Source organism: Pseudomonas sp. SCPG-7 (genome assembly GCF_002156405.1).
Classification (GTDB): domain Bacteria; phylum Pseudomonadota; class Gammaproteobacteria; order Pseudomonadales; family Pseudomonadaceae; genus Aquipseudomonas; species Aquipseudomonas parakoreensis.
This window is the reverse complement of the sequence record NZ_MVOO01000009.1, coordinates 115,344-228,820: the sequence shown is the minus strand read 5'-3', so window position 1 is coordinate 228,820 and position 113,477 is coordinate 115,344. Positions and strand designations below refer to the sequence as shown.

Below are 113,477 nucleotides of genomic sequence, written 5' to 3'. Positions count from 1 at the left end.
CAGTGAAAATCGACGGATCAGGATGATCGAAACTCACGGTGCCAATGGTGTTGAAACGGCGCAGATCGTATTTGTACGGCACGTTGTTGCCGTGCCAGGCGACCACGTTCAGCGGCGAATGATCGAGTTGGGTGCCCCACAACTGGCCGAGGAATTTCTGCACCAGCGTCGTCGGCTGCTGCAGGTTTTCGTAGGCCGCGACCGGCGCGAGGAAGTCCCGTGGATTGGCCAGACCGTTGCTGCCGATCGGCCCCAGATCCGGCAGGCGCAGCGGCGCGCCGTGGTTCTCGGCAACGTAACCGCGCGCCTGCGGATCAAGCAGTTCGACGCGGAATTTCAGACCGCGTGGCAACACGGCGATTTCCAGCGGCGCGACGTCGAGCACACCGAGCTCGGTGGCAATGCGCAGTCGCCCGAGTTGCGGCACCAGCAGCAGCTCGCCGTCGGCGTTGTAGAACACCCGCTCCATCGAGCGGTTGGCGCAATAGTTATAGATGCTGATGCCGGCAGGCTTCTCCGCCGCCGAGTTGGCGACCATGCCAATCAGGCCGTCGATGAAGTCGGTTGGCTCGGCGGGCATCTGCAGGGGATTCCAGCGCAGACGATTCGGGGTTACGTCACCCAGCGGGCCGCCGGCCAGTTGCCGCTCCAGTTTGACGAACGCCGGGTGATTGGCCGACGGTTGAATCCGGTACAGCCACGTACGCCGGGCTTCACTGCGGGTCATGGTGAACGCCGTGCCGGAGAGCAATTCGGTGTAGAGGCCGTAGGGCGCTTTTTGCGGGGAGTTCTGGCCGATGGGCAAGGCGCCGGGCAACGCTTCACTGCTGAATTCGTTGCCGAAACCGGACTGGTACGCCAGCGCCGACGCGTTTGAATCGAGGTTCATGGAGCCTCCTGAACAGGGAGTCGGCAGTGGCCCATCGCTCTGGCTCAGAGGTTTGCGCACGCCGGGGTTGTTATTATCGTAATTCGATTACGCATAACGTAATTTGCTCGCTATCCAGCGTCAAGCTATAAAGACGCCCATTCGTTTTCGGATCCCGGCCGCACCATGGAAAAAACCAGCGACAGCAACGGCAAACAGAAAGTCCGCTCCGCCGAGGTAGGCACCGACATCCTCAAGGCGTTGGCCGAGTTATCGCCCTCCACCTCACTGTCGCGTCTGGCCGAACATGTGCAGATGCCGGCCAGCAAGGTGCACCGTTATCTTCAGGCTCTGATCGCCAGTGGTTTCGCCGAGCAGAACGCCGCCACCAACCATTACGGACTCGGCCGTGAAGCGTTGCGCGTGGGCCTGGCAGCCCTGAACAGTATGGACGTGCTGAAAGTCGCCGCCCTGCCGCTGTCCGAGTTGCGCGATGAACTGAATGAAACCTGCTTTCTGGCGGTGTGGGGCAATCAGGGCGCGACCGTGGTGCACATCGAGCCGGCAGTGCGCGCGGTGACGGTGGTCACGCAATTGGGTTCGGTATTGCCGCTGCTCAGTTCATCCACTGGCCTGGTGTTCAGTGCCTATCTGCCGCATCGCGAAACCGATGAACTGCGCGTACTGGAAACCGCCATCGCCGACCATCCGCTGGCCGATGAAAAAAACTACGCCAGCCTGTGTGAACAGATCCGCGAACGCGGCTTGCATCATGTGCACGGTTTGTTGATGCCGGGCGTGGATGCGTTGTCGGCGCCAGTGTTCAACGCCGTCGGGCAGATCGCAGCGGTATTGACGATTGTCGGCCCGACTTCATTGTTCCACGCGGATGAAAACGGCCCGGCCGCCCGGCGATTGCTGGCGGCGGCACGCGCCGTCAGTTGGCGCATGGGCTATCAGGCCGACGACCTGCGCCCTTGAAACAACAGCCACAATCCCTTCAGTGAACCAATAGCGTAGCCGGACACGACTGTTGCATGCCCCGTAACAGTGCATGTCCGGAATCGCTCTGTTTCCTTCGATCTCAAGTGCTTATTCTGAGCGGGCTTTCACGGCACACGCCGCAAAGCAACCAGCCTTGGCTGCCGAGCAACTCGCGCCAGCGCTGACCGATTTCAGATGAATCGATGCTTCGATTGATCGCCCCGGTGTTCACTGACGTTGATTTGTAGCTCCTTGATCCAACGTCTTACCTTGGCCGCTGCGTTTGCAGCGGCCTTTTTTATGGGCGAGATTCATGCCGGTGGGACAGGTCGCTTGACGGTCATGGCAGATGTCAAAGCGAATACTTCTGCAGATTCGCCATCATTTCCTTCAGCGCTTCAATGTTGTCCTTGGGATGCGCCGCCCCTTCGAAATCGCAGATCTGCTGCCAATGCGCCGCGACGTCTTGCGGGGAGAAACCGCTGCGTGGATCGAATCCGGCGCCGAGGCTGCGCTCCCAGCGCACTTTGCCCATCCAGCCACCACCGACTTCAAACAGACCGGACGTTTCCTGGCACTGCTCACTGGCCAGGTACACCACCAGCGGGCTGACCAGTTCCGGTTTCAGCTGTTCGAACACTTGCGGCGGGATCAGCCCCTCGGTCATGCGCGTACCGCCAGTGGGCGCGATGGCGTTGACCAGAATGTTGTTCTTGCGCCCTTCGATGGCCAGGGTACGGGTCAATCCGTAGAGGCCGAGTTTGGCCATGCCGTAGTTGGACTGACCGAAGTTGCCGTAGATGCCCGAAGTGGATGCGGTAAAGATCACCCGGCCGTAGTTTTGCTCGCGCAGGTGCGGCCAGGCGGCGCGGGTGACTTTGTAGGCGCCTTCGACGTGAACGCGATAGACCAGATCCCAGTCGGCGTCGTCCATTTTGTGAAAGGTCTTGTCGCGCAGGATCCCGGCGTTGTTCACCACCACGTCGACACGGCCAAAGGCGTCGAGGGCGTTCTGCACCAGTTTGTCGCCGTCGGTGACCGAGTCGTGGTTGGCCTCGGCAATGCCGCCGGCTTCGCGAATTTCCGCCACCACACGGTCGGCGGCGGAGGCATTGGCGCCCTCGCCCTGGGTCGAGCCGCCGAGGTCGTTGACCAGCACTCTGGCGCCGTGCCGGGCGAACAGCAAAGCATGCGCCCGGCCCAGACCACCACCGGCTCCGGTGACGATCACGACTTTATCTTCGAAACGTACGGACTCATTCATCGCAGGAACTCCAGCAGGCCAGTATTGAGTCCGAGTGTCAGGCACAGGGCTTTGGGTCACAACAAATACGGCTGAGGCTGAATGGTGCGCGATAACGGTGGGGGATGATGAGGGCGTCAAAAGATCAAAAGATCGCAGCCTGCGGCAGCTCCTGCATTAATTTGTGCAGGAGCTGCCGCAGGCTGCGATCTTTTGATCTCTCAGGAGCACGCGACCTTGCGCGGCGGCAACTCCAGGCGGTCACGAAACGCCAGATAATGTTTGAGCACCTGCACCGGCGCCTCGATCTGTGGATAGTGGCCGATGCCCGGCAACAACACCGTGTCGGCGCCCGCGATCAACTGGCGGTAACGCTCGACCATGTGCGCACCCGAGACCGGATCGACTTCGCCATCGATCACCCGCAACGGGATGTCATCACGCTGCATGGCCGCTACCCAGCGGTCGCGTTGCGCTCGGCGCTCGGGGATGTAGCCAATCAGTTTGTGCAGGATGCGCGGACCGCGGTGGGTCTCGATCAGGCTCCAGAAATCATCCAGTTCGCTTTCGCTGGGGCCGGTTTGCGGGCCGAAAATCTGCCGAAAGCTTTTCACCAATGCATCACGGCTGAAGGCCCGGCCAATCATCCAGCCCAAAGGGCTGAGCAGCAACTTTTGCATCAGCACCGGGCGATGGGTTTCCGGGAACAGCCCGCCGTTGAGGAACACGCAACTGGCGACGGCGAGCCGGTTTTCGTAATGCCGCGCGAGCAGTTCCTGGGCGACGCTGTCGCCGTAATCGTGAGCCAGAATATGCAGAGGTTGCTCGACCTGCAGATGGGCCAGCAGCGCCTGTTGCAAATCAGCCTGTTCCAGCAAGCTGTAGCTGTGATGCAACGGTTTGGCCGAATCACCGAAACCGAGCATGTCACAGGCGATCACCCGATAGCGCTGGGCCAGCGGCTGCCACAGGTAATGCCAGTCCCAACTGGCCGTCGGAAAGCCATGGATCAGCAACAGCGGCTCACCCTGCCCCGCCGTCCAGTAACGGATCGACTGGCCGCGAAAGACAAATGTCCGGCTGCGTTTGCGCCAGACACACAGTGGAATCTCGGCAAGAGGCATCAGAGTTTATATCCGGGGTCTTGTTTATCGAGTTTGCGCAGCAATGCCGGCCAAGCCAGCGCGCCGCCCATGCCTTGAGCACTCTTGGTGACGCCGGCGATCATCGCCTTGGCGCCCGCGAGGATCTGCGGTTCGATGGCGATCAGTTCAGCAGCGCCGGTCTGCGCCATGACCTGAATGTCGCAGGCACGCTGGAAAGTGAACATCATCAGAAAGGTGTCGGCGATGGTAGCGCCGCAGGTCAGCAACCCGTGGTTGTGCAGCATCAGGAAATTGTTCTCGCCCAGGTCGGCCTGCAAGCGCGCTTTCTCTTCGTGATTCAGCGCCACGCCTTCGTAGCCGTGATAGGCCAGGCTCGACAACACGAACAGCGACTGCTGGCTGATCGGCAACACGCCCTGCTTCTGCGCTGAAACGGCCACGCCGGACGCAGTGTGCGTGTGCAGTACACACACCACGTCGTGCCGCACTTCGTGCACGGCGCTGTGGATGGTGTAACCGGCGGGATTGATTTCGTAGGGACTGTCCATGAGCTTGTTGCCGGCCTGGTCGACTTTGATCAGGCTGGACGCGGTGATCTCATGAAACATCAACCCGAACGGATTGATCAGGAAGTCTTCGGTGCCCGGGACCTTGGCGGAAATGTGGGTGAAGATCAGGTCGTCCCAGCCATGCAGGGCGACCAGTCGATAACAGGCGGCGAGATCGACCCGGGTCTGCCACTCCGCAGCACTGACCTGGTCTTTGACATTAACGGGCGACTGGACGGGGGCTACGCTCACTGTATGCACCTCTGCGTTCTTATTGTTTTGCACGTGTCAGCAGTCTAGTCAGCTCCCGGGACTCACGTAGTTGCATTGCCAGCCAGCTTGATGACTGAGCGGGTCAGCCATGCAAACAGCTTGGATCCATGTCAAAGCAACGACGCCAACAAAGGCGCAGCGAACAGATTGAGCAGTCCCGTCAGCACCATCACCAGCCCGGCCACCGAGCCTTCTTCACCGCCCACTTCATGCGCCCGACTGACGCCGGCACCGTGCGCGCCAACCCCAAACAACGCACCGCGCGCCAAGGCACTGCGCAGCGGCAGCCACTTGAGCAGCACGCCGCCGAGCATCGCACCGAACACGCCGGTGAACATCACGAACACGGCCGTCAGTTCCGGTACGCCACCCAGATTCTGCGCCAGCGGCATGGCGAACGGCGTGGTGATCGAACGCGGCACCAGCGACATCGTGACCGAGGTATCCAGCGCCAGCGCCCTGGCCAGGCCAAACGAGGTGGCGATCGATGCCGCGCTGCCGGCGAGCATGCCCAGCAACAGCGCTGACCAGTGCCGCACCAGCAGACGTCGCTGCTGCCAGATCGGCACCGCGAAAGCGACCGTCACCGGCCCGAGCACCAGCATCAACCAGTGGGTGTTGCTGGCGTATTCGGCATAGGCCGTGTGCAACGGTATGGCGAGCGCCAGCAACAGCGCCGGCACCAGAATCAGCGGCGACAGCAGATAGCGCCCGGTACGCCGGTAAATCCAGCGACTGAACAGGTACGCCAACAGAGTGAAAGCGAGCCAGAACATCGGCATCCATTCAAGCTTCATGGGACCGCCTCAGACGCACAGCCAACTCCACGGTAAAGGCCGTCACCAGCATCACCATCAGAGTGCTGGCGCCAATCACCAGCAGAATCCGCCAACCGTCATCGCGCAGCAGTGCGCCGTAGTCGAGCAGACTCATCAGTGCCGGAATAAAGAACAGCAGCATCTCGGCCATCAGCAATCCGGCACCCAATTGCAGCGCCGCCGGTTTGACCCAGCCAAACGCGAACGCCAGCAGCAACAGGGCCATGCCGATGACGCCGCCGGGAATTGGCCATGCCAGCCACGCGGCGATCTGGCAGCCGAGCAAATAGAGACCGAGCAACACGGCCAGTTCTGCTATCAGACGGGAAACATAGGTGAGGGATGCAGCGTTCATGATGGGCTCCTTACAGGGGCTTATTTTACGAAGCGGCCTGCCATCCCAGAAGCGAATTGTTAGACTCATGGCTATTCCAAAACGGAATCGGACAATGGAATTCAAACAGCTGCGCAGTTTTGTCGAAGTCATGCGTCAAGGCGGCTTTACCCAAGCGGCGAAATCCCTGCACGTCAGTCAGTCGGCGGTGAGCAAACAAGTCGCGCAACTGGAGCAGAGTCTCGGCACGCCGTTGCTCGAACGGCTCGGCTCCCAGTTGCACCTGACCGCTGCGGGCAGCGTGGTGCTGTCACACGCCGAGGGCATGCTGCGCTTGCGTCAGGAGTTGCTCAGCGAACTGGATGATCTGAGCCAACTGGCGCGCGGCGAATTGCGCCTCGGTCTGCCGCTGCTGGGCAGCGATGCGTTGTTCGCCGGTTTGTTCGCCGAATATCGACGGCGCTATCCGAACATCAGCATTCAATTGCTTGAGGGCGGCAGCCGTAACGTCGAGCAGGCGGTGCTCAGCGGTGAACTGGAGTTGGGTGGCAGCTTGCTGCCCAAGGATCCGCAGTTCGATTTTCAACCGTTCTGCGATGAGAAGCTCGACGCGTTGCTGCCGGTGGATCATCCGCTGGCGGCGCGCGGTGAAATTGCTCTGGAGGAGTTGGCCGAGACACCGTTCCTGCTGTATCAGCGCAGCTTCGTGCTCAATGACCGGTTATTGCAGGCGTGCCAGCAACTGGGCTTTACCCCGAAAGAAGGCGGGCGCAGTGGCCAGGCGGATTTTCTCGTGGCGCTGGTGGCGGCCGGGCAAGGCGTGGTGCTGTTGCCGAGCGTGGTCGCCCGGGCACTGGAGCGTCCGGGCGTGGTGCGCCTGACCTTGCGCGCGCCAGATTATCTGCGTTGGGATATCGCGTTCATCTGGCGTCGCGGCGCCTACCTGTCGAAAGCCGCGCAGGCCTGGCTGGCCCTGCTGCGCGAGCGCGCGATCAGCCCTTGAGCGTGGCGATCAACTGCGCCAGCCAAGGCTCGGCATCGGTTTCCGGGGTCACGCTTTCGCTGGCGTCCAGACGCAGCATCTCCTGCACTTCGCGCAGGCCCAGCTCGGCGAACAACTCACGCATCAGCTCGCCGCCACCGCAGAACGTATCGCCGTAACTGGCATCGCCCAAACCGATCACCGCACCGGGCAAGCCGCGCCAGGCCATTGGCAATTGATCGCGAAGGCTGAAATACAGCGGCTGCAGGTTATCCGGCAATTCGCCCATGCCGGTGGTCGAGGTCACCGCGAGAATCGCTTCAGGGCCGAACGCCTGTATATCCGCCAGGCTGGCGCGCGAGTTGTAGAAGGTTTCAAAACCGGCGTCTTTCAGCAGGTTCTGCGCGTGACGGGCGACTTCTTCGGCCGCGCCGTAAACCGAGCCGGAGAGGATGGCGACTTTCATCAATCTGATCCTGAAGCTGAAAAAAAGAGCGGCGATAGTAGCAGTCCGACGTAAAAGCCGCGATCCAGGCCCGAATAGCCGTGATGGCCAGTAGACAGACTGGCTGGAACTTCTAGAATGCCAGCCAATATCGACACTGAAAGGATTCATTGATGATCAACGCCAATCTGCTGCAAATGGTGATCAACGCTTCGAACGACGGGATCGTGGTTGCAGAAAAGGAAGGCGAACAGGACAACATCCTGATTTACGTAAACCCGGCCTTCGAGCGCCTGACCGGCTACAGCAGCGAAGAAATTCTCTACCAGGATTGCCGTTTTCTGCAGTCCGGCGACCGCGATCAGGCCAATCTGACGCGGATTCGTGACACCTTGCGCAATGGCGGGGCGTGCCGGGAAATCCTGCGTAACTACCGCAAGGACGGCACGCCATTCTGGAACGAACTGTCGCTGTCGACAGTGAAAAACGACAAGGACGGCCAGACTTATTTCGTCGGCGTGCAGAAGGACGTCACGGTTCAGGTCAAGGCGCAGCAACGCGTCGCGCAACTGGAAGCACAGGTTGCCGCCTTGCAAGCCGAACTCTCTGCCCTGAAAGCGACGAACGGCGCAAACAAAACGGCGAACTAAGTGTCAGTAACTACAATCACCAATGACTTTGTAACTAATTCTTTCGAGCCAGGCCATGCAACGCGACGCCCTCCTGACCCAGGATGAGCTGGATTTCATCCAGACCATGCAGCACAACCCGCAACTCAATGTGCGGGATGCGACGTCGAGCCTGTTGGTCAATGGTGGCTCGCAGATCCGTGACCTGCTCACGCGCCTGGCGGCTCATGAGCAAGTGACCATCCAGGCCAACTTCGAAAATCAGCAGATGACCTTCCCGTTGCACCTGGTGGAAGACGAATTTCACGCGTTGCACCTGCGTCTGGGCGTACCAAGCATTTACGAAGACGGGCCGATGGTTCGCCCATGGCGCCTGACTCTCGAAGAGCCGGTCGCGCTGGAAAATGCCAAAGGGCAACCGGGGATGATGTGGGTGCACGAGGTGTCGCACAAAGGCGTGCTGCTGGAAATGCGCAACAAGACCAAACCGCCCAAGCATTTCGCGCTGTGGTTCAGCCCTTCAGGGTATGAGCGGATTTCCCTGCGCGGCAATTTCGAGCGCGAAACCGAGCATGGCTTCTACGCCTACGAGCTGAGCCAGACCGATGCCGATGAAACCGAACGCCTGCGCCAGTTCATCCTGCAACAACACCGTCTGACCCACCCCGCCCTGCACACCTGATATTCAGGTATCCAGCGTCCCCGCGAGAAACTGCGTCATGCGCTGACGCATCGTCGCCCCTTCATTGCCCAGACAGCCGATCGACGATCCCGCCAGGCTGTCCTGTGCCAGATCGGCGGTATCGCCGGCCAGCAGCACCTGACAATCCAGACTTAACGCCAGACGGTTCAACCGTCGCGGCAAATCGGCTGTCGGGGCGTGATTGGAAAACAGCACCAGCGCCTGCGGCTTGATCCGCTCGCACACCAGCGCCAACTCATCGAATGGCTGACCGGTGGTGAGCACCCGCACCCCGGCGTCATTGCCACTCAGAAACAACGCGGCAACCAGTAATTCGAGTTCACGACACTGACCGGCGAGCGCACTGACAATCACTTTGCGCGGTTGCGCGCCGCGCAGCGCGACAATCCGCTGCAGGACTCGCGCCCGCAGGAACCCGTCGAAAAACAACCATTCGCTGGTCTGGCCGAAGGCATCCTGACGCTGCAACATCTGCAGCCACAACGGCATGAGAATGTCCTGGAACACCACTGACAGCGAATATGAAGAGAAAATCTGGTTGTAGACCTGATCCAGCGCGCGGTCATCGAATGCGCTGACTGCAACCTGCACCTGTTGTTGCCACTGCGCGTAATCAGCCTGCACCAGATCATCAGGAATGATATGCGCCAGCACTTTCAGCGGCTCGGTCTTGGCGAGGATCTTGCCGACCTTGCTCACCGCCACGCCGCGGTCGATCCAGTCGACGATGCTGCGCACGCGCTCGATTTCGGTCATCGAATACAGCCGATGCCCGCTTTCGGTGCGAGTCGGCTGAATCAAACCGTAGCGACGCTCCCATGCACGCAGCGTTACGGGGTTGACGCCGGTCAGGCGCGACACCTCACGAATAGGGAACAACTCTTCGCGCTCAAGTGCGACAGAGGCCTGCGAAGCAGGGTCAGCGTCCGTGATAACAGCCATTGTGCAGGTGCATCCACTCGGTAGATTTGGATCCCATTCTACCTCCGATGCCCTCTATCGGTTCAACCCATGAATAGAGACGAAAGTCTCTGAAACTGTCATTAAAATCAGGAATAATCCTTGCTTGTCAAAAAGCGCAGGCTCCTACCCCCGCCTGCGTATTGCGAAACTCCTACCCGGAGCGACGCACTCGGAATACGGAGATACATAATGTCTACTTCCCCCGTCACGCTGATGGTTGCGCGTCGCGTCGCCGACGGCCGCTATCAGGACCTGATTGCCTGGCTGCGCGAAGGCGAACAACTGGCCACTGACTTTCCCGGTTATCTGGGCTCCGGCGTGCTCGCTCCGCCACCCGGTGACAACGAATTCCAGATCATTTTCCGCTTTGTCAACGAACAGACCCTGCATGCCTGGGAGCACTCGGTCTCGCGTACCGCGTGGCTCGCGCGAGGCAGCGATCTGTTCGCGCATCCCAAAGAACATCGGGTCAGTGGTATCGAAGGCTGGTTCGGCGCGGCCGGTCAGCGGCCACCGCGCTGGAAACAGGCCGTGGCCATCTGGCTGGCGTTCTTTCCGGTGTCGCTGCTGTTCAACTTTGTTCTCGGGCCGTTGCTCGGCGACATGAGCCTGCTGCCGCGGGTGTTGATCAGCACGGCGTGCCTGACGCCATTGATGGTGTATTTCTTTATTCCGCTGTCGACGCGGTTGCTGGCCAACTGGTTGAACGCTGTGCCGGCGCGACCTTTGCCTGCAACACCCTCTACGCAGAATCGCTAAAGATCGCAGCCTCGTTGCACTCGTCAGCTCCTACAGATGAAGGCGCCCCTGTAGGAGCTGCCGAAGGCTGCGATCTTTTCGACAGCGTCGCTGTTATAGTTTTTGCTCCAGCCGCGACGCGAGCCGTACATGACCATTTCCTCCGCCCCGATTCTCATCACCGGTGCCGGCCAGCGTGTCGGTCTGCACTGCGCGCAGCGTTTGCTTGAAGACGGCCATCAGGTCATTTTCACCTACCGCAGCCAACGTCCAGGCGTGCAAGCGCTGCGGGATCTGGGCGCGATCGGAGTGTTCGCCGACTTCTCCAGCGAAGCGGCCATTCTCGCCTTCATCGATGAACTGAAAACCCATACCGACCGCCTGCGCGCCATCGTCCACAACGCCTCCGAATGGCTGGCGGAAACCCCGGGCAACGAAGCCGAAGCCTTCGTACGCATGCTCAACGTGCACCTGCTCGCGCCGTACCTGATCAACTTGCACTGCGCCGACCTGCTCAAGCGCTCGACACCGGCCGACATCATCCACATCAGTGACGACGTCACGCGCAAGGGCAGCAGCAAACACATCGGCTATTGCGCCAGCAAGGCCGGGCTCGACAGCCTGACCCTGTCCTTCGCCGCGCGCTATGCGCCGGCAATCAAGGTCAACGGCATTGCGCCAGCCCTGCTATTGTTCAATCCCGACGACGACGCGGCGTACCGCGCCAAGGCGCTGGCCAAATCCGCGCTGGGCATCGAACCCGGCAGCGAAGTGATCTACCAGAGCCTGCGCTATCTGCTCGACAACCCCTATGTCACCGGCACGACCCTGACCGTCAACGGCGGACGGCACGTCAAATAAGCTGCTGCGCGAGGATCTCCCATGAGCCGTACCCTGCCCGAGAATTACCGCGAGATCCTCATCGGCCTCGGTGAAGACCCCGACCGCGAAGGCCTGCTCGACACTCCGCAGCGCGCGGCCAAGGCCATGCAATACCTGTGTCACGGCTACGAACAGCGTGTGGAGGAGATCGTCAACGGCGCGCTGTTTGCTTCCGACAGCGACGAGATGATTATCGTCGCCGACATCGAGCTCTACTCGTTGTGCGAACATCACCTGCTGCCCTTCATCGGCAAGGCCCATGTGGCATATATTCCGACCGGCAAGGTGCTGGGACTGTCGAAGATTGCGCGGCTGGTGGACATGTTCGCCCGGCGCCTGCAGATTCAGGAAAACCTTACCCGGCAGATTGCCGACGCAGTGCAACAGGTCACCGATGCCGCTGGCGTCGCGGTGGTCATCGAGGCCCGGCACATGTGCATGATGATGCGCGGTGTCGAGAAACAGAATTCGACCATGAACACCTCGGTCATGCTCGGCGCCTTTCGCGACTCGAGCAACACCCGCCAGGAGTTCCTGCAATTGATTGGACGGAGCAAGTAAATGTCACAACTTCAACCGGGAATGGCGCGCATCCGGGTCAAGGATCTGCGCTTGCGCACCTTTATCGGGATCAACGAGGACGAGATCCTCAACAAACAGGATGTGCTGATCAACCTGACCATCCAGTATGCCGCGCAGGAAGCGGTGCGCGACAACGACATCGATCACGCACTGAACTACCGCACCATCACCAAGGCGATCATCGCCCACGTCGAGGGCAATCGCTTTGCGCTGCTCGAACGCCTGACCCAGGAGCTGCTGGATCTTGTGATGAGCAATACCGCCGTGCTTTACGCCGAAGTCGAAGTCGACAAGCCGCATGCCCTGCGATTTGCCGAGTCGGTGTCGATCACTCTCGCGGCCAGCCGCTGAGCGCGTCTGGCGCATCGCGCGCCAGACTTTTATCATCCGCGCCACGAATAGACTGCACAGAGCCCATCATGACCGAGCAACAACGCCTCGAACTCGAAGCCGCCGCTTTCCGCCGGCTGGTCGCCCATCTGGACAGCCGCAAGGACGTGCAGAACATCGACCTGATGAACCTCGCCGGGTTCTGCCGCAACTGCCTGTCCAAGTGGTACAAGGCCGCCGCCGATGACCGTCAGATCGAGGTCAGCCTCGATGACGCCCGCGAAGTGGTTTACGGCATGCCGTACGCCGAATGGAAAGCCCAATACCAGCAAGAAGCCAGCGCCGAACAACAGGCGGCGTTCGCCAAAGGAAAACCCAATGAGTGATCTGAACACCCTGCGCGCCAGCCTCAACAGCGGCGAACACGCTTTCGCCGATACCCTGGCGTTCATCGCTGCCAGTTATGACTACCAGCCGCAAGCGTTCAACAATGGTGGCGTGGAAAACGCTGCCGGGCAGAACGAAGGTTCGTGCAAGACCCTGGGTCTGGCACTGCTGGAAGGCTTGAGCAATGAAGAAGCGCTGCTGGCATTCGGCGAGCATTACCGCTCGGTGCTGGCGACGCCTGAAGGCAGCGACCACGGCAATATCCGTGCGCTGATCAAGCACGGGCTGGCCGGTGTGAAGTTCGAAGCACAGCCGCTGACACGTCGCTGATTCAAGATCAAAAGATCGCAGCCTGCGGCAGCTCCTACACTGATCCCTGTAGGAGCTGCCGCAGGCTGCGATCTTTTGACTCTCATAAAAAAACCGGCCGAAGCCGGTTTTTTTGTACCTGCGGTCTTAGAACGAAGCGTTCTGCAGACCGTCCAGGTAACGCTCGGTGTCCAGTGCTGCCATGCAGCCGGCGCCGGCCGAAGTGATGGCCTGACGGTAAACGTGGTCAGCCACGTCGCCGGCAGCGAAGATGCCTTCGACGCTGGTAGCAGTGGCGTTGCCGTCACGGCCGCCCTGCACCACCAGGTAACCGTCCTTGAGGGTCAACTGGCCTTCGAACAGCGAAGTGTTCGGAGTGTGGCCGATCGCGATAAACACGCCGTCGACCTTGATTTCGTCGAAGCTGCCGTCGTTGTTTTTCAGGCGCGCACCGGTCACACCCATGTTGTCGCCCAGCACTTCGTCGAGGTTGGCGTTCAACTTGAGGATGATCTTGCCTTCGGCCACACGGGCGTTGAGCTTGTCGATCAGGATCTTCTCGGCGCGGAAGGTTTCGCGACGGTGGATCAGGGTCACGGTGCTGGCGATGTTCGCCAGGTACAGTGCTTCTTCAACAGCGGTATTGCCGCCGCCGACCACAGCCACCGGCTTGTTGCGGTAGAAGAAACCGTCGCAGGTCGCGCAGGCCGACACGCCTTTGCCCATGAACGCCTCTTCCGACGGCAGGCCCAGGTAACGCGCGCTGGCACCGGTGGCGATGATCAGGGCGTCGCAGGTGTAGGTCGCGCTGTCACCGGTCAGGGTGTACGGCTTGGCGGCGAAGTCCACGGCGTTGATGTGATCGAAAACGATCTCGGTTTCAAACCGCTCGGCGTGCTCGCGCATGCGCTCCATCAGCGCCGGACCAGTCAAGCCGTGGACGTCGCCCGGCCAGTTATCGACTTCAGTGGTGGTGGTCAGCTGACCGCCAGCCTGCATGCCGGTGATCAGCAGTGGCTTGAGGTTGGCACGGGCGGCGTAGACCGCAGCGCTGTAACCGGCAGGGCCGGAACCGAGAATAATCACTCGCGAATGACGGACTTCAGACATGACCTGCTCCTGTTGACCGGGCCGAAACACTGGCGCGGAACGCCGGACTGCCGGCGGGAATAAAAAAGGACTGTGGATAACCTTGGGGAAGGCATGAGCTCGACAGTCCTGTAAAAAGTTGGGTGCAGCGTATCGAGGGGGGCAAGATTAAGGAAATACGGATTAACAATCCAGCTCATAGGTGGTCTCTATGCGCAGACTCCGACCGGATCGACGTCTTTGTTACAGTGAATGTCGATCGCTCTGCCGCGCTTTCGCACCCGTTGCAAAGTCGGTAAGGTCGGCGCGTTTTCCCTTGCTCGGAGCCCCTTATGCCCGCCCCCGTTCTGTCCGGCCCGCAATACCTGCGCGAAGGCCTCAAACTGGTTCTCAGCCCGGGCCTGCGCCTGTTCGTGCTGCTGCCGCTGGCGATCAATCTGGTGCTGTTCGTCGGATTGATCTATCTGGCCGGCCATCAGTTCAGCCTGTGGGTCGACAGCCTGATGCCGTCGCTGCCCGACTGGCTGAGTTTTCTCAGCTACATCCTGTGGCCGCTGTTCGTGGTGCTGGTGGCGTTGATGGTGTTCTTCACCTTTACCATGCTGGCCAACGTGATCGCGGCGCCGTTCAACGGCTTCCTCGCGGAAAAAGTCGAAGTGGTGGTGCGCGGCACCGATGATTTCCCGGCCTTCAGCTGGGGCGAACTGATCGCGATGATCCCGCGCACCCTCGCCCGGGAAATGCGCAAACTCGGCTACTTCCTGCCGCGAGCAATCGGCCTGTTCGTTCTCTCGTTCATCCCGGTGGTCAATATCGTCGCCGCACCGCTGTGGCTGCTGTTCGGCGTGTGGATGATGGCGATCCAGTACATCGACTACCCGGCGGACAACCACAAATTGGGCTGGAACGAGATGCTCGCCTGGCTGCGGCAGAAGCGCTGGCAGAGCATGAGTTTTGGCGGGATCGTCTACCTGGCGCTGCTGATTCCGGTGGTCAACATCCTGATGATGCCGGCCGCCGTTGCGGGCGCGACCTTGTTCTGGGTACGTGAGCGCGGCGCGGAGAACCTTGTCGCACAGCGCTGAGCCGCTCACAGACCGCCAGTCACAAATCCATCATCCGAACGTCACAGGCACGACATGGCCTCAGCCGACACTGAGGTCATGACGACAGCTCTGCATATCACTCTGATCAGCGAAACCTTCCCACCGGAAATCAACGGGGTGGCCAATACCCTTGGTCGCTTGTGCGATGGCTTGCGCGCGCGTGGGCATCAAGTGGAACTGGTGCGACCGCGCCAGGCGGGCGATCCACAGCGTGTCGAGGACGATGCCTTGCTGTTGTGCCGGGGCTGGCCATTGCCGGGTTATCCGGGGTTGCAATGGGGTCAGTCGTCGATGCACAAGCTGCTGCGGCGCTGGCAGCGTCATCGCCCGGACGTGCTGTACATCGCCACAGAAGGTCCGCTCGGCTTGTCAGCCTTGCGGGCGGCGCGGCGCTTGGGGATCTCGGTGGTCAGCGGTTTTCATACCAATTTCCAGCAGTACACCCATCAGTACGGGCTGGGTTTGCTGACGCGCTTGCTGACGCATTATCTGCGCTGGTTCCACAATCGCTCGTCGATGACCCTGGTGCCGAGCGTCAGTCAGCGTCTGGAACTGGAGCGCCGGCATTTCGACCGCCTCGCCCTGCTCTCCAGAGGCGTGGACAGCCAGTTGTTTCACCCGGCCAGGCGCCTGAACGGGTTGCGTGAGCAATGGGGCCTGAGCGAGCAGGACATCGCGGTGATTCACGTAGGACGTCTGGCCACGGAGAAGAACCTGGGCCTGCTCAAGCGCTGCTTCGATAAACTCCGCAGCACTTATCCACAGCGCAACCTGAAGCTGATTGTGGTCGGTGACGGACCACAACGGCTTGCGCTGGAAAAAGAGCTGCCTGAGGCGATTTTCTGTGGTTCACAGCGCGGCGAAGCGCTGGCGGCGCACTATGCCTCGGGGGATATTTTTCTGTTCCCGAGCATGACCGAAACCTTCGGCAATGTGGTGCTCGAAGCACTGGCTTCAGGCCTGGGGGTGGTGGCGTACGATCAGGCAGCGGCAGCGCAGCATATTCGCCACGGCTACAACGGTGTGCTGGCGATGCCGGGTGATGAAGAGGCGTTCTGCGATGCGGCGGCTTGGCTGCTGGAAGAAGATGAGCGGTTGCGCTGCGTGCGCCTGAATGCGCGTCAGCATGCCAGTCGCCAGGGGTGGGCGGCGATCATCGAGCAATTTGAAAAGCATTTGCGTGGGGCGTGTCTGCGGGAACAGGTGTTGCCGAATGCGCAGACATTGCCTTAGATCTTTGCTGATTTTGAAGCCGCCATCGCTGGCAAGCCAGCTCCCACAAGGGGCTGCGGTGAACACAATTTTTGTGAACACCCGCAATACCTGTGGGAGCTGGCTTGCCAGCGATAGCATCAGTTTGAGCGCCGCTTAAACCAGCGTCATCAACGCCTCACGGCTGAACGGCAGAATATCCTGCTCACGCCCTTCACGGACTTTCAGTGCCCAGTCCGGATCCACCAGCAGCGCACGGCCCACCGCCACCAAGTCGAACTCGTCGTTGTTCAGACGCTCCAGCAGTTTTTCCAGACTGGCCGGTTGCGCGACCTTGTCGGTGTTGACCATGAACTGCAGGAACTCGCCGTCCAGGCCGACGCTGCCAACGGTAATGGTCGGCTTGCCGGTCAGCTTGCGTGTCCAGCCGGCCAGGTTCAGCTCGGAACCGTCGAACTCGGGCTCCCAGAAACGCCGCGTCGAGCAGTGGAAAATATCCACGCCAGCGTCTGCCAACGGCTTGAGGAACTCGCCCAGCGCCTCGGGCGTTTGTACCAGACGCGCGGTGTAATCCTGCTGCTTCCACTGCGAAAATCGGAAGATGATCGGGAAGCCTTCGCCGACGGCGGCGCGCACCGCTTGAATCAATTCGATGGCGAAACGCGAGCGGTTGGCGAGGCTGCCGCCGTATTCGTCGCTGCGCTGATTGCTGCCTTCCCAGAAGAACTGGTCGATCAGGTAACCGTGGGCACCGTGGATTTCCACGCCGTCCATGCCGATGCTTTTGGCATCTTTGGCAGCCTGGGCGAATGCGGCGATCACGTCCTGAATGTCCTGTTTGGTCATGCCGTGCACCACGACCTGGCCGTCCTTGAGTTTTTCCGTCGGGCCGTAACCCGGCACGCTGGCGTCCGGCTCGGTGCCGATACGGCGCACGCTGCCGACATGCCACAGTTGCGGAACAATCTTGCCGCCCTCGGCGTGCACTGCGTCGACCACTTTTTTCCAGCCGGCCAGTGGCGCTTCACCGAAGAACTGCGGCACGTTCGGGTAACCGTTGGAGGCCTTGTGACCGACCGTGGTGCCTTCGGTGATGATCAGACCGACACCGGCCGCAGCGCGGCGACGGTAGTACTCGATCACTTTGGAATTGGGTACGCCACCCGGGGAAAATGAGCGGGTCATTGGTGCCATGACCACGCGGGTCGGCAGTTCGAGGGCACCGAGATGGAACGGTTTGAACAGGGCTTGCACCGGCATTGGAAGGCTCCACAGGGAATGACTTTATGACGGCGATAATATGGAGAGTTGCAAGCCTTGAACAGCATTATTGATTTGAGTGATCAAGGATCAAAAGACACAAAGCAAAAGATCGCAGCCTGCGGCAGCTCCTACAATTATTCGATAACTCGATGACGTGTAGGAGCTGCCGCAGGCTGCGATCTTTTGATCTTGCTGGTTCAGCCCAGCGCTTTTTCAATCGCGTGAACGATGGTCGGATCATCCGGCGCCGTGCGCGGCGAGAACCGCGCCAGCACCCGGCCGTCCTTACCGAGCAGAAACTTCTCGAAGTTCCAGGTGATATCCCCGGGAAACTCCGCGCCCTCGCCCGCCAGCAAGCGGTACAGCTGATGCCGCTCGTGACCGTTGACTTCAAGCTTGCTCGACAACGGGAACGTCACGCCGTAGTTCAGGCTGCAGAATTCCTGGATTTCCTGCTCCGTGCCTGGTTCCTGGCCGGCAAACTGGTTGCACGGCAGGCCCAGCACACTGAAGCCCTTGCCCTTGAATTGCTGGTAGAGGTTTTCCAGTGCCGCGTACTGTGGGGTCAAGCCGCATTTGGAGGCGACGTTGACCACCAGCACGACTTGGCCCTTGAAAGGCGCCAACGGTAGCTCCTGACCATCCAGGGCTGTCAACTTAAGGTCGTGAAAAGCACTCATGACGGACTCCAGATTCCCGTGTTCTACTCGAAACAGCCACTTGGCGAGGCCACCAAGGACAGCCGCGGACTAAAAAGGCGCCCGCAGGCGCCTCTCCAGTACTCGAAGCTTAGCGCAGAAAATCAGTGGTGATGGCCACCTTCGCCATGGACGTGGCCATGAGCGACTTCTTCCTGGCTGGCGTCACGGATAGCAACGACCTTCACTTTGAAGTTCAGGCGCTGACCGGCCAGTGGGTGGTTACCGTCAACGGTGACGTCGTCGCCGTCCAGGTCACGAATGGTCACGATCTGCATCTGGCCGTCCGGCGCCGAAGCGTGGAACTGCATGCCGACTTCCAGCTCGTCAACGCCTTCGAACATGCTGCGGCTCAGGGTGCTGACCAGTTCGGCAGCGTATTCGCCGTAAGCGTCTTCCGGCTCAACGGAAACTTCCAGCTCGTCACCAACAGCCTTGCCTTCCAGCGCTTTTTCCAGGCCCGGGATGATGTTGCCTGCGCCTTGCAGGTAGACCAGCGGAGCGCCGCCGGCGGAGCTGTCGATGACCTCACCAGCGTCGTTGGTCAGGGTATAGTCGATGGAGACAGCCTTATTGGCGGCGATCAGCATGGGGCGAGACCTTTTGCATAAGAATATAGAAAGGCCAAGTTTAGCGAAGCAATCGCGCGAAAGCGAACACAACCCGGACAAACGGGTTTCGACGATCACCGGCTTCCATCAGGACGAGGACAGTCACTGGGTCGTCGAGCTTTCCTGTGGCCACACCCAGCACTTGCGTCATCAGCCGCCATGGCAATCGCGCGCCTGGGTCCTTGACCCGGCGCAACGTATTGAAAAAATAGGCCAAGCCTTTACCTGCGGTTGGTGCGCACAAGGCTCGGTTAGCGATAACCTTGGCGACTGAATTTCGGTAGGCGGTCACGTATAGATCGCCACCCTTGCCATGCACCCTTAGAGAATCCGCATGCAAACTTTTTTTATCGCGCCCACCGATTTTGGCGTGGGTCTGACCTCCATCAGCCTCGGGCTGGTGCGTACCCTGGAGCGGGCCGGACTGAAAGTCGGCTTCTTCAAGCCGATCGCCCAACCGCATCCGGGCGATACCGGCCCTGAGCGCTCCACCGAACTGGTGGCGCGCACCCATGGCCTGAAACCACCACAACCCTTGGGTCTGGCCCACGTCGAGCGGATGCTTGGCGACGGCCAGCTCGACGAACTGCTCGAAGAAATCATCGCTCTTTATCAGCAAGCCGCCATTGGCAAAGACGTGCTGGTGGTCGAAGGCATGGTGCCGACCCGCAGCGCCAGCTACGCCGCGCGGGTCAACCTGCACCTGGCGAAGAGCCTGGATGCCGAAGTGATTCTGGTCTCGGCCCCGGAAAACGAAGTGCTCGCCGAACTCTCCGGCCGCGTGGAATTGCAGGCGCAATTGTTTGGCGGTCCGAAAGACCCGAAAGTCCTCGGCGTGATCCTCAACAAGGTCAAGACCGACGAGAGCATGGAGGCCTTCGCCACGCGCTTGAAGGAGCATTCGCCGTTGCTGCGCAGCGGTGACTTCCGCCTGCTCGGCTGCATTCCGTTCCAGCCCGAGCTCAACGCACCGCGCACCCGCGACGTCGCTGACCTGATGGGCGCACAGGTGCTCAACGCCGGCGACTATGAAACCCGGCGCATGACCAAAATCATCATCTGCGCGCGCACCATGCGCAACACCGTGGAGCTGCTCAAGCCCGGCGTGCTGGTGGTAACCCCGGGCGACCGCGACGACATCATTCTTGCGGTCAGCCTTGCGGCGCTCAACGGCGTGCCATTGGCCGGGCTGTTGCTGACCAGTGACACCCTGCCCGATCCACGCATCATGGACCTGTGCCGTGGCGCGTTGCAGGCCGGTCTGCCGGTATTGTCGGTGAGCACCGGCTCCTACGACACCGCCAACCTGCTCAATGGCCTGAACAAGGAAATCCCCATTGATGACCGCGAGCGCGCGGAGATCATCACCGACTTCGTCGCCAGCCATCTTGACGCCAAGTGGCTGCACCAGCGCTGCGGCACCCCGCGGGAAATGCGCCTGTCACCTGCAGTATTCCGCTATCAACTGATTCAACGGGCGCAGTCGGCGAACAAGCGCATCGTCCTGCCCGAAGGCAGCGAGCCGCTCACCGTGCAAGCCGCGGCGATCTGTCAGGAGCGCGGCATCGCCCGTTGCGTGTTGCTGGCCAAACCGGCGGACGTTGAAGCCGTGGCCCGCGCGCAAGGCATCGAGCTGCCGCCGGGGCTGGAGATTCTCGATCCGGATCTGATCCGCGAGCGTTATATCGAACCGATGGTCGCCCTGCGCAAAAGCAAAAGCCTCAACGCGCCGATGGCCGAACAGCAACTGGAAGACACCGTGGTCATTGGCACCATGATGCTTGCGCTGGATGAAGTCGACGGTCTGGTGTCGGGCGTGATCAACACCACCGCCAACACCATCCGCCCGGCGCTGCAACTGATCAAGACCGCGCCGGGCTGCACGCTGGTGTCTTCAGTGTTCTTCATGCTGTTCCCCGAAGAAGTGCTGGTCTACGGCGACTGCGTGATGAATCCGCACCCAAGCGCAACTGAGCTGGCCGAGATCGCCCTGCAAAGCGCCGACTCGGCAGCGGCCTTCGGCATCACCCCGCGCGTGGCGATGATCAGTTACTCCAGCGGCGAGTCGGCCAGCGGCGAAGAAGTCGAGAAAGTCCGCGAAGCCACCCTGCTCGCCCACGAGCAACAGCACTCGCTGCTGATCGACGGGCCGCTGCAATACGACGCCGCTGCCAACGCCGATGTGGCCCGGCAACTGGCGCCCAACAGCCAGGTGGCCGGCCGCGCCACGGTGTTCGTGTTCCCCGACCTGAACACCGGCAACACCACCCACAAAGCCGTGCAGCGCAGTGCCGACTGCGTCAGCCTCGGCCCGATGCTGCAAGGCCTGCGCAAACCGGTGAACGATCTGCCGCGCGGCGCGCAGGTCGACGACATCGTCTACACCATCGCCCTGACCGCGATTCAAGCCGCCAACCGACCTATGGATGTGTAAATGCTGGACTTCCTGCCCGCCCCGATTCGCGGCGTGATTGCCGCGCTGCTGTTGGCGCTCAATACGATTCTGCTGTGCTCGTTCCTGTTCTGCGTGGCGTTGATCAAAGTGCTGCCCTTCAACCTCGCCCGCCGCGCTTCACTGTGGCTGATGAGCCACACCCACGAAGCCTGGATCAGTAACAACAAGGGCTGGATGAACCTGGTACGCCGCACCCGTTGGCACATCAGCGGCTTGCAAGGCCTGGATTACAAACACTCGTATTTGATCACCAGCAACCACCAGAGCTGGGTCGACATTCTGGTGCTGCAATACGTGCTCAATCGGCGCATCCAGCCGCTGAAATTCTTCCTCAAGCAGGAGCTGATCTGGGTCCCGGTGATTGGCCTGGCGTGGTGGGCGCTGGGCTTTCCGTTCATGAAACGCTACTCCAAGGCCTATCTGGAAAAACACCCGGAGAAGAAAGGCAAAGACCTGGAAACCACGCGCAAGACCTGCGCGAAGTTTCGCGACAACCCGGTGGGGATTTTCAACTTCGTCGAAGGCACACGCTTCACCGAAGGCAAGCACGCGCAACAGCAATCACCGTTCAAGTACCTGCTCAAGCCCAAGGCTGGCGGCATCGCCTTTGTGCTGGACGCAATGGGAGAACAGCTGGAATCGATCGTCAACGTGACCATCCACTATCCGGGCGGGCGTCCAGGGTTCTGGGACCTGCTGTGCGGCAACGTGCGCGACGTGGTGGTGCACTTTGAAGAACTGAAAATCCCGCCGGCCTTCATCGGCAAGAACTACGACCAGGACGGCGAATACCGCCTGCAGTTTCAGGGCTGGATCAATCAGCTGTGGCAGGACAAGGATGCGCTGCTGGAACAGATGCACCGAGAATTCCCGAACCGGCACTAACCTTGTGGGAGCTCGCCTGCTGGCGATGGCCGAGATCAGCAAGCATCACTGGTGAATGACATAGCGCCATCGCTGGCAGGCCAGCTCCCACAGTTGGATTGGGTGCGTTCAGTTAGGGATTGGTCAACTGGCAGGCCGCCTTCGCTGGCAAGCCAGCTCCCACAATTGGGTTGGGTGTTCAGTTAGGTATCGGTCGGCTGGTAGGCCAGCTCCCACAAAATCAAGATCAAAAGATCGCAGCCTTCGGCAGCTCCTACACAAAACCCGCGGCGCAGCCGCCCCACTCCAGGATGAGCGCAAGCTCGGCTGCAGCTTTTGATCTTGATCCACGGGCGACGTCGGAAGGCTGAGCGGAAGGATTGATCCGGGGGTGGGAGCGCAGCGACCGTTTGGCGAAGCCAAACACAGCGAGAGGAGGTGCAGCGAAGCAAACCGTAGGCGCTGCCCCCGGATCAATCCCGCAGCGAAGGGACCCCGAGCCCCAGCGAGCGGGCCGAACGCAGGAGCAAGCCTTTTGGGTTACCTTTTCGGCGTTTGGAAAAGGTGACTCGCCGTCAGGGCGAAACCCTAAGCAGCCGTTACCGCAGCAACGGATATACACCCAAAAACCCAAGAGCATGGTCGGCCCAAAGGCCGCCACCGCCAAAAACCAAATTACTCCAATAAAAAAGCCCGCCGATGCTCACTCATCCGCGGGCCTTTCATTTCCGGCAAACGCTTAAATCGCGCCACGCTTGCGCAGCAGATCCAGCACCTGCTTGACGCTCTCTTCCAGCGACAACGACTGCGTGTCGATCACCAGATCGGCATTCAGCGGCACGTCATACGGGAAGGACTCACCCGGAATATTATCGCCACCCGCAGCATACAAGCCCTGCGGATCACGCTCGGCACACACCGCCGGCGAGGCCTGCACATAAACCGTCAACAGACGATCCTTGCCGATCAGCTCCTTGGCCTGCTCGCGACCTTCAGCACTCGGCGCAACAAACGCCGCCAGGGTCAACAGACCAGCCTCATTGAACTGACGCGCCACGTGCGCCGCACGCCGCCAATTCTCGGTGCGACCGGCACGGTCATGTGGCAAGCCCTTGTTGAGGTCGTGACGCAGGTTCTGCCCATCGAGTACGAACACGGCACGACCCATGTCGAACAACTTGCGCTCGACCGCATAGGCCAGGGTGCTCTTGCCTGCGCCGGACAGGCCGCTGAACAGCACGGTCGCCGGTTGCTGGCCAAAGCGCTGGGCACGTTCTTCAGTAGCAACGTGGGCCAGTTTGCCGTGGTGGGTGGCCGTGCCGTGGCTCAGTGGCTGAGCGACGATCATGCCGGCGCCAACGGTGCCGTTGGTCAAACGGTCAATGACGATGAACGCACCGGTGGTGCGGTTGCTGTCGTAACCGTCGAGGGCGATCGGCGCGTCGAGCGCGATCTTCACCTTGCCGATTTCGTTGAGCTGCAACGCGCTCGCCGGACCTTCTTCAAGGGTGTTCACGTCGACCTTGTTGACGATGCTGGCAATCGAGCCCGGCACATAACTGGTGGCGCGTTTGATGTCGTATTTCTTGCCCGGCAACATCGGCTCTTCAGCCATCCACACCAGCATCGCTTCGAAGCTGTCGGTGACCGGCGGCACGTTGTCGGCATGCACCAGCAAGTCGCCACGGGAGATGTCGATTTCGTCTTCCATGGTCAGCGTCACCGCTTGACCAGGACCGGCCTGCTCCAGCTCACCTTCGAAGGTGACAATGGATTTGACGCGGCTGCTCTTGCCCGACGGCAGCACCACCACTTCGTCGCCCTTGTGCACGATGCCGCTGGCGAGGGTGCCGGCGAAGCCGCGGAAGTTCAGGTTCGGACGGTTGACGTATTGCACCGGGAAGCGCAGATCGGTGAAGTTGCGGTCGCCCGCCACTTCCACGGTCTCGAGAATTTCCATCAGCGACTGGCCGGTATACCACGGCGAGCGCTCTGACTTGTTCACCACGTTGTCGCCCTTGAGAGCAGACATCGGCACGAAGTGCATGCTGGTCGGCTTCATCTTCAAGCCTTCGGCGAACTTCAGGTAGTCGGCCTTGATCGACTCGAACACACCTTCATCAAAGTCTTTCAAGTCCATCTTGTTGATGGCGACGACGATGTGCTTGATGCCGAGCAACGAGGCGATGAAGCTGTGACGACGAGTCTGGGTCTGCACGCCGTAACGGGCATCGACCAGAATGATCGCCAGGTCACAGGTGGATGCACCGGTGGCCATGTTGCGGGTGTACTGCTCATGGCCGGGGGTGTCGGCGATGATGAACTTGCGCTTGGCGGTGGAGAAATAGCGGTAGGCGACATCAATGGTGATGCCCTGCTCACGCTCGGCCTGCAGGCCGTCGACCAGCAATGCCAGGTCGATGTCGTCACCGGTGGTGCCGACTTTCTTCGAATCGCGGGTGATGGCTTCCAGATGATCTTCGTAGATCATCTTGGAGTCGTGCAGCAGGCGCCCGATCAGGGTGCTTTTGCCGTCGTCGACGTTACCGCAGGTCAAAAAGCGCAGCAGCTCTTTACGTTCGTGCTGGCCCAGGTAGGCGAGGATGTCCTCGCTGATCAAATCAGATGCGTGCGACATGACAACCCCTTAGAAATAGCCTTGACGTTTTTTATCTTCCATCGAGCCGGCGCCATCGTGGTCGATGACCCGGCCCTGGCGCTCGGAAGTTCGCGTCAGGAGCATTTCCTGAATGATGTCCGTGAGGCTTTCGGCCTCGGACTCCACCGCGCCCGTCAACGGGTAGCAGCCAAGGGTACGGAAACGCACTTTCTTTTTGACGATGCGCGCCTTGTCCTCGTCGGACAGATGCTCAAGGATGCGCTCGTCGTCGATCATGATCAGGGTGCCGTTCTTCTCGATCACTTCGCGTTCGGCGGCGAAGTACAGCGGCACGATCGGGATGCCTTCGAGGTAGATGTACTGCCAGATGTCCAGTTCGGTCCAGTTCGACAACGGGAACACACGAATGGATTCGCCCTTGTTGACCTTGCCGTTGTAGACGTTCCACAGCTCCGGACGCTGATTCTTCGGATCCCAGCGGTGCTTGCTGTCGCGGAACGAGTAGACACGCTCCTTGGCGCGGGACTTCTCTTCGTCACGACGGGCACCACCGAACGCAGCGTCGAAACCATGCTTGTCGAGTGCCTGCTTCAGGCCCTCGGTCTTCATGATGTCGGTGTGCTTGGCGCTGCCGTGGGTGAACGGGTTGATATTCTGCGCCACGCCATCGGGGTTGATGTGGGTGATCAGGTCCAGGCCCAGCTCTTCGACCATCTTGTCGCGGAACTTGTACATCTCCTGGAATTTCCAGCGAGTGTCGACGTGCATCACCGGAAACGGCAGTTTGCCCGGGAAGAACGCCTTGCGTGCCAGGTGCAGCATCACGGCGGAGTCTTTACCGATGGAGTACAGCATCACCGGGTTGTCGAACTCGGCGGCCACCTCGCGGATGATGTGGATGCTTTCCGCCTCCAGCTGTTTCAGATGCGTCAGTTTGTCGACCATGGCTACTCACGAAAGCTTTCTTATGAACGGCCAGCGGGCCGTGTTCGAGCGGGGAATCCTAGCACAGCGCCCTCTTCTAATCAGGACGCCAACTAGATCGAAAGGGCATATGAATATGCCCACCAGTTTGCCCTACTAACCCTGTAGGAGCTGCCGAAGGCTGCGATCTTTTGATCTTGCTTTTAAAAGACAACGCCAAAGGATCGCAGCCTTCGGTACTACAGGACAGCATTTCAGATCAGGCTCGCCGCGAGTCGTCAGATCGGGTTCGGGCAGTCGATGAAGATGTGTTCCAGGGCAAAACGTTTTGCCAGATAGTCACCCAGCGCCTGCACACCATAGCGCTCGGTGGCATGGTGGCCGGCGGCGATGAAGCTGATGTCGTTTTCCCGAGCGCTGTGGAAGGTCTGCTCGGAGGCTTCACCGCTGAGGAACAGATCAACACCCGCCGCCGCGCCCTGATCGATATAGCCCTGCCCGCCGCCAGTGCACCAGCCGACCCGACGAATCATCGTACTGCCTTCGACCAGCAGCGGCTCGCGGCCCATGACCTCCTGAACCTTGCGCGCGAAATCACGCGGGGTCATCGGCTCATTCAACGAGCCAACCAGTCCGACAATCTTCAGGTTGTCGGGATCCAGCGGCCCTTCGACGGTGATGTCCAGCTGACGCGCCAGTTGCACGTTGTTGCCGACCTCCGGGTGCAGATCCAGTGGCAAGTGATAGGCGAGCAGACTGATGTCGTGCTTGAGCAAGGTTTTCACGCGACGCTGCTTCATGCCGGTGATGCACGGGTTCTCGCCTTTCCAGAAATAGCCGTGATGCACCAACACCAGATCGGCCTCGGCTTCTACTGCGGCATCGAGCAAGGCCTGACTGGCGGTGACGCCACTGACAATGCGCATCACCTGCGGACGACCTTCGACCTGCAAGCCGTTGGGGCAGTAATCGGCGATTTTCGCACTGCCGAGGTAACGGTCGGCTTCTTCGACCAGGGTGCTGAGGGCGACGGCCATGAAAGACTCCTAAATATCCCGTTCAGAGGCGCGCGCGGCCTCGTATAATGCGCGACATTATCGGCGGTCTGCCCCCGCCTGCAACTTTTCCAGGACGTGCTTAATGCTCAAGGCGCTGCGTTTTTTTGGCTGGCCGCTGTTGGCCGGCGTGCTTATCGCTCTGTTGATTATTCAGCGTTACCCGCAGTGGGTCGGGCTTCCGAGCCTCGACGTCAACCTGCAACAGGCCCCGCAAACCACCAGTGTGCAACAGGGCCCGGTGTCCTATGCCGACGCGGTGACCATCGCCGCACCGTCGGTGGTCAACCTCTACACCACCAAAGTCATCAACAAACCGGCGCACCCGCTGTTTGAGGATCCGCAGTTCCGGCGCTTCTTCGGTGACAACTCGCCGAAGCAGAAACGCATGGAATCGAGCCTCGGTTCCGGCGTGATCATGAGCCCGGAAGGCTACATTCTGACCAACAACCACGTGACCACCGGCGCTGACCAGATCGTGGTGGCACTCAAGGATGGGCGCGAAACCCTCGCCCGCGTCATCGGCAGCGACCCGGAAACCGACCTCGCGGTGCTGAAGATCGACCTGAAAAACCTCCCGGCGATCACCGTCGGCCGCTCCGACAACATCCGCATCGGCGACGTCGCACTGGCCATCGGCAACCCGTTCGGCGTCGGCCAGACCGTGACCATGGGCATCATCAGCGCCACCGGGCGCAACCAGTTGGGCCTGAACAACTACGAAGACTTCATCCAGACCGACGCGGCGATCAACCCGGGCAACTCCGGCGGCGCACTGGTCGATGCCAACGGCAATCTCACCGGGATCAACACCGCGATCTTCTCCAAGTCCGGCGGCTCGCAAGGCATCGGTTTTGCGATTCCGGTAAAACTGGCGATGGAGGTGATGAAGTCGATCATCGAGCACGGTCAGGTGATTCGTGGCTGGCTCGGTATTGAAGTGCAGCCGCTGACCCAGGAACTGGCCGAGTCGTTTGGCCTGTCCGGGCGTCCTGGAATTGTCGTGGCGGGAATCTTCCGCGATGGCCCGGCACAGAAGGCCGGCCTGCAGCTGGGTGACGTGATTCTGAGTATCGACGGCGAACCGGCGGGTGATGGCCGCAAGTCAATGAACCAGGTGGCGAGGATCAAGCCGACCGACAAGGTCACCATTCAAGTGATGCGCAATGGCAAGGAGCTGAAGCTGACCGCGGAAATCGGCCTGCGTCCACCGCCGGCGCCGGTCAAGGAAGAAGAGTAAACACCAACCAAAAACACTGTGGGAGCGAGCTTGCTCGCGAAGAGGCCGGCACATTCAACATCGTTATTGAATGGCCAAGCGCTTTCGCGAGCAAGCTCGCTCCCACAGGTTCACCGGTGTCCTACAGGTCGCCGAGGCCGTCGATCAGCGCCTGATTCTGCTCCGGCGTACCGATCGAGATCCGCAGGAACTGGGCAATCCGCTCCTGCTTGAAGTGGCGCACAATCACGCCCTGCTCGCGCAACTTGGCTGCCAGCCCCGCTGCATCGTGTTGCGGGTGCCGGGCGAAGATGAAGTTTGCCGCCGACGGCAGCACCTCAAACCCCTTGGCCTGCAATTGCGCGATGACCCACTCACGACTTTCGATGACCAGACGGCAGGTCTTGTCGAAATACTCGCGATCCTCGAACGCGGCCGCCGCTCCGACAATCGCCAGGCGATCCAGCGGATAGGAGTTGAAGCTGTTCTTGATTCGCTCCAGCGCTTCGATCAGATCCGGATGCCCCACCGCCAGGCCGACGCGCAGGCCGGCCAGCGAGCGCGACTTGGACAAGGTCTGGGTCACCAGCAGGTTCGGATAACGGTCCACCAGGCTGATCGCGGTTTCGCCGCCGAAGTCGATATAAGCCTCGTCCACCACAACCACCGAATCCGGGCTGGCCTTGAGGATCTGCTCGACCGCTTCCAGTGCCAGCAGGCAACCGGTCGGTGCGTTCGGATTGGGGAAAATGATCCCGCCGTTCGGTTTGGCGTAGTCCGCCGGGTTGATCTGGAACTGCGCGTCCAGCGGCACGGCATCGAACTGGATGCCGTACAGACCGCAATACACCGGATAGAAGCTGTAGCTGATGTCCGGAAACAGCAGCGGCTGCTCGTGTTGCAGCAGACCGTGGAAGATGTGCGCAAGCACTTCGTCCGAACCGTTGCCAAGGAACACCTGATTGCTCTGCACGCCGTAGTAGTTGGCGACGGCGGTTTTCAGCAGATCGCTGTTCGGATCCGGGTACAGGCGCAGGTTGTCGTTGAGCTCGGTTTGCATCGCCGCCAGGGCTTTGGGCGACGGGCCGTAAGGGTTTTCGTTGGTGTTGAGCTTGACCAGTCTGGTCAGCTTCGGCTGTTCGCCCGGCACATACGGCACCAGATCCTTGACGAACGGGCTCCAGAATTTACTCATGATCAGTTCCCCTTCTGCTCAGCTTTGATGCGGTATTCGGCACTGCGTGCGTGCGCGCTCAGGGATTCGCCACGGGCCAGCACCGAAGCGGTCTTGCCCAGTTCGGAAGCACCGGCCTCGGAGCAGAAGATGATCGACGAACGTTTCTGGAAGTCGTACACACCCAGTGGCGAGGAGAAACGCGCAGTGCCGGACGTTGGCAGCACGTGGTTCGGGCCGGCGCAGTAATCACCCAGCGCTTCTGAGGTGTGGCGACCCATGAAGATCGCGCCGGCGTGACGGATCTGCGGCAACCACGCTTGTGGGTCAGCGACCGACAGCTCCAGGTGTTCCGGGGCGATGCGGTTGGCGACTTCGATGGCTTGCGCCATGTCGCGCACGTGAATCAGCGCACCGCGACCATTGATCGAAGTTTCGATGATGGCCGCGCGGTCCATGGTCGGCAGCAGTTTGTCGATGCTCGCCGCGACCTTGTCGAGGAACTCGGCGTCGGGACTGACCAGAATTGCCTGCGCGTCTTCGTCGTGCTCGGCCTGGGAGAACAGGTCCATGGCGATCCAGTCCGGATCGGTCTGGCCGTCGCACACCACGAGGATTTCCGACGGGCCGGCGATCATGTCGATGCCGACCTGACCGAACACGTGGCGTTTGGCGGTGGCGACATAGATGTTGCCCGGGCCGACCACTTTGTCCACCTGCGGCACGCTTTCGGTACCGTAAGCCAGCGCAGCAACCGCTTGCGCGCCGCCGATGGTGAACACCCGGTCAACGCCGGCAATGCACGCCGCCGCCAGCACCAGCTCATTGATTTCACCGCGCGGGGTCGGCACCACCATGACCACTTCGGCCACGCCGGCAACCTTGGCCGGAATCGCGTTCATCAACACCGACGACGGGTATGACGCCTTGCCGCCCGGCACGTACAGGCCGGCGCGATCCAGCGGCGTGACCTTCTGCCCGAGCACAGTGCCGTCGGCCTCGGTGTAGCTCCAGGAATCCTGTTTCTGTTTTTCGTGGTAGCTGCGCACCCGCGCTGCAGCTTTTTCCAGCGCTTCTCGCTGCGCGACAGTGATGCGGGTCAGGGCCAGTTCCAGGCGCTCGCGCGGCAGGATCAGGTCAGCCATCGAGGCGACTTCGAGGCCGTCGAATTTCTGGGTGAACTCGACCAGCGCCGCGTCACCGCGCTCGCGCACCGCCTTGATGATGTCCAGAACGCGCTGATTGACCGAGTCGTCAGACACACTTTCCCAGCTCAGCAGATGATCCAGATGATGCGCGAAATCCGGGTCAGCAGCGTTGAGTCGGCGAATTGCAGTCGGTGCGGTCATAGCGAGAGCCTCATAGGAATGGCAAAAACTCAGGCGCCCTAACTTAGCAGTCGTTTCCGCTTGGGCACCTGAGATTCTGGCTATGAGGCGGATAGACGGGCGCGACTCAAGGTCGCGCAAGTACATCAGCCGCGGTGTCGCGATTCCACTGCCGTGCGCAGGGTATCGATCAACGCCTGGATTCGGGCGTGTTGCATCTTCATCGAAGCCTTGTTGACCACCAGGCGCGAGCTGATCGTGGCGATCAGTTCCTGAGGTTCCAGGCCGTTGGCGCGCAGTGTATTGCCGGTGTCGACCACGTCGATGATCTTGTCGGCCAGACCGATCAGCGGCGCCAGCTCCATCGAGCCGTAGAGCTTGATGATGTCGACCTGACGGCCCTGCTCGGCGTAGTAGCGCTTGGCAACGTTGACGAACTTGGTCGCCACGCGCAGACGGCCCTTAGGCTCGGCTGCGCCGATCTTGCCGGCCGTCATCAGCTTGCACTGGGCAATCTGCAGATCCAGCGGCTCGTAGAGGCCCTGGCCGGTGTATTCCATCAGCACGTCTTTACCGGCGACGCCGAGGTCGGCCGCGCCATGCTCGACATAGGTCGGCACGTCGGTGGCACGCACGATCAACAGACGTACGTCATCCTGAGTGGTGGGGATGATCAGTTTGCGGCTCTTGTCCGGATTCTCGGTCGGCACGATGCCGGCTTCAGCGAGAAGCGGCAGGGTGTCGTCAAGGATGCGGCCCTTGGACAGTGCGATGGTCAACATGGGAAACGTCAGTCCTTATCAAGGTACTCATGTCCGGTCGCAATCGGCGCCGGACACACATCGAGCCGGATACCGGCTCGACTCGAAACAAATTCAGTGGACACGTCCCTGTGTCCGCATGCAGCAATCAGCCCGGAACGCGACGGATCTTGGCGCCCAGCATCTGCAGTTTTTCTTCGATGCACTCATAACCACGGTCTATGTGGTAGATGCGGTCGATCAGGGTGTCGCCTTCGGCCACCAGGGCCGAGATCACCAGGCTGGCCGAAGCACGCAGGTCGGTGGCCATCACTGGCGCGCCCTTCAGGACTTCAGTACCGGTGACGATCGCAGTGTTGCCTTCGACCTGGATTCTGGCGCCCATGCGGTGCAGTTCGTACACGTGCATGAAACGGTTTTCGAAGATCGTCTCGATTACCGCACCGGTGCCTTCGGCAATGGCGTTGAGCGAGATGAACTGTGCCTGCATGTCGGTCGGGAACGCCGGATACGGTGCCGTGCGCACGTTGACCGCTTTCGGGCGCTTGCCGTGCATGTTCAGCTCAATCCAGTCTTCACCGCAGGTGATTTCCGCACCGGACTCACGGAGCTTTTCCAGGACTGCTTCAAGAATGGTCGGATCAGTGTCCTTGACCTTGACGCGGCCACCGGTGACCGCAGCGGCCACCAGGTAGGTGCCGGTTTCGATACGGTCAGGCATGACCTTGTAGAAACACGAACCCAGGCGCTCGACGCCATCGATGGTGATGGTGTCGGTACCGGCGCCGGAAACCTTGGCGCCCATGGCGTTGAGGAAATTCGCCAGGTCGACGACTTCCGGCTCGCGCGCAGCGTTCTGCAGCACGCTGCGACCCTTGGCCAGGGCAGCCGCCATCATGATGTTTTCGGTACCGGTCACGCTGACGGTATCGAAGAAGAAGTGCGCACCGCGCAGACCGCCTTCAGGCGCCTTGGCCTTGATGTAGCCGCCTTCGACGTCGATCACCGCGCCCATGGCTTCGAGACCACGGATGTGCAGGTCAACCGGGCGCGAACCGATGGCGCAACCGCCAGGCAGGGCGACTTCGGCTTCACCGAAACGGGCAACCATCGGCCCCAGAACCAGGATCGAGGCACGCATGGTTTTCACCAGTTCGTATGGCGCGATCAGGGTCTTGATGGTGCGTGGGTCGATTTCAACGCTGAGTTTCTCGTCGATCACAGGCTCGATGCCCATGCGACCGAACAGCTCGATCATGGTGGTGATGTCGTGCAGGTGCGGCAGGTTGCCAACGGTCACCGGGCCATCGCACAGCAGGGTGGCGGCCAGAATCGGCAGGGCGGAGTTCTTCGCCCCGGAGATACGGATTTCGCCATCAAGACGAACGCCACCGGTAATAATCAATTTATCCATAAGAATCTCGACGCCCTAGGGCTCAGGTGCGCTCGGCCCAGGCCGCGCTGCTGAAAAATTTCATAGTGACCGCGTGGATGCTGCCATCAGCGATCCAAGGGTTCAAATGGGCATAGATGCTTTGCTGACGCTTGACCGGGCTCAACGCCGCCAGTTCATCACTAATCACGTTCAGCTGGAAGTTGCAGCCTTCGCCTTCAACTTCCACCTGCGTTCCTGGCAGCTTTCCTTCAAGGAAGCTCTTCACTTCTACGGCCTGCATGCTCAACCTCAATCGGCGCCCTGTGCGCACGGGTCGGACATCATACAAAAAAGCCCCGCGCCTGCGAACCCCGCATTGGCAGGACTCTGACGGGGGGCTTGTTTGTCGATGCGGGTTCAGGGGTGCGCCAGCAACTCGGTCAGTTCGCTGACCTGAGCGATTTCGCGCATGTCTTCCGGCATCGCGCGGATGCTGACGGCCTTGCCGGCCGCCCGGGCATCGCGCATGAAGCACAGCAGCAAGGACAAGCCGACGCTGCTGGACTTCTTCACTGCCGAACAATCAATCACCAGCGATGCCGCCTTGCTGGACTTGATCAGCGCCTGGCCTTCCTTGCGCAGATCGGGGCCTGTGCGATAGTCCAGCACTCCGCTGAGCAATAGCTCGTCGACATCACTCATACGAACTGCCGCCTCATTCATTGCGCTGGCTTCTCGGCAGCTTTCTCGGTGGTTTCCTTGGCCTTGGCCACTTCGCCAGCCCAATTGTTGATAGTCTTGTCCAGATCGTTGCCATTGCGCTGCATCGCGTCCGCGAACTGATCACGGAACAGCTTGCCGATGTTGATGCCGTTGATGATCACGTTGCGCAGCTTCCACTCGCCGTTGATCTTCTCCAGCGTGTACTGCACCGGATAGATCGCGCCGTTGCTGCCCTTGACGGTCATGCCGACGCTGGTGCGATCACCCGATTCATCCTTGGCCGGGTCAACCGTGATGCCCTGATTGTTGTATTCGAGCAAGGCATTGCCGTAGAACTGGAACAGGCCTTTCTTGAAGTTTTCCTGGAAGGTCTGCATCTGCGCAGGCGTGGCCTTGCGCGAATACTTGACCGTCATGATGCTCTTGGAAATGCCCTCGGCATCCACTACCGGGCCGACGATGTTGTTCAACGCGGCATAGAAATCAGCCGGATCCTGCTTGTATTTCGCTTTGTTGGCCGACAGGTCGGCCAGCATCCGGTTCGTGGTGTCCTGAACCAGATCGTGCGCCGATTGCCCGGGCGCAGCGTTAGCCAGCAGTGGCAGTGTCGCGAGCAACACCAACAGGCCACGTCGCAAGGTAGAGATCATTCAAAAGCTCCTCATTTGGCGTCTTTGCTAACGGTATTGAGCAGGAATTTACCGATCAGGTCTTCCAGTACCAGAGACGACTGCGTGTCGTGGATGGTTCCACCATCCTTCAGACGAGTGTCTTCCCCACCCACGCTGATACCGATGTACTTCTCGCCCAACAGGCCAGCGGTCAGGATAGACGCTGTGGAGTCGGTCGGCAGGTTGTCGACCTTTTTATCCACTTGCAGGGTGACCCGACCGGTGAAGCTGTCGCGATCCAGATCGATGGCCGTGACCTTGCCGATGGTTACACCGGCCATGGTCACTTTGGCTCTGACCGTCAAACCGGCGATATTGTCGAAGTAGGCATACAGCTTATAGGTGTCGGTGGTCGAGGTCGGAGACAGGCCACTGACCCGCAGCGCCAGCAGCAACAAGGCCAGGATCCCTGCCAGCAGGAACAGGCCGACACCGATTTCCAGGGTGCGGTTTTGCATCAGAAATCTCCAAACATCAAAGCGGTCAGAATAAAGTCCAGGCCGAGCACTGCCAGCGAGGCAAACACCACGGTCTTGGTGGTGGCACGACTGATACCCTCGGAAGTGGGCTCACAGTCATAGCCTTGGAATACGGCAATCCAGGTCACTACAAAGGCGAAAACAATACTTTTGATCACGCCGTTGAGCACGTCACTGGTGAAATTCACGCTGTTCTGCATGTTCGCCCAATAAGAGCCTTCATACACACCCAGCCAGTCGACAGCCACCCACGATCCACCCCAGATGCCTACCACGCTGAAAATCATCGCCAGCACCGGCAGGGAAATGAAACCGGCCCACAGGCGCGGAGCAATGATGTACTTGAGCGGGTCGACACCGATCATTTCCAGGCTGGAAAGCTGTTCGGTGGACTTCATGTTGCCGATTTCGGCCGTCAGCGCCGAACCGGCACGCCCGGCAAACAGCAGCGCCGTCACCACCGGACCCAGTTCACGCAGCAAAGTCAGGGCGACCATCTGTCCCACTGCCTGCTCCGAACCGTAGCTCGACAGAATACTGAAGCCCTGCAGCGCCAGCACCATGCCGATGAAAATCCCGGAGACGACGATGATCACCAGCGACATCACGCCAACCGAATGCAGTTGCTTGACCAGCAGACCAAAACCGCCACTGATGCCGCCACGACCGAGCAGGGCGTGAAACAGGAACAGGGTCGCGCGGCCAAACACCGCCACGGCGTCGATCGCCGTCTCGCCAAAGCGGCGTACGCGTTCTATCAATGAAATTCTGCGCATCAGCGCTTCCCCAGAAGATCTGCGCGGTAATCCGTCGCTGGAAAATGGTACGGCACCGGGCCATCGGGGTTGCCGGTCATGAACTGGCGAATACGCGGTTCATCCGAGTTCATCAATTCGTCCGGCGTGCCCTGCCCCAGCACCTGACCATCACCCACTACATAGATGTAGTCAGCGATGCTCGCGGTTTCGGCCAGGTCGTGGGAAACCACAATGCTGGTAATGCCCAGCGCATCGTTGAGCAGACGGATCAGGCGCACCAGCACGCCCATGGCGATCGGATCCTGACCAACGAAAGGCTCGTCATACATGAGAATCTGCGGATCGAGCGCGATCGCCCGCGCCAGCGCCACGCGACGTTTCATGCCGCCCGACAGCTCGTCCGGCATCAGCTCGATCGCGCCGCGCAGTCCAACCGCCTGCAATTTGAGCAGGACGATGTCGCGGATCATCTCGTCCGGTAATTGGGTATGAACCCGCAGGGGGAAAGCGACGTTCTCGAAGACATCGAGATCGGTGAACAGCGCGCCACTCTGAAACAGCACGCCCATGTGCTTTCGCGCATCGAACAGATCACTGCGCGACAGCGTCGGCAGGTTCTGACCGTTGACCCAGACTTCCCCGCTGGAGGGACGCAATTGCGCGCCCATCAATCGCAGCAGCGTGGTCTTGCCACACCCGGAAGGCCCCATGATGCCGGTAACCTTGCCGCGCGGGATGCGAATATCGACGTTATTGAAAATGCTGCGCGCACCGCGCTTGAAGGAGACTCCCTTCAGCTCGACCGCGTAGGCGTTATCGGCACTCATCTAAACTCCTTGCGATGCAGCCTCTCACTCGGACGCCTGGCTTTCCGTAGAAAGCACATACCTCCCGGGCAGGCCGAACTGGCGGCGAACTATATCACTGCAAACGCCAAGCGCCCAAGGCCCATGCCCCTCCGCGTTCAACGATATGACAGGCCCGACGGCACTTTTTCGGGGTTTTGGTTGCCAGGAATGACAAAGCTCGACGAACTTGCGTGAGGCTTTTCAACATAACCGCTATAATCGCCGCCTTTTCATCGGGCTATACGATTTCTGACATGAGCCAATCCAGCGACCTGATTCAATCGGCACAACGCACCATCCGCCTCGAAGTGGAAGCCGTACAAGGCTTGTTGCCCCATATCGACGCCGATTTCGTACGCGCTTGCGAGATGATTCTGGCCAGCAAGGGCCGTGTGGTCGTGGTCGGCATGGGCAAATCCGGGCACGTCGGCAACAAGATTGCCGCGACCCTGGCCAGCACCGGCACCCCGGCATTTTTTGTTCATCCAGCCGAAGCCAGCCACGGCGACATGGGCATGATCACCCGCGATGACGTGATCCTCGCCCTCTCCAACTCCGGCTCGACCAACGAAATCGTCACCCTGCTGCCGTTGATCAAGCGCCTGGGCATCCAGTTGATCAGCCTGACCGGTAATCCACAGTCACCGCTGGCCAAGGCCGCCGAAGTCAATCTCAACGTTCACGTCGAGCACGAAGCCTGCCCGCTGAACCTGGCACCGACTTCCTCGACCACCGCTGCGCTGGTCATGGGCGATGCCCTGGCCGTGGCGCTGCTGGAAGCCCGGGGTTTTACCGCCGAAGATTTTGCTTTCTCCCACCCGGGCGGCGCCCTGGGTCGACGCCTGCTGCTGAAAGTGGAAAACGTCATGCACGCCGGCCAGGAGCTGCCGCAAGTGCAACGCGGTACCCTGCTCAAGGACGCGCTCATGGAAATGACCCGCAAGGGCCTGGGCATGACCGCGATCGTTGAAGCCGATGGCAAACTCGCCGGGATCTTCACCGACGGCGACCTGCGCCGCACCCTGGATCGCAGCATCGACATCCGCAGCGCCACCATCGACCAGGTCATGACCGCACACGGCAAGACCGCACGGCCGGAGATGCTCGCCGCCGAAGCGCTGAAAATCATGGAAGACCACCGAATCAACGCACTGGTGGTCGTGGACGAAGAAGATCGCCCGATCGGCGCCTTCAACCTCTCCGATCTGCTGCGTGCAGGAGTGATGTAATGACAACCGATCTGCTGCAACGCGGCAAAGCGATCAAACTGGCGGTGTTCGACGTCGATGGCGTCCTCACCGACGGGCGCCTGTACTTCCTCGAAGACGGCAGCGAATTCAAGACCTTCAACACCCTCGACGGCCAGGGCATCAAGATGCTGATGAATGCCGGCGTCGAAACCGCCATCATCAGCGGCCGCAAGACGCCGGTGGTCGAGCGCCGGGCGAAGAATCTCGGCATCCCGCACCTGTTTCAGGGCCGCGAAGACAAATTGGTGGTTCTGGACGGCCTATTGGCGCAACTGGGCCTAAGCTATGAACAGGTCGCCTACCTTGGTGACGATCTGCCTGACCTGCCGGTGATCCGCCGCGTAGGCTTGGGCATGGCTGTGGCCAATGCTGCCGACTTCGTGCGCGAACACGCCCATGGCGTCACTCGGGCCCGCGGTGGCGAAGGTGCCGCCCGAGAGTTCTGCGAATTGATCCTGCGCGCCCAGGGCCGCCTCGATGCGGCCAACGCCGCGTACCTGTGAGCCAAACCATGTTTAGCAAAAAATTTCGCAACTTCCTGTTGTTCGGCTGTATCGCTGCCCTGTTTGCAGCGGTCGGCTACTGGAACATCAGCCCTGAACGGTTCCTCGACAAACCTGTGACCAAGGTCGAAGACACCGCCATCGACTGGTACGCCACGAACACGCATACCCTGCAATACCTTCCAGACGGCAAGGTGCAGTACGAAATGACGTCGGACAAGGCCGAGCATCTGAAAGCGACGGACGTGACGCTGGTCACCAAACCCGACCTCAACATGTTCCGCGGCACAGACTTTCCGTGGCACGTGACCAGCGAGCGTGGCGAAGTGAACCCGGACGGAACCCAGGTGGAACTGATCGACTCGGTACGCATCAAGCGCACCGATGAAAAGAACCGCGACACCCTGATCACCAGCACCCGCATGACGGTGTTCCCTCAGCAGCAATATGCGCAGACCGAGCAACCCGTTAGAATCGACGGCGCTGGCGGTGTATCGACTGGCGTGGGAATGAAGGCGTATTTGAAGGAAAGCAGGATACACCTGCAATCGAACGTAAGAGGACAGTATGAGGCTCGTTAAAACCCTCCCTATTTTGCTCAGTCTGGGCGCAGCACTGGGAAGCGTGAGCGCCTGGGCTCTGCCGAACGATCAGCAGCAACCTATCCGCATTCAGGCCGACGACGCCCAACTGGACGACAAGAATGGCATCGCCACCTATAAAGGTGACGTGATCATCACCCAGGGTTCGATGATCGTTAAGGGCAATACGGTGACCATCACCCGTACTCCGACCGGCGACATCGACGTGGTGACCTCGGTGGGCAACCTTGCCTACTTCGAGCAGTTGCAAACCCAGGGTGACACCAAGCCTGTACAGGGCTGGGGCGTGACGATCCAGTATCACGCCGCGCAAAACCGCGTCGTGCTGATCGACAAGGCCAAGGTTGTCGACAAGGACAACAACACCACCCAGGGCGAGAAAATCGTCTATGACACGGTGAGAAAACTGGCCAGCGCCGGTCGCGCTACCGGCAACAAGGTCACCGAGACGCGTCCGCGCATCGACATGGTGATCCAGCCGAAGAAGAAAACCGACGAGAAAACCCAGTAATGGCAACTCTGAAAGCTCAGCACCTGGCCAAGGCCTATAAAAGCCGCCAGGTCGTGCGTGACGTCAGCCTGTCGATCGACAGCGGCCAGATCGTCGGCCTGCTCGGCCCGAACGGTGCCGGCAAGACCACTTGCTTCTACATGATCGTTGGCCTGGTGCAGGCCGATCAGGGCCGCGTACTGATCGACGATCTGGACGTCAGCCACCAGCCGATGCACGGTCGCGCCAAGGCCGGTATCGGCTATCTGCCACAAGAAGCGTCGATCTTCCGCAAACTGTCGGTGGCCGACAACATCATGGCCATCCTCGAGACCCGCCAAGAGCTCGACAAGGCCGGTCGTCGCAAGGAACTGGAAAGCCTGCTGCAGGAATTCCATATCAGCCACATCCGCGACAACCTCGGCATGAGCCTGTCCGGTGGTGAACGCCGTCGGGTGGAAATTGCCCGTGCCCTGGCGACCGCCCCGAAATTCATCCTGCTCGACGAACCGTTCGCCGGTGTCGACCCGATCTCGGTCGGCGACATCAAGCAGATCATCCATCACCTCAAGGCCAAGGGCATCGGTGTGCTGATCACCGACCACAACGTGCGTGAGACGCTGGATATCTGCGAGACCGCCTACATCGTCAACGACGGTCAACTGATCGCTGAAGGCGATGCGGCAACCATCCTTGCCAACGATCTGGTGAAGGAAGTGTACCTGGGCCACGAGTTCCGCCTCTAAAGCGCGAGCGCATTCGGCCAGCCCTCCGGGTGCTGTAACGTTGAAGCGCTTTTTTATACGCTTTATTGTTACAGCGCTCTAGGCAAACACGACAGTTTCAGGCATATAATTTGCTTAAGTTTGGCGCTTCGGCGCCCTGTAGTGGATGGCGCATGCGCGCCGGCGAATAAGGTGTTAAGCCCCTGCCATGAAACCATCGCTAGTCTTGAGAATGGGCCAGCAGCTGACGATGACACCGCAGCTGCAACAGGCCATCCGCCTGCTCCAATTGTCGACCCTGGACCTGCAACAGGAAATCCAGGAGGCCCTGGAATCCAATCCGATGCTCGAGCGCCAGGAAGAAGGCGACGACTTCGACAACTCCGATCCATTGGCCGACAACGCCGAACAAAAAACCAACACCGAGATTCAGGAACCTTCCTATCAGGAAACCGCCCCGACGGTGGATAACCTGGAGGAAGGCGAATGGAACGAGCGCATTCCTAACGAATTGCCCGTTGATACCGCCTGGGAAGACGTCTACCAGACCAGCGCCAGCAGCCTGCCCAGCAGCGATGACGATGAGTGGGACTTCACCACCCGCACCTCCGCCGGGGAAAGCCTGCAAAGCCATCTGCTGTGGCAACTGAACCTGGCGCCGATGTCCGACACCGACCGCCTGATCGCCGTGACCCTGATCGACTGCATCAACAATCAGGGTTATCTCGACGAAACGCTCGAAGAAATTCTCGACGCCTTTGATCCGGAACTCGACATCGAGCTGGACGAGATCGAAGCCGTCCTGCACCGCATCCAGCAATTCGAACCCGCCGGCATCGGCGCGCGCAACCTCGGCGAATGCCTGTTGCTGCAACTGCGTCAACTCCCGGCCAAGACTCTTTGGCTGAACGAGGCCAAGCGTCTGGTCAGCGATTACATCGATCTGCTTGGCAGTCGCGACTACAGCCAGCTGATGCGACGCATGAAGCTCAAGGAAGACGAGCTGCGTCAGGTCATCGAACTGGTACAGAGCCTCAATCCGCGCCCGGGTTCACAGATCGAATCCACCGAAGCCGAGTACGTGGTGCCTGACGTGATTGTGCGCAAGGACAACGAACGCTGGCTGGTCGAGCTGAATCAGGAGTCGGTGCCTCGTCTGCGGGTCAATGCGCAGTATGCCGGCTTCGTGCGACGCGCCGACACCAGCGCCGACAACACCTTCATGCGCAACCAGTTGCAAGAGGCACGCTGGTTCATCAAGAGCCTGCAAAGCCGCAACGAAACCCTGATGAAGGTGGCCACCCAGATCGTCGAGCATCAGCGCGGCTTCCTGGAATACGGCGATGAAGCCATGAAACCGTTGGTCCTGCATGACATCGCCGAGGCGGTCGGCATGCACGAATCGACGATTTCCCGGGTCACCACGCAGAAATTCATGCATACCCCTCGGGGCATTTATGAACTGAAATACTTTTTCTCCAGCCACGTCAGCACCTCTGAAGGCGGTGAATGCTCCTCCACGGCGATCCGCGCGATCATCAAAAAACTGGTCGCGGCGGAAAATCAGAAAAAGCCATTGAGTGACAGCAAGATCGCTGGTTTACTGGAGGCACAAGGCATTCAGGTGGCTCGCCGCACCGTCGCCAAGTACCGCGAATCCCTCGGGATCGCGCCTTCGAGCGAACGCAAGCGGTTGATGTAAGCCACGTTACAGCGTTCCAGTGGCAGGCTATCCGGCCTGCCGCTTTATGCACTGGCAACGAAGGAGAAGCTGTATGCAAGTCAACATCAGTGGACACCAACTGGAAGTGACCGAACCTCTGCGCACCTACATCAACGAGAAACTCGAACGATTGGAGCGCCATTTCGACAAGATCACCAACGTGCAGGTCACGATGTGCGTCGAAAAGCTCAAGCAGAAAATCGAAGCCACCTTGCATATTCCCGGCAGCGAAGTGGTCGCCAACGCAGAAGATACCGACATGTATGCTGCGATCGACTCACTGACCGACAAGCTGGATCGCCAACTCAAAAAGCATAAGGAAAAGACCCAGAGCCTCCTCCAGGGCGCAACCGGTCGTTAACACCCCCAACCCATGATCCGACTTGAAAGTATCCTGACCCCCGGCCGTTCCCTGGTGAACGTGCCGGGCGGCAGTAAAAAGAAAGCCCTCGAACAGATTGCCAACCTCATCCATAAAGAAGTGCCGGATCTGGCCATGCAGGATGTGTTCGATGCGCTGATCGCCCGTGAGAAACTCGGTTCCACCGGTTTCGGCAACGGCATCGCCATTCCCCACTGTCGCCTCAAAGGCTGCGAAGCGCCTATCAGCGCGTTGATGCACCTTGATGCCCCCATTGACTTCGATGCCATCGACGGCGCTCCGGTTGACTTGCTGTTTGTCCTGCTGGTCCCGGAAGCGGCCACCGATGCTCACCTGGAATTACTGCGCCAGATCGCCAGCATGCTCGATCGCAAGGAAGTGCGCGAAAAACTGCGCAGCGCACCAAGTAACGAAGCCTTGTATCAGGTCGTCCTGAGCGAGCAGAACGGTCATTAATCATGCGTTTGATCATCGTCAGCGGCCGCTCCGGCTCGGGTAAAAGTACTGCCCTGGATGTCCTTGAGGACAATGGCTACTACTGCATCGACAACCTGCCGGCCGGCTTGCTGCCAGAACTCGCCGAACGCGCCCTTATTCATACCGAGCTGGCCCAGCCGCTGGTGGCCGTGTCGATCGATGCACGCAATCTGCCGAGCCACCTGTCGCGTTTCCCCGAACTGCTTGAAGAAGTCCGTGCCCGGCACATCCAGTGCGATGTGTTGTATCTGGATGCCGACGAAGAAACGCTGCTCAAGCGCTTCTCGGAAACCCGCCGGCGCCATCCGCTGAGCACTGCCAATCGTTCGCTGGCCGAAGCAATTCAAGACGAGACGGCCCTGCTCGGCCCGATTGCGGACCTGGCCGACCTCAAGGTCAATACCACCAACCTGAATCTGTACCAACTGCGTGACACCATCAAATTGCGCCTGCTGAACCAGCCGGAGCCGGGCACGGCGTTTCTGGTCGAGTCGTTCGGCTTCAAGCGCGGCATGCCGGTGGATGCGGATCTGGTATTCGACGTGCGCTGCCTGCCCAACCCGTACTGGAAGCCGGAGCTACGCGCCCAATCGGGTCTCGATGCACCGGTCGCCGAATACCTGGCGGCGCAACCGGAAGTCGAGGAGATGTATCAGGATATCTTCGGCTATCTGAATAAATGGCTGCCACGCTTTGCTGCGAGCAACCGCGCCTACGTCACCATTGCCATTGGCTGCACAGGTGGGCATCACCGCTCCGTTTACCTGACCGAACGCCTGGGTCAGGCCCTGCAGAAAACCCTGAAGAACGTCCAGGTTCGCCACCGCGACCTCACTTAAAGGATTCACACCGCGATGCCTGCTCTGGAAATCGAAATCATCAATAAACTGGGCCTGCATGCCCGAGCATCGGCCAAGTTCGTCGGGGTCGCGGGCCAGTTCCCGGATTGCACGATCAGAGTGGGTCGTACACCAGAAACAACCGTGGACGGTAAAAGCATCATGGCGATGATGATGCTGGCTGCCGGCAAGGGCACGAAGATCTATCTGAGTACTGAAGGCCATCAGGAACAGGAAGCGCTGGATGCGCTGGTGAAGTTGATCAACAACTACTTCGACGAAGGCGGCTGACAGCTCAAAAACAAAAATCGCAGCCTTCGGCAGCTCCTACGTTGGAATGCGTTCACTGTAAGAGCTGCCGAAGGCTGCGATGTTTTTTCAGCCCAACGCCGTATCCATCACCATCATCAGACAAAACCCGATCAGCAAGCCAAGACTGGCCAGCTTGTCATGACCATTGCGTCGCGACTCGGGGATCACCTCATGCGTCACCACCAGCAACATCGCTCCCGCGGCCAGCGCCAGCCCCAACGGCAACAACAACTCTGCCAGGCTGACCAGCCACGCACAGAGCAGTGCAAACACCGGCTCGACCAGCCCCGACGCCGCACCGATCAAAAACGCCTTGACCCGCGACATCCCGGCCCCGGCCAACACCAGCGCAATCACTAACCCCTCCGGCACATCCTGCAAGGCGATGCCCATCGCCAGACTGTCGGCATCCGGCATGCCGCCGCCAGCAGACACCCCCACCGCCATGCCTTCCGGGATGTTGTGAGCAATGATGGCGAAGACGAACAACCAGATCCTTGGCGGGATCACCGGGCGCTCAGGGGTACCGACGAGCATTTCCGGTGAGGCGCCGGATAGTTTCAGGTCCACCAGATACAGACCGAATGCACCGAGCATGATGCCGAAACAGATCAACCCGCTGGCAGCCTACGGTGTCAGGCCCAGACTTTCAGCAGCAGCAATGCCCGGCACGATCAGCGAAAACGCAGTCGCCGCCAGCATCACGCCGGCGCCGAACCCCAACAGCGTATCGCTGAGCCTCTGCGGTATGCGCCGGATCACCAGCACCGGCACCGCGCCGAGCGCCGTGCCGAGGGCGCAGATCGCGCCCCCCCTGCAAGGCCCGCGACAGTCTCGGCTGCAGATCCAGCCATTCCAGCCCATGCGCCACCAGCAAAGTCATGCCCGCCAGCAGCAACAGCGACCCGACCGCATAACGAAACATGCGCCCACCACCAATCGCCAGTGTTTCAGTACCCATAGTCAGCCTTGGATTGTTTTTATGGATGACTTAAACCAGAGCAGCCTGATAACGCGCGGCAACTTCAGGCCAATTGATCACGTTGTAGAACGCGTTGATGTATTCCGGACGACGGTTCTGATAACGCAAATAGTAGGCGTGTTCCCAGACGTCCAGACCGAGAATCGGCGTATTGCCATTCATCAGCGGGCTGTCCTGATTACCACTGCTTTCCACGATCAGCTTCTTCTCGGGAGTGACGCTGAGCCAGGCCCAGCCGCTGCCGAAACGGGTCAGTGCGGCTTTGGTGAAGGCTTCCTTGAAGCTGTCGAGGCCGCCCAGTTGGTCATCAATCGCCTTGGCCAGCGCGCCTTCAGGCTTGCCGCCACCGTTGGGCACCATGATTTCCCAGAACAACGAATGGTTGGCGTGACCGCCACCCTGATTGATCACGGCCGCACGGAGTTTTTCCGGTAACTGCTGGACGCTGGCGACCAGTCTTTCCACCGGCCACTCGGCATACTCTGTGCCTTCGACGGCAGTGTTGAGGTTGTTGATGTAGGTCTGGTGGTGCTTGGTGTAGTGAATCTCCATGGTTTGCGCATCGATGTGCGGTTCCAGGGCGTCGTAGGCGTACGGCAAGGCAGGTAAGGTAAAAGCCATTTCAGTGGACTCCATGGTGATGTGAGGCTGACGCGCGGCGTGCATGGCCGGTGTCCGGGTGCAGCAGGCGTTGGGTGCGCGGGTATTCGCCGTGTTCGCCGATGAAATTCAGCAGCTCGACGTAGGTCTTGCTGCTCTGGCGCAACGCCGCCTCCCGCAGGGCCGGGCGCAGGCGCTCGTCCTGCATGGTTTGCAACAGCCGTTGATGAATCGCGCAGAGGTACTCGGCGCTCTCCTCCGGCTGGTTCAGGCGCAGGTGCAGGTCCGCCAGGTTGTGGTGGGAGATAACGCAGGCCGCCACCGCTTCGTCGGCATCCGTCCAGCGTTCGAACAGCACTTGCGCCAAGGCCAGGGCTTGCAGATAAGCCTCGCGGGCGTCAATCAGCTCGCCGAGCATGAAGCAGCGATTGGCCCGTTCGATCGTGCGTTTCCAGTGCTCCATGGTGAACCTCCAAAGCGGTTGCGGGACTTATACGCCGCCGGCAGTGAGTTTCTCGGGGTTGAGTAACTCTTCCAGTTGGCTGCGCGACAGATCGGTGTGCTCCAGCGCGACGTCAATCACCGGGCGCCCCTGTTTGTAGGCCTGCTTGGCGATTTCCGCGGCTTTCTGGTAACCGATGATCGGGTTGAGCGCGGTGACCAGAATCGGGTTGCGCGACAGCGCTTCCTTGAGCCGCGACTCGTTGACCTTGAAGCTGGCGATGGCTTTGTCGCCGAGCAGACGGCTGACGTTGGCCAGCAGTTCGATGCTGTTCAACAGGTTCTGGGCGATGATCGGCAGCATCACGTTCAGCTCGAAGTTGCCCGACTGGCCGGCGATAGTGATCACCGAGTCGTTACCGATCACCTGCGCGGCGACCATCGCGGTGGCTTCCGGGATCACCGGATTGACCTTGCCCGGCATGATCGACGACCCTGGCTGCAAAGCTTCCAGCTCGATTTCACTGAGACCGGCGAGCGGGCCGGAGTTCATCCAGCGCAGGTCATTGGCAATTTTCATCAGCGACACGGCGGTGGCCTTGAGCTGGCCGGAGACGGCGACGGCGGTGTCCTGCGAGCCGATCAGGGCGAACAGATCCTTGCCCGGAGTGAATTGCACATGGGTCAGCTGGCTTAATTGGCGGCTGAAACGCGCGGCGAATTCCGGGTGCGCATTGATCCCGGTGCCGACGGCCGTGCCACCCTGCGCCAGCGATTGCAGGCTTGGCAGTAAATCCTGCAGATGACCGATATTGGCCTTGAGTTGCTGCGCCCAACCGTTGAGCACCTGACTCATGCGCACCGGCATCGCATCCATCAAATGAGTGCGACCGGTTTTGACGTGGTGATGCACTTGCACGGCTTTGTTTTCGATGACCTGCACCAGGTGCAGCAACGCCGGCAGGAGTTGTTCGTGCAACGCCAGGGCGGCGCTGACGTGAATGGTGGTCGGGATGATGTCGTTGCTGCTCTGGCCGCAGTTGACGTGATCGTTCGGGTTGACCGGCTCGCCAAGCAGGCGACTGGCGAGGGTCGCGATCACTTCGTTGGCGTTCATGTTGGAGCTGGTGCCGGAGCCGGTCTGGAAAATATCCACCGGAAAATGCTGCATGAAGTCGCCTTCGAGCAGGCCTTGCGCGGCGTCGCTGATGGCCTTGCCTTGCGAGGCGCTCAGTTGGTTGAGTTCGACGTTGGCCCGCGCGGCGGCGGCTTTGGCGAGGATCAGCGCACGGATGAATTGCGTTGGCATCGGTTTGCCGCTGATCGGGAAGTTATCCACTGCGCGCTGGGTCTGCGCGCCGTAGAGAGCGTCCACCGGCACCTGCAGTTCGCCCATGCTGTCGCGCTCAATACGAGTCTTGGTCATCTGAAAATCCTTGGACTGATTCAATGAAAGGAATCGAGGGTTGCAACTCGCAGGTCGCCAGTTGCCAGGTGTAGCGCTGCCAACGCTGGAGTCGGCAGTTGCACAGCGACAGGCGCTCCATTTCACGCAGCGGGCGCCAGGCTTGATCGAGACACAAGCTGCGCCAGTGCCATGGCAACGCGATGTCGCAGGCTGTGTCGAGCAGCAAACGGAAGGAGGTTTCAGCGATGGTCCACGGGGAAGTCGCCGTGCAGCAGGCCAGATAACGGCCTTCGGCCAGGTAGTGTTCGATCAGGCGCGGTTCATCGGGGTCCATCGCGCAACGGATCTGGCGACTCATCCAGCGCCAGCTTTCGAGGTACGGCTGCTCGTGCAAGGCAGAACTCATGATCCGGGACTCGTGCGGAGATGAGATTCATTATTAGATGATAATGAGAACCAAAACAAGAGCACCTGGTTACACAAACTCCATTGTGGAAGCGAGCCTGCTCGCGAAGGCGTCGTGTCATTCGCCGCTGCGGTCGGCTGCTATCGCTTTCGCGAGCAGGCTCGCTCCCACAAGGTTTTGTGTGGAGCCAAGAAAAAAGGCGCGCCACCCGATGAGGTGGCGCGCCTTTCTTGTCTGACCGCTGGGGCTTAGCTGCCCGCCACAGTCATCCGCTCGATCAATACCGAGCCTGTGCGAATGTTGCTACGCAGTTCCAGATCATTACCGACGGCGACGATCTGCTTGAACATGTCGCGCATGTTGCCGGCGATGGTCACTTCCTGCACCGCGAACTGGATTTCGCCATTCTCGACCCAGAACCCCGCCGCTCCGCGCGAATAATCGCCGGTGACCATGTTCAAACCATGACCCATCAATTCGGTAACCAACAAGCCGCGACCCATGCGTTTCAATAGTGCCGCCTGATCTTCATCACCATGCGTCACGAACAGGTTATGCACGCCCCCCGCGTTGGCGGTGCTTGGCATGCCGAGTTTGCGCCCGGAGTACGTGCCGAGAATGTACGACACCAATTCGCCCTTTTCGACGAACGGTTTGGCGTAGGTGGCCAAGCCATCACCGTCGTAAGACGCACTGCCCATGGCGCGCATCAGATGTGGACGCTCATCGATGGTGAGCCATTCCGGAAACAGCTTCTGCCCCAGCGTGCCTTCGAGGAACGACGATTTGCGATACAGACTGCCGCCGGAGACCGCTGACAGAAAGCTGCCGAACAACCCGCCCGCCAGCTCGGCAGAAAACAGCACCGGCACTTCGCAGGTCGGCACCGGACGCGCGCCCAGACGACTCGCGGCGCGTTGCGCGGCACGCTGGCCGATGCTCACCGGATCCGCCAGCAGGCTGCCCTGACGATTGACGTCATACCAGTAATCGCGCTGCATCTGGCCATCGGCTTCGGCGATCATCACGCAGCTCAGGCTGTGCCGGGTCGACGCGTAACCGCCGATGAAACCGTGGCTGTTGCCATACACGCGGCAGCCCTGATGGGTGCTGAGGGTGGTGCCGTCGGCGTTCTTGATTCGCACATCAGCGTCGAACGCGGCGGCTTCACAGAGCAACGCCTTCTCGATCGCCTGCTCCGGGGTGATGTCCCATTCGTGGAACAGGTCGAAATCCTGCACATCCCTGGCCATCAACGCGGCATCGGCGAGGCCCGAGGCTTCGTCTTCAGAGGTGTGTTTGGCGATCGCCAGTGCGGCAGCAACGGTTTCACGAATCGCATCCGGCCCGGTGGCGGAGGTGCTGGCCGAGCCTTTGCGCTGGCCGACGTACAGGGTGATGCCAAAGCCCTGGTCGCGATTGAACTCGACCGTCTCGACCTCACGCTGACGCACCGAGGTCGACAAACCCTGCTCCAGCGACACCGCGACTTCACAGGCACTGGCGCCCTGACGCTTGGCTTCGGCGATGATCTGCTCGACCTGTTCCTGCAGTGCCGGCAATGCTTGCGGGCCGACGCTTTGAACTGCACTCATGCTCATCTCCACTCAAATTCTGCTTTCGGCTGGGGTCATCGAGCGACCGGGCCGGACAAGCGGCCCCCGACTGGTTATCATGGCGGCGTTTCTTTGCGGACTGCCACCATGGTTGATTCTTACGACGACTCCCTCGATACGGGAGAAAAAAGCAAATCTCAGGTCAAACGCGAGCTGCATGCTCTGGTTGACCTTGGCGAGCGCCTTACAACACTCAAGCCCGACTTGCAGGCAAAACTGCCATTGACCGACGCTCTGCGCCGGGCCCTGGCCGATGCGCCGAAGCACACCGCGAACATCGCGCGTAAACGGCACCTGCAGTTCATCGGCAAACTGATGCGCGATCAGGATACTGACGCGATTCTGGTCCTGCTCGATCAACTCGATGCCTCCACCCGTCAGTACAACGAGCGTTTCCACAACCTCGAACGCTGGCGTGACCGGCTGATCGCCGGTGACGATGCCGTGCTGGAGAAATTCGTCGTCGAATACCCGGACGCCGATCGCCAGCAACTGCGGTCGCTGATCCGTCAGGCTCAACACGAGGTTGCACACAACAAACCTCCTGCTTCCAGCCGCAAGATCTTCAAGTACATCCGTGAGCTGGACGATACGCAACGCGGCCTGCGTTGATACTCGCCCCTGTAGGAGCTGCCGAAGGCTGCGATCTTTTGACTTTGATTGTTAAAAGCAAGACCAAAAGATCGCAGCCTGCGGCAGCTCCTACAGCTTTTTTTGTTTATGCGCCCGTGCCACCCACGGTAATCGCATCGATCTTCAGCGTCGGCTGACCGACACCCACCGGTACCGACTGCCCGTCCTTGCCGCACGTGCCCACACCGCTGTCCAGTGCCAGATCGTTACCGACCATCGACACCCGGCTCATCGCCTCGGGACCATTGCCGATCAACGTCGCGCCCTTGACCGGTGCGGTGATCTTGCCGTCCTCGATCAGGTACGCCTCGCTGGTGGAGAACACGAACTTGCCGCTGGTAATGTCGACCTGACCGCCGCCGAGGTTGGCGCAGTAGATGCCTTTCTTCACCGATGCGATGATTTCCGCCGGATCGCTTTCGCCACCGAGCATGTAGGTGTTGGTCATGCGCGGCATCGGCAGATGCGCGTATGACTCACGACGACCGTTGCCGGTACGGGCTACACCCATCAGGCGCGCGTTGAGCTTGTCCTGCATGTAACCCTTGAGCACACCGTTCTCGATCAGCGTGGTGCACTCGGTCGGAGTGCCTTCGTCGTCGACGCTCAGCGAGCCGCGACGGCCGCTCAACGTGCCGTCATCGACGATGGTGCACAGTTTGGAGGCGACCATTTCGCCCATTCGCCCGCTGTAGGCCGAACTGCCCTTGCGGTTGAAATCCCCCTCCAGACCGTGGCCGACCGCTTCGTGCAGGAGCACGCCGGACCAACCCGATCCGAGGACGACAGGCAAAGTGCCGGCCGGTGCCGGAATCGCTTCCAGGTTCACCAGCGCCTGACGCAGCGCCTCACGGGCATAGCCCATGGCGCGGTCTTCGGCGAGGAAATAGCGGTAATCGGTACGCCCGCCACCGCCATGCCCGCCGCGCTCGCGACGACCATTCTGCTCGACGATCACGCTGACGTTGAAACGCACCAGCGGACGCACGTCAGCAGCCAGGCCACCGTCGGTAGACGCCACCAGAATCCTTTCCCAGACCCCGGCCATACTCACGCTGACCTGTTGAATCCGTGGATCAAGAGCGCGGGTAGCGACGTCGATGCGCTTGAGCAGCTCGACTTTCTCGGCGCGGCTCAGCACTTCCAGCGGATTGTCCGGCGCATACAACTGCGCGACATCCTGAGTGCTGAACGCCTGCACCGTGCCGTTCTGCCCGGCGCGGGAGATCGAGCGGGCGGCACGGGCCGCAGCGCCCAGGGCTTCGAGGGTGATCGCGTTGCTGTAGGCAAAACCGGTTTTCTCGCCGGACTGCGCACGCACGCCAACACCTTGGTCGAGGTTGAAGCTGCCTTCCTTGACGATACCGTCTTCCAGCGACCACGACTCAGAGATCTGGCCCTGGAAATACAGATCGGCAGCATCGATGCCCGGGCCGGCCAGATCGCCGAGCACACCTTGCAGGCTCTCGATGGTCACGCCGCCGGGCGCCAACAGGTGATCGCTGACTGAGGACAACAACTCGCTCATAGGTTTACGCCTTAAATTCATGTTCTGAAGCAGGCCGCTGGGCGCCCTGCGAGAAAAACCGCCGATGACGGGTCACCGGCATTCGCGCCCTGATAGACGCTTGTTCATCACTGTCGCGTGCGGCCAACAATACCGCCTCGCCTTGATCCTGGTGCGCCAGCACCCGGCCCCACGGATCGACAATCGCTGCATGACCGAAGGTTTCACGCGGTCCCGGATGGGTCCCGCCCTGCGCTGCCGCCAACACATAACACTGGGTCTCGATGGCCCGGGCGCGAATCAGCACCTCCCAGTGCGCCGCACCGGTCACAGCGGTGAAGGCAGACGGGGCGGTGATCAACTCGGCACCAGCGGCGCGCAATTCGCTGTACAACTCCGGAAAGCGCAGGTCGTAGCACACGGTCAGGCCGACTCGGCCAACCGGTGTGTCCGCCACCACCACGCCACTGCCATAAGCATAGTCATCGGATTCGCGATACCGCCCGCGATTGTCCGCCACATCGACATCGAACAGGTGCAACTTGTTATACCGTGCGACGGTTTCACCCTGATCGTTGACCAGTAGCGAACAGGCATGCGACTTGGCGTCCGGTTGCCCAAGCGGCGGCAACGGCAAGGTGCCGGCCACTATCCATAACTTGAGGTCGCGGGCGGTCTGTTTCAACCATGGCAGGATCGGGCCTTCACCGAGCGCTTCGGCCTTACCGATGTCGGCAATGTCGCGACGGCCCATGGCAGCGAAGTTTTCCGGCAGCACTGCCAGCTTCGCGCCACCGATTGCCGCCTGCTCGAGCAGGCGTCGGGCCTGCGCCAGATTGGCCAGCACATCGCTCTGGCTGACCATTTGAATCACCGCTAAAGACATGGCCGCTTCCTGACAGGGAGTCCACTTATCACTGTAGGAGCTGCCGCAGGCTGCGATCTTTTGATTGTGCTTTTAAAAACCAGATCAAAAGATCACAGCCTGCGGCAGCTCCTACACGGGGAAAAGCCTCATGCTACTCAAAAAGGCTTGTCGAAGGTGATTTTCGGCTCTTTCCACGGGCCCTTGACGGTGTATTTGACGCTGGCGAAGCGTGCCACGCGGTCACCGATCAGCTTGTCGATAAGGAACAATGCCCCGCCGACCGCTGGCGCGCCGACAATCAGCGCGGCGATCGGCAGATTGTTGGTCACCGGCAAGGTCACCAGCAATTTTGCATCGACCTGATCGCCAACCAGATCCAGCGTACCGTCCAGCTCAAGATTGCTTGAAGGACCGGTCAGCCGAATCGGCTCGCGGGTGACATACACGCCGCTATTGGCCACCAACAAGCCCTTGACCCGGTCGTAGCTCAAGCCTTTGCCAAACAAGTCGGAGAAGTCCAGACGCAGACGGCGCCCAATGGAATTGAAGTTGAGCAGACCGAACACCCGCAACGCCTGCGCGCCGCCCTCCACTTCAACGAACTGACCTTTATTCAGCGAGGCATCCAGCGTGCCGGAGAAACGCTTGGTCGCCAGCCACGCCGGCGATCCCGGCCAGCGGCCATCGACGTCCATGTGGAATTCTTCACTGGTCACGCTCGGCGCGAAGCCCCAGCCCTTAAGCACATCGGCAAGGTTCTTGCCGCTTATCCGGCCCTTGAACCAGCTGTTGGTCGAACCCGGGGTACCTTCCCAGCCGCCATTGCCTTGCAACAGGATGCCCTTGAGGCCCATGTCCATATTGTTCAGGGCGATGCCTTTGGCCGTTGGCCGTACCTTGAGCGACCAGCCGCCTACCAGATCCGCGCCGAGAAACAATTGATTGATGGTGATGTCCAGCGCGGGGATCTTCGTCGGGTCGACGGAAACCAGCGGATCAGGCGAGTTCTCGTCGGCCTGCACCGTCGGATCCGGTGCCGGCAGCCGCACGTATTGCAGATTGACCGCGATCGGTGCGCCCTTGGCATCGGGAAGACTGGCCGAGCCTTTGGCCTGCTGGCTGTCGAGCGCCAGATTCCACGCCCACGGTTTGCGATTGACCTGAACTGCCGCCTGATCGAGAGTGGTGCCGAATGCGGTGAGCTTGCCCACCTTGAAGTCGGCACTGTTGAGTAATTGCTTGGCGCTGCCACCCGGGTCGTTACCGGCGTATTTATTGACCAGGTCCTGCCACGGCGCGACGTCCAGCTCCGACAGCACACCGCGTATGCGCAGGCCTTTGGCGTCCGGCAGGACTGCGTCGCCAGTACCGAGAAACAGCTCGCCACGACCATCGGCGAAATTGCTCGGCGGTGCGGCGAAGGTGAAGCTGGCCAGTTGATCGTAACTGACCCAAAAACGCCGCTCCGGACCTTGCAAGCTCATGCGGAACACCGTGTCACGCCCTTGCTGGGCCGACATGCCGAACGGCGCCGGCAGATCCACCGCGACGCCTTTCATGCTGGAACTGACCGTCAGTTGACTGTCAGTGCCGTCGAGGTTGACCTGCAACTGATAGGGAAGGGTCCCAGACACCGGCAACGGTTGAGTCACGCCCAGCCAGTCAGTGAGTTTCTTGACCTCGACCTGCCCGGAAGCCGAGACCCGCGTCTTGAGCTTGCCCGGGCTGCCATCCGCGAAAATCTGCGCGGTCACCGGCTTGTCAAAAGCCTTGGCGGCGATGTTCTGCCCACTCAATCCTTTGGCGCTGTCGAAACGGAAATCGCCTTTGAGCTGGCTCAGCTCAAGTTTCGGCTCCGCCAGTTTCAAGCGCGCATTGGCAGTCTTGAAGTCGACGAGGATCTTCGGCAAATCGCCCTTTTCCAGCGGGATATCGAGTTTGACCTTGCCCTGCAGATCGCCCTCGCCTTCCCAGCCGGCAAACGTTTCGCCAGTGCCGATCGGTGCAGTCTGGAGAATTTTCAGGCCATCACCCAACCCACCGGCAAACCCGCCGTCGAGGAACAGATGCGTATGCTGCCCCGCCGGGACATGGGGAATATTGACGAAAACGTCGCTGACCTGGGTGTCGAGCAACTGCCCCTTGTCGGCCACGATGCGCACGCCGCTGTCCTCGATGAACACGTCGCCACTGACCTTGCTCACGTGCGGCCAGCCCGGCTGGAACGCCAGCTCGGCGTCATGCACCTTGAAGAACAGGCTGATGCTGCGATCGACATCCTTGGCATTTTTGCTCAGCGAACCCTGATACTGGAAAAAACCCTGGTCCACCGCGCCTTTGAGGATCGCCGTGCGCAGCCACTCGTCGAGGGCCGGACTCAAGACTTCGGGCAGGTATTTGGCGGTGTAGCGACCGTCGCCATCGACCAGCCCGACGCGCAGGTCCATGTAGTCTTCCTGGCTATGGTCGAAGTGCAGGCGGATCAGGAAATCGCCAGCAATTTTGCCCTCCTCGCCCAGCACTTTCAGGTAAGGCGCGATCAGGGTGAAACCTTCTTTGTCGAGCTTCCAGGTCAGCCGGGCATTGGCCTGAATGTATTGCCATGGCTTGGCGAAGATCGGGTCGAGGTGCAGGACGAAATCCTTGCTGTCCAGGCGCAGCTCGCCGCCGTCGAGGTTGCCGCTGAGGCTGCCACTGACGTTTCGCGCCGCCGGGGCGCCGTGATAGGCGTCGAACCCGACTTTATCCAGATTGGCCGCGAAGCCGAATTTCGAGCCATCGGTAGCGTTGGGGCGAAAATCCAGCAACACGTTGCGCAACCCGCCGGTCACTTTCAGGTGGTCGACAACCGTGGCGAAGCCTTCAGGCAGCGGCCCCAGTGCATTCAGCAACGGGGTGACCGGCTGCAAATCGAGGCGGTCAGCCTGCAGATGCCACAGCTCGTCGACTGCATCAGTGGCTGCCGTCTGCTTGAGCTGCACGTGAGTTTCCCAGCGGGTTTCGCCAAAACTCATCGCCAGCGAATCAAGCGTAACGGTGGCGCCGTCATCGTCGCGCTGGTAATAGCCATTGAGCGCCAGATTGCTGATCTTGATCGGCTTGCGCTCGGCATAAGCGCCGGTCACCTGCGGTGCGTTCAAACGGACAGCGGCGCTTTGCAGGGCGCCGTCGTTCCAGTTCACCCACAACTCGCCGCCCGCCTTGATCTCGGAAAAATTCCATTGCTGGGTCAAACGCTCGGGCAACCACTTCGACCAGTCGCTTTGCGGCAGGCTGACATAGCCTTCCACCGAGCTGTCCGGCAGTCGGGAGGGGCGAATCCGTGTTCGCAGGCTCATCGCCATCGGCTGCCCGTCGGGCAAAGTCAGACGAGCATCGAGGCGCTGCCGGCTGCTGCCGGTTTTCAGATTGAGGCCGACGTAGGTGAAGGTCATCGGCGCATGGTCCAGCGGCTGCACGGTCACCTGACTGTCGAGCACCGACAATTGCTGAACGATCTGCGAGCGCTTGAACAGTTGTTCGGGATCAAGCGGCTGGTCGTTCTGCACCGGCAGGCCTTCCAGCGACCATGTGCCGTCCTGCGCTTCCTTGACGCTGATTTTCAGACCGTTCAATTCCAGATGGGCGATACGTACTTCGCGCGCCAGCAGGCTGCCCCAGAGATCCGGCACCACACGTACCCGGTCCAGACGCAAGGCATTCGCGCCGTCACCGACCATCACGTCATGGGCCAGCAGGATCGGTGCAAATCCGCTCCAGTCACCTTCCAGTTCGCCGATCTGCAGCGGCATGCCGAGCGCGGCACTGGCCTTGTTTTCGATGTCGGTGCGGTATTCCGCCACCAGCGGCGTCAATTCCCGACCGAGGCTGACGTACAACGCCAACAGCACCAGAACCAACGCGCACAGGCCCAGTCCCCAGCGGGTAAGTGCGGCCAAAATGCGTGTCAGACGCTCCATGTCAGTTGGCTCCCATGGCGAAAAAACTGCGAAAAGCTGAGGCCAGCCGTTGTGGATTAAATGTGCTGCAGGGGATCAGAGCAGCACCACATCATATTGTTCCTGGGAATACATGGTTTCGACCTGAAAGCGTATGGTGCGACCGATGAAACCTTCAAGCTCGGCGACGTTACCGGATTCTTCATCGAGCAGGCGATCCACCACTTTCTGGTTCGCCAACACCCGGTACCCCTCGGCCTGATAGGCGCGGGCCTCGCGCAGAATTTCGCGGAAGATCTCGTAACAGATGGTTTCCGGAGTCTTCAGCTTGCCGCGCCCCTGACAGCTGCTGCACGGCTCGCACAGCACTTGCTCAAGACTTTCGCGGGTACGTTTGCGGGTCATCTGCACCAGGCCCAACTCGGTGATGCCGATGATGTTGGTCTTGGCGTGATCGCGCTCCAGCTGTTTTTCCAGGGTACGCAGCACTTGACGCTGGTGCTCTTCATCTTCCATGTCGATGAAGTCGATGATGATGATCCCGCCCAGATTGCGCAGGCGCATCTGCCGGGCAATCGCGGTCGCGGCTTCAAGGTTGGTCTTGAAGATGGTTTCTTCAAGGTTGCGATGGCCGACGAAGGCCCCGGTGTTGACGTCAATGGTGGTCATGGCTTCCGCCGGATCGACCACCAGATAACCACCGGACTTGAGAGGCACTTTGCGTTCAAGGGCTTTCTGGATTTCGTCTTCGACGCCATACAGGTCGAAAATCGGTCGCTCACCCGGGTAGTGCTCCAGACGATCGGCGATTTCCGGCATCAGTTCGGCGACAAACTGCGTGGTTTTCTGGAAGGTTTCCCGGGAGTCGATGCGGATTTTCTCGATCTTCGGGCTGACCAGATCGCGCAGGGTACGCAGCGCCAGACCGAGGTCTTCGTAGATCACGCTCGGTGCGCCGATGGTCTGGATCTGCGCATTGATCTGGTCCCACAGGCGCCGCAGGTAGCGGATGTCCATGAGGATTTCATCGGCCCCGGCGCCTTCGGCGGCGGTACGCAGGATGAAGCCACCGGCCTCCTTGATTCCTTCCTTGGCCACGCAATCGCTGACCACCTGCTTGAGGCGCTCGCGCTCGGCTTCGTCTTCGATCTTCAGGGAAATGCCGACATGGGCGGTGCGCGGCATGTACACCAGATAGCGCGACGGGATCGACAGCTGGGTGGTCAAACGTGCGCCTTTCGAACCGATCGGATCCTTGGTGACTTGCACCACCAGGCTCTGGCCTTCATGCACCAGCGCGCTGATGCTTTCCACCGCCGGGCCTTCGCGCAGGGAAATTTCCGAGGCGTGAATGAATGCCGCACGGTCCAGACCGATATCGACAAATGCCGCCTGCATGCCCGGCAGCACCCTGACGATCTTGCCTTTATAGATGTTGCCGACGATCCCGCGTTTTTGCGTGCGCTCGACGTGGACTTCTTGCAGCACACCGTTTTCGACCACCGCCACGCGCGATTCCATCGGCGTGATGTTGATCAGAATCTCTTCACTCATGGCAGGGTCTCGTTCAGGCATGTTCACGATAATGGCCGCATCTTGATCCATACGACGCTCATTGCGCGTTCAGGTTTTGCCAACAGGGTATGCCGAAATGGCCCAACAGTTCTGCGGTTTCGCAAACCGGCAGCCCGACCACCGCCGAATAGCTGCCATTGAGCCCGGCGACAAACACCGCGCCGAGGCCCTGAATGCCATAACCGCCGGCCTTGTCCCGAGGCTCGCCACTGGCCCAGTAGGCCGCAGCCTCTTCGCGGCTGATCGGGCGGAAGCGCACCAGACTGCGCACCACGCGCGACTCGCAATGCTGGCCTTCCAGCACAGCGATGGCGGTCAGCACTTCATGCTCCTTGCCGGACAACATCATCAGCATGGCGCATGCGTCGACTTCGTCCACCGGTTTGCCAAGAATTTTACCGTCGAGGACCACGGCAGTGTCCGCCCCCAGTACGCAAAACGCCGCGTCGCAGGCGAGCGCGCGTCGACCGGCCTCGGCCTTGCCACGCGCCAGGCGCTCGACATAGGCCGAAGGCGATTCTTCGGCAAGCGGGGTTTCGTCGATTTCCGCGCTGATGGCGGAGAACGGCACGCCGATCTGCGTGAGCAATTCACGCCGGCGCGGCGAACCAGAGGCGAGGTAAAGCGGCTTCATCAAGACATCTCCCTTGTCGAGGTGCGGGCACATGCCTGACCGAATCAGTTGATTTTGTAGCGCCGGCGCAATCCACGCAAAGCGAAGCTGACCCAGGGCCAGAGCAACGCGCTGGTCAATGCCGGCAGCACCAGTGCCAGCGTTGGCTGGCGGTTGCCGGTCAGCGCGCTGAGCCACAGTTGAACCAGCTGAGCGAGGCCGAAGATCACCAGGATCACCAGGCATTGCTGCCACATCGGGAACATCCGCAGACGCTGCTGCAACGACAGCACCAGGAAGGTGATCAGCGTCAGGATCAACGCGTTCTGCCCAAGCAGCGTGCCGTACAGCACGTCTTCGGCCAGTCCCAGGCAAAACGCGGTCACCATGCCGACCGTTTGCGGCAGGGCCAGAGCCCAGAACGCCAGAAGCAGCGCCAGCCACAGCGGGCGCAGGATCTCCATGAATTGCGGCATCGGCGACACACTGAGCAGCAGGCCGACGAGAAACGTCAGCCAGACCATCCAACCGTTACGCGAAGCGGTAGCCCCGACCATTATTCTTGTCTCCCGGTGTTGGCCGGCGTGGTGACAGGCGGTTTGGCCGCTGGTCGAACCGCCGGCTGGGACGCTGCAGGCCGGCTATTCGCGGGCGTGGCTGCAGTTGGTTTGGCAGGCGGCTTGCTGGCGACCGGTTTGGCCGGCGTGGCACTGACTGCCGGCGTGGCGGTCGCGGCCGGCGCAGGCACCGCTGCAGGCGGTGTCACGGTTTTCGGCACCGTGGCCGGAATCACCGGTCCACCGCCCTGCGCATCAAGATTTTCCTGAGCCTGCGCCGCATCGTTGGCGCGCTCTTCGGCGGTGCGGTTGTCGCTGAATACCAGCAGCAGATAACGGCTGCGGTTCAACGCAGCGGTCGGCACCGCACGGACAATCGCGAAAGGCTGACCGGAGTCGTGGATGACTTCCTTGACCGTTGCCACCGGATAGCCGGCCGGGAAGCGCTGCCCCAGGCCGGAGCTGACCAGCAGATCGCCTTCCTTGATGTCAGCGGTATCGGCGACGTGCCGCAGTTCCAGACGTTCCGGGTTGCCGGTACCGCTGGCAATCGCCCGCAGACCGTTACGGTTCACCTGGACAGGAATGCTGTGCGTGGTGTCGGTCAGCAGCAGCACACGGGAGGTGTACGGCATCAACTCGACCACCTGGCCCATCAGACCGCGTGCATCGAGCACCGGCTGACCGAGCACCACGCCATCGCGCTCACCCTTATTGATGATGATGCGATGGGTGAAGGGATTGGGGTCCATCCCGATCAACTCGGCCACTTCGACCTTTTCGTTGACCAGTGCGGAGGAATTGAGCAGCTCGCGCAGCCGCACGTTCTGCTCGGTGAGAGCGGCGAGCTTTTGCATGCGGCCCTGCAACAGCAGGTTCTCGGTCTTGAGTTTTTCGTTTTCGGCGACAAGCTCGGTGCGACTGCCAAACTGACTGGCGACACCGTCCCACAACCGGCCGGGCAGGTCGGTGATCCAGTAGGCGTCCATCAGCACCAGCGACATCTGGCTGCGTGCAGGCTTGAGCAGACTGAAGCGGGCATCGACCACCATCAGCGCGACCGACAGCACGGCCAGCACCAACAGGCGCACGCCCAACGAAGGGCCCTTGGCGAAAAGCGGTTTAATAAGCCGCTCCTCCCAGGCAAATGTTCTGTTTATTCATACGGCATCAAACCGGCCTGGATGAAGACTGACAGAAGATAAACGCCAACAGGCAGCACTGCAAAGTGCTGCCTGTGCGCTCACCCACGTATTGCAACCCAGCGCTTATTCGCTGGAGAGCAGGTCCATGGTGTGCTTGTCCATCATTTCCAATGCACGGCCACCGCCGCGAGCAACGCAGGTCAGCGGGTCTTCGGCAACGATCACCGGCAGACCGGTTTCCTGGGCCAGCAACTTGTCGAGGTCACGCAGCAGCGCTCCACCACCGGTCAGCACCAGACCACGCTCGGCGATGTCGGAAGCCAGTTCCGGCGGCGATTGCTCCAGGGCGCTTTTCACCGCCTGAACGATGGTTGCCAGAGACTCTTGCAGAGCTTCCAGCACCTCGTTGGAGTTCAGGGTGAATGCGCGTGGAACGCCTTCGGCCAGGTTGCGACCGCGAACGTCGACTTCGCGAACTTCGCCGCCCGGGTAGGCCGTACCGATTTCCTGCTTGATGCGCTCGGCAGTCGATTCACCGATCAGGCTGCCGTAGTTACGGCGCACGTAGGTGATGATCGCTTCGTCGAAGCGGTCGCCGCCCACGCGGACGGATTCGGCATAGACCACACCGTTCAGGGAGATCAGCGCGATTTCAGTGGTACCACCACCGATATCGACGACCATCGAGCCACGGGCCTCTTCAACCGGCAGGCCGGCACCGATCGCAGCAGCCATCGGCTCTTCGATCAGGAACACTTCACGGGCACCGGCACCAAGGGCCGATTCACGGATGGCACGACGCTCAACCTGGGTGGATTTGCATGGAACGCAGATCAGCACACGAGGGCTGGGCTGCAGAAAGCTGTTTTCGTGAACCTTGTTGATAAAGTATTGCAGCATCTTTTCGCAGACGCTGAAGTCGGCAATCACGCCGTCCTTCATCGGACGAATGGCAGCAATGTTGCCCGGCGTACGGCCGAGCATGCGCTTGGCTTCGGTGCCGACAGCGACGACACTTTTCTGGTTACCGTGTGTCCGAATGGCCACAACCGATGGCTCATTCAGGACGATACCGCGCTCGCGCACGTAAATAAGGGTGTTGGCAGTGCCCAGGTCAATGGAGAGATCGCTGGAAAACATGCCACGCAGTTTCTTGAACATGGGAAAGGGACCCTAGGCAACGCGTGGGTAAAAAAGTGCGGCAAACTCTAACAACGACAGGGATTTTGGGCAAGGCGCCAATATGTTAAATTGGCCGCTTTTCTGTGCACCAAGCCCCACAATCGCGGCCTTATGACCGTAGAAGTGCGGTAGTGTTCCGACAATCTAACACACGGACGCCGTCCGTTCTGTTTTCCACTGGAGAATCCCGATGGCGCTAGAACGCTCCGACGTGGAAAAAATCGCGCATCTGGCCTGCCTTGGCCTGAATGATGCCGATCTTCCGCACATTACTTCCGCCCTCAACAGCATTCTCGGGCTGGTCGACGAAATGCAGGCCGTCGATACCGACGGTATCGAGCCTTTGGCCCACCCGCTGGAAGCCAGTCAGCGCCTGCGCGCCGACGTCGTGACCGAGACCAATCACCGCGAGGCTTACCAGTCCATCGCACCAGCGGTCGAAAACGGCCTGTATCTGGTTCCGAAAGTCATCGACTAAAGGGAAAGAGCCTGCAATGCATCAAATGACTCTGGCCGAGATCGCCCGCGGTCTCGCCGATAAAAAGTTTTCCTCCGAAGAGCTGACCAAAGTCCTGCTGGCGCGTATTACCCAGCTCGATCCGCAGCTCAACAGCTTCATCAGCCTCACCGAAGAGCTGGCGCTTGCGCAGGCGAAAGCCGCCGACGCGCGCCGGGCCAACGGTGAGAGCGGCGCCCTGCTTGGCGCGCCGATCGCCCACAAGGACCTGTTCTGCACCCAGGGCATCCGCACCAGTTGCGGCTCGAAGATGCTCGACAACTTCAAGGCCCCGTACGACGCCACCGTGGTTGCGAAACTGGCGGCTGCCGGCGCCGTGACCCTGGGCAAGACCAACATGGACGAGTTCGCCATGGGTTCGGCCAACGAGTCGAGCTGGTACGGCGCGGTGAAAAACCCGTGGAACCTGGAACACGTACCGGGCGGTTCGTCCGGTGGTTCGGCCGCCGCGGTTGCCGCGCGCCTGTTGCCGGCGGCCACGGCCACCGACACCGGTGGTTCGATCCGTCAGCCCGCCGCGTTCACCAACCTCACCGGTCTGAAACCGACCTACGGTCGCGTATCGCGCTGGGGCATGATCGCTTATGCCTCAAGTCTCGATCAGGGCGGCCCGCTGGCTCGCACCGCCGAAGACTGCGCGATTTTGTTGCAAGGTATGGCCGGGTTCGATCAGAACGATTCGACCAGCATCGATGAGCCGGTTCCGGATTACTCCGCGAGTCTCAACACTTCGCTGCAAGGCCTGCGCATCGGCGTGCCGAAGGAATACTTCAGCGCCGGTCTCGACCCGCGCATCGCCGAACTGATCCAGAACAGTATCAAAGAGCTGCAGAAGCTCGGCGCCGTGATCAAGGAAATCAGCCTGCCGAACATGCAGCACGCGATTCCTGCGTACTACGTGATCGCCCCGGCCGAAGCCTCTTCGAACCTGTCGCGTTTCGACGGCGTGCGCTTCGGCCATCGCTGCGAGAACCCGGAAAACCTGATCGACCTGTACAAGCGCTCGCGTGGCGAAGGCTTCGGGCCTGAAGTGCAGCGCCGGATCATGGTCGGCGCCTACGCGCTGTCCGCCGGTTACTACGACGCCTACTACCTGAAAGCGCAGAAGATCCGCCGCCTGGTGAAGAACGACTTCATGGCGGCCTTCAATGAAGTCGATATCATCCTCGGCCCGACCACGCCGAACCCGGCCTGGAAGCTCGGCGCGAAGAACAGCGATCCGGTCGCTGCCTATCTGGAAGACGTCTACACAATCACCGCCAACCTCGCAGGCCTGCCGGGTCTGTCGATGCCGGCCGGCTTTGTCGACGGTCTGCCGGTGGGCGTGCAGTTGCTCGCGCCGTATTTCCAGGAAGGCCGTTTGCTCAACGTTGCGCACCAGTATCAGCTCAACACTGACTGGCACACCCGCACCCCAACCGGCTTCTGAGGAGACACACATGCAATGGGAAGTCGTGATCGGGCTGGAGATTCACACTCAGCTCACTACCCGGTCGAAAATCTTTTCCGGTAGTTCCACCCAGTTCGGCTCCGAGCCAAACACCCAGGCCAGCCTGATCGACCTGGGCATGCCCGGCGTATTGCCGGTGCTGAACCAGGAAGCGGTACGCATGGCGGTGATGTTCGGTCTGGCGATTGACGCCGAGATCGGTCAGCACAACGTGTTCGCGCGTAAAAACTACTTCTACCCGGACCTGCCGAAGGGCTACCAGATCAGCCAGATGGAATTGCCGATTGTCGGCAAGGGCCACCTGGACATCGCCCTGGAAGACGGCACGGTCAAACGCGTTGGCATCACCCGCGCGCACCTGGAAGAAGACGCTGGCAAGAGCCTGCACGAAGAATTCAACGGTGCCACCGGCATCGACCTGAACCGTGCCGGCACGCCGCTGCTGGAAATCGTTTCCGAGCCGGACATGCGCAGCGCCAAGGAAGCCGTGGCTTACGTCAAAGCGATCCACGCGCTGGTGCGTTACCTGGGCATCTGCGACGGCAACATGGCCGAAGGCTCGCTGCGTTGCGACTGCAACGTCTCGGTCCGCCCGAAAGGCCAGGTCGAGTTCGGCACCCGCTGCGAGATCAAGAACGTCAACTCGTTCCGCTTCATCGAGAAGGCGATCAACTCCGAGATCCAGCGGCAGATCGAGCTGATCGAAGACGGCGGCAAAGTGATCCAGCAGACCCGTCTGTACGATCCGAACAAGGACGAGACCCGTCCGATGCGTTCCAAAGAAGAAGCCAACGACTACCGTTACTTCCCCGATCCGGACCTGCTGCCGGTGGTCATCGAAGAGTCGTTCCTCGGCGAGGTGCGCGCCACTCTGCCGGAACTGCCACCGCAAAAGCGCGAGCGCTTCCAGAGCCAGTTCGGTCTGTCGGCCTACGACGCCAACGTGCTGGCCACCAGCCGTGAGCAAGCGGACTACTTCGAAAAAGTCGCGGCCATCGGTGGCGACGCCAAACTGGCGGCGAACTGGGTGATGGTCGAGTTGGGCAGCCTGCTCAACAAGCAAGGCCTGGACATCGAGGACTCGCCGGTCTCCGCCGAGCTGTTGGGCGGCATGCTGCAGCGCATCAAGGACAACACCATCTCCGGCAAGATCGCCAAAGTGGTGTTCGAAGCGATGGCCAACGGCGAAGGCACGGCGGACGAGATCATCGACAAGCGCGGCCTCAAGCAAGTGACCGACAGCGGCGCGATCTCCGCGGTACTGGACGAAATGCTCGCGGCCAACGCCGAGCAGGTCGAACAATACCGCGCGGCAGACGAAGCGAAACGCGGCAAGATGTTCGGCTTCTTTGTCGGTCAGGCCATGAAGGCTTCGAAAGGCAAGGCCAACCCGCAGCAAGTGAACGAACTGCTGAAAAGCAAGCTCGAAGGCTGACCACAATGGAGCCAGCATTTGTTACTGGCTCTGATCCCCTGTGGCGAGGGAGCTTGCTCCCGCTGGTCTGCGCAGCAGACCCAAGTCTGCATCCACACTCTTTCGGAAAGAATGCGGTTGCTGGTTTTGCGACCGCTTCGCGGCCGAGCGGGAGCAAGCTCCCTCGCCACAATTATTCTGGGAGCTTTCGAATGAAACGCCTGCTCGGCGCCTGCGCCCTGCTCTCCTTGCTCGCCGGTTGCGCCAGCAACGACATCATCGACCCGCACGGTTACGACCAGACTGGCGTCGCTTCCTATTACGGTGCCAAGCACCACGGTAAACGCACCGCCAGCGGCGAAGCGTTCAACCAGAATTCCCTGACCGCCGCCCATCGCCAACTGCCGTTCGGCACGCGGGTGAAGGTCACCAACCTGAAAAACGACAAATCCTGCGTTGTGCGCATCAATGATCGCGGCCCGCACACCCGTGGCCGCTTGATCGATGTCTCCCGTGAAGCCGCCGAACGCCTCGGCATGCTCGGCAGCGGCACAGCACGCGTGCGCATACAGGCCCTCGACGACTGATGGAGCGCTGACCATTTTTGCTCTGGCCGATTTACCGCTGATCAACGTGATCGAGTTGCTCAGCGGCCTGATCTTGTTGATCCTCGGCGCCGAACTGATGGTGCGCGCCGCGGTGCGTCTGGCCGCCCGCCTGCATGTGCGCCCGCTGATCATCGGCCTGACCATCGTCGCCCTTGGCAGCAGCGCCCCGCAAATGGCGGTCAGCCTGCAAGCGACCCTGACGCACAACCCCGACATCGCCGTCGGCAGCGTGATCGGCAGCAGCATCTTCAACATCCTCGTGACCCTCGGTCTGTCGGCGCTGATCATTCCGCTGCGGGTCTCGCGGCAACTGGTGCGCCTGGATATTCCGCTGATGATCGGCGCCAGCCTGCTGGTGTTTGTCCTCGCCTGGAACGAACAGATCGGTCGCTTCGACGGCGTGCTGCTGCTCGCGGCATTGGCGTTGTACCTCAGTTTGTTGCTGCGCCAGTCGCGGCACTCGGCGCGTCCGCATTCGCAATTGCCGCAAGCCCCGCAGGTGCCGTGGTTCAGCAGTCTGTTGATGATCGTCGTCGGTCTGGCGCTGCTGGTGTTCGCCGGGCATTTGCTGCTCGGCGCAGCGGTGGCGGTGGCGACGGATCTGGGCTTCTCCGAACGAGTAATCGGCCTGACCGTGGTCGCGGTCGGCACCTCGCTGCCGGAGCTCGCCACCTCGCTGATCGCCGCACTGCGCGGGCAGCGCGATATCGCCGTGGGCAACGTGATCGGCGCCAACCTGTTCAACCTGCTCGGGGTGCTCGGCGTTACCGCACTGATCGCACCGACACCGTTGTCGGTCTCGCCCAACGCACTGGATTTCGACCTGCCGGTGATGCTTGGCGTCGCCGCGCTGTGCCTGCCGGTGTTCTATTCCGGCTATCGCGTGACCCGCGCTGAAGGTTTGTTGTTGCTCGGTTTGTACGCGGCTTACGGGCTGCACGTGGTGTCGTTCACCACCGGCATGCCACTGGCCGGCAAACTGGAAAAGCTGATGCTGTTTTACGTGCTGCCATCGCTGCTGGCGTTTCTGTTGTTCACGTCCGTACGCGCCTGGCGCCGCCAACACCACAAGAGGGATGTGCCATGACCGATTCGCAGAAAACCGGGGTTGAAATGCGCCGTCAGGTAATGGGCGATGCGTTCGTTGATCGCGCGCTGGGCAACGCCACCGAGTTCACCCAGCCGCTGCAGGATTTCGTCAATGAACACGCCTGGGGCGGCGTGTGGAATCGCGAAGGTCTGCCGCTGAAAACCCGCAGCCTGATTACCCTTGCAGCGCTGACCGCATTGAAGTGCCCGCAAGAATTGAAGGGCCACGTGCGCGGTGCGCTGAACAATGGCTGCACGGTCGAGGAGATTCGTGAGGCGCTGCTGCATTGCGCGGTGTATGCCGGGGTGCCGGCGGCGATTGATGCGTTTCGCGCGGCGCAGGAAGTGATCGACAGTTATCAGAAAAACTAAAAGATCGCAGCCTTCGGCAGCTCCTACAGGAGAACGCATTCCAATGTAGGAGCTGCCGCAGGCTGCGATCTTTTGATCTTGCCCTTCAGATCCACCCACCCCACTGCAACAGAAAGATCCCGATATTGGTGGTCACCGCCGCCATCAGCGTGGTCAGCACAATGATCGCCGCTGCCAGCTCATGATTGCCCTGCGCCGCACGGGCCATAACGAAACTGGCGGCGGCGGTCGGGCTGCCGAAGTACAGAAACAGAATCCCCAGCTCCGCTCCGCGAAAGCCCCACAGCCACGCACCGAGCGTCGCCAGCACCGGCAAACCGATCATCTTCACCAGACTCGAACTGAGCGCCATGCTCCCGCTCTTGCGCAGCGCCGCTAATGACAGCGTGCCGCCAATGCAGATCAGCGCCAGCGGCAAGGTGGTTTGCGCCAGATACTGGCCGGAGGTTTCCAGCCAGCCTGGCAGGCTGATCTGGAAATACGCGAACGGTGCGGCGGCAATCACGCTGATGATCAGCGGATTGCTGAACACGCTTTTGCAGATGCTCCACGGATCGGACTTGATCACCGGGCTGTACACCGCAAGCACGATGGTCGACAGCGTGTTGTAGAACAGGATCACCAGCGCCGCGAGAATTGCCCCGAGGGAAATCCCGTAGTCGCCGTACATGCTCGCCGCCAGCGCCAGACCAATCACCCCGTTGTTGCCGCGAAACGCGCCCTGGGTGTAGATGCCGCGATCTTCACGCGGGCACTTGATGATCGCCCAGCCCCAGGCCAGGGCAAAACTCACCAGCGTGGCGACTGCAAAATAGATCAGCAGCGCCGGTTGCAGCGCGGCGTGCAGATCCGCATGCAGAATCCCGAGAAACAGCAGTGCCGGCATGCTGACGTTGAACACCAGCGCTGAGGCAGTGTGGATGAAGTTGTCGTTGATCCAGTCGATGCGCTTGAGCAACACCCCGAGGAACAGCATGGCGAACACCGGCGCGGTGATGTTCAGGGTTTCGAGGAAGATTGCCAGCATGCCGGGGGAGCCTTTGGGTGAGCGTCGTCAGGGCTTAATGATAAGCCACCCGATCCTTTGGCGTCTGTTGGATCGCTTTCGCGAGCAGGCTCGCTCCCACAGAAACACTACACATCCAATGTGGGAGCGGTCACACCTGTGGCGAGGGAGCTTGCTCCCGCTGGGTCGCGAAGCGGCCCCAAAAAATGGGACTGCTACGCAGTCCAGCGGGAGCAAGCCCCCTCGCCACAGGGTCAGGTAATCGGCGCCGGATTGAACAGGGTGATGTCGTTATGCAGCTTGTGCTTCTCCGCCCACGTCTGCTGCTTGCCGCTCGCCACATCCAGGTAATAGTGGAACAACTCCCAGCCCAACTCCTCGATGGACGCACGACCGGTAGCAATCCGCCCGGCATCGATATCGATCAGATCCGGCCAGCGTTGCGCCAGCTCGGTCCGGGTCGAGACCTTGACCACCGGCGCCATGGCCAAGCCATAAGGCGTGCCCCGCCCGGTGGTGAACACATGCAGGTTCATCCCCGCGGCCAACTGCAAGGTGCCGCAGACAAAATCACTGGCCGGGGTCGCGCAGAAGATCAAACCCTTCTGCTTGAACCGCTCGCCCGGGCCGAGCACGCCATTGATCGCGCTGCTGCCGGATTTGACGATCGAGCCCAGCGATTTCTCGACAATGTTCGACAACCCGCCTTTCTTGTTGCCCGGCGTGGTATTGGCGCTGCGATCCGCTTCGCCCTTGGCCAGATAGCGGTCGTACCAGTCCATCTCGCGCACCAGCTCCTGCGCCACGGTCTTGGTCTCGGCACGGGAGGTCAGCAGATAGATCGCATCGCGCACTTCGGTGACCTCGGAAAACATCACCGTCGCCCCGGCGCGCAGCAGCAAGTCCGAGGCGTAACCCAGCGCCGGGTTGGCGGTGATGCCGGAGAACGCATCGCTGCCGCCGCATTGCATGCCGAGGATCAGCTCGGACGCCGGCACGGTTTCGCGGCGGCGCTGGTCAAGCTTCTGCAAACGGACTTCGGCCAGCGCCATGATCTGCTCGATCATCTCGGTGAAACCGTGACTGGAATCCTGCAGGCGATACAGCCACGGCTCGCTGAGATCCACCGAGGCGTCATCCTCGTGCATCACCTGCCCGGCCTGCAATTTCTCGCAGCCCAGGCTGATCACCAGCGCTTCGCCACCCAGGTTCGGGTTGCGTGCCAGATTGCGCACGGTGCGGATCGGGATGTACGCATCGGTGGCGGTGATGGCCACGCCGCAGCCGTAACTGTGGGTCAGCGCCACCACGTCATCAACGTGCGGATACTTCGGCAGCAACTCCTCCTTGATGCGTTTCACCGCGTGATCGAGCACGCCGGTGACGCACTGCACCGTGGTGGTGATCCCGAGAATGTTGCGCGTGCCGACGGTGCCGTCGGCGTTGCGATAACCCTCGAACGTGAAGCCTTCCAGCGGGGCCTGCGCGGCCGGTACTTCGGTGGACAGCGGCAGGCTGTCCAGCGGCGGCGCGGTCGGCATGCGCAGTTGATCTTCCTTGACCCAGCTGCCCCGCGGGATCGGCTGCAACGCGTAGCCGATGGTCTGACCGTAGCGAATCACCTGGCCGCCCTCGGGAATGTCCTCAAGAGTCACCTTGTGGCTCTGCGGCACAAAGTCCACGGTCACCAGACCGTCCGGGAACTCGGTACCGGCCGGCACGCCCTGGTCGTTGACCACAATCACTACGTTGTCCCGCTCGTGCAGGCGGATGTAGCGCGGCGAGTCGGAATGTTCAATCAACTGCATGACGCCGCTCCTCAGGAATGCGCTTGAGACAATTTGCCAGTGACTTCAGAACCACCGTTGGTGGGTGGCTCTTTGAGCACCACACGTTTGATCGGGCCGACGATCACCAGGTAGCTGAACACCGCCACCAGTGCGTTGGCACCGACGAACACCAGCGCCCATTTGAACGAACCGGTGGAACTGATGATGTAGCCGATCACGATCGGCGTGGTAATCGAAGCGAGGTTGCCGAAGGTGTTGAACAACCCGCCGCTCAGGCCAGCGATCTGTTTTGGCGAAGTGTCGGACACCACCGCCCAACCCAGCGCGCCCACGCCTTTGCCGAAGAAGGCCAGGGCCATGAAGCCGACCACCATCCATTCCACGTCAACATAGTTGCAGGCCACGATGCTGCTCGATACCAGCAAGCCGGCGATGATCGGCGCCTTGCGGGCGAAGGTCAGCGAATGCCCTTTGCGCAGCAGGTAATCGGAAATCACCCCGCCAAGCACGCCACCGATGAAACCGCAGATCGCCGGCAGCGAGGCAATGAAACCAGCCTTGAGGATGGTCATGCCGCGCTCCTGCACCAGGTACACCGGGAACCAGGTCAGGAAGAAATAAGTGATGCCGTTGATGCAATACTGGCCCAGATACACGCCGAGCATCATGCGGTTGGTCAGCAACTGACGGATGTAATCCCACTTCGGCCCGTCGGATTTTTTGCCTTGCTTGACGTCCATGTCGACCATGCCGCCATTGTCGGCGATGAACTGCACTTCGGCTTCGTTGGCCAGCGGATGCTGACGCGGGCTGTGGATAACCTTGAGCCAGACCAGCGAGAAGATGATGCCGAGGATGCCCATGACAATGAACACGTGCTCCCAGCCGAAGCGATACACGATCCAGCCCATCAGCGGCGCGAACAGCACAGTGGCGAAATATTGCGCCGAGTTGAAGATCGCCGAGGCCGTACCGCGTTCAGCGGTCGGGAACCAGGCCGCGACAATCCGTGCGTTACCGGGAAAGGATGGCGCCTCCGCCAGACCGACCAGAAAGCGCAGCATGAACAGCGCAACGATCGCCGTGGACATGCCGAATTCACCGACAAAGCCTTGCAGCACGGTGAACAGCGACCAGGTGAAAATGCTCAGGGCGTAGACTTTTTTCGAGCCGAAGCGATCGAGCAGCCAGCCACCGGGAATCTGTCCGGCGACGTAGGCCCACCCGAAAGCGGAGAAGATATAACCGAGGGTGACCGCGTCGATGCCGAGGTCTTTTTGCAGGCTGGAACCGGCGATGGCGATGGTCGCGCGGTCGGCGTAGTTGATCGTAGTCACCAGAAACAGCATGAGCAGGATCAAATAGCGGACGTGAGTCGGCTTGGACGATTGCATGTAGATGTACTCCCACTGATTATTTTTATGCGCGGGTGAATCTGTTGTGCTGCATGTATTCCCTGTAGGAGCTGCCGAAGGCTGCGATCTTTTGATCTTGATCTTCAAACAAATCAAAAGATCGCAGCCTTCGGCAGCTCCTACAGGGGTATTGCTTCAGGAGCCGATGTAGCTGGTCTTCACGACCGTGTAGAACTCTTGCGCATAGCGGCCTTGCTCACGTGAGCCATAGGATGAACCCTTACGACCCCCGAACGGAACGTGGTAATCGACACCGGCGGTCGGCAGGTTGACCATCACCATCCCGGCCTGCGAATGGCGCTTGAAGTGGTTGGCGTACTTCAGCGACGTGGTGGCGATGCCGGCCGACAGACCGAACTCGGTGTCGTTGGCCATCGCCAGCGCCGCCTCGTAATCGGCCACGCGAACGACGTTGGCCACCGGGCCGAAAATCTCTTCACGGCTGATGCGCATCGACGCTGCGCTGTCGGCAAACAGCGTTGGCGCGAGAAAGTAGCCTTCGGTGTCGCAGGTCACCAGACCACCGCCGCTGACCAGACGTGCACCTTCGGACTGGCCGATGTCGATGTACTTCATGTCCTGTTCCAGCTGCGCCTGGGAAACCACCGGACCGATGTCGGTGCCGGATTTCAGCGCGTGGCCGACCTTGATCGACTGCATGCGCTCGGCCATGGCTTCAACGAACTTGTCATGAATCCCGGCAGTGACGATCAAACGACTCGACGCCGTGCAACGCTGGCCGGTGGAGTAGAACGCGCTCTGCACCGACAGCTCGACCGCTTGCTTGAGGTCGGCGTCGTCGAGAATGATCTGCGGGTTCTTGCCGCCCATTTCCAGCTGCACCTTGGCCTGGCGCGACACGCAATTAACGGCGATCTGCCGGCCCACACCCACGGAGCCGGTGAAGCTGATGCCATCAACTTTCGGGCTGTTGACCAGCGCTTCGCCGACCACCCGACCGCTGCCCATCACCAGGTTGAACACACCGGCCGGGAAGCCAGCGCGGGAGATGATTTCCGCCAGCGCCCAGGCACAACCTGGCACCAGATCGGCAGGTTTGAGCACCACGCAGTTACCGTAGGCCAGGGCCGGGGCGATTTTCCATGCCGGGATGGCAATCGGGAAATTCCACGGGGTGATCAGACCGACCACGCCGAGGGCTTCGCGGGTGACTTCGACATTGACGCCCGGGCGCACCGACGGCACGTAGTCGCCGGACAGGCGCAGGCATTCACCGGCGAAGAACTTGAAGATGTTGCCGGCGCGGGTCACTTCGCCGATGGCTTCGGGCAGGGTCTTGCCCTCTTCCCGGGCCAGCAGGGTGCCGAGTTCTTCGCGACGGGCGAGGATTTCCGTGCCGACTTTATCCAGCGCATCGTGACGGGCCTGAATGCCCGAAGTCGACCACGCCGGGAACGCGGCGCGGGCCGCATCGATGGCGGCGTTAACCTGAGTCAGGTCAGCCTTGGCGTAGTCGCCGATGGTGTCGCTCAGCTCGGACGGGTTGATGTTCGCCGAGTAATCGGCACCGGCGACCCATTCACCGTTGATGTAGTTGTCGTAACGCTTGGAATCAGCCACAGAAAATTCTCCTCTCTACGCAAAAGCCGCTGATTGCTCAGCGGCCTTGTGGGTCGGTGTTTATTGCGCGCCTTGCTTGTCGATCAGCGCGGCGAGCATTTCGAATTCTTCGCCGGTCAGGTCGGTCAGCGGTGCACGCACCGGGCCTGCGTCATAGCCGGCGATTTTCGCGCCTGCCTTGACGATGCTCACGGCGTAACCGGCCTTGCGGTTGCGGATGTCCAGGTACGGCAGGAAGAAGTCGTCGATGATCCTGGCGACGGTGGCGTGATCGTCGCGGGCAATCGCGTGGTAGAAGTCCATCGCGGTTTTCGGGATGAAGTTGAACACTGCCGAGGAGTAAACCGGCACGCCCAGTGCCTTGTAGGCAGCGGCGTAGACTTCCGCAGTCGGCAGGCCGCCGAGGTAGCTGAAGCGATCACCGAGGCGGCGACGGATCGACACCATCAACTCGATATCGCCCAGACCGTCCTTGTAGCCGATCAGGTTCGGGCAGCGCTCGGCCAGACGTTCCAGCAGTGGCGCGGTCAGGCGGCAGACGTTGCGGTTGTAGACCACCACGCCGATGTTCACCGATTTGCACACCGCTTCAACGTGGGCGGCGACGCCGTCCTGGCTAGCCTCGGTCAGATAGTGCGGTAGCAGCAACAGGCCTTTGGCGCCCAGACGCTCAGCTTCCTGGGCGTACTCGATGGCTTGACGGGTCGAGCCGCCGACACCGGCCAGAATCGGCACGCTGCTGGCGCAGGTGTCGACGGCAGTCTTGATGATTTCCGAGTATTCGCTGGCGGCCAGGGAGAAGAACTCACCGGTGCCGCCGGCGGCGAACAAGGCTGAAGCGCCATACGGGGCCAGCCACTCCAGACGCTTGATGTAGCCGGCGCGGTTGAAATCGCCCTGAGCATTGAAATCAGTGACCGGGAACGACAGCAGACCGGCGGAGAGGATGGACTTCAGTTCTTGTGGATTCATTATTCGAACACCCTGGGTAGCAACGTTTTTTGTGAGTTTTATGATTCAGCCAATGCTGAAGTTGTAGGTCATCGTACAACTTAAAAGACAACCGTCAACTGCATTTCATCGTTGCCCCGCACTTTTTGTCGGACAAGATTCGATCTTGACGTAGGAAAAATCTGGTCTAGGCTCGATCTGACTGTATATCCATACAGTTAAAAATAAATCCACCGACGACATATCAAGGAGCCAGAAATGTCCGGACTGCATGCAGAACCACAGGTACGACCCAAACCGGTCGTCGCTCGACTCGATGATCTTTTCACTGTAAAAGGCATCCGCTTCAACGCCGACAATCCGCATCTGCTGCTGCACATCGCCGACGCCCATAGCGATGTCGTACCGGCCGCCGCCCTCCCCGGCAACGCCTTGAACATTCGACCGCCACTGCGCTTCGAAGGCGCTGAACACGCGGCCATCGGCGATAACACCCTGCTGCGCTTCAGTGAAAACGCCGAGCCGATTCGCGCGCAAAACAAGCCCTTGCACTTGCCCAATGGCCTTGCGCTGACCTACGGCCAGGTGGTGGCGCTGGCTGGAGATTTCTACGGCGTGGTCGATCGACCGATCAACGAGGGCGCGACCCCGGTTGATCGCCTGAATCGCTTCCACGCTGCATTTGATTCTCTCGCCGTGCTGCCGGCCTCACGCGCCGAGGCCACGCAGATTCTCGCGGTCATGCAAAAGGAGATCGACGCGGTCAAACAGGCGATCAAGGACGGCAAAGCACCACATGAAGCCTACGACGCGCTCGGAGATACGTTGTCCGAAGAGTGGAACAAGCTCACCGGCGGCGGCAGTTTCGTCTCCGCGCTATTCCCGCTTGGGCGCTATCTGAAACTGGCGGCGAACAACGCCGACCACTTTGGTGAATGGGCCAGACTGGCCTACATCGCCGGCCACACCGCCGCCCTGCAAACCGCCGTCGCAGCCCGCGCCAATCACGATGAGCAGCAACTGGAACGGGCCTACGCGATGAACGCGTTTGCCGACCACTTCCTCACCGACCTGTTCTCTGCCGGCCACCTGCGTGTGCCACGCAAAGAGATGGCGGCGGTGGTCACGCCGAGCGATCTCGGCTCGCTGGTCACCCGTTTCATGCACGACGAGGACAGTAAATTCGGCCTCAAGGTGCGCAACGCCCATGGCGATCAATGGCGCGTCTACGGCGACAAACGTTACTTCGACGCCAGCGACGCGGACAACCGAACCCAGGTCAATCTGGCGGTGCAGGCTTCGGCGGATGAAATCTTCGCCGCCTACCTCAGCGGCAACGTGCCCGCCCCTTCAACGTTTGCCGCGCTGCAACGCCTGCCGGATCTGACGGCGGTGCTGAATCTTTCGAATAACTTCGCGCCGCTGTTCCGCGTCGAGGGCGGCAAGGTGCTGCGGCGCAAAGATGTGAACAACCTCAACGACACCGCCACCATCGATGACTGGTGGGGCTGGAGCACTTACTTGCTGCTCAAGGACTACCACCCGACGGGCAACGTCAATCAAGGAGAATGAGCAATGACGATCACTTTGAAACTGGAACTGACGTCGGGGCAGTCGCTGCAGGGCGCGCCGCTGGAGCTGCTGGAGGACGGCAAGCCGATTGCGCGGGGGGTTGTGGATAAATCGGGAGAGGTGGCGTTTGCTGCCAAGCCTGGTAACGCGAAACTGGCAGTGAGGGTGGATCGCTCGATATTGCCGCGCTGAATTCACGGGCCTCATCGCTGGCAAGCCAGCTCCCACAGTGACTGATGTCGTACACGGAATCCGCTGCAACATAGGAACCTGTGGGAGCTGGCTTGCCTGCTCCCCTCAGCGATCGATGTCGTACACGGGATCCGCTTCAACAAAGGAACCTGTGGGAGCTGGCTTGCCAGCGATAGCGGTATGTCAGGCGCACATAATCTGCCAGACACTCATCCGCGCTGCGCCTGCGCCTCTTCATGGGCCTGGCGCAGCCTTTCACGGCTGTTGGTCAAATGCAGGCGCATCGCCGCCCGCGCCGCATCGGCATCCTGGCGGGCAATCGCCTCGTAGATTTCCTCGTGCTCACGGCTCAGGCGATTCATGTAGTGCTGCTGGTCATCATGCGCCAGGCGTGCCGAGTTCAACCGCGTACGCGGAATGATGCTGGTGCCCAGGTGGGTCATGATGTCGGTGAAGTAGCGGTTGCCGGTGGACAGTGCGATTTCCAGATGGAAGGCGAAGTCCGACGCTACCGCATCGCTGGCGTGGGCCACGCTGTCGTTCAGTGCATCGAGGGCGGCGCGCATGGTCGCCAGTTGTTCGGGACTGCGACGTTGCGCGGCGAGGCCGGCGGACTCCACTTCCAGGCTGATGCGCAACTCCAGAATCGCCAGCACGTCACGCAAAGTGACGACGGTCGCCGGGTCGATGCGGAAACCGCTGGGGCTCGGCGTGTCGAGCACGAAGGTGCCGATGCCGTGGCGGGTTTCCACCTGGCCGGCAGCCTGCAAGCGGGAGATCGCCTCGCGCACCACCGTGCGGCTGACGCCATGCTCCTGCATGATCGCCGACTCGGTGGGCAATTTGTCGCCGCGCTTGAGCAGACCGTCGCGGATCTGCTCGGTCAGCACCGTCACCAGCTCCTGGGCCAGGCTGCGGCGCTTGCGCGGGAGGCGTGGGGTGTCGATCGGGTTTTCCATGGTCAACGTCTGGTCTCGAAAAATCGGCTTGGTGGGCATCATAGCGCAGGCGGGTTGTACGATCACTCGTCACAGACTTCCCCTGTAGGAGCTGCCGCAGGCTGCGATCTTTTGATCTTGAAAAACAACATCAAAAGATCGCAGCCTGCGGCAGCTCCTACAGGGGGATTTCTGTGGGTCAGGCGGTCACGGCCTGTTCCACCAGATGCCCGCTGTCGATCCGTACATGCCGTGGGTGGAAGCGCTTGAGGCTGCTGCGGTGGCCGACGCTGACGATGCTCAGGCCCGGCAACTGATCAATCAGCGCCTGATACAACGTTGCCTCATCCTCTTCATCCATCGCCGACGTCGCTTCGTCCATGTACAGCCATTGCGGTGCGTAAAGCATCGCGCGGGCGAAGGCCAGGCGTTGCTGTTCACCCGGCGACAGCATGCGCTGCCAGTGATTGGCTTCGTCCAGACGTGCGACCAGATGCGGCAGACGGCAAGTCTCCAGCACCTGCGCGTAACGCTCTGGCGCATAGGTGTCGCCCGGTTGTGGATAACTCAAGGCTTCGCGCAGGGTACCGATCGGCAGATACGGCTTCTGCGGCAGGAACAGATAACGCGCCGCCGGCAGGCGAATAGCGCCGTGGCCCGCGGGCCACAAATGCCCCATCGCCCGCAGCAACGTCGACTTGCCGCTGCCGGATCGGCCGCTGAGCATCACCCGCTCGCCCGGCTCCACCGTCATGTCGGCATTGGTCAGCAGGTGCCGACCATCGGCCAGGTCCAGGCCGAGGTTGTGCACTTGCAATTCGCTGCCTTGGTTTTGCACGTCGATGGCCGGGCGGCGCTGTTCGTTATCGGTCATGGCCTGACGGAAACTCAGCAGACGATCACAGGTGGCGCGCCAGGACGCGAGGCTCTGATAGGCGCTGATGAACCAGCTGAAACTCTCCTGGACGTTGCCGAATGCCGAGCTGATCTGCATCAGTTCACCCAGCTCGATCTTGCCGGCGAGGTAGCGCGGCGACGCCACGATAAACGGGAAAATGATCGCAGCCTGGCTGTAACCGGCAGTGAAGAACGTCAGGCGCTTGGACACTTTCATGATGTCCCAGAAGTTGTGCCAGACATTACCGAAGCGACCGCTCAAACGACGATTTTCGTTCGGCTCGCCGTTGTACAACGCGATGCTCTCGGCATTTTCACGAATCCGCACCATGGAAAAACGCAGGTCGGCTTCGAAGCGTTGTTGTTGGTTGTTCAGGCCGATCAAGCGGCGACCGATCAAGTGCGTCAGCCAGCTGCCCACCACGGCGTAGACCAGCACGCACCAGAACATGTAGCCGGGAATGGTGATGCCATAGACCTCAATGCTGCCCGACACGCCCCACAGAATGATCGAGAACGACACCAGGCTGACGATATTGCGCAGCAGGCCGATCCCCAGCTCAAGGGTATTGGAGGTGAAGTTATTGAGGTCTTCGGAAATCCGCTGGTCCGGGTTATCGGTGTAACCGCCCTGCTCCAGCTGGTAGTAATTCTTGTCGGCGAGCCAACGGGAGAAATGCTTTTCGGTGAGCCAGGCCCGCCAGCGAATCGTCAGCATCTGGGTCAGATAAAGCCGGTACACCGCACCGACAATCGCCACCGCTGCAATCGCGCAGAAATACAGAATCAGCTGCCAGAACGCCGCTTCATCTTTCTTCTGCAGCGCGTTGTAGAAATCCTTGTACCAGGTGTTGAACCACACCGAGATCCCCACGCTGAGCAACGACAGCGCAATCACCGCAATCAGCAATGTCCAGGCCTTGCCCTTCTCTTCGCTGCGCCAGTAAGGCGTGATGATCCCCCACACCTTGCGAAAAAACTGCCCGCGCACAGCATCGTTGACCGCGGAATATTCAGCGTTCTGATTCATGGAAAAGGCTCGATAAAGAAAAGAACAGACACGCACCGATCATAGTTGATCGGTGCGCGTTATCGCGAGGGCTGGCGATGGCCGTTCAGCGCAGGTTCAGCGACGCACCGGGCGCTTCTGCAGTTTGCGCTGCAGGGTGCGGCGGTGCATGCCCAGGGCGCGGGCAGTGGCGGAGATGTTGCCTTCGTGCTCGGTGAGCACGCGCTGGATGTGCTCCCATTGCAGACGGTCCACCGACATCGGGTTTTCCGGCACCAGGCTGTCGAGGTCGGCGTGTTCGGAAAGCAGCGCAGCCAGCACGTCGTCGGCGTCGGCCGGTTTGCACAGGTAGTTGCAGGCGCCGCGCTTGATCGCTTCGACCGCCGTGGCAATGCTCGAATAACCGGTGAGGATCACCACGCGCATTTCCGGGTCCAGTTCCAGCAGCTTGGGCAGCAGCACCAGACCGGAGTCGCCGTCCATTTTCAGGTCCAGCGCGGCGTAGTCCGGCAGGTCGGCCTGGGCGATGGTCAAGCCTTCCTCGGCGGAGCCTGCGGTACTCACGCGAAAGCCACGGCGGGCCATGGCACGGGCCATTACTCGGGTGAAGGTCGCGTCGTCGTCGACCAGCAGCAGATGCGGCAGTTCTTCGCCTTCGACTTGGATTTCGTCACTCATGTTGGTCTCCTCGGGCGCCGTGGGGCAGGCGCAGCTCGGTGAGCGTGCCGCCTTCCTCATGACTATAGAGTTTCACTGAGCCGCCGGCGCGTGTCACGCTGGCCTTGCTCAAAAACAGGCCCAGGCCGAAACCTTTGCCCTTGGTGGTAAAAAACGGTTTGCCGATCTGCTCGGCGATGGCCAGCGGCACACCGGCGCCGTGGTCACGAATACTGATGGTCACGGTTTCCGCGTCCCAGTCCAGCGTCACCTGAAGATTTTCCGGGCAGGCGTCGGCGGCATTGTTCAGCAGATTGAGCAGCGCCTGGGTCAGATCCGGCGGCGGTGCCATGCGCGGGACTGTGCCCTGGCCGAGACGCTGGAAGCGATAACTGGCCTCCGGACGCATCAGGTGCCAACGGTTCAGCGCTTCGTCGAGCCATTGGGTGACGTCCTGCATTTCCAAGGCCATACGACGGTTGGCTTCGGCGGCGCGCACCAGTTGTTGCAACGTTTCTTTGCACAGCTTGACCTGATCCTGCAGCACTTTCAGATCGTCCTGCAACATCGCGTCGGGGTGATCCTGCTGCATTTCCTTGAGCAACACGCTCATGGTCGCCAGCGGCGTGCCGAGTTCATGCGCCGCGCCAGCGGCCTGGGTGGCGACGGCCAGCAATTGCTGATCGCGCAGGCCTTCTTCGCGGCGAATTGCGCGCAATTCTTCCTGACGGCGCAGCTCTTCAGCCATGCGCGCGGCGAAAAACGTGATCACCGCAGCGGCCAGCGCGAAGCTCAGCCACATGCCGTAGATCTGCAGGTTCTCGCGGGCCACCGGCAGGGTTTCCAGCGGGTAGAACCGCGTCAGCATCACGGTATACAGCGCCAGCGCGATACCCGACAGAATCACCGAATAACGCCACGGCAGCGTCACCGCCGCGATGGTCAGCGGCACCAGGTAGTAGGAAACGAACGGGTTGGTCGAACCGCCAGAGAAATACAGCAGCGCACTGTGGATCACCAGATCGCAGGCCAGTTGCAGCGCATATTCGAGTTCGGTCACCGGCCACGACGTACGCAGTCGCACGGCGGTGAACACGCAGAGCAGAATCGAGCAGCCGAGGGTCATCGCCAGTTGCACCCACGGCAACGGCAACAATTGCAGCCAGTAGGCCAGGCCGACGGACCCGGCCTGCGCGGCGAGCACCAGGGTGCGGATGAACGTCAGCCGCCAGAGGTTCTGGCGAGTGGCGGAAGTCAGTTGTACGGGGGCGAGCATGAGCTCTCCTGATGAGCGCTCCAGGCGGATCGCACGGAGTATAACCAAGCCGCGCCTTTGAGAGGCGAAAGTGCGGCAAATGACCACATGGCGCTGGCGGTAAATTGGGCTACAGCGCATGGCTTTCCGAGATCGACTGTGGCGAGGGAGCTTGCTCACGCTCGGCTGCGAAGCAGTCGTAAATCCGGTATCTCCGGTATTTCTGGCAGATCACGGTTGCCGGGTTTGGGACTGCTTCGCAGTCCAGCGGGAGCAAGCTCCCTCGCCACAAGAGCGCACTCGACTCAGGATCTGCGGTGAGCTGGGCGATCTGTATAGAAGTTGTAACTGGGCGAACCGCAGCGCAGAAGCTAGAGTCTGATGGTTTCACGCAGGGACGAACCAACACCTGCGCATTATTCAAGGAGCCTTCATGCACACCTTTCGCCGCAGCGCCGCCCTTCTCGCCCTGACCGTCGGCAGCATCGCCAGCCTTCCGGCGCTGGCCGCCGATGAGCTGCACTACAACCAGATCTCCCTGCGCGCCGAAGTCAGCCAGGAAGTCGCCCGCGACCTGATGATCGTGACGCTCTACACCGAAGCGCAAAACACCGACCCGGCCAAACTCGCCGCCGATGTCAGCACCACCATGAACAAAGCGCTGGCCCAGGCCAAGCAAGTCAAAGACATCACCCTGCGCCAGGGCAGCCGCAACAGCTACCCGATCTACGACACCAAGGGCCAGAAAATCACCGGCTGGCGTGAACGCGCCGAACTGCGCCTGGAAAGCGCCGACTTCGCCGCCCTGTCCAAACTCACTGGCGAACTGCTGACCGACCTGAAAATGGGCGGCATGGACTTCGCCATCGCCGAGCCGACCCGCAAGGCCAGCGAAGACAAACTGCTCAAAGAAGCCGTCAGCGCCTTCAAGGCCCGCGCGCAACTGGCCACCGACGCACTGGGCGGCAAGGGCTACAAAATCGTCAACCTGAACCTCAACAGCAACGGCTACCCACAACCGTACATGCGCGCCCCGATGATGATGAAAGCCGCCGGCATGGCGGATTCGGCACCGGTCACACCGGAAGTCGAAGCCGGCACCAGCCAGGTCAGCCTGACCGCCGATGGCTCGATTGAAGTGTTGATGCAGTAATCTTTCCGACGAGGGGCGCCATTGCCGGCGCCTCTCTCTACAACTTGGCCGATGCGCAAACTTCAGCGAAGAATAACCTTCCGACATTTCGCTCATCGTCAATTTAATTTTCCACCTTGACATTTTAAAAGAGCAATGAAATGATCCGCCAAGAGTAAAGGAACTTACTCGCTATTCAATATAAAAAATATAAAAGCAAGGATTAGCATGAAACGTTCAAGCAGTACTTCTATGCATTCAAACCTGCATTCCCCAAGTAGCATTCGTCCAGATTCTACACCTCCCGTTCCAGTCCAATCCAATACATCACCTGTCACTCCCATTGCGGGATTGAAAATGCTTATTGCCCACTAAAATACTCTTCAAATTTCAAATCTGCACAACATAAAGCTGTGCAGGCAGTCATGCGCGCTGCATTAATTTTCTTTTCATAATTCCGAATTTCGCTTGTCTGAATATTTTTCAGCGGCCATTCGAAATGTTTTTTCTGCGCTTTTTTAAAGGCAATCAACTTCACATCGACCCCACACAAGGCAGACTATGAAGAATATCGTAATGATCGGTGGGCATGATGAAACGTTCATGCACTACAACGGTTTGGGTTTTGACTTCACCGTATTGCAACTGCCCGACTCGGTAGGCCCCAACCTGACGGCACTGACCGACCGCATTCACCTCGTCAACGATTTTTCCGAGGCAACGGTGCTGGCCAGGATGGAAGAAGTCCTCCTTTCGCAAAGCGTCGATTTCATCTTTTCATTTACCGAGGACGGTCTGCTGCCAGCTGCGCTTGCGAGCAAGCATTTCGCGATCCCCGGGATGGATTACGACACCTGCGAGCGGTGCATCGACAAGGCTTCGATGCGCTCGCATCTGGCGGGAAGCGAGTTTGCCGTCACCAGCAAGACCTGCCACAACCACGCAGAGGTCGAGCAATTACTGGTCAGCCACCCCAGTGGCATTGTGCTGAAAGACCCCAAGGGTTCCGGCAGTGAGAACGTCTTCATCATCAAAGACCGTACGGCGCTTCATGATGCACTGAGCCGAATCGGACAAGCGCCTTTCACTCTGCTCGCCGAAGAGTTCTTGAACGGACGCGAAGTCAGCGTGGAAACCCTGACCATCGACTCCCGACACCGCGTCCTGGCGGTGACCAACAAGCAACTTTATGGAACCTCACTCGCCGAAGAACAGCACATCATTTCACCGGACAACGTCGACCAGCAAACCTTCGAAAATATCAGTGGTTATTGCGAAAGACTGTTGACAGCGATCGATCACAAACATGGCCCATGCCATATTGAAATAATGATCTCCGGAAATAATTTACATCTGGTGGAAATCAACAACCGAGTCGGCGGCGACTACATCGGCTTATTGGTGGAACTTACCACCGGCGTCGACCTGTTCAGAGAAACCCTAAGTTTCCACAGCACAATAAATGGGTCGACCCCGGACAACTTGCCAGAGCGTTACACATTCGCCGGCTCCCACTTGTTTTACGAACCCGTCAACCCTGATGTCATTCGCGATTACATGCAGGAAGTCGACATTATCCGATTGATCATGGGCGACGCCAATCCGCCACTTGATCGTCCGCACACCAACGACGACAAAGTGGGCCTGCTGGTTATTGCCAGCGATGATCGCGACAAGTTCTATCGCGCTATTACCCGTTTGAACACACTCACTTCGGCTAACTGAATAATCAGGAACAAGAAGAAATGGAAGTCATCTCCAGACGCGACATCGAGCCCCTCAACAACGTGACCATCAACGGCGCCTTGCATGATCTGGGGGTGGTAAAGATTTTCTCCCGGCATCCCGCTCTGGCTCAATTCATCCCGACCAACAGCGAGCTGGCCATCAGTTGGGTAAGGCTCGAAAAAGATCAGGAACTGTCCGTTCACCAGCATCCCGAGCCGAGCCTGATCCTGATCTGCGACGGCTCCGGGAAAACCCTCGGCGCTACTGAGCAGGCCATCGAGGCCGGTGACATGGTGTTGGTGCCGCCGCACTCGCTGCACGGTTTCCAGGGGACTGACGATGGGTTCTGGGCACTGTCGATTCAGTTCAATGGCAAGGCACTGTATGAAGACAGCAGCAAGCCCAACGTCGTGTTCAAGTCCCGTGACACCTCAGACGCTCGCCCGGCCGAGGTGCTGCTGGAAGATAACGAACATTTTCTCGAAGACTTCCGTCACAGCCGACTATTGGCGCTGATCAACTCGGCGGTCATCGAGCACCCTCAGGTTCGCGAAAAACTCCTCGACTGCCTGCAGACCTGGTCGGACATGTTCCAGGACTTGCTGCACATACGAGTCGCGATGACGCTCGATCCCGCGCACAAAAAAATCGCCCTCGAACATTTGATCGAAGAGCTCGGCCACAATAACAACTTGCGCGACCAGCGCGAAGCCGGACATACCCCGGTGTGGGATGCAGCGTTTCTTTCGACGATGGAGTGGTTCCGGCACCAGATGCTCTACAAGAGCGACATGGTCAAGACACTGCTGATGCACATCGTGCTAGAGGGCAGCGGGGAAATTTTCCACAGCGAGGCTTCCCGCGTATTTGCCGGCATGCCGCATTTCCAGGAGCACGGCGAAGACGACGGCAGCCACGTCAGCATGGGCATCGAGCTGTTGAATCAGGCATCACCCAAGGAAATCGAAGAGCTGCGCGAAGCCCTGAGCGAAGGCTGGAACATGATGACTTTGCTGTGCAACCGATTTGCCGAAATTGCCTGTGCCGATCATCCGGATAACCCGCCGGCACCTGCCACCGCCCAAACGCGTGCGTACAACTGACCCATGAAGATTGCAGAATTCCTCAAGACAGTCCTGTGGTTCCGGCTCCCGGAGCCGGAAAAAAAACGCGCCGCAGCACAACTGCACGCTCATCGCTGGCAACGCTGGTCGAATGCCGCCAGCCGCGATGCTCGACCGGACGCCGAAACACAGCCGCTGCCTGCGAGGATTTTTGCCGCCCTGAAACAAGATATCGGCCTGGCGCTAATAACGATTGCCGTGCACACCAGCGCGGCATTCGGTGCCGCGATCACCTTGAAGTCACTGCTCGCGCAATTGATGCAGGGTGAGTCGGACATCGCGTCCAACCTGACATTGGGCGTGACCTGCATGGTGCTGACTTACTGCGCCTGGTTGGCCCTCAACCACACGTTTTTCCTCGCGGAGCTGGTGGGTATCGGCAGCCGCTCTTACGTAGAACAACGCTTGCTGCGCAAAAAACCGGCGCTGCAAAAGGCTACAGCTGAACCGAGCCTGACCAGCCTGTTTGATCGCGAAGCCTCCCGTATCGAGTCTTCCTGGTCAGGCCTGATAACCATATCGTTGGCATTGGCCACGGTCATTTTCACCTCGACATTCTTCTTTTATGCGCTGGGTGTCAGCGCGCTCGCGGCGCTGGCGGTCATTGCTATCAGCTCAATGACGGTCTACTGGATTGCCCGTCGCCTGAACCAGGCTTACGAAGCGCTTTCGCTGAGTGCGACCCAACGCCTGGAGGTCGGCGCATTTGCCGTAAAGAACCGGCGCCAAGCCTGGCTGAAAAACTGGACCGACCCATTGATCCGCGAATACGCCAGCAAACGCCACTTGGAAGAACACGCGCTGAAAAGAGCTGCACGTCTGGTCGCGGGCATCAGCCTGGTATCGTCGATGACCCCGATTGCCGCGCTGCTCAGTGCCGCTTTGCTGCAACTGGCCTACACCGGCCAGATCGACGCGCCCGGAGTTTTGGCCGCCATCGCCTTGATCGGCGGATTGCGCTCGGTGGCCAACAATATTCCGGACATCGTGCAAAGCCTGTCGCAGGGTGTCGTCGGGCATAAAAACATCGCCGCGTATTTACTCGCCAAGACGGGCGAAAACAGCCCGTTCGTTGCCCGCCAACTCCCGCCCATCGACGCCCGGCACATCGCGATTGTCGGCGCCGCCGGCAGTGGCAAGACCAGCCTGTTGAAGTTCTGTGCCGAACGACTGGCACACGCCGACGGCAAGGCACTGCTGATACCCGACGAGCCTTGGATCGTCGAGGGTGGCCTGACGGAAAACCTGAGCGTGTACGGGACGCTCTTTACCGACGAAGACGTACGCGATGCATTCGGTTACGCGCGTTTGCCAAAACACTTTTACCTGGACTACCTCAACGAACGGCGCCAAGGTGCAAACCGGCGCTGGGACGTTTCCAGGGGACAGGGCAAACGTCTCGAGCTGGCCCGGGCGCTGATACACCGACCGCAATGGGTGTTCATTGATCAACCCACTTCCGGTCTGGACAACGACATTGCCACGGGTTTGCTGCAATCGATGCTGAGTGGGCCATGGCGCGACACCCGGGTGATTTTCGTGACCGAACGCCCGGATGAAATAGCCGCGGCACAGCAAGTCTGGACGCTCGCAGACGGGCAGATAAACGTCAGTGAAAACCAGCAGCCGGCTACGCTGCCGGGCACGGCATCAGCCGACGAATCGGCTTTCGACAGTTCCCCGACATCGGCACAACGCTCGCCGGCCGATGATCCGCCACCCGCCGCGACGATCCGACCGCTGCTCGACAGCCTGCGCGAGTTCGGCATCTGGAAACTTTCGCTCGTTGCGTTCGCACTGCTCGCGCTGAAGGAAATATTCACCATCACGGGTGACTACATCATCGCCAGCGGCTACATGAGTTCGCACCTGCAAGCATCGCTGATCGGCTTGAGCAGTGTCCTGCTGATCAGCGCCGTGCTGTCGATCGGCAGCGCCCTGCTGACTGTCAGAAGAACCATCGACGCCGCGACGAATCAATGCCTGCGGTATTTCTCCCAGTTGATGAATTCCGGACTCAATCGGCAGCAGCAACAAGCCATCGATCACGACAGCCAGAACAAACTGACCCGCGATCAGCGACGTGTCGACGAAGTGTTGCCGGTGCTGTTGCTGGAAACCATCAGCGCCCTGACCCTGCTGTCGATCACTACGGCCTACGTGGTGCTTGGCAACCCGTATGTCGTGCTGCCATTCCTGATTATCGGCCTGATTTACTGGCACAGCGCACGACAGTCCGATGCCCTGCTGGCACATTTCAACAGTGCCGAGATCGACAGCTCCGGCGCCGTGCTGTCGCGCGTCCAGGCCTTGAGCTGGGCGGGTGGCCGATTCGATCTTGCGGCAGATCAATCTCAGGCGCTGGACTGGCTGGCGCCGGGCCTTGCAACCCGCGCCTTCGCCTCGCTGGACAACGCCGCAACTCGCCGTTGGTACAGCTACAAACTGGACTTGATGGGCGTGCTGTTCCTGTCCGGAATCATCGCGTCGACGATTACGATTCAGGCCGCAGGCGTGGTCAGCACCGCCAACGTGCTGGCGGTCAGTCTCTCGTACAGCCTGATCGCGATTTTCGCCCGGCTCGGCAGATGCGTCGTCGAGTTGCGACAGGTATTGGCCAGCGCTGATCGGCTCATCGTCAGCCCCGCCCGGGCGCCTGCCACGGCGTCCCCTGTCGAAGCTTCAGGCGCTGCAGCGCTTGTGGCGTTTCGCGACGTCACCTTCGTCAACCCGGCCAGCGGCGTGACGGTGCTGGAGCAATTCAACCAGTCATTCGAACCACGGGACGTAGTGGTCATCATGGGCCCCAGCGGCGTTGGCAAATCGACGTTCGCCAATCTGGTGATCGGCAGTCTCCTGCCAAGTGCAGGGCAGATTTCCACGCTCGGCGGCACCGACGGATATCTGTCCCGCCGCCACTCGCAAGAGGTTCGCCTGCTGACCTCCAATCCAGTCTTCAAACCGGGTCTGCTCTCCGATCACTTCAACCGTCCGTCTCCCGAAGCACTGCAACGAGGCGTGCACTTGCTAGGCCTGACGGACGTTGTCGAGCGACTGCAGAACGGCTTCGACCAGCACATTCCCTGGAGTGGTGAACTGGGCCTGAGCAAATCCGAGCTGCAACGCCTGGCCTTGCTGGACCTGACACTCAGTGCCCCGACGATTGCGATTCTTGATGAAGCGACTTCAGAAATGAGCAGCACGGAGGAAGTCGAACTGATCGGCAAGGTCGTTCGCGCGTTGCCGCAGACACTGTTTTTCATCATTACCCACAACCCTGACCTGTGCGAACTGGGCAATCGAACATTCAATTTCAATCACCAACGACGCCTGGTCGAGCAGCCGGCCTGAAGGTTACGGACAGCCTTTTCCAGTGCAGTCATTCAAGGATGGTAAACATGGAGTTGCTTGCGCAGCGGGAAGCGTTTTGTATCAGCTATGGCGTCTCCCGCCCCCAATTGCCCTTGCGGGATATTGCCCACTGGGAGGCTACGCTCAAAGGCACGGCGCACCAGCACAATCCGCTGCACGATGAACTCGCCAGCGTGGCACCCGGCTACTTTTATCTGCCGGTTTCGGCGCATCCCGATCCAATGCAAGTGGATCGCTTGGTCAGTGAAGCGCAAGAGGCCGACTGGCTGCTGATTCCGTCCCTGGACTCTTCGCAGCCTTTGCTGCATCGCCCTTACGATCGGCCGATCATCGCGGTGCCCTTTATGCCGGTCGCGTATCTGCGCGTAGATAACACCCTGGACAACAGCCTTTTGATGTCGATGGGGAGAAAACAACTCAAGGAGATGGTGCGCCTGACACGACGCGCCGAGGACTTCTGCCATACCGAGTTGCATCGACTCGACCGGCTGGCGGAAAACAGCGAAGTCTTGCTGGCATTTTCCACGCTTCAGTCATTGAACGTGGACAAGTACCGGCACGTGCGCAACCTGTATTCGCTGGCGGCCATGCAGGCACTCGCGCGCTCGGCGGATAGCTCCCGGTACTACATAAAAATCAACTACGAGAAAACCACCCGCCTGCCGGTGTATGCCTCGCTCAGCTACGTCGACGAGCAGCAGGGCGTTTTCTCCCAGCTGGTTCAGGGACAGGATCGCGATCGGGTTCCCGCCGGCCTCAATCTGTATGTCAGCGATTACTACCAACTCTATAAAGCCGCCGACGAACTGGGTTTGCGCACCCATTGCCTGGGACGCGGCGCCATCGACATCAAGAAACGCATGGGCGCCAACCTGATCGTCGACCTGGAAAACTGGTTGATTCCCTTACGCACCACCCGCGCCGAGCAGATGCGCGAATTTTCCAACAGAGACAGCTAACAAGGAGTTCAACATGTCTTTTTTTGATATCAACCGGCAACTGGGCAGTGCCCATCTGATTCAGAACGGCGTTTCGATCATGGATTACTCGACGTCTTCCTTTGACCTGGCGGGGACTCTGCAACAAACCCTCGCCAAGCGCTACAACCTGGCCAATGACTTTGCGCTGAACAAGATCCATGAATGCCTGAGCACCGAGCAGATCAGTACCCACCTGGAAGACTCAGGCCACTGGCACGACCCATTGCAGACACTCGGCCAGCCTATGATCGAGCAGTACTATCGCTTCGTCGGCTGGCTCAGCGAACACCTGGGATTCGACTTCGTGTTCGAGAACAACCCCTTGGTCCGCTACCACATTCCGGGTCGTCTGGATGACCGTTACCGACTGGCTGACGGTGAACTGTTCACCCACCATTCCGATACCCTGCTCGGCGACTACTTCCAGCAGATCAACATGTGGCTGCCCTTCTGCGACGTGAAAAACACCGGGGCACTCAGCGTCTGCTCGAAAAACACCAGCATCGCAGCGCTGAAGCAATTCGCCAGCGATCAGGGTTACGCCTACGACCAGTACAAAGAGAGCCGGGTCGCCTTTTTCGATTACGCGAAACAGCGTCCGCAATTGATGGCGGACCTGCGAGCCGACGCCATGCCGACAAACCTGCGTTATGGCCAGTGCCTGATGTTCGATCCACGTGTCCTGCACGGCACGGCCGAGAACATTGAAAACACCACGCGGGTCAGCATGGACTTCAGGATCGTGCCGCTCGAAGACTACCAGGCGATCATCCACGAGCTCGAACTTCAGGGTAAGACCCCCAACAGCTATGAGGGCGACGGTCTGATCAAGGGCGAGTTCTACCATGCCCTCAGTGCACGGGAAGTTGCCGGCACATTGACCACTGCGCACCAGCGCTAACTACACCGACAACCCTGGAAACAGACCATGACCACTGCTATCGCCTGGCTGGACGGTGAGTTCCTGCCGCAGGAAAACATCAATTTGTCACCCGTCACCCATTCACTGTCCTATGCCTCTTCGGTCTACGAAGGCATTCGCAGTTATGGCGGAAAAATATTCAAGTGCGAGGAACACCTGCAGCGCCTGCAGCGATCTGCACAGCTGTTCAAGCAACCATTGGAGTATTCCAATGCCACGCTGAACGATGCCTGCAACGAGCTTCTGCGTCGCAACGAACTTCAGGATGCCTACATCAAAATCATCATATTCCTCGACGACGCCGACGTGAGCTTCATGGGGCGCGGCTGTCGCAGCCGGGTGGTGATCTTCGTCCTGCCCTTCGCGCCCAAGGCCGCCACCACACCCTACCGGCTGAAAATTGCCGATTGGCGTCGTGCACCTGCCCACTGCCATCCGTATCAGGCAAAAACCTCGTCGACTTATGCCCTGAGCTTTCTGAGCTTCCGTGACAAAGGCGAAAACTTCGATGACGTGCTGTTTCTCTCGACAACCGACACCGTGTGCGAGTCCAGCGGCTCCAACATCTTCTTCATCAAGGGTCGCCAACTGATCACCCCGACCACGGAAATGGCACTGGCCGGCGTCACCCGCCGCTTCATCATCGACAAACTGGCCCCCGCACTCGATCTGCAAGTCACCGAGCGCGAAATCAGCGCATCGGAACTGGCCGGATTCGAAGGTGCTTTTCTATGCGGCACCGCCATGGAAATCACTGAAATCAGCCGAATTGACGACATGCAATACAAAACCAACCCATGGATCGAAATGCTCGCAACGCAATACAAGAAAAGCGTGCTGCATCCCCAGCGCTGAGCGAAGGTCGGGGAACAGATTTTTCAAGTGCCCCTCCCAATCCGCTCCCCAGCACTCAACAGGATGAGCGTTAGCTCGATTACCGCGGGACAGGTCCATGGTTACTTTGGGCTGGGCGGGCACTCCGGCGTATGCCAAAAGTGCTCCGCCGTAAGGGCGGAACCCCGAGAAGCCGTTACCGCAGCAACGGAGATGTGCCCAATCAGCCCAGATATACCGAGATAGACACCTCACCTAGAAAAACGATATTTCCGCGCCCACCACCACCCCAGCTAACCTCACCCGCCACAACCACCTCCCACACCCGGGGCAGACATGCATAGACTCACCCTCAAACCACTCCTGATCACCCTAGCCCTGGCAACCACCGCCCCCTTCGCAAACGCAGCAACAACCCTGGTCTACTGCTCCGAAGCCAGCCCCGCCGGCTTCGACCCCAGCCAATACACCAGCGGCACCGACTTCGACGCCTCCGCCGAAACCGTCTTCAACCGCCTCACCCAATTCCAGCGCGGCGGTACCGACATCGAACCCGGCCTGGCGACCCAATGGGACGTCTCCAACGACGGCCTGCAATACACCTTCCACCTACGGCAAGGCGTGAAATTCCACACAACGGAATATTTCACCCCGACCCGCGACTTCAACGCCGACGACGTACTGTTCACCTTCCAGCGCCTGCTCGACCCGGACAACGCCTTTCGCAAGGCCTACCCCGCCGAGTCCCCGTACTTCACCGACATGGGCCTGAACACCACGATCAAATCAGTGGAAAAACTCGACGACAACACCGTGCGCTTCAACCTGAACAACGTCGACGCCGCGTTCGTGCAAAACCTCGCCATGAGCTTCGCCTCGGTGCAGTCGGCCGAATACGCCGCCCAACTGTTAAAGGAAGGCAAAGCCGCCGACCTCAATCAGAAACCGGTGGGCACCGGCCCGTTCGTGTTCAAGCGTTACCAGAAAGACGCGCAGATCCGCTACGCCGCGAACAAGGACTACTGGAAACCCGAGGACGTAAAAATCGACAACCTGGTGTTCTCGATCACCCCGGACGCCGCCGTCCGCCTGCAGAAACTCAAGACCGGCGAATGCCAGGTCAGCGGCTACCCGCGCCCGGCCGACATCGAGGTCATGGAACAAGACCCGAACCTGCGCGTATTGAAGCAGGCCGGTTTCAACCTCGGCTTCCTCGCCTACAACACCACGCATCCGCCGCTGGACCAGCTCAAGGTCCGTCAGGCGCTGGACATGGCCATCGACAAACCGGCGATCATCAAAGCCGTCTACCAGAGTGCCGGGCAACTGGCGCAGAACGCCTTGCCACCTGCGCAATGGTCGTATGACCCGAACATCAAGGACGCGCCGTACGACCCGGTGAAAGCCAAGGCGCTACTCAAGGAAGCCGGGGTTGCACCGGGTACCACCATCAATCTCTGGGCGATGACCGTGCAGCGCGCCTCCAACCCGAATGCGCGGATGTCGGCGCAGATGATCCAGCAGGATTGGGACAAGATCGGGATCAAGGCCAACATCGTCAGCTACGAATGGGGGGAGTACATCAAGCGCGCGAAAAATGGCGAACACGACGCGATGATCTATGGTTGGACAGGAGACAACGGCGACCCGGACAACTGGCTCGGCGTGCTCTACAGCTGCGCGGCAGTCAAAGGTAGCAACTACGCCAAGTGGTGCGATCCGGCCTACGACAAATTGATTCAGCAGGCCAAGGTGTCCACGGATAAAGCGCAACGGGTAAAACTGTATCAACAGGCGCAACTGATCCTTAAACAGCAGGTGCCGATCACGCCCATTGCCAACTCCACGGTGTTCCAGCCGCTGCGCAAGGAAGTGAGCGACTTCAAGATCAGTCCGTTTGGCCTTACACCCTTCTACGGCGTGGGTATAAATAAGTAACACCGAGCCCCAAGGCGGCGCGCACAACGTGACCAATGCACCGTTTTGGGGCCTCATTTGCACCGTAAAAAACGGCCGCAAACGGTCAAATGCGTCAACTCTTACACAAATGCGACATTAAGGTACGTTCGTGCCACGCTTTGAGGCCGGCAGTCGCTCTGGATCTTGCATTGGGTATGGCCCCTGCATAAGTATCCGCAGGCACGACTCACGAGGTCGTACCTCAATATTAAAAAATGACAACAAATCATGAGGCCAACATGCTTAAACACGCGGTCATTCCGTTTTTAGTCGGCGCAGGCTTGTTAGCCTCCGCACCTTTCGCATCCGCTGCGACTAACCTGGTGTTCTGCTCCGAAGGGAGCCCGGCCGGTTTTGATCCAGGCCAGTACACCACCGGAACCGACTTCGACGCCTCAGCCGAAACCATGTTCAACCGTCTGAGCCAGTTCGAGCGTGGCGGCACCGCCGTTATCCCGGGCCTGGCCACCAGCTGGGACATTTCCCCGGACGGCCTGAATTACACCTTCCACCTGCGTGAAGGCGTCAAGTTCCACACCACCCCGTATTTCAAGCCGACTCGTGAGTTCAACGCCGACGACGTGCTGTTCACCTTCAATCGCATGATTAACAAGGATGACCCGTTCCGTAAGGCCTACCCGACCGAATTCCCGTACTTCACCGACATGGGGATGGACACCAACATCACCAAGATCGATAAAGTCGACGATCACACTGTCAAGTTCACGCTGAAAGAAGTCGACGCCGCGTTCATCCAGAACATGGCCATGAGCTTCGCCTCGATCCAGTCCGCCGAGTACGCTGCCCAGCTGCTCAAGGAAGGCAAGGCTGCCGACATCAACCAGAAGCCGATCGGCACTGGTCCGTTCGTGTTCAAGAGCTACCAGAAAGACTCGAACATCCGTTACACCGGCAACAAGGACTACTGGAAACCTGAGGACGTGAAGATCGACAACCTGATCTTCGCTATCACCACCGACCCATCGGTGCGCGTGCAGAAGCTCAAGGCCGGCGAATGCCAGATCACTCTGCATCCGCGCCCTGCCGACGTGGAGGCGCTGAAGGCCGACCCGAAACTGCAGCTGATTTCCAAGCCCGGCTTCAACCTCGGTTACATTGCCTACAACGTCCGTCACAAGCCCTTCGACCAGCTCGAAGTGCGTCAGGCGCTGGACATGGCAGTGAATAAACAAGGGATTCTCAACGCTGTTTATCAAGGCGCCGGACAACTGGCGGTCAACGGCATGCCGCCGACCCAGTGGTCCTACGACGACAGCATCAAGGATGCCGCCTACAACCCGGAAAAAGCCAAAGAGCTGCTCAAGGCCGCCGGCGTCAAGGAAGGCACCGAGATCACGCTGTGGGCGATGCCGGTCCAGCGTCCGTACAACCCGAACGCCAAACTGATGGCCGAAATGCTCCAGGCTGACTGGGCGAAAATCGGTCTGAAAGTGAAGATCGTCAGCTACGAATGGGGCGAGTACATCAAGCGCACCAAGAATGGCGAGCACGACATCAGCCTGATTGGCTGGACCGGCGACAACGGGGATCCGGACAACTGGCTGGGCACCCTGTACAGCTGCGATGCCATCGGCGGCAACAACTACTCCATGTGGTGCGATCCGGCTTACGACAAGCTGATCAAAGAGGCCAAGGTCGTCACCGACCGCGACCAGCGCACCACGCTCTACAAACAGGCGCAGCAGTTGCTCAAGCAGCAAGTGCCGATCACGCCTGTCGCCCACTCGACGGTCAACCAGCCGTTAAGCGCCCGGGTTGAAGGCTTCAAAGTCAGCCCCTTCGGTCGCAATGTGTTCTCGGGCGTCAGTATCGATTAACCCAACCGATTAGCCGCAATGCTGAGGGGGGCTGTCTATCCCCCTCACGCAAGCGCTTTGCCGAAATTCGCCGATCCGGCCTTTTGCAAACGTTTGCGATGTGTGAAATGAGTTCTAAACCAATAACCGGCCCACCCAAAAAAGCCGGCATAAAAAGAAAGTAAAGGAGCTTCACCCATGAAACTGAGCAGCACCGCGATACTGGCCCTGGCCATCAGCAGCATCACCGCCACGGCCTATGCCGAGGAACAGAGCCAGGCGTTCACCCCGGTGACCGTCAACGAGAAAAGCGCCCAGGCTGATGCCACCGGCTTCCTCGAAGGTTCCACCATCAGCGGCACGACCCGTAACTGGTACGCCAACGAGCAACTCAAGCGCGGCGGCAAGTTCACTTATCGCAAGGACGGCGTTGCCACCCCGACTGATCGTCGTATCAACTGGGTGCAGGGCACCATCGTCAACTTCACTTCCGGTTTCACTCAGGGCACCGTGGGTGTCAGCACTGAAGTCGCTGCTTACAACGCTGTAGCGCTGGAGCGTAATCGCAAGGACCTGGCCTCCAACAACGGTGGCGCACCGGGTTCGCGTCCAGGCGCGGGCAACAACCGTACGCTGACCAAAGAAGGCGGCGACGCTGAAGGCCAGTGGAGCAAATTGGGTCTGGCCAACGTCAAGTTCCGCGTGTCGAACACCACCCTGACCGCCGGTCGCCAGAACTTCAGCACCCCGATCGTCGACACCATCGGCAACCGTGCGCTGCCTTCGAGCTTTGAAGGTGTGAGCCTGCACAGCGAAGAACTGAACAACCTGTCGTTCGACGCCGGCAGCTTCGACCGCGTATCGCCACGTACCGAAGAAAGCCTGTCGAAATTCCGTTCCGAGTACACCAACAACAACGCCGAAACCGATCGCGTCAGCATCGTCGGCCTGAACTATCAGCCGCTGAAAAGCCTGAAGACCAGCCTGTACGCCTCCAAGGTTGAAGACTTCTGGAACCAGTACTACTTCGGCGCCACCCACGAACTGGGTGACAGCAATGTCGTCAGCCTGACCACTGGCCTGAACTACTACAAGACCGTCGATACCGGCAAAAAAGAGATGGGCGAAATCGACAACGACACCTACTCGCTGTCGTTCGGCCTGACTCACCAGGCTCATAGCCTGACCTTCTCGTACCAGGAAATTAACGGTAACGAGTACTTCGACTACCTGCACGAAACCAACGGCATCTACCTGGCCAACTCCCTGCTGTCCGACTTCAACGGCCCGAACGAGAAATCCTTCCAGGTCGCCTATGGTCTGAACATGGCCGAATATGGCGTGCCAGGCCTGAAGTTCAACATCTACCAGGCTCGCGGCTGGGGTATCGACGGTACTCACTACACCGGCACAGCCTATGACGTACGCAACATGGACGGCGAGCACCACTACGAATACGGCATTGGTGCAACCTACGCCGTACAGAGCGGCCCGCTCAAGGCGACCACCATCCGTGGCACCTACACCGCTCACCGCGCCAGCGAAAACCAGGCTGACGGCAGCATCAACGAGTTCCGTCTCGTGACCACCATCCCGTTCAACATCCTGTAAAAACGCCGACCGACGGCTGACTCATGACGAGTCGGCCGTTCGGTTTTTTGTCTTCAACCGATTGCAGAGGGTTATCGATGAAAATGCTTCCCCTACGTGCGGCCGTCGCGGCTGCGTTGTTGAGCGCCGCCATCGGCGTCTCGGCCAAACCCTTGGTGGTCTGCACCGAAGCCAGCCCGGAAGGCTTCGATATGGTCCAGTACACAACTGCAGTCACTGCCGATGCGGTGGCCGAAACGATCTTCAACCGTCTGGCGGACTTCAAGCCCGGCACCACCGAAGTGATTCCGGCACTGGCCGAATCCTGGGACATCAGTGAAGACGGCCTGACGTACACGTTCCACCTGCGCAAAGGCGTCAAGTTTCACACCACCGAATACTTCAAGCCGACCCGCGACATGAACGCCGACGACGTGGTCTGGAGCTTCCAGCGTCAGCTGGACCCGAATCACCCGTGGCACAAACTGTCGAGCGTGGGCTTCCCGTACTTTGAAAGCATGGGCTTCAAGGAACTGCTCAAAAGCGTCGAAAAAGTCGACGACAACACGGTCAAGTTCACCCTGACCCGCCGCGAAGCGCCGTTCCTGGCCGACATCGCCATGGCGTTCTCCTCGATCTACCCGGCCGAATACGCCGACCAGTTGCTCAAGTCCGGCAAGACCGCCGACCTCAACAACAAGCCTGTAGGCACCGGCCCGTTCATCTTCCAGCGTTACGCCAAGGATGCGCAGGTGCGCTTCAAGGCCAACCCGGACTACTTCCGTGGCAAGCCACCGGCCGATGCGTTGATCCTGGCAATCGCCACCGACAACAACGTGCGCCTGCAGAAGCTCAAGGCCAACGAGTGCCAGATCGCACTGTATCCGAAGCCGGATGACATCCCGAGCATCAAGAAAGACAGCAACCTGAAGGTCGATGAACTGGACGCGATGACCGTCTCGTACATCGCCATGAACACTCAGCACAAATACATGAGCGACGTGCGGGTCCGCAAAGCGATCGACATCGCATTCGACAAGGAAGCCTACGTCAACGCCCTGTTCGGCAAGGGCAACGCGACCGTAGCGGTCAACCCCTACCCGCCGACACTGCTGGGCTACAACCACGACCTGAAGAACCCGCCACGTGACCTCGACAAGGCCCGCGCCCTGCTCAAGGAAGCCGGGGTCCCGGAAGGCACCGTGTTTACTCTGTTTACCCGTAACGGCGGCGGCCCGACCAACCCCAATCCGATGCTCGGCGCACAGATGATGCAGGCCGATCTGGCGAAAGTCGGGATCAAGGTCGACATCCGTGTGATGGAATGGGGCGAGATGCTCAAGCGCGCCAAGGCCGGCGAACACGATATGGTGTCGGCCGGATGGGCGGGCGACAACGGCGACCCGGATAACTTCCTGACGCCTATGCTCAGTTGCGAAGCGGCCAAGAACGGCGAAAACTACGCGCGCTGGTGCAACGAGAAATTCCAGGCACTGCTCGACGAAGCACGGGCTAAAGTAGATCCGGCCGAACGCGCCAAGCTCTACGAACAGTCTCAGGTGCTGTTTAATCAGGACCAACCGTGGATCAGCATGGCCCACACCCGTATGTTTACCGCAATGCGCAATAACGTAGAGGGTTACCACATCAGCCCTCTGACCACGAATAACTTCGCCACCACCCAGGTGAAGTAGATAAGAAACTCCCGGCCTCCCTGACCCCAGGGTCGCCGGGCACGCCTAACCGGCTGATGAGGTACCACACAAGATGTTTAGTTTTATTGCCCGCCGACTGGGGTTGTTGATCCCCACGTTTTTCGGCATCACCCTGCTGACTTTCGCGTTGATTCGCATGATTCCCGGCGACCCCGTGGAAGTGATGATGGGCGAACGTCGGGTCGACCCCGAAATGCACGCTCAGGCAATGGAACGCCTTGGTCTGAACAAACCGCTGTATGCCCAGTACCTGGACTACATCGGCAAACTGGCCCACGGCGATCTCGGCGAATCCCTGCGTACGCGTGAGAGCGTATGGACCGAGTTCACCTCCCTCTTCCCGGCGACCCTGGAACTGTCCATGGCCGCCCTGCTGTTCGCCGGCATTCTCGGTCTTCTGGCCGGGGTGATCGCGGCCCTCAAACGAGGATCCCTGTTCGACCATGGGGTGATGGGCATCTCCCTGGCGGGGTATTCGATGCCGATCTTCTGGTGGGGCCTGATCCTGATCATGTTCTTCTCGGTGAGCCTGGGCTGGACCCCGGTGTCCGGGCGGATCGACCTGCTCTACGACATCGAGCCGCGCACCGGTTTCATGCTGATCGACACGCTGTTGGCCGATGACATGGGCGCATTCTTCGATGCCCTGCATCACCTGATTCTGCCGGCCATCGTGCTCGGCACCATTCCACTGGCGGTGATCGCGCGGATGACCCGTTCGTCGATGCTCGAAGTGCTGCGTGAAGACTACATCCGCACTGCCAAGGCCAAAGGCCTGTCGCCGTCGCGCGTGGTGTTCGTGCACGGCCTGCGTAACGCGCTGATTCCGGTTCTGACCGTGGTCGGCCTGCAAGTCGGTACCCTGCTGGCCGGCGCGGTCCTGACCGAAACCATTTTCTCCTGGCCCGGCATCGGTAAATGGCTGATCGAAGCCATCGGCGCCCGGGACTACCCGGTTGTGCAAAACGGCATCCTGTTAATCGCCTGCCTGGTGATTCTGGTCAACTTCGTAGTGGACATCCTCTACGGCTTTGCCAACCCACGCATCCGTCATCAGCGCTGAGGTCCATACCATGAGCACTCCAACATCCTCAGTAGCCACTTCCGCCCCAAGCGCGGATCAAAGCCTGCTGTATCCGTCACCGTACAAAGAATTCTGGCAAGCCTTCGCGAAGAACAAGGGCGCGGTTGCCGGCCTGCTGTTCATGCTGCTGGTGATTTTCTGCGCGATCTTCGCGCCGTGGGTCGCGCCGCATAACCCGAGCGAGCAATACCGTGACTTCCTGCTGACGCCACCGGCGTGGCTCGAAGGCGGGCAAATGCAGTTCCTGCTCGGCACCGATGAACTGGGCCGCGACCTGCTGTCGCGGCTGATCCAGGGTTCGCGCCTGTCGCTGCTGATCGGTCTGTCGTCGGTGGTGATGTCGTTGATCCCGGGGATCCTGCTGGGTCTGTTCGCCGGTTTCTTCCCGAAGATGATCGGCCCGACCATCATGCGTCTGATGGACATCATGCTGGCCCTGCCGTCCCTGCTGCTGGCTGTGGCGATTGTCGCCATCCTCGGCCCTGGCCTGATCAACACCGTGATCGCCATCGCCGTGGTTTCGCTGCCGTCCTACGTGCGCCTGACCCGTGCCGCCGTGATGGGCGAACTGAACCGCGACTACGTCACCGCCGCGCGCCTGGCCGGTGCCGGTCTGCCGCGCCTGATGTTCATCACCGTGCTGCCCAACTGCATGGCACCGCTGATCGTACAGGCCACCCTGAGTTTCTCTTCGGCGATTCTCGACGCGGCGGCGCTGGGCTTCCTCGGCCTTGGCGTACAACCGCCAACCCCTGAGTGGGGCACCATGCTGGCCTCGGCCCGCGACTACATCGAACGTGCCTGGTGGGTGGTGAGTCTGCCTGGTTTGACCATTTTGCTCAGCGTGCTGGCAATCAACCTGATGGGCGACGGCCTGCGCGACGCGCTGGACCCGAAACTCAAGAACGCCGCCTGAGGAGATTCCCATGTCACTGCTAGAAATCAAGAATCTCAACGTCCGCTTCGGCGACAAGAACGCGACGCCCGTGGTCGATGGCCTCGACCTGAAAGTCGACAAGGGCGAAGTCCTGGCCATCGTTGGCGAGTCGGGGTCGGGTAAATCCGTGACCATGATGGCGCTGATGGGGCTGATCGAGCATCCCGGCATCGTCACTGCCGACTCGCTCAGCTTCGACGGCAAAGACATGCTCAAGCTGAGCAATCGTCAGCGTCGGCAAATCGTCGGCAAAGACCTGTCGATGGTGTTCCAGGATCCGATGACCGCGCTCAACCCGAGCTACACCGTTGGTTTCCAGATCGAAGAAGTGCTGCGCCTGCACCTGAAAATGTCCGGCAAGCAAGCGCGCAAACGCGCCATCGAATTGCTGGAGAAAGTGGAAATCCCGGGCGCCGCCAGCCGTATGGACGCCTACCCGCACCAACTGTCCGGCGGCATGAGCCAGCGTGTGGCAATTGCCATGGCGATTGCCGGCGAGCCGAAACTGCTGATCGCCGACGAACCGACCACGGCGCTGGACGTGACGATTCAGGCGCAGATCATGGATCTGCTGCTGGCGTTGCAGAAAGAACAGAACATGGGCCTGGTGCTGATCACTCACGACCTCGCGGTCGTGGCCGAAACCGCCCAGCGCGTCTGTGTGATGTACGCAGGTCAAGCGGTAGAAGTCGGTCAGGTGCCGCAACTGTTCGACATCCCGGCACACCCTTACAGCGAAGCCCTGCTCAAGGCGATTCCCGAGCACAGTCTGGGCGCCGAGCGCCTGTCGACCCTGCCGGGCATCGTTCCAGGCCGCTACGACCGTCCGCAGGGTTGCCTGCTGTCGCCGCGCTGCCCGTACGTGCAGGACAGCTGCCGCGTGCAACGTCCAGCCCTTGATCCGAAAGCCAACAGCCTCGCCCGTTGCTTCTACCCGCTGAACCAGGAGGTGGCGTAATGGCCGTCGTACTTACCGCCCGCGACCTGACCCGTCACTACGAAGTCTCCCGTGGCCTGTTCAAGGGCCACGCGACCGTGCGCGCCCTCAACGGCGTGTCGTTCGAACTGGAAGCCGGCAAGACCCTCGCTGTCGTAGGCGAATCGGGTTGCGGCAAATCCACCCTCGCCCGCGCCCTGACCCTGATTGAAGAGCCGTCTTCCGGCTCGCTGAAAATCGCCGGGCAAGAAGTCGCCGGCGCCGACAAGGCCCAGCGCAAACAACTGCGCAAAGACGTGCAGATGGTGTTTCAGAGCCCGTACGCATCGTTGAACCCACGGCAGAAAATCGGTGATCAATTGGCCGAGCCACTGCTGATCAACACCAACCTGAGTGCTACCGAGCGTCGCGAGAAAGTCCAGGCGATGATGAAGCAGGTCGGCTTGCGTCCCGAGCACTACCAGCGCTATCCGCACATGTTCTCCGGCGGTCAGCGTCAGCGTATTGCCCTGGCGCGGGCGATGATGCTGCAACCGAAGGTGCTGGTGGCGGACGAACCGACCTCGGCGCTCGACGTATCGATTCAGGCGCAGGTGCTGAACCTGTTCATGGACCTGCAGCAGGAGTTCAACACCGCCTACGTGTTCATCTCGCACAACCTGGCGGTGGTGCGTCACGTCGCCGACTCGGTGCTGGTGATGTACCTCGGCCGTCCGGTGGAAATGGGTCCGAAAGAGGACATCTACACCCGACCTCTGCACCCGTACACCCAGGCCTTGTTGTCGGCGACACCCACGATCCACCCGGATCCGGACAAGCCGAAAATCAAGATTGTCGGCGAACTGCCCAACCCGCTGAACCCGCCACCGGGCTGCGCGTTCCACAAGCGTTGCCCTTACGCGACCGAGCGTTGCAGCACTGAAGAGCCGGCCCTGCGCCAGCTCGACAACCGGCAGGTGGCTTGCCACTACGCCGAACAGTTCCTCGATGGCGCGGCGTAAGCAAAACCGGAGACCGATACAAAACCTGTAGGAGCTGTCGAGTGAAACGAGGCTGCGATCTGTTGATTTCCAGCATCAGGATCAAAAGATCGCAGCGTGCCGCAGCTCCTGCAGGAATCGTGTTTATCCGGAAATAATGTGTTAACCCAAACCTCTTCTCCCCCGATTGCGCATCAGTCGGGGAAGAAGGGGTTTTCTTTTGCCGGCGCTTTACGACTGGCTGTCGCCTTCGTCATCGTCAGTGTCCGGCTCGTCAGTGGTCGAGTCGTCATCATCCTTGCTGCCGCCCTGGTCCTGATCGCCCGGTTCGGATTCAGACTTGGCCAGCATGACCACACCGGCTTGTCCGTGGGCTGCGTTAAACCCCTGTGATGGTGTGGCAGAACTTGCCCACGCCGCCGTAGTGCCAAGCGTCAACATCACCAAAACCTTAAGCAACAGCACAATGCGTTGAAAAATGCTCATAGCCATTTCCATCCTTTCGTGGTTGAAGCCTGGGGTGCCGATCCGGCGCTGAATGAAATCTAGTTCCGATCAGTCCGGTTCACCAGATAGGACGCTGACCAACCCCGGGAAATGCCCTGGGACGAGAGATCACTTGTGAATAACCGCTATAACCGAATCAGCTAAGCGAGGCCGTGCGTTCACTGGCGGCCAGCGCTTTGGCCTGGGTCGATGAGCGCGTCGCCAGGCAGATCAGCGGCAAGGTCAACAACGCCAGTGTCGCGCTCGCAAGCCATACACTGTGGCCGCCGAAGTGCCCATACAGCTGACCACTCAACACCGGCGACAACAATGCACTGGCGCTCCAGCTCATGAAAAACAGACCGAAATACTGGCCACTTTTGCCGCCCTGCGCGTGCCGCATGACCAGCACATTCAGCGGCGGCATGAAAAAAGCTTCACCCAAGGTCCAGATCACCGTCGACAGACACACGTAAAGCAAGCCGGAGCCAAACGGCAACATCCCCAACCCGACCGCCAACAACACACAACCCGCGAGCAATTGCCGACGCAAGCCCCACCGCTCGCCCCAGTGCGTGAGCGGGATCTGCAGCGCCACCACCAGCATCGCGTTAAGCCCGAACTGCCAGCCGATGGCCTCGGTGCTCAAGTGGTAGTAGTCGCGCAGATAGTTGCCCAGCGTGCTGTAAACCGTGTCGAAGGCCATCCCCAGCAACACGGCCGCACCGAGCAGCCAGAGGAATGCCGCGTCGCGCAACGGTGTACGAGTGCCAGCTTCGGTCACCTCATCGGGCTTGAGTACCGCGCGGCGCCAAGTGGTGCGCACAAACCAAAGCAACGCGAGCAGCGTCATCGCCGCACTGACAAAAAACACCCAACGGAAATCCGTCTGCGCCAACACCCCGCCGGCCACCCCGGCAGCCGCCATGCCAAGGTTTCGCGCCACCCGGCTCAAGGCTTGGGCACGGGAGCGCTGCGCAGGCTCGCAATACTCCATGATCAGTCGCTGATGCAGCGTTCGAATCGCCCCGTCGACGGCACCACTGAGCAACAGCAACACGGCCAGCAACGCCACCTGCGTCACCAGCCCCAACAGGATCAACACCCACATGGAAACAAAGAACAACGCGGCGGTCAGCCGCGCCGTCCGCACATGATCACTGAGCAAACCACCGAGCATCGAACCAATCAACAACCCGGCGCCGTAAGCCGACAACAGCCAGCCCACCGTCTCGATCGCCAGCCCCAGCTCCTGGCGCAGATACAGCGCCATGAACAACTTGACCATGCTGCTCAAGCGATTGATGAACAGCAGCGCCGCGAGCACCCAGGCCATCAGGCTGAAATAGCCGTTGGGGCGCAGCAGATGGACGAGGTTGCGCGTCATTCCATTGACCTCTCAAAGCGACTGGCGTGGACCTGAAACACTAACGCCCAGCACACCGGTTGTCGCGCTCAAGAACATCGATATCTCAAAATACAGAGTCGCCCTACAACCCTGTGGGAGCTGTCGTAGGCAGCGATCTTTTGACTTCGCGCTTCAAGTCCAAAAGATCGCAGCCCTCGGTCGCTCAGTTCGATTAGAAAATGGTCGGCTCGCAGGCCGCCATCGCTGGCAAGCCAGCTCCCACAATGGATTGGGGTATTCATTTGGAGAACGGTTGGCTGGCAGGACGCCTTCGCGAGCAGGCTCGCTCCCACAGGGAAATTGAGTGACTTCAGTGGGAGATTGGTCGGCTCGCAGGCCGCCATCGCTGGCAAGCCAGCTCCCACAATGGATTGGGGTATTCATTTGGAGAACGGTTGGCTGGCAGGGCGCCTTCGCGAGCAAGCTCGCTCCCACAGGGAAATTGAGTGACTTCAGTGGGCGATTGGTCGGCTTGCAGGCCGCCATCGCTGGCAAGCCAGCTCCCACACAAGAGCAAGAGCAGAACGCGCACCGCTCTCGCTCCTCACCACTCAACACAATGAGCGTTAGCTCGAGTACCGCTTTTGATCTTGATCCACGGGCGACATCGGAAGGCTGAGTGGAGGGATTGATCCGGGGGTGGGAGCGCAGCGACCGCTTGGCGCAGCCAAACACAGCGAGAGGAGGTGCAGCGAAGCAAACCGTGGCGCTGCGCCCGGATCAATCCCGCAGCGAAGGGACCCCGAGCTTTAGCGAGCGGGCCGAACGCAGGAGCAAGCGTTTTTTTGCTTACTTTTTTTAGGCGTTTGTAAAAAAAGTGAGTCGCCGTCAGGGCGAAACCCTAAGCCGCCATCACCGAAAAAACGGATATACACCCAAAACCACCCGAAGCCTGGTCGGCCCAAAGGCCGCCAAGACAAAGCCCAAAAAAAGCCCCCAAGGCCTACACCTCAGGGGCTTTCGAACAACCCAGCTCAGCGCTTAATGATGCTCACGCGTCGCACGGAACTTCACATCCGGCCAACGCTCTTCCATCAACGCCAGGTTAACCCGCGTCGGCGCCAGATAGGTCAGGTGCCCACCGCCATCCAGCGCGAGGTTCTCCACCGCCTTGTTGGAAAACTCCTCAAGCTTCTTCTTGTCGCTGCACTCGATCCAGCGCGCGGAGTAAACAGTGATCGGCTCATACGAGCACTCAACCTTGTATTCCTCCTTCAAACGACTGGCGACCACATCGAACTGCAGCACACCGACGGCGCCAAGAATGATGTCGTTGCTGCGCTCCGGAAAGAACACCTGAGTCGCGCCCTCTTCGGCCAACTGCTGCAGACCCTGACGCAATTGCTTGGATTTCAGCGGATCACGCAGACGCACGCGACGGAACAGCTCCGGGGCGAAGTGCGGGATACCAGTGAACCCGAGGACTTCGCCTTCGCTGAAGGTGTCGCCGATCTGGATCGTGCCGTGGTTATGCAGACCGATGATGTCGCCGGCGTACGCCTCTTCCAGCTGTTCACGCTCGGAGGAGAAGAACGTCAAGGCGTCGCCGATGCGCACGTCCTTGCCGGTACGCACGTGGCGCATCTTCATGCCTTTCTCGTACTTGCCGGAGCAGATACGCATGAAAGCGATACGGTCGCGGTGTTTCGGGTCCATGTTCGCCTGAATCTTGAAGATGAAGCCCGAGAACTTCTCTTCCACCGGCTCGACGGTGCGCTCGTTGGCCACGCGAGGCAAAGGACGCGGCGCCCAGTCCACAACGGCGTCGAGCACGTGGTCGACACCGAAGTTGCCCAATGCAGTACCGAAGAACACCGGAGTCAGTTGACCGTCGAGGAACTCCTGCTGGTTGAACTCATGGCAGGCGCCCTGAACCAGTTCCAGCTGTTCGAGGAAGCGCTCGTACTCGTCGCCCAGATGCGCGCGCGCCTCGTCGGAGTCGAGCTTCTCGATGATCTTGGTTTCAGTGCGTTCGTGACCGTGACCGGCGGTGTAGACAATGATGTAGTCGTCGGCCAGGTGGTACACGCCCTTGAAATCGCGGTAGCAACCGATCGGCCAGGTGATCGGCGCTGCCTTGATCTTCAGGACGGCTTCGATTTCGTCGAGCAGTTCGATCGGGTCGCGGATGTCGCGGTCGAGTTTGTTGATGAAGCTGACGATCGGCGTATCACGCAGACGGCAGACGTCCATCAGGGCGATGGTCCGTGGCTCAACACCTTTACCGCCGTCGAGAACCATCAATGCCGAGTCGACTGCGGTCAGGGTGCGGTAGGTGTCTTCGGAGAAGTCTTCGTGGCCCGGGGTGTCGAGCAGGTTGATCATGTGTTCGCGATACGGGAACTGCATGACCGACGTGGTAATGGAAATACCCCGCTGCTTCTCCATCTCCATCCAGTCGGATGTCGCATGGCGGTCGGATTTACGGGATTTCACCGTACCGGCCACTGCAATCGCCTTGCCCATCAACAGGAGCTTTTCGGTGATCGTGGTTTTACCGGCATCGGGGTGGGAAATAATGGCGAAAGTGCGGCGTTTCGCGACTTCGGCGGCCTGGTTGGTCATGGGAAATCGCCTGGCGGTGATTCAAAAAAGGGCGGCGAGTATAGCTTAAAAAGTAACCGCCGAACCACCGTCCCTCGGTCGCGCAAAACCCTGTAGGAGCTGCCGCAGGTTGCGATCTTTTGATCTTGCTCTCAAGAACAAAATCAAAAGATCGCAGCCTGCGGCAGCTCCTACAGGTGGCCAAACAGTATCTGACGTGGGAACCTTTTAAAGCACGGAGACGTCCATCCCCTGTTACGACATTTCGTCAGGGGCTGAAAAATCAGCAAGTTAGCCTGACGAGGCTGCGCTCATGGCTCGCTTTCAGATCGCTTGGCCGGTCCTGAAAAACGGCTACTTTTCGCGAACGCTGACTTCGGCAGCCAGGAATGGCCTTGCCACACGGAGCTGCGTTCGCCGACTACAAAAAAAGGAGTCCGCCTGTGGCTATCCGCTATGGCAAAGGGCTGATGGGAGGTGCGGTGGTGATCGCGCTCCTGGCCCTGCTGGTTCACTGGATCGGCATCAACACGATCGAACACTACCGCGACGATTTGTTGTTTTACCTGCAAGCTCATCTGATTCTCGTCCTCGCTTCAATGCTGGCCGCCCTGGTCGTGGGCATCCCCGCCGGTATCTTTCTCAGCCGCCCGAGCATGGTCGGCCGCGCAGAACGCTTCATGCAGATCTTCAATATCGGCAACACCGTGCCACCGCTGGCCGTACTGGCGATTGCCCTGGGGGTTCTCGGCATCGGCAGTGGTCCGGCGATCTTCGCTTTGTTCCTCGCGTCCCTGTTGCCGATTGTGCGCAACACCTACGAAGGTCTGAAAAACGTCCAGGGTTCGCTGAAAGAAGCCGCCGTCGGCATCGGCATGACCCCGCGCCAGGTGTTGTGGAAAGTCGAATTGCCCAACGCCGTGCCGATCATCATCGGTGGCGTGCGCGTGGCACTGGCGATCAACGTCGGCACCGCGCCGCTGGCCTTCCTGATCGGCGCCAACAGCCTCGGCAGCCTGATCTTCCCTGGCATTGCCCTGAACAATCAGCCGCAACTGTTGCTCGGTGCCGCGTGCACTGCGCTGCTGGCCCTGCTGCTCGATGGCGTGGTCACCCTCGCCAGCCGTCTCTGGCTGGAACGCGGTTTGCGCCCGTCTTAAGGCTCTTGCGAAGGAATATTTATGAAACGATTTAGCTTGATCTTGAGCTGCCTCCTGCTGTTTGCAGGATTGGCCCAAGCCGCCGAAAAACCGGTTATTCGCCTCGGCGCCCGGGTGTTCACCGAGCAGACGCTGCTCGCGGAAATCACCGCGCAATACCTGCGCAGCAAAGGCTACGACGCGCAGATCACCGGCGGTTTGGGCAGCAATCTCGCCCGCAGTGCGCACGAAAGCGGACAGCTGGACATGCTCTGGGAATACACCGGCGTTTCACTGGTGGCCTACAACCACGTCACCGAGAAACTCGACAGCGAACAGTCCTACGCCCGGGTCAAAGAACTCGACGCGAAAAAAGGCCTGGTCTGGCTGACCCCGTCGAAATTCAGCAACACCTACGCCCTCGCCCTGCCGAAAAAAGTCGCCGAGGAGTATCCGCAGGTCAACACCATCAGCGACCTGAACAAGGTGCTGCGCGATGAGGCCAAGACCAATCACCTGGTGGCGCTGGACACCGAGTTCGCCAACCGCTCCGACGGTCTGGACGGCATGGTCAAGCTCTACGACATGAACCTGACCCGCAAGAACATCCGGCAGATGGACGCGGGGCTGGTCTACACCGCGCTGCGCAATGGCCAGGTGTTTGCCGGTCTGGTCTACACCACCGACGGCCGCCTGAATGCGTTCGGCCTGAAACTGCTGGAAGACGACAAGCGCTACTTCCCCGACTACACCGCCGCGCCGGTGGTGCGCCAGGCCTACCTCGATGCGCACCCGCAACTGGCCGAGCAACTCAAGCCGCTGGCGCAATTGTTCGACGACGAAACCATGCGCCAGCTCAACGCGCGGGTCGACGTCGATCACGAAAGCCCATCGAAAGTGGCCGCCGATTTCCTGCGCCAGCATCCACTCAACTAAGGAGGAAAAGTCATGGAATTTCTGAACGCCTTTTCCCACCTCGACTGGCAGCAGGTGATGCACCTGACCTGGCAGCACATCACCCTGGTCGGCATCGCGGTGACACTGGCGATTCTCATCGGCGTGCCGCTGGGCATTCTGATGACGCGCTTCCCGACACTCGCAGGTCCCTTGCAAGCCAGCGCCACAGTGTTGCTGACCGTGCCATCGATTGCGCTGTTTGGCCTGCTGCTGCCGTTCTATTCCAAGTTCGGTCAGGGTCTGGGGCCGATGCCGGCGATCACCGCGGTGTTCCTCTATTCGCTGCTGCCGATCATGCGCAACACCTACCTCGCCCTGACCGGCGTCGAGCCGGGTATCCGTGAAGCCGCACGCGGCATCGGCATGACCTTCGGCCAGCGCCTGCGCATGGTCGAGCTGCCGATTGCGGTGCCGGTGATTCTCGCCGGCGTGCGCACTGCGGTGGTGATGAACATCGGCGTGATGACCATCGCCGCGACCATCGGCGCCGGAGGCCTCGGTGTGCTGATCCTCGCCTCCATCAGCCGCAGCGACATGTCGATGCTGATCGTCGGCGCGCTGCTGGTCAGTCTTCTGGCGATCTTCGCCGACCTTCTCCTGCAGTGGCTGCAACGTACGCTGACTCCAAAAGGACTCCTCAAATGATCGAACTTCAAAACCTCAGCAAGACCTTCCAGAGCAACGGCAAAGATGTCAAAGCCGTGGACTCGGTAAGCCTGACCGTCAATGAAGGCGAAATCTGTGTGTTCCTCGGGCCATCGGGTTGCGGCAAAAGCACCACGCTGAAAATGATCAACCGCCTGATCAAACCGACTTCGGGCAAGATCCTGATCAACGGCGAAGACACCACCGACCTCGACGAAGTGACCTTGCGCCGCAACATCGGCTACGTGATCCAGCAGATCGGTCTGTTCCCGAACATGACCATCGAAGAGAACATCGTCGTGGTGCCGAAACTGCTCGGCTGGGACAAACAGAAATGCCACGACCGCGCCCGCGAATTGATGAGCATGATCAAGCTGGAACCCAAGCAGTATCTGCATCGCTACCCGCGTGAACTGTCCGGTGGCCAGCAACAGCGCATCGGTGTGATCCGCGCACTGGCGGCGGATGCGCCGCTGTTGCTGATGGACGAGCCGTTTGGTGCGGTCGACCCGATCAACCGCGAGATGATCCAGAACGAGTTTTTCGAGATGCAACGCGCGCTGAACAAGACCGTGATCATGGTCAGCCACGACATCGACGAAGCGATCAAGCTCGGCGACAAGATCGCGATCTTCCGCGCCGGCAAGCTGCTGCAGATCGATCACCCGGACACCCTGCTCGCGCACCCGGCGGACGACTTTGTCAGCAACTTCGTCGGCCAGGACAGCACCCTCAAGCGTCTGCTGCTGGTGAAGGCGGAAGACGCGGCGGACAACGCCCCATCGGTCAGCCCCGAAACCCCGGTGGCCGATGCGCTGGAGCTGATGGACGAGCATGACCGCCGCTACGTGGTGGTCACCTGTGCCGAGAACAAGGCGCTGGGTTATGTGCGACGCCGCGACCTGCATCGCCAGACCGGCACCTGCGCGCAGTATCTGCGCGAGTTCAACGCCACTGCAGCGTATGACGAGCACCTGCGCATCCTGCTGTCGCGCATGTACGAGTTCAATCGCTCGTGGCTGCCGGTGATGGATGCCGAGCGGGTGTTCCTCGGCGAGGTGACGCAGGAGTCGATTGCGGCGTACCTGAGCTCGGGACGTTCGCGGGGCATGAAGACCAATATCGTTTCGCCGGCTGAGGCCGTGGTCGCCTGATCGATTAAAAGGTCGAACATCTACCCTGTGGCGAGGGAGCTTGCTCCCGCTGGGTCGCGAAGCGGCCCTGCCTTTAAAAAAAGCGGGGACTGCTTCGCAGTCCAGCGGGAGCAAGCTCCCTCGCCACAGCTTTTTTGTGTTTTCAAAGACTGGAAAAGAATATCAACACCGAGGGGAGCTCTGGCACTGCTAAAGCACCCGCCATATTTATCAAAATCCCCCTCACGCCCACCTCTCGCCGTCAACGTCGCCGATGTTGCGCCTAACGTACTTACCCTCGACTTCGCCGACAAAAGCGGCGAACGTGCAGGTATTTTTAACACTTGAAAAATCGCAGGGAACATCTGTCCGTCATCTCGGTCGGCTACAAAGAGTGATATCCGCGACGTACGTCAGAAGCGTGCAAAAACGCGACATTTTTAGTTGATCTCAGGCCCCTCACGCCCTAAAGTTCGCGCCGAACGTCCATGCTGGAAACGATCCATCCGGCTCAAGTACTGACGACGAGACAGCAAGGCCAAGGGCAGTTACGCCCGTGGCCTTTTTGCTTTCGGCGACATGCCTTGGGAAGTAGGCGAACCAAAGTGGGGATACGGAGGACGTTCATTTACACCCATGTTTTTACCCGTTTGCCCATAGGAGCACTCCAGCATGTCGATCCAGGTCGAAGACTATTTCGCGCGCGAAACCTTTCAGAAAATGAAGGCGTTCGCCGACAAACAGGAAACCCCGTTCGTGGTGATCGACACCGCGATGATCGCCCAGGCCTACGATGACCTGCGCGCCGGTTTCGAATTCGCCAAGGTCTACTACGCGGTCAAGGCCAACCCGGCTGTCGAGATCATCGACCTGCTCAAAGAGAAAGGCTCGAGCTTTGATATCGCCTCCATCTATGAGCTGGACAAAGTCCTGAGCCGTGGCGTCAGCCCGGATCAGATCAGCTACGGCAACACCATCAAGAAGTCCAAGGACATCCGCTACTTCTTCGAGAAGGGCGTGCGTCTGTACGCCACCGACTCCGAAGCCGACCTGCGCAACATCGCCAAAGCCGCGCCGGGTTCGAAAGTCTATGTGCGCATCCTCACCGAAGGCTCGACCACTGCCGACTGGCCGCTGTCGCGCAAATTCGGCTGCCAGACCGACATGGCCATGGACCTGCTGATCCTCGCTCGCGACCTCGGTCTGGTGCCTTACGGCATCTCGTTCCACGTCGGTTCGCAGCAGCGCGACATCAGCGTCTGGGACGCAGCGATCGCCAAGGTCAAAGTGATCTTCGAGCGCCTGAAAGAAGAAGACGGTATCCACTTGAAGCTGATCAACATGGGCGGTGGCTTCCCGGCCAACTACATCACCCGTACCAACAGCCTGGAAACCTACGCCGAAGAGATCATCCGTTTCCTGAAAGAAGACTTCGGCGATGACCTGCCGGAAATCATTCTGGAACCGGGCCGTTCGCTGATCGCCAACGCCGGCATTCTGGTCAGTGAAGTGGTACTGGTCGCACGTAAATCGCGCACCGCCGTCGAGCGTTGGGTCTACACCGATGTGGGCAAGTTCTCCGGGCTGATCGAAACCATGGACGAAGCGATCAAGTTCCCGATCTGGACTGAGAAGAAAGGCGAGATGGAAGAAGTGGTGATCGCCGGTCCAACGTGCGACAGCGCCGACATCATGTACGAGAACTACAAGTACGGCCTGCCACTGAATCTGGCGATCGGTGATCGTCTGTACTGGCTGTCGACCGGTGCCTACACCACCAGTTACAGCGCCGTCGAATTCAATGGCTTCCCGCCGTTGAAATCGTTCTACGTGTAACCCACGTCGATTGGCAAAAGGCCCATGTTTTCTTGGGCCTTTTTTTTATTTGCGCAACCATGACTCGATACGGGTCAACTGCGCATGGATCTTTTTGGCAATAGCCGACAATTCAGCCTCCCTGTCTTCACGAACGTCGTCAGCGTCTGCAGGGTCGTCAACCTCCTCCTTCAGCATTCGCAAATTTCTCTGTGAGCGCTCCCTATTGATAATAAGCGTCTGACCTTTAATACGCAGATCAGCCGTTGCCCGGTTGGCGGATAGCGCCAGCCCATTCGTTGTCTGCACGGGTCCATCGGACTGTATATTGGCTATTCATTTACAACGCTGAACCACTCACCCAGAGCGAAGTTGATCAACGCCGACACTCAACTTAGCGCACGAAAACAAACACCCACAATCCATTAAATATTAAAAGAAAATACACACATCCCGAACAACCCAAACCCGCCCACTACTTATGCAAGAGATGTCAAAAAACGACAAATAATAAACAATAAGAAGTCACACTCAATGCATATACTCACAAGCAAAAGCAATATTAACCTTGAGGCTCTGACAACCACTCAAGGAATTAAAAGTGCAGCCCAGCTCAAACCCGCTCGTCACCAAAGACGACATTCGAAAAATAAAAAACTACATCTCTGCCGCCAAAGCTTTGCCGCGCAATATCGAAGATGTAGAGCGCCAATTGAAAACCAGCACCACCGGCATCATCGGTCTGGAGCTGATCGATATTGTTCAGCTCAATCATATGATCATCAACAATGCCAATTCGTGGAACGACATCGAGTATTCGATGAAGCGTGTGGCCGGAAGTCTCTCGACCTTTTCGGAGGACCTGGAAAGTTTTGGTCAGGAAATTATCGACGCCATCGTGACGATGCCGGGTTACATAAACTACCTGGGTACTATCGACTCGCTGAGCGAAGAAGAAATAACCCGGCTCCCACCACTGGAGATCGGCAAAGCAGAAAAGAACCGTTTCGGCTCCATTCAGGAGTCTCTCGCGTTCATCGAAAGATCGATCGGCGAGAAGAAGCTCAGCAGTGTGGATGTCAGCGAGCGATTGAAGTACTTCAAGATCGATCTTAACGACAAGGTTGCCGTCAGTATTGGTGAAAAACTACGCTTGGCCGGCGATGCGCAACTCAACCGACAGCTGACTGAACTGAATGTTGAGATTGATCGGGCGAATAAACTCATAGAGGAAAAAACCCGCGAGACGGCGCCGGATTTTTTTGATCACATTCTTGGTTTTGTCGCCGCTTACAAAGGCGGCCCACTCGGCTCGAGCGTTTATTACAAAACGCTCGAACTTCAGCAGAGTACCCATTTACGCCCATTGATCGCCCAGCGAGATCAACTCGCGGAGCAGATCAAACAAACCAACATCCTGGCCGGCACGCTCATGGAGTTTCAGTCGGGTCTGGACAGCATGTCGCTGTACGTCGAAGGCGCCATACAGAGTACCTCGCAACTGGAGACGCTATGGATCTCCGTTACCGACTACATCAACGCCTCGCAAAATAAAGTCATGGGCATGCACGAGTTTCTGACCTTCAGAAGCTTTGTCTCCAGTTTCAAGATTGTCATTAAAAACTGGAAAACCGTTCAAGCCAACGCGAATCAACTTATCCACGCATTCGACTGACGCCACTCAATCATTCAGGAAATATTCATCATGACAAACCTCAGTTATGCCCAGCCTGACCTTGGCCGCATTCAAGAAAGCCGCGAGGCGATCCGTTATCAAGCGATCGTTGGCTCTGCCAACCTGTACATCAAAGCCTTGAGCGATGAGTTGATCGCTTTGAACACGGCCGTCAGCGACCTTGATCTTACGGCCGCGAATATCTTCACTTCGGCAATCACAGCGCTGGAGACCGACGACCTGAACGAAAACCTGCAGGCCCTGGCCAGTCTCAACGCCCGTGAACCGAGTGCTCAGGTTGAAAAAGCACGCCAGCAGTATTCGCAGATCGTCACCCAACTGATCAAGCTGTGCACTGAACAAATGACCAGACTCCACACTTCGCTGCACAACAGTGTGTTCGGGGTGCAGAGCATCGGCATCAGCAACAACCGTTTCAGACTTGAAGAGCTGGCCGCGAGCAAAATCAATCTGACCCGGGAGTACGACGCCGAGCAAATCCCGCTGGCTGAATTGAAAGACGATGAAACCGTTCTGAATCTGGCCATTGCCGAGTTCGAAAAGCTGACATTCATTGATCGAATCAAGCCATTGCTTGAACAACTGAAGGCGATCATCGGCAACAAACCGACCACCCCTGAGGCGGCGGCGCTGGAGGCCGGACTGATTATCGCCAACAAGTTTCTCGACGAAGCCAACGAGCTGATCAAATACAAGGAT

The 113,477-nt window shown here is 60.0% G+C and carries 108 protein-coding genes and 1 pseudogene (2 of these 109 cut by a window edge); 57 read left to right on the top strand and 52 right to left on the bottom strand.

Annotated elements, in window-relative coordinates; translation table 11 throughout:
* Positions 1–889, bottom strand: partial view of a homogentisate 1,2-dioxygenase gene (hmgA, locus tag B1722_RS18395; RefSeq protein WP_041073961.1) — the 5' portion only. It extends 416 nt beyond the left edge of the window; 889 of the gene's 1,305 nt are visible here — the first part of the coding sequence; the start codon lies at positions 887–889; its stop codon lies beyond the left edge, outside the window.
* Between the two features lie 165 nt (positions 890–1,054).
* Between hmgA and B1722_RS18390 the strand changes: the two genes are divergently transcribed.
* Positions 1,055–1,849, top strand: coding sequence for an IclR family transcriptional regulator (locus B1722_RS18390; protein WP_041073960.1), 795 nt, complete (start codon positions 1,055–1,057; stop codon positions 1,847–1,849).
* Between the two features lie 355 nt (positions 1,850–2,204).
* Here the strand turns inward: B1722_RS18390 and B1722_RS18385 are convergent, their stop codons facing one another.
* The 5 genes from B1722_RS18385 to B1722_RS18365 all read right to left on the bottom strand — a co-directional run bounded on the left by B1722_RS18385 (position 2,205) and on the right by B1722_RS18365 (position 6,195).
* Positions 2,205–3,116 (bottom strand): SDR family oxidoreductase, encoded by a 912-nt coding sequence (locus B1722_RS18385; protein ID WP_086793807.1) that lies wholly within the window; start codon positions 3,114–3,116, stop codon positions 2,205–2,207.
* A 200-nt stretch (positions 3,117–3,316) separates the two neighbouring features.
* Entirely contained in the window at positions 3,317–4,219 is a 903-nt protein-coding gene (locus tag B1722_RS18380) for an alpha/beta fold hydrolase (protein WP_086793805.1), read from the bottom strand.
* Positions 4,219–5,001, bottom strand: a complete 783-nt coding sequence (locus B1722_RS18375; RefSeq protein WP_041073956.1) for a class II aldolase/adducin family protein — start codon at positions 4,999–5,001, stop codon at positions 4,219–4,221. The genes B1722_RS18380 and B1722_RS18375 overlap by 1 nt, the downstream gene beginning before the upstream one ends.
* 131 nt (positions 5,002–5,132) lie before the next feature.
* Positions 5,133–5,819 (bottom strand): LrgB family protein, encoded by a 687-nt coding sequence (locus B1722_RS18370; RefSeq protein WP_041073954.1) that lies wholly within the window; start codon positions 5,817–5,819, stop codon positions 5,133–5,135.
* Positions 5,809–6,195, bottom strand: a complete 387-nt coding sequence (locus B1722_RS18365; RefSeq protein WP_041073952.1) for a CidA/LrgA family protein — start codon at positions 6,193–6,195, stop codon at positions 5,809–5,811. Before B1722_RS18365 ends, B1722_RS18370 begins: the two co-directional genes overlap by 11 nt.
* A gap of 94 nt (positions 6,196–6,289) precedes the next feature.
* On the opposite strand from B1722_RS18365, the gene B1722_RS18360 reads away from it, so the two are divergent.
* The gene (locus B1722_RS18360) at positions 6,290–7,177 is read left to right on the top strand and encodes a LysR family transcriptional regulator (protein WP_041073949.1); all 888 of its coding nucleotides are present in this window, start codon (positions 6,290–6,292) and stop codon (positions 7,175–7,177) included.
* Here the strand turns inward: B1722_RS18360 and B1722_RS18355 are convergent.
* Complete coding sequence (locus B1722_RS18355) at positions 7,167–7,622, bottom strand: flavodoxin (protein WP_041073948.1); 456 nt, start codon at positions 7,620–7,622, stop codon at positions 7,167–7,169. The genes B1722_RS18360 and B1722_RS18355 overlap by 11 nt on opposite strands.
* 152 nt (positions 7,623–7,774) lie before the next feature.
* Here B1722_RS18355 and B1722_RS18350 point away from each other — a divergent pair, with 152 nt between their 5' ends.
* Entirely contained in the window at positions 7,775–8,251 is a 477-nt protein-coding gene (locus B1722_RS18350; protein WP_041073945.1) for a PAS domain-containing protein, read from the top strand.
* Between the two features lie 55 nt (positions 8,252–8,306).
* Positions 8,307–8,912, top strand: a complete 606-nt coding sequence (locus tag B1722_RS18345; protein WP_025109427.1) for a hypothetical protein — start codon at positions 8,307–8,309, stop codon at positions 8,910–8,912.
* 3 nt (positions 8,913–8,915) lie between these two features.
* Here the strand turns inward: B1722_RS18345 and B1722_RS18340 are convergent, their stop codons facing one another.
* Positions 8,916–9,875: a MerR family transcriptional regulator gene (locus tag B1722_RS18340; RefSeq protein ID WP_041073943.1), complete on the bottom strand. Its 960-nt coding sequence runs from the start codon at positions 9,873–9,875 to the stop codon at positions 8,916–8,918.
* A 210-nt stretch (positions 9,876–10,085) separates the two neighbouring features.
* On the opposite strand from B1722_RS18340, the gene B1722_RS18335 reads away from it, so the two are divergent.
* The 6 genes from B1722_RS18335 to B1722_RS18310 all read left to right on the top strand — a co-directional run bounded on the left by B1722_RS18335 (position 10,086) and on the right by B1722_RS18310 (position 13,145).
* Positions 10,086–10,655 (top strand): antibiotic biosynthesis monooxygenase, encoded by a 570-nt coding sequence (locus B1722_RS18335; RefSeq protein ID WP_041073941.1) that lies wholly within the window; start codon positions 10,086–10,088, stop codon positions 10,653–10,655.
* Between the two features lie 129 nt (positions 10,656–10,784).
* A complete protein-coding gene (gene folM, locus B1722_RS18330) occupies positions 10,785–11,495 on the top strand; it encodes a dihydromonapterin reductase (RefSeq protein ID WP_041073939.1) in 711 nt (236 codons plus the stop codon).
* Between the two features lie 21 nt (positions 11,496–11,516).
* Positions 11,517–12,077: a GTP cyclohydrolase I FolE gene (gene folE, locus B1722_RS18325; protein WP_041073937.1), complete on the top strand. Its 561-nt coding sequence runs from the start codon at positions 11,517–11,519 to the stop codon at positions 12,075–12,077.
* On the top strand, positions 12,078–12,449 hold the full coding sequence (gene folX, locus B1722_RS18320) for a dihydroneopterin triphosphate 2'-epimerase (RefSeq protein WP_041073935.1): 372 nt from the start codon (positions 12,078–12,080) through the stop codon (positions 12,447–12,449). It abuts the gene before it with no gap.
* 68 nt (positions 12,450–12,517) lie between these two features.
* Entirely contained in the window at positions 12,518–12,814 is a 297-nt protein-coding gene (locus B1722_RS18315; RefSeq protein ID WP_007968038.1) for a DUF1244 domain-containing protein, read from the top strand.
* Entirely contained in the window at positions 12,807–13,145 is a 339-nt protein-coding gene (locus B1722_RS18310) for a HopJ type III effector protein (protein WP_086793802.1), read from the top strand. The genes B1722_RS18315 and B1722_RS18310 overlap by 8 nt, the downstream gene beginning before the upstream one ends.
* A 126-nt stretch (positions 13,146–13,271) precedes the next feature.
* Here the strand turns inward: B1722_RS18310 and trxB are convergent, their stop codons facing one another.
* Positions 13,272–14,234 (bottom strand): thioredoxin-disulfide reductase, encoded by a 963-nt coding sequence (gene trxB, locus B1722_RS18305; protein WP_003221727.1) that lies wholly within the window; start codon positions 14,232–14,234, stop codon positions 13,272–13,274.
* 311 nt (positions 14,235–14,545) lie between these two features.
* On the opposite strand from trxB, the gene cysZ reads away from it, so the two are divergent.
* Together cysZ and B1722_RS18290 are read left to right on the top strand one after the other, a co-directional pair.
* Complete coding sequence (cysZ, locus tag B1722_RS18295) at positions 14,546–15,298, top strand: sulfate transporter CysZ (protein ID WP_041073931.1); 753 nt, start codon at positions 14,546–14,548, stop codon at positions 15,296–15,298.
* 54 nt (positions 15,299–15,352) lie between these two features.
* On the top strand, positions 15,353–16,552 hold the full coding sequence (locus B1722_RS18290) for a glycosyltransferase family 1 protein (RefSeq protein ID WP_086793799.1): 1,200 nt from the start codon (positions 15,353–15,355) through the stop codon (positions 16,550–16,552).
* 135 nt (positions 16,553–16,687) lie between these two features.
* Here the strand turns inward: B1722_RS18290 and B1722_RS18285 are convergent, their stop codons facing one another.
* The 3 genes from B1722_RS18285 to B1722_RS18275 all read right to left on the bottom strand — a co-directional run bounded on the left by B1722_RS18285 (position 16,688) and on the right by B1722_RS18275 (position 19,082).
* Positions 16,688–17,791: an NADH:flavin oxidoreductase gene (locus B1722_RS18285; RefSeq protein WP_047291742.1), complete on the bottom strand. Its 1,104-nt coding sequence runs from the start codon at positions 17,789–17,791 to the stop codon at positions 16,688–16,690.
* A gap of 200 nt (positions 17,792–17,991) precedes the next feature.
* Positions 17,992–18,474, bottom strand: a complete 483-nt coding sequence (locus tag B1722_RS18280) for a glutathione peroxidase (RefSeq protein ID WP_041073925.1) — start codon at positions 18,472–18,474, stop codon at positions 17,992–17,994.
* Between the two features lie 122 nt (positions 18,475–18,596).
* Positions 18,597–19,082, bottom strand: a complete 486-nt coding sequence (locus B1722_RS18275; protein WP_007968032.1) for a peptidylprolyl isomerase — start codon at positions 19,080–19,082, stop codon at positions 18,597–18,599.
* Between B1722_RS18275 and B1722_RS18270 the strand changes: the two genes are divergently transcribed.
* Genes B1722_RS18270 through B1722_RS18260 form a run of 3 tightly spaced genes read left to right on the top strand, consistent with a single transcriptional unit; the run spans position 19,051 to position 22,443 of the window.
* Positions 19,051–19,377, top strand: coding sequence for a DUF3565 domain-containing protein (locus tag B1722_RS18270; RefSeq protein ID WP_086793796.1), 327 nt, complete (start codon positions 19,051–19,053; stop codon positions 19,375–19,377). The genes B1722_RS18275 and B1722_RS18270 overlap by 32 nt on opposite strands.
* 60 nt (positions 19,378–19,437) lie before the next feature.
* Positions 19,438–21,537 (top strand): phosphate acetyltransferase, encoded by a 2,100-nt coding sequence (gene pta, locus B1722_RS18265; RefSeq protein WP_086793793.1) that lies wholly within the window; start codon positions 19,438–19,440, stop codon positions 21,535–21,537.
* Positions 21,538–22,443 (top strand): acyltransferase, encoded by a 906-nt coding sequence (locus B1722_RS18260; protein WP_086793790.1) that lies wholly within the window; start codon positions 21,538–21,540, stop codon positions 22,441–22,443.
* 718 nt (positions 22,444–23,161) lie between these two features.
* On the opposite strand, the gene cysN is transcribed toward B1722_RS18260, so the two are convergent.
* The 3 genes from cysN to B1722_RS18245 all read right to left on the bottom strand — a co-directional run bounded on the left by cysN (position 23,162) and on the right by B1722_RS18245 (position 27,003).
* A complete protein-coding gene (gene cysN / locus B1722_RS18255) occupies positions 23,162–25,060 on the bottom strand; it encodes a sulfate adenylyltransferase subunit CysN (protein ID WP_041072872.1) in 1,899 nt (632 codons plus the stop codon).
* 9 nt (positions 25,061–25,069) lie between these two features.
* Positions 25,070–25,987, bottom strand: a complete 918-nt coding sequence (gene cysD, locus B1722_RS18250) for a sulfate adenylyltransferase subunit CysD (RefSeq protein ID WP_007912374.1) — start codon at positions 25,985–25,987, stop codon at positions 25,070–25,072.
* Between the two features lie 257 nt (positions 25,988–26,244).
* Positions 26,245–27,003, bottom strand: a complete 759-nt coding sequence (locus B1722_RS18245; protein WP_086793788.1) for a Nif3-like dinuclear metal center hexameric protein — start codon at positions 27,001–27,003, stop codon at positions 26,245–26,247.
* Between the two features lie 103 nt (positions 27,004–27,106).
* On the opposite strand from B1722_RS18245, the gene algW reads away from it, so the two are divergent.
* Positions 27,107–28,261: a Do family serine endopeptidase AlgW gene (gene algW / locus B1722_RS18240; RefSeq protein ID WP_041072868.1), complete on the top strand. Its 1,155-nt coding sequence runs from the start codon at positions 27,107–27,109 to the stop codon at positions 28,259–28,261.
* Between the two features lie 121 nt (positions 28,262–28,382).
* Here the strand turns inward: algW and hisC are convergent, their stop codons facing one another.
* The 10 genes from hisC to B1722_RS18185 all read right to left on the bottom strand — a co-directional run bounded on the left by hisC (position 28,383) and on the right by B1722_RS18185 (position 36,336).
* Positions 28,383–29,435, bottom strand: a complete 1,053-nt coding sequence (gene hisC, locus B1722_RS18230; RefSeq protein ID WP_041072866.1) for a histidinol-phosphate transaminase — start codon at positions 29,433–29,435, stop codon at positions 28,383–28,385.
* A gap of 2 nt (positions 29,436–29,437) precedes the next feature.
* Positions 29,438–30,763, bottom strand: coding sequence for a histidinol dehydrogenase (hisD, locus tag B1722_RS18225; RefSeq protein ID WP_086793784.1), 1,326 nt, complete (start codon positions 30,761–30,763; stop codon positions 29,438–29,440).
* Between the two features lie 125 nt (positions 30,764–30,888).
* Positions 30,889–31,524 carry an ATP phosphoribosyltransferase gene (hisG, locus tag B1722_RS18220; protein ID WP_041072861.1) on the bottom strand — a complete coding sequence of 212 codons (636 nt, stop codon included), beginning with the start codon at positions 31,522–31,524 and terminating at the stop codon, positions 30,889–30,891.
* Between the two features lie 127 nt (positions 31,525–31,651).
* Positions 31,652–32,917, bottom strand: coding sequence for a UDP-N-acetylglucosamine 1-carboxyvinyltransferase (gene murA / locus B1722_RS18215; RefSeq protein WP_027610854.1), 1,266 nt, complete (start codon positions 32,915–32,917; stop codon positions 31,652–31,654).
* Positions 32,918–32,939: 22 nt separating this feature from the next.
* A complete protein-coding gene (locus tag B1722_RS18210; RefSeq protein ID WP_007953556.1) occupies positions 32,940–33,179 on the bottom strand; it encodes a BolA family protein in 240 nt (79 codons plus the stop codon).
* Between the two features lie 116 nt (positions 33,180–33,295).
* Positions 33,296–33,601 carry a lipid asymmetry maintenance protein MlaB gene (locus B1722_RS18205; RefSeq protein WP_041072857.1) on the bottom strand — a complete coding sequence of 102 codons (306 nt, stop codon included), beginning with the start codon at positions 33,599–33,601 and terminating at the stop codon, positions 33,296–33,298.
* The gene (locus B1722_RS18200; RefSeq protein ID WP_041072855.1) at positions 33,598–34,251 is read right to left on the bottom strand and encodes a phospholipid-binding protein MlaC; all 654 of its coding nucleotides are present in this window, start codon (positions 34,249–34,251) and stop codon (positions 33,598–33,600) included. The genes B1722_RS18205 and B1722_RS18200 overlap by 4 nt, the downstream gene beginning before the upstream one ends.
* A gap of 11 nt (positions 34,252–34,262) precedes the next feature.
* The gene (gene mlaD / locus B1722_RS18195; RefSeq protein ID WP_007967220.1) at positions 34,263–34,730 is read right to left on the bottom strand and encodes an outer membrane lipid asymmetry maintenance protein MlaD; all 468 of its coding nucleotides are present in this window, start codon (positions 34,728–34,730) and stop codon (positions 34,263–34,265) included.
* Positions 34,730–35,527 carry a lipid asymmetry maintenance ABC transporter permease subunit MlaE gene (gene mlaE, locus B1722_RS18190; protein WP_025109452.1) on the bottom strand — a complete coding sequence of 266 codons (798 nt, stop codon included), beginning with the start codon at positions 35,525–35,527 and terminating at the stop codon, positions 34,730–34,732. The genes mlaD and mlaE overlap by 1 nt, the downstream gene beginning before the upstream one ends.
* Positions 35,527–36,336 (bottom strand): ATP-binding cassette domain-containing protein, encoded by an 810-nt coding sequence (locus B1722_RS18185; protein WP_003221703.1) that lies wholly within the window; start codon positions 36,334–36,336, stop codon positions 35,527–35,529. Before B1722_RS18185 ends, mlaE begins: the two co-directional genes overlap by 1 nt.
* 275 nt (positions 36,337–36,611) lie before the next feature.
* On the opposite strand from B1722_RS18185, the gene B1722_RS18180 reads away from it, so the two are divergent.
* The 10 genes from B1722_RS18180 to B1722_RS18135 all read left to right on the top strand — a co-directional run bounded on the left by B1722_RS18180 (position 36,612) and on the right by B1722_RS18135 (position 43,639).
* Positions 36,612–37,586 (top strand): KpsF/GutQ family sugar-phosphate isomerase, encoded by a 975-nt coding sequence (locus B1722_RS18180; RefSeq protein WP_027610849.1) that lies wholly within the window; start codon positions 36,612–36,614, stop codon positions 37,584–37,586.
* A complete protein-coding gene (locus B1722_RS18175; RefSeq protein WP_007967216.1) occupies positions 37,586–38,110 on the top strand; it encodes an HAD family hydrolase in 525 nt (174 codons plus the stop codon). Before B1722_RS18180 ends, B1722_RS18175 begins: the two co-directional genes overlap by 1 nt.
* 8 nt (positions 38,111–38,118) lie before the next feature.
* Complete coding sequence (gene lptC / locus B1722_RS18170; RefSeq protein WP_041072852.1) at positions 38,119–38,691, top strand: LPS export ABC transporter periplasmic protein LptC; 573 nt, start codon at positions 38,119–38,121, stop codon at positions 38,689–38,691.
* Positions 38,678–39,223, top strand: a complete 546-nt coding sequence (lptA, locus tag B1722_RS18165) for a lipopolysaccharide transport periplasmic protein LptA (protein WP_025109456.1) — start codon at positions 38,678–38,680, stop codon at positions 39,221–39,223. Before lptC ends, lptA begins: the two co-directional genes overlap by 14 nt.
* Positions 39,223–39,948 carry an LPS export ABC transporter ATP-binding protein gene (gene lptB, locus B1722_RS18160; protein WP_041072850.1) on the top strand — a complete coding sequence of 242 codons (726 nt, stop codon included), beginning with the start codon at positions 39,223–39,225 and terminating at the stop codon, positions 39,946–39,948. The genes lptA and lptB overlap by 1 nt, the downstream gene beginning before the upstream one ends.
* Positions 39,949–40,135: 187 nt before the next feature.
* Positions 40,136–41,629 (top strand): RNA polymerase factor sigma-54, encoded by a 1,494-nt coding sequence (locus tag B1722_RS18155; RefSeq protein ID WP_041072848.1) that lies wholly within the window; start codon positions 40,136–40,138, stop codon positions 41,627–41,629.
* 73 nt (positions 41,630–41,702) lie between these two features.
* A complete protein-coding gene (hpf, locus tag B1722_RS18150) occupies positions 41,703–42,011 on the top strand; it encodes a ribosome hibernation-promoting factor, HPF/YfiA family (RefSeq protein ID WP_025109458.1) in 309 nt (102 codons plus the stop codon).
* A gap of 12 nt (positions 42,012–42,023) precedes the next feature.
* Entirely contained in the window at positions 42,024–42,488 is a 465-nt protein-coding gene (gene ptsN, locus B1722_RS18145) for a PTS IIA-like nitrogen regulatory protein PtsN (protein WP_041072845.1), read from the top strand.
* A gap of 2 nt (positions 42,489–42,490) precedes the next feature.
* Positions 42,491–43,348, top strand: a complete 858-nt coding sequence (gene rapZ / locus B1722_RS18140) for an RNase adapter RapZ (protein WP_041072843.1) — start codon at positions 42,491–42,493, stop codon at positions 43,346–43,348.
* A gap of 15 nt (positions 43,349–43,363) precedes the next feature.
* Complete coding sequence (locus B1722_RS18135) at positions 43,364–43,639, top strand: HPr family phosphocarrier protein (RefSeq protein WP_041072841.1); 276 nt, start codon at positions 43,364–43,366, stop codon at positions 43,637–43,639.
* A gap of 87 nt (positions 43,640–43,726) precedes the next feature.
* Here B1722_RS18135 and B1722_RS18130 read toward each other — a convergent pair.
* The 6 genes and pseudogenes from B1722_RS18130 to pmbA all read right to left on the bottom strand — a co-directional run bounded on the left by B1722_RS18130 (position 43,727) and on the right by pmbA (position 49,092).
* Positions 43,727–44,621: pseudogene (locus B1722_RS18130) on the bottom strand (ZIP family metal transporter).
* A gap of 30 nt (positions 44,622–44,651) precedes the next feature.
* Complete coding sequence (locus B1722_RS18125) at positions 44,652–45,263, bottom strand: superoxide dismutase (RefSeq protein WP_041072837.1); 612 nt, start codon at positions 45,261–45,263, stop codon at positions 44,652–44,654.
* A gap of 1 nt (position 45,264) precedes the next feature.
* Complete coding sequence (locus tag B1722_RS18120) at positions 45,265–45,705, bottom strand: hypothetical protein (protein WP_041072835.1); 441 nt, start codon at positions 45,703–45,705, stop codon at positions 45,265–45,267.
* Between the two features lie 27 nt (positions 45,706–45,732).
* The gene (locus tag B1722_RS18115) at positions 45,733–47,109 is read right to left on the bottom strand and encodes an aspartate ammonia-lyase (protein ID WP_086793782.1); all 1,377 of its coding nucleotides are present in this window, start codon (positions 47,107–47,109) and stop codon (positions 45,733–45,735) included.
* On the bottom strand, positions 47,090–47,497 hold the full coding sequence (locus tag B1722_RS18110; RefSeq protein ID WP_041072832.1) for a hypothetical protein: 408 nt from the start codon (positions 47,495–47,497) through the stop codon (positions 47,090–47,092). Before B1722_RS18110 ends, B1722_RS18115 begins: the two co-directional genes overlap by 20 nt.
* A 248-nt stretch (positions 47,498–47,745) precedes the next feature.
* Complete coding sequence (pmbA, locus tag B1722_RS18105) at positions 47,746–49,092, bottom strand: metalloprotease PmbA (protein ID WP_041072830.1); 1,347 nt, start codon at positions 49,090–49,092, stop codon at positions 47,746–47,748.
* A 108-nt stretch (positions 49,093–49,200) separates the two neighbouring features.
* On the opposite strand from pmbA, the gene yjgA reads away from it, so the two are divergent.
* Entirely contained in the window at positions 49,201–49,725 is a 525-nt protein-coding gene (yjgA, locus tag B1722_RS18100; protein ID WP_007961589.1) for a ribosome biogenesis factor YjgA, read from the top strand.
* A 106-nt stretch (positions 49,726–49,831) separates the two neighbouring features.
* On the opposite strand, the gene tldD is transcribed toward yjgA, so the two are convergent.
* From tldD to mreB, 8 genes are all read right to left on the bottom strand, one after another.
* On the bottom strand, positions 49,832–51,274 hold the full coding sequence (gene tldD, locus B1722_RS18095) for a metalloprotease TldD (RefSeq protein ID WP_007961588.1): 1,443 nt from the start codon (positions 51,272–51,274) through the stop codon (positions 49,832–49,834).
* 4 nt (positions 51,275–51,278) lie between these two features.
* Complete coding sequence (locus B1722_RS18090) at positions 51,279–52,139, bottom strand: carbon-nitrogen hydrolase family protein (protein ID WP_041072828.1); 861 nt, start codon at positions 52,137–52,139, stop codon at positions 51,279–51,281.
* A 137-nt stretch (positions 52,140–52,276) separates the two neighbouring features.
* Positions 52,277–56,080, bottom strand: coding sequence for a YhdP family protein (locus B1722_RS18085; protein ID WP_041072826.1), 3,804 nt, complete (start codon positions 56,078–56,080; stop codon positions 52,277–52,279).
* 75 nt (positions 56,081–56,155) lie between these two features.
* Entirely contained in the window at positions 56,156–57,613 is a 1,458-nt protein-coding gene (rng, locus tag B1722_RS18080) for a ribonuclease G (protein WP_007961585.1), read from the bottom strand.
* A gap of 58 nt (positions 57,614–57,671) precedes the next feature.
* A complete protein-coding gene (locus B1722_RS18075; protein ID WP_041072825.1) occupies positions 57,672–58,268 on the bottom strand; it encodes a nucleoside triphosphate pyrophosphatase in 597 nt (198 codons plus the stop codon).
* A 44-nt stretch (positions 58,269–58,312) separates the two neighbouring features.
* The gene (gene mreD, locus B1722_RS18070; RefSeq protein WP_086793781.1) at positions 58,313–58,804 is read right to left on the bottom strand and encodes a rod shape-determining protein MreD; all 492 of its coding nucleotides are present in this window, start codon (positions 58,802–58,804) and stop codon (positions 58,313–58,315) included.
* Entirely contained in the window at positions 58,804–59,931 is a 1,128-nt protein-coding gene (gene mreC / locus B1722_RS18065) for a rod shape-determining protein MreC (protein ID WP_084234255.1), read from the bottom strand. The genes mreD and mreC overlap by 1 nt, the downstream gene beginning before the upstream one ends.
* Before the next feature lie 141 nt (positions 59,932–60,072).
* On the bottom strand, positions 60,073–61,110 hold the full coding sequence (mreB, locus tag B1722_RS18060) for a rod shape-determining protein MreB (RefSeq protein ID WP_002555108.1): 1,038 nt from the start codon (positions 61,108–61,110) through the stop codon (positions 60,073–60,075).
* A gap of 211 nt (positions 61,111–61,321) precedes the next feature.
* Between mreB and gatC the strand changes: the two genes are divergently transcribed.
* The 6 genes from gatC (at position 61,322) to B1722_RS18030 (ending at position 66,581) form a co-directional block, all read left to right on the top strand.
* Positions 61,322–61,609: an Asp-tRNA(Asn)/Glu-tRNA(Gln) amidotransferase subunit GatC gene (gene gatC, locus B1722_RS18055; RefSeq protein WP_003221657.1), complete on the top strand. Its 288-nt coding sequence runs from the start codon at positions 61,322–61,324 to the stop codon at positions 61,607–61,609.
* Positions 61,610–61,625: 16 nt separating this feature from the next.
* The gene (gene gatA, locus B1722_RS18050; RefSeq protein ID WP_041072817.1) at positions 61,626–63,077 is read left to right on the top strand and encodes an Asp-tRNA(Asn)/Glu-tRNA(Gln) amidotransferase subunit GatA; all 1,452 of its coding nucleotides are present in this window, start codon (positions 61,626–61,628) and stop codon (positions 63,075–63,077) included.
* A gap of 10 nt (positions 63,078–63,087) precedes the next feature.
* On the top strand, positions 63,088–64,533 hold the full coding sequence (gatB, locus tag B1722_RS18045) for an Asp-tRNA(Asn)/Glu-tRNA(Gln) amidotransferase subunit GatB (protein ID WP_041072816.1): 1,446 nt from the start codon (positions 63,088–63,090) through the stop codon (positions 64,531–64,533).
* A gap of 191 nt (positions 64,534–64,724) precedes the next feature.
* On the top strand, positions 64,725–65,099 hold the full coding sequence (locus B1722_RS18040) for a septal ring lytic transglycosylase RlpA family protein (protein WP_041072815.1): 375 nt from the start codon (positions 64,725–64,727) through the stop codon (positions 65,097–65,099).
* 46 nt (positions 65,100–65,145) lie between these two features.
* On the top strand, positions 65,146–66,207 hold the full coding sequence (locus B1722_RS18035; protein ID WP_086793780.1) for a calcium/sodium antiporter: 1,062 nt from the start codon (positions 65,146–65,148) through the stop codon (positions 66,205–66,207).
* A complete protein-coding gene (locus B1722_RS18030) occupies positions 66,204–66,581 on the top strand; it encodes a carboxymuconolactone decarboxylase family protein (RefSeq protein WP_041072813.1) in 378 nt (125 codons plus the stop codon). Before B1722_RS18035 ends, B1722_RS18030 begins: the two co-directional genes overlap by 4 nt.
* An 85-nt stretch (positions 66,582–66,666) precedes the next feature.
* Here B1722_RS18030 and B1722_RS18025 read toward each other — a convergent pair whose 3' ends face one another.
* The 5 genes from B1722_RS18025 to kdgD form a co-directional block, all read right to left on the bottom strand.
* Positions 66,667–67,608 (bottom strand): AEC family transporter, encoded by a 942-nt coding sequence (locus tag B1722_RS18025; protein ID WP_041072811.1) that lies wholly within the window; start codon positions 67,606–67,608, stop codon positions 66,667–66,669.
* Between the two features lie 233 nt (positions 67,609–67,841).
* Positions 67,842–69,395, bottom strand: a complete 1,554-nt coding sequence (garD, locus tag B1722_RS18020; protein ID WP_086793778.1) for a galactarate dehydratase — start codon at positions 69,393–69,395, stop codon at positions 67,842–67,844.
* An 11-nt stretch (positions 69,396–69,406) separates the two neighbouring features.
* Positions 69,407–70,771 (bottom strand): MFS transporter, encoded by a 1,365-nt coding sequence (locus B1722_RS18015; protein ID WP_086793767.1) that lies wholly within the window; start codon positions 70,769–70,771, stop codon positions 69,407–69,409.
* Positions 70,772–70,927: 156 nt separating this feature from the next.
* Positions 70,928–72,373: an aldehyde dehydrogenase family protein gene (locus tag B1722_RS18010; protein WP_086793764.1), complete on the bottom strand. Its 1,446-nt coding sequence runs from the start codon at positions 72,371–72,373 to the stop codon at positions 70,928–70,930.
* A 60-nt stretch (positions 72,374–72,433) separates the two neighbouring features.
* On the bottom strand, positions 72,434–73,345 hold the full coding sequence (gene kdgD, locus B1722_RS18005; RefSeq protein ID WP_041072803.1) for a 5-dehydro-4-deoxyglucarate dehydratase: 912 nt from the start codon (positions 73,343–73,345) through the stop codon (positions 72,434–72,436).
* Positions 73,346–73,582: 237 nt separating this feature from the next.
* Here kdgD and B1722_RS18000 point away from each other — a divergent pair, with 237 nt between their 5' ends.
* Positions 73,583–74,896, top strand: coding sequence for a phospholipase (locus B1722_RS18000; protein WP_086793761.1), 1,314 nt, complete (start codon positions 73,583–73,585; stop codon positions 74,894–74,896).
* 3 nt (positions 74,897–74,899) lie between these two features.
* A complete protein-coding gene (locus tag B1722_RS17995; protein WP_041072799.1) occupies positions 74,900–75,088 on the top strand; it encodes a hypothetical protein in 189 nt (62 codons plus the stop codon).
* A 209-nt stretch (positions 75,089–75,297) separates the two neighbouring features.
* Here B1722_RS17995 and B1722_RS17990 read toward each other — a convergent pair whose 3' ends face one another.
* The 4 genes from B1722_RS17990 to B1722_RS17975 all read right to left on the bottom strand — a co-directional run bounded on the left by B1722_RS17990 (position 75,298) and on the right by B1722_RS17975 (position 79,865).
* Positions 75,298–76,047 carry a FadR/GntR family transcriptional regulator gene (locus tag B1722_RS17990; RefSeq protein ID WP_041072876.1) on the bottom strand — a complete coding sequence of 250 codons (750 nt, stop codon included), beginning with the start codon at positions 76,045–76,047 and terminating at the stop codon, positions 75,298–75,300.
* 178 nt (positions 76,048–76,225) lie between these two features.
* Positions 76,226–77,953 carry an ABC transporter ATP-binding protein/permease gene (locus B1722_RS17985; RefSeq protein WP_041072797.1) on the bottom strand — a complete coding sequence of 576 codons (1,728 nt, stop codon included), beginning with the start codon at positions 77,951–77,953 and terminating at the stop codon, positions 76,226–76,228.
* A 96-nt stretch (positions 77,954–78,049) separates the two neighbouring features.
* The gene (locus tag B1722_RS17980) at positions 78,050–78,610 is read right to left on the bottom strand and encodes a response regulator transcription factor (RefSeq protein ID WP_003221630.1); all 561 of its coding nucleotides are present in this window, start codon (positions 78,608–78,610) and stop codon (positions 78,050–78,052) included.
* Positions 78,603–79,865: an ATP-binding protein gene (locus tag B1722_RS17975; protein ID WP_086793757.1), complete on the bottom strand. Its 1,263-nt coding sequence runs from the start codon at positions 79,863–79,865 to the stop codon at positions 78,603–78,605. Before B1722_RS17975 ends, B1722_RS17980 begins: the two co-directional genes overlap by 8 nt.
* 412 nt (positions 79,866–80,277) lie before the next feature.
* Between B1722_RS17975 and B1722_RS17965 the strand changes: the two genes are divergently transcribed.
* Positions 80,278–80,997, top strand: coding sequence for an SIMPL domain-containing protein (locus tag B1722_RS17965; RefSeq protein ID WP_027610819.1), 720 nt, complete (start codon positions 80,278–80,280; stop codon positions 80,995–80,997).
* 340 nt (positions 80,998–81,337) lie between these two features.
* Here B1722_RS17965 and B1722_RS29610 read toward each other — a convergent pair whose 3' ends face one another.
* Positions 81,338–81,514 carry a hypothetical protein gene (locus B1722_RS29610; protein WP_161794914.1) on the bottom strand — a complete coding sequence of 59 codons (177 nt, stop codon included), beginning with the start codon at positions 81,512–81,514 and terminating at the stop codon, positions 81,338–81,340.
* Between the two features lie 23 nt (positions 81,515–81,537).
* Here B1722_RS29610 and B1722_RS17960 point away from each other — a divergent pair, with 23 nt between their 5' ends.
* The 14 genes from B1722_RS17960 (at position 81,538) to B1722_RS17895 (ending at position 100,976) form a co-directional block, all read left to right on the top strand.
* Positions 81,538–82,701, top strand: coding sequence for an acetyl-CoA carboxylase biotin carboxylase subunit family protein (locus B1722_RS17960; RefSeq protein WP_041072793.1), 1,164 nt, complete (start codon positions 81,538–81,540; stop codon positions 82,699–82,701).
* A gap of 20 nt (positions 82,702–82,721) precedes the next feature.
* Entirely contained in the window at positions 82,722–83,807 is a 1,086-nt protein-coding gene (locus tag B1722_RS17955; RefSeq protein WP_052510606.1) for an AraC family ligand binding domain-containing protein, read from the top strand.
* Positions 83,808–83,810: 3 nt separating this feature from the next.
* Positions 83,811–87,179 carry an ATP-binding cassette domain-containing protein gene (locus B1722_RS17950; protein ID WP_086793750.1) on the top strand — a complete coding sequence of 1,123 codons (3,369 nt, stop codon included), beginning with the start codon at positions 83,811–83,813 and terminating at the stop codon, positions 87,177–87,179.
* Between the two features lie 47 nt (positions 87,180–87,226).
* A complete protein-coding gene (locus B1722_RS17945) occupies positions 87,227–88,159 on the top strand; it encodes a hypothetical protein (RefSeq protein ID WP_086793748.1) in 933 nt (310 codons plus the stop codon).
* A 13-nt stretch (positions 88,160–88,172) separates the two neighbouring features.
* A complete protein-coding gene (locus tag B1722_RS17940) occupies positions 88,173–89,081 on the top strand; it encodes a mitomycin antibiotic biosynthesis protein (RefSeq protein ID WP_041072787.1) in 909 nt (302 codons plus the stop codon).
* A gap of 27 nt (positions 89,082–89,108) precedes the next feature.
* Entirely contained in the window at positions 89,109–89,957 is an 849-nt protein-coding gene (locus B1722_RS17935; protein ID WP_041072785.1) for an aminotransferase class IV, read from the top strand.
* Between the two features lie 315 nt (positions 89,958–90,272).
* A complete protein-coding gene (locus B1722_RS17930) occupies positions 90,273–91,874 on the top strand; it encodes an ABC transporter substrate-binding protein (protein ID WP_041072783.1) in 1,602 nt (533 codons plus the stop codon).
* A gap of 260 nt (positions 91,875–92,134) precedes the next feature.
* Complete coding sequence (locus tag B1722_RS17925; protein WP_086793741.1) at positions 92,135–93,733, top strand: ABC transporter substrate-binding protein; 1,599 nt, start codon at positions 92,135–92,137, stop codon at positions 93,731–93,733.
* Positions 93,734–93,910: 177 nt separating this feature from the next.
* Entirely contained in the window at positions 93,911–95,323 is a 1,413-nt protein-coding gene (locus tag B1722_RS17920) for an OprD family porin (RefSeq protein WP_041072777.1), read from the top strand.
* A gap of 77 nt (positions 95,324–95,400) precedes the next feature.
* Positions 95,401–96,996: an ABC transporter substrate-binding protein gene (locus tag B1722_RS17915; RefSeq protein ID WP_041072775.1), complete on the top strand. Its 1,596-nt coding sequence runs from the start codon at positions 95,401–95,403 to the stop codon at positions 96,994–96,996.
* A 73-nt stretch (positions 96,997–97,069) separates the two neighbouring features.
* Positions 97,070–98,080 carry an ABC transporter permease subunit gene (locus tag B1722_RS17910; RefSeq protein WP_041072773.1) on the top strand — a complete coding sequence of 337 codons (1,011 nt, stop codon included), beginning with the start codon at positions 97,070–97,072 and terminating at the stop codon, positions 98,078–98,080.
* Positions 98,081–98,090: 10 nt separating this feature from the next.
* A complete protein-coding gene (locus B1722_RS17905) occupies positions 98,091–99,017 on the top strand; it encodes an ABC transporter permease subunit (protein ID WP_041072771.1) in 927 nt (308 codons plus the stop codon).
* 10 nt (positions 99,018–99,027) lie between these two features.
* Positions 99,028–99,996 carry an ABC transporter ATP-binding protein gene (locus tag B1722_RS17900; RefSeq protein ID WP_041072769.1) on the top strand — a complete coding sequence of 323 codons (969 nt, stop codon included), beginning with the start codon at positions 99,028–99,030 and terminating at the stop codon, positions 99,994–99,996.
* Complete coding sequence (locus B1722_RS17895) at positions 99,996–100,976, top strand: peptide ABC transporter ATP-binding protein (RefSeq protein ID WP_047291239.1); 981 nt, start codon at positions 99,996–99,998, stop codon at positions 100,974–100,976. Before B1722_RS17900 ends, B1722_RS17895 begins: the two co-directional genes overlap by 1 nt.
* A 210-nt stretch (positions 100,977–101,186) precedes the next feature.
* Here B1722_RS17895 and B1722_RS17890 read toward each other — a convergent pair whose 3' ends face one another.
* The 3 genes from B1722_RS17890 to B1722_RS17880 form a co-directional block, all read right to left on the bottom strand.
* Positions 101,187–101,441, bottom strand: a complete 255-nt coding sequence (locus B1722_RS17890; protein ID WP_047291237.1) for a hypothetical protein — start codon at positions 101,439–101,441, stop codon at positions 101,187–101,189.
* 157 nt (positions 101,442–101,598) lie between these two features.
* Entirely contained in the window at positions 101,599–102,828 is a 1,230-nt protein-coding gene (locus tag B1722_RS17885; RefSeq protein ID WP_086793739.1) for an MFS transporter, read from the bottom strand.
* 1,002 nt (positions 102,829–103,830) lie between these two features.
* Positions 103,831–105,414 (bottom strand): peptide chain release factor 3, encoded by a 1,584-nt coding sequence (locus B1722_RS17880; RefSeq protein ID WP_041066884.1) that lies wholly within the window; start codon positions 105,412–105,414, stop codon positions 103,831–103,833.
* 449 nt (positions 105,415–105,863) lie between these two features.
* Here B1722_RS17880 and B1722_RS17875 point away from each other — a divergent pair, with 449 nt between their 5' ends.
* The 7 genes from B1722_RS17875 to B1722_RS17845 form a co-directional block, all read left to right on the top strand.
* Complete coding sequence (locus tag B1722_RS17875) at positions 105,864–106,553, top strand: ABC transporter permease (protein WP_174377360.1); 690 nt, start codon at positions 105,864–105,866, stop codon at positions 106,551–106,553.
* A 21-nt stretch (positions 106,554–106,574) separates the two neighbouring features.
* The gene (locus tag B1722_RS17870; RefSeq protein ID WP_086793735.1) at positions 106,575–107,468 is read left to right on the top strand and encodes a glycine betaine ABC transporter substrate-binding protein; all 894 of its coding nucleotides are present in this window, start codon (positions 106,575–106,577) and stop codon (positions 107,466–107,468) included.
* A 12-nt stretch (positions 107,469–107,480) separates the two neighbouring features.
* Positions 107,481–108,134: an ABC transporter permease gene (locus B1722_RS17865; RefSeq protein ID WP_041066877.1), complete on the top strand. Its 654-nt coding sequence runs from the start codon at positions 107,481–107,483 to the stop codon at positions 108,132–108,134.
* Positions 108,131–109,288 (top strand): betaine/proline/choline family ABC transporter ATP-binding protein, encoded by a 1,158-nt coding sequence (locus B1722_RS17860; protein ID WP_003221591.1) that lies wholly within the window; start codon positions 108,131–108,133, stop codon positions 109,286–109,288. The genes B1722_RS17865 and B1722_RS17860 overlap by 4 nt, the downstream gene beginning before the upstream one ends.
* A gap of 651 nt (positions 109,289–109,939) precedes the next feature.
* A complete protein-coding gene (locus B1722_RS17855; RefSeq protein WP_047291221.1) occupies positions 109,940–111,103 on the top strand; it encodes a type III PLP-dependent enzyme in 1,164 nt (387 codons plus the stop codon).
* A gap of 580 nt (positions 111,104–111,683) precedes the next feature.
* Entirely contained in the window at positions 111,684–112,757 is a 1,074-nt protein-coding gene (locus B1722_RS17850; RefSeq protein ID WP_086793733.1) for an alpha-xenorhabdolysin family binary toxin subunit A, read from the top strand.
* A 30-nt stretch (positions 112,758–112,787) separates the two neighbouring features.
* A protein-coding gene (locus B1722_RS17845) for an alpha-xenorhabdolysin family binary toxin subunit B (RefSeq protein ID WP_086793731.1) crosses the window boundary here: on the top strand, positions 112,788–113,477 show its 5' portion. Its footprint extends 312 nt past the window's final position; only the first 690 of its 1,002 coding nucleotides appear in the window; it begins with the start codon at positions 112,788–112,790; its stop codon lies off the right edge, out of view.

Excerpts from the sequence above, each read along its gene's own strand:
- B1722_RS18185 (WP_003221703.1), bottom strand. The coding sequence starts at position 36,336 with ATGAGTGCCGATAACGCCTACGCGGTCGAGCTGAAGGGAGTCTCCTTC.
- B1722_RS18285 (WP_047291742.1), bottom strand. The coding sequence starts at position 17,791 with ATGCCGGTGCAAGCCCTGTTCAAACCGTTCCATCTCGGTGCCCTCGAA.
- B1722_RS18315 (WP_007968038.1), top strand. The coding sequence starts at position 12,518 with ATGACCGAGCAACAACGCCTCGAACTCGAAGCCGCCGCTTTCCGCCGG.
- B1722_RS18175 (WP_007967216.1), top strand. The coding sequence starts at position 37,586 with ATGACAACCGATCTGCTGCAACGCGGCAAAGCGATCAAACTGGCGGTG.
- rapZ (WP_041072843.1), top strand. The coding sequence starts at position 42,491 with ATGCGTTTGATCATCGTCAGCGGCCGCTCCGGCTCGGGTAAAAGTACT.
- B1722_RS18245 (WP_086793788.1), bottom strand. The coding sequence starts at position 27,003 with ATGGCCGTCGCCCTCAGCACCCTGGTCGAAGAAGCCGACCGTTACCTC.
- B1722_RS17860 (WP_003221591.1), top strand. The coding sequence starts at position 108,131 with ATGATCGAACTTCAAAACCTCAGCAAGACCTTCCAGAGCAACGGCAAA.
- kdgD (WP_041072803.1), bottom strand. The coding sequence starts at position 73,345 with ATGAATCCACAAGAACTGAAGTCCATCCTCTCCGCCGGTCTGCTGTCG.
- B1722_RS18365 (WP_041073952.1), bottom strand. The coding sequence starts at position 6,195 with ATGAACGCTGCATCCCTCACCTATGTTTCCCGTCTGATAGCAGAACTG.
- B1722_RS18310 (WP_086793802.1), top strand. The coding sequence starts at position 12,807 with ATGAGTGATCTGAACACCCTGCGCGCCAGCCTCAACAGCGGCGAACAC.
- folM (WP_041073939.1), top strand. The coding sequence starts at position 10,785 with ATGACCATTTCCTCCGCCCCGATTCTCATCACCGGTGCCGGCCAGCGT.
- B1722_RS17935 (WP_041072785.1), top strand. The coding sequence starts at position 89,109 with ATGACCACTGCTATCGCCTGGCTGGACGGTGAGTTCCTGCCGCAGGAA.
- B1722_RS18030 (WP_041072813.1), top strand. The coding sequence starts at position 66,204 with ATGACCGATTCGCAGAAAACCGGGGTTGAAATGCGCCGTCAGGTAATG.
- B1722_RS18075 (WP_041072825.1), bottom strand. The coding sequence starts at position 58,268 with ATGAAGCCGCTTTACCTCGCCTCTGGTTCGCCGCGCCGGCGTGAATTG.
- B1722_RS17870 (WP_086793735.1), top strand. The coding sequence starts at position 106,575 with ATGAAACGATTTAGCTTGATCTTGAGCTGCCTCCTGCTGTTTGCAGGA.
- B1722_RS17990 (WP_041072876.1), bottom strand. The coding sequence starts at position 76,047 with ATGGAAAACCCGATCGACACCCCACGCCTCCCGCGCAAGCGCCGCAGC.
- pmbA (WP_041072830.1), bottom strand. The coding sequence starts at position 49,092 with ATGAGTGCAGTTCAAAGCGTCGGCCCGCAAGCATTGCCGGCACTGCAG.
- yjgA (WP_007961589.1), top strand. The coding sequence starts at position 49,201 with ATGGTTGATTCTTACGACGACTCCCTCGATACGGGAGAAAAAAGCAAA.
- B1722_RS18015 (WP_086793767.1), bottom strand. The coding sequence starts at position 70,771 with ATGCAATCGTCCAAGCCGACTCACGTCCGCTATTTGATCCTGCTCATG.
- B1722_RS18135 (WP_041072841.1), top strand. The coding sequence starts at position 43,364 with ATGCCTGCTCTGGAAATCGAAATCATCAATAAACTGGGCCTGCATGCC.
- B1722_RS17960 (WP_041072793.1), top strand. The coding sequence starts at position 81,538 with ATGAAGAATATCGTAATGATCGGTGGGCATGATGAAACGTTCATGCAC.
- B1722_RS18125 (WP_041072837.1), bottom strand. The coding sequence starts at position 45,263 with ATGGCTTTTACCTTACCTGCCTTGCCGTACGCCTACGACGCCCTGGAA.
- B1722_RS17885 (WP_086793739.1), bottom strand. The coding sequence starts at position 102,828 with ATGACGCGCAACCTCGTCCATCTGCTGCGCCCCAACGGCTATTTCAGC.
- B1722_RS18110 (WP_041072832.1), bottom strand. The coding sequence starts at position 47,497 with ATGAGTTCTGCCTTGCACGAGCAGCCGTACCTCGAAAGCTGGCGCTGG.
- B1722_RS18385 (WP_086793807.1), bottom strand. The coding sequence starts at position 3,116 with ATGAATGAGTCCGTACGTTTCGAAGATAAAGTCGTGATCGTCACCGGA.
- B1722_RS17910 (WP_041072773.1), top strand. The coding sequence starts at position 97,070 with ATGTTTAGTTTTATTGCCCGCCGACTGGGGTTGTTGATCCCCACGTTT.
- B1722_RS17985 (WP_041072797.1), bottom strand. The coding sequence starts at position 77,953 with ATGAATCAGAACGCTGAATATTCCGCGGTCAACGATGCTGTGCGCGGG.
- B1722_RS18340 (WP_041073943.1), bottom strand. The coding sequence starts at position 9,875 with ATGGCTGTTATCACGGACGCTGACCCTGCTTCGCAGGCCTCTGTCGCA.
- lptA (WP_025109456.1), top strand. The coding sequence starts at position 38,678 with ATGAGGCTCGTTAAAACCCTCCCTATTTTGCTCAGTCTGGGCGCAGCA.
- B1722_RS17925 (WP_086793741.1), top strand. The coding sequence starts at position 92,135 with ATGCTTAAACACGCGGTCATTCCGTTTTTAGTCGGCGCAGGCTTGTTA.
- lptB (WP_041072850.1), top strand. The coding sequence starts at position 39,223 with ATGGCAACTCTGAAAGCTCAGCACCTGGCCAAGGCCTATAAAAGCCGC.
- B1722_RS18380 (WP_086793805.1), bottom strand. The coding sequence starts at position 4,219 with ATGCCTCTTGCCGAGATTCCACTGTGTGTCTGGCGCAAACGCAGCCGG.
- B1722_RS17930 (WP_041072783.1), top strand. The coding sequence starts at position 90,273 with ATGCATAGACTCACCCTCAAACCACTCCTGATCACCCTAGCCCTGGCA.
- B1722_RS18120 (WP_041072835.1), bottom strand. The coding sequence starts at position 45,705 with ATGGAGCACTGGAAACGCACGATCGAACGGGCCAATCGCTGCTTCATG.
- hisC (WP_041072866.1), bottom strand. The coding sequence starts at position 29,435 with ATGAGTAAATTCTGGAGCCCGTTCGTCAAGGATCTGGTGCCGTATGTG.
- B1722_RS18180 (WP_027610849.1), top strand. The coding sequence starts at position 36,612 with ATGAGCCAATCCAGCGACCTGATTCAATCGGCACAACGCACCATCCGC.
- lptC (WP_041072852.1), top strand. The coding sequence starts at position 38,119 with ATGTTTAGCAAAAAATTTCGCAACTTCCTGTTGTTCGGCTGTATCGCT.
- B1722_RS17995 (WP_041072799.1), top strand. The coding sequence starts at position 74,900 with ATGACGATCACTTTGAAACTGGAACTGACGTCGGGGCAGTCGCTGCAG.
- B1722_RS18085 (WP_041072826.1), bottom strand. The coding sequence starts at position 56,080 with ATGGAGCGTCTGACACGCATTTTGGCCGCACTTACCCGCTGGGGACTG.
- algW (WP_041072868.1), top strand. The coding sequence starts at position 27,107 with ATGCTCAAGGCGCTGCGTTTTTTTGGCTGGCCGCTGTTGGCCGGCGTG.
- B1722_RS17890 (WP_047291237.1), bottom strand. The coding sequence starts at position 101,441 with ATGAGCATTTTTCAACGCATTGTGCTGTTGCTTAAGGTTTTGGTGATG.
- B1722_RS17895 (WP_047291239.1), top strand. The coding sequence starts at position 99,996 with ATGGCCGTCGTACTTACCGCCCGCGACCTGACCCGTCACTACGAAGTC.
- pta (WP_086793793.1), top strand. The coding sequence starts at position 19,438 with ATGCAAACTTTTTTTATCGCGCCCACCGATTTTGGCGTGGGTCTGACC.
- tldD (WP_007961588.1), bottom strand. The coding sequence starts at position 51,274 with ATGAGCGAGTTGTTGTCCTCAGTCAGCGATCACCTGTTGGCGCCCGGC.
- B1722_RS18205 (WP_041072857.1), bottom strand. The coding sequence starts at position 33,601 with ATGAATGAGGCGGCAGTTCGTATGAGTGATGTCGACGAGCTATTGCTC.
- B1722_RS17920 (WP_041072777.1), top strand. The coding sequence starts at position 93,911 with ATGAAACTGAGCAGCACCGCGATACTGGCCCTGGCCATCAGCAGCATC.
- B1722_RS18390 (WP_041073960.1), top strand. The coding sequence starts at position 1,055 with ATGGAAAAAACCAGCGACAGCAACGGCAAACAGAAAGTCCGCTCCGCC.
- cysZ (WP_041073931.1), top strand. The coding sequence starts at position 14,546 with ATGCCCGCCCCCGTTCTGTCCGGCCCGCAATACCTGCGCGAAGGCCTC.
- gatB (WP_041072816.1), top strand. The coding sequence starts at position 63,088 with ATGCAATGGGAAGTCGTGATCGGGCTGGAGATTCACACTCAGCTCACT.
- B1722_RS17880 (WP_041066884.1), bottom strand. The coding sequence starts at position 105,414 with ATGACCAACCAGGCCGCCGAAGTCGCGAAACGCCGCACTTTCGCCATT.
- B1722_RS17980 (WP_003221630.1), bottom strand. The coding sequence starts at position 78,610 with ATGAGTGACGAAATCCAAGTCGAAGGCGAAGAACTGCCGCATCTGCTG.
- B1722_RS18040 (WP_041072815.1), top strand. The coding sequence starts at position 64,725 with ATGAAACGCCTGCTCGGCGCCTGCGCCCTGCTCTCCTTGCTCGCCGGT.
- trxB (WP_003221727.1), bottom strand. The coding sequence starts at position 14,234 with ATGTCTGAAGTCCGTCATTCGCGAGTGATTATTCTCGGTTCCGGCCCT.
- B1722_RS18200 (WP_041072855.1), bottom strand. The coding sequence starts at position 34,251 with ATGATCTCTACCTTGCGACGTGGCCTGTTGGTGTTGCTCGCGACACTG.
- B1722_RS18355 (WP_041073948.1), bottom strand. The coding sequence starts at position 7,622 with ATGAAAGTCGCCATCCTCTCCGGCTCGGTTTACGGCGCGGCCGAAGAA.
- B1722_RS18350 (WP_041073945.1), top strand. The coding sequence starts at position 7,775 with ATGATCAACGCCAATCTGCTGCAAATGGTGATCAACGCTTCGAACGAC.
- folX (WP_041073935.1), top strand. The coding sequence starts at position 12,078 with ATGTCACAACTTCAACCGGGAATGGCGCGCATCCGGGTCAAGGATCTG.
- B1722_RS17855 (WP_047291221.1), top strand. The coding sequence starts at position 109,940 with ATGTCGATCCAGGTCGAAGACTATTTCGCGCGCGAAACCTTTCAGAAA.
- ptsN (WP_041072845.1), top strand. The coding sequence starts at position 42,024 with ATGATCCGACTTGAAAGTATCCTGACCCCCGGCCGTTCCCTGGTGAAC.
- mlaE (WP_025109452.1), bottom strand. The coding sequence starts at position 35,527 with ATGCGCAGAATTTCATTGATAGAACGCGTACGCCGCTTTGGCGAGACG.
- gatA (WP_041072817.1), top strand. The coding sequence starts at position 61,626 with ATGCATCAAATGACTCTGGCCGAGATCGCCCGCGGTCTCGCCGATAAA.
- mlaD (WP_007967220.1), bottom strand. The coding sequence starts at position 34,730 with ATGCAAAACCGCACCCTGGAAATCGGTGTCGGCCTGTTCCTGCTGGCA.
- B1722_RS17945 (WP_086793748.1), top strand. The coding sequence starts at position 87,227 with ATGGAGTTGCTTGCGCAGCGGGAAGCGTTTTGTATCAGCTATGGCGTC.
- folE (WP_041073937.1), top strand. The coding sequence starts at position 11,517 with ATGAGCCGTACCCTGCCCGAGAATTACCGCGAGATCCTCATCGGCCTC.
- garD (WP_086793778.1), bottom strand. The coding sequence starts at position 69,395 with ATGCAGTTGATTGAACATTCCGACTCGCCGCGCTACATCCGCCTGCAC.
- B1722_RS18360 (WP_041073949.1), top strand. The coding sequence starts at position 6,290 with ATGGAATTCAAACAGCTGCGCAGTTTTGTCGAAGTCATGCGTCAAGGC.
- rng (WP_007961585.1), bottom strand. The coding sequence starts at position 57,613 with ATGAGTGAAGAGATTCTGATCAACATCACGCCGATGGAATCGCGCGTG.
- B1722_RS18115 (WP_086793782.1), bottom strand. The coding sequence starts at position 47,109 with ATGACCAAGACTCGTATTGAGCGCGACAGCATGGGCGAACTGCAGGTG.
- B1722_RS18000 (WP_086793761.1), top strand. The coding sequence starts at position 73,583 with ATGTCCGGACTGCATGCAGAACCACAGGTACGACCCAAACCGGTCGTC.
- mreD (WP_086793781.1), bottom strand. The coding sequence starts at position 58,804 with ATGGTCGGGGCTACCGCTTCGCGTAACGGTTGGATGGTCTGGCTGACG.
- B1722_RS18290 (WP_086793799.1), top strand. The coding sequence starts at position 15,353 with ATGGCCTCAGCCGACACTGAGGTCATGACGACAGCTCTGCATATCACT.
- B1722_RS17965 (WP_027610819.1), top strand. The coding sequence starts at position 80,278 with ATGCACACCTTTCGCCGCAGCGCCGCCCTTCTCGCCCTGACCGTCGGC.
- hisD (WP_086793784.1), bottom strand. The coding sequence starts at position 30,763 with ATGACCGCACCGACTGCAATTCGCCGACTCAACGCTGCTGACCCGGAT.
- B1722_RS17950 (WP_086793750.1), top strand. The coding sequence starts at position 83,811 with ATGAAGATTGCAGAATTCCTCAAGACAGTCCTGTGGTTCCGGCTCCCG.
- B1722_RS17905 (WP_041072771.1), top strand. The coding sequence starts at position 98,091 with ATGAGCACTCCAACATCCTCAGTAGCCACTTCCGCCCCAAGCGCGGAT.
- hisG (WP_041072861.1), bottom strand. The coding sequence starts at position 31,524 with ATGTTGACCATCGCACTGTCCAAGGGCCGCATCCTTGACGACACCCTG.
- B1722_RS18025 (WP_041072811.1), bottom strand. The coding sequence starts at position 67,608 with ATGCTGGCAATCTTCCTCGAAACCCTGAACATCACCGCGCCGGTGTTC.
- B1722_RS17915 (WP_041072775.1), top strand. The coding sequence starts at position 95,401 with ATGAAAATGCTTCCCCTACGTGCGGCCGTCGCGGCTGCGTTGTTGAGC.
- B1722_RS18370 (WP_041073954.1), bottom strand. The coding sequence starts at position 5,819 with ATGAAGCTTGAATGGATGCCGATGTTCTGGCTCGCTTTCACTCTGTTG.
- B1722_RS17940 (WP_041072787.1), top strand. The coding sequence starts at position 88,173 with ATGTCTTTTTTTGATATCAACCGGCAACTGGGCAGTGCCCATCTGATT.
- B1722_RS18335 (WP_041073941.1), top strand. The coding sequence starts at position 10,086 with ATGTCTACTTCCCCCGTCACGCTGATGGTTGCGCGTCGCGTCGCCGAC.
- murA (WP_027610854.1), bottom strand. The coding sequence starts at position 32,917 with ATGGATAAATTGATTATTACCGGTGGCGTTCGTCTTGATGGCGAAATC.
- cysN (WP_041072872.1), bottom strand. The coding sequence starts at position 25,060 with ATGTCGCACGCATCTGATTTGATCAGCGAGGACATCCTCGCCTACCTG.
- cysD (WP_007912374.1), bottom strand. The coding sequence starts at position 25,987 with ATGGTCGACAAACTGACGCATCTGAAACAGCTGGAGGCGGAAAGCATC.
- B1722_RS18210 (WP_007953556.1), bottom strand. The coding sequence starts at position 33,179 with ATGCAGGCCGTAGAAGTGAAGAGCTTCCTTGAAGGAAAGCTGCCAGGA.
- B1722_RS18270 (WP_086793796.1), top strand. The coding sequence starts at position 19,051 with ATGGAGACAGCCTTATTGGCGGCGATCAGCATGGGGCGAGACCTTTTG.
- B1722_RS18280 (WP_041073925.1), bottom strand. The coding sequence starts at position 18,474 with ATGAGTGCTTTTCACGACCTTAAGTTGACAGCCCTGGATGGTCAGGAG.
- mreB (WP_002555108.1), bottom strand. The coding sequence starts at position 61,110 with ATGTTCAAGAAACTGCGTGGCATGTTTTCCAGCGATCTCTCCATTGAC.
- B1722_RS17975 (WP_086793757.1), bottom strand. The coding sequence starts at position 79,865 with ATGCTCGCCCCCGTACAACTGACTTCCGCCACTCGCCAGAACCTCTGG.
- B1722_RS18345 (WP_025109427.1), top strand. The coding sequence starts at position 8,307 with ATGCAACGCGACGCCCTCCTGACCCAGGATGAGCTGGATTTCATCCAG.
- hpf (WP_025109458.1), top strand. The coding sequence starts at position 41,703 with ATGCAAGTCAACATCAGTGGACACCAACTGGAAGTGACCGAACCTCTG.
- B1722_RS18260 (WP_086793790.1), top strand. The coding sequence starts at position 21,538 with ATGCTGGACTTCCTGCCCGCCCCGATTCGCGGCGTGATTGCCGCGCTG.
- B1722_RS18090 (WP_041072828.1), bottom strand. The coding sequence starts at position 52,139 with ATGTCTTTAGCGGTGATTCAAATGGTCAGCCAGAGCGATGTGCTGGCC.
- gatC (WP_003221657.1), top strand. The coding sequence starts at position 61,322 with ATGGCGCTAGAACGCTCCGACGTGGAAAAAATCGCGCATCTGGCCTGC.
- B1722_RS17955 (WP_052510606.1), top strand. The coding sequence starts at position 82,722 with ATGGAAGTCATCTCCAGACGCGACATCGAGCCCCTCAACAACGTGACC.
- B1722_RS17875 (WP_174377360.1), top strand. The coding sequence starts at position 105,864 with ATGGGAGGTGCGGTGGTGATCGCGCTCCTGGCCCTGCTGGTTCACTGG.
- B1722_RS18275 (WP_007968032.1), bottom strand. The coding sequence starts at position 19,082 with ATGCTGATCGCCGCCAATAAGGCTGTCTCCATCGACTATACCCTGACC.
- B1722_RS17900 (WP_041072769.1), top strand. The coding sequence starts at position 99,028 with ATGTCACTGCTAGAAATCAAGAATCTCAACGTCCGCTTCGGCGACAAG.
- B1722_RS17865 (WP_041066877.1), top strand. The coding sequence starts at position 107,481 with ATGGAATTTCTGAACGCCTTTTCCCACCTCGACTGGCAGCAGGTGATG.
- B1722_RS18155 (WP_041072848.1), top strand. The coding sequence starts at position 40,136 with ATGAAACCATCGCTAGTCTTGAGAATGGGCCAGCAGCTGACGATGACA.